Annotated in this window: 108 protein-coding genes and 2 tRNA genes (2 of these 110 only partly in view); 25 read left to right on the top strand and 85 right to left on the bottom strand. The window is 73.0% G+C overall.

The window, feature by feature from the left end; translation table 11 throughout:
* From AC4H2S_RS08470 to AC4H2S_RS08445, 6 genes are all read right to left on the bottom strand, one after another.
* Positions 1 to 417, bottom strand: the start of a protein-coding gene (locus tag AC4H2S_RS08470; protein ID WP_491496514.1) for a GNAT family N-acetyltransferase. Its footprint begins 435 nt before the window's first position; only the first 417 of its 852 coding nucleotides appear in the window; the start codon lies at positions 415 to 417; its stop codon lies off the left edge, out of view.
* Between the two features lie 57 nt (positions 418 to 474).
* Positions 475 to 1,635 carry a flavodoxin-dependent (E)-4-hydroxy-3-methylbut-2-enyl-diphosphate synthase gene (ispG, locus tag AC4H2S_RS08465; RefSeq protein ID WP_491496513.1) on the bottom strand — a complete coding sequence of 387 codons (1,161 nt, stop codon included), beginning with the start codon at positions 1,633 to 1,635 and terminating at the stop codon, positions 475 to 477.
* A gap of 139 nt (positions 1,636 to 1,774) precedes the next feature.
* Positions 1,775 to 3,121, bottom strand: a complete 1,347-nt coding sequence (locus AC4H2S_RS08460) for a M50 family metallopeptidase (protein ID WP_491496512.1) — start codon at positions 3,119 to 3,121, stop codon at positions 1,775 to 1,777.
* 29 nt (positions 3,122 to 3,150) lie between these two features.
* Positions 3,151 to 4,236, bottom strand: coding sequence for a 1-deoxy-D-xylulose-5-phosphate reductoisomerase (locus AC4H2S_RS08455; protein ID WP_491496511.1), 1,086 nt, complete (start codon positions 4,234 to 4,236; stop codon positions 3,151 to 3,153).
* Between the two features lie 38 nt (positions 4,237 to 4,274).
* On the bottom strand, positions 4,275 to 4,886 hold the full coding sequence (locus AC4H2S_RS08450; protein WP_491496510.1) for a hypothetical protein: 612 nt from the start codon (positions 4,884 to 4,886) through the stop codon (positions 4,275 to 4,277).
* Positions 4,887 to 4,891: 5 nt separating this feature from the next.
* The gene (locus AC4H2S_RS08445; RefSeq protein ID WP_491496509.1) at positions 4,892 to 6,358 is read right to left on the bottom strand and encodes a M1 family metallopeptidase; all 1,467 of its coding nucleotides are present in this window, start codon (positions 6,356 to 6,358) and stop codon (positions 4,892 to 4,894) included.
* Between the two features lie 210 nt (positions 6,359 to 6,568).
* On the opposite strand from AC4H2S_RS08445, the gene AC4H2S_RS08440 reads away from it, so the two are divergent.
* On the top strand, positions 6,569 to 7,522 hold the full coding sequence (locus AC4H2S_RS08440; protein ID WP_491496508.1) for a serine protein kinase RIO: 954 nt from the start codon (positions 6,569 to 6,571) through the stop codon (positions 7,520 to 7,522).
* A gap of 74 nt (positions 7,523 to 7,596) precedes the next feature.
* Entirely contained in the window at positions 7,597 to 8,691 is a 1,095-nt protein-coding gene (locus tag AC4H2S_RS08435) for an LOG family protein (protein ID WP_491496507.1), read from the top strand.
* A 50-nt stretch (positions 8,692 to 8,741) separates the two neighbouring features.
* On the opposite strand, the gene rlmN is transcribed toward AC4H2S_RS08435, so the two are convergent.
* The 9 genes from rlmN to rpsB form a co-directional block, all read right to left on the bottom strand.
* Entirely contained in the window at positions 8,742 to 9,884 is a 1,143-nt protein-coding gene (rlmN, locus tag AC4H2S_RS08430; protein WP_491496506.1) for a dual-specificity RNA methyltransferase RlmN, read from the bottom strand.
* Positions 9,885 to 9,941: 57 nt separating this feature from the next.
* Positions 9,942 to 10,277, bottom strand: a complete 336-nt coding sequence (locus tag AC4H2S_RS08425; RefSeq protein ID WP_491496756.1) for a hypothetical protein — start codon at positions 10,275 to 10,277, stop codon at positions 9,942 to 9,944.
* Between the two features lie 95 nt (positions 10,278 to 10,372).
* On the bottom strand, positions 10,373 to 10,885 hold the full coding sequence (locus AC4H2S_RS08420; protein WP_491496505.1) for a histidine phosphatase family protein: 513 nt from the start codon (positions 10,883 to 10,885) through the stop codon (positions 10,373 to 10,375).
* 7 nt (positions 10,886 to 10,892) lie between these two features.
* Positions 10,893 to 11,675, bottom strand: a complete 783-nt coding sequence (locus AC4H2S_RS08415; RefSeq protein ID WP_491496504.1) for an SDR family oxidoreductase — start codon at positions 11,673 to 11,675, stop codon at positions 10,893 to 10,895.
* 1 nt (position 11,676) lies between these two features.
* Positions 11,677 to 12,576 (bottom strand): phosphatidate cytidylyltransferase, encoded by a 900-nt coding sequence (locus tag AC4H2S_RS08410; RefSeq protein ID WP_491496503.1) that lies wholly within the window; start codon positions 12,574 to 12,576, stop codon positions 11,677 to 11,679.
* A 12-nt stretch (positions 12,577 to 12,588) separates the two neighbouring features.
* Positions 12,589 to 13,143: a ribosome recycling factor gene (gene frr / locus AC4H2S_RS08405; RefSeq protein WP_491496755.1), complete on the bottom strand. Its 555-nt coding sequence runs from the start codon at positions 13,141 to 13,143 to the stop codon at positions 12,589 to 12,591.
* Positions 13,144 to 13,194: 51 nt separating this feature from the next.
* Entirely contained in the window at positions 13,195 to 13,914 is a 720-nt protein-coding gene (gene pyrH / locus AC4H2S_RS08400) for a UMP kinase (protein ID WP_186341253.1), read from the bottom strand.
* A gap of 189 nt (positions 13,915 to 14,103) precedes the next feature.
* Entirely contained in the window at positions 14,104 to 14,916 is an 813-nt protein-coding gene (gene tsf, locus AC4H2S_RS08395; protein ID WP_491496502.1) for a translation elongation factor Ts, read from the bottom strand.
* A 77-nt stretch (positions 14,917 to 14,993) separates the two neighbouring features.
* Positions 14,994 to 16,025, bottom strand: a complete 1,032-nt coding sequence (gene rpsB, locus AC4H2S_RS08390; protein WP_491496501.1) for a 30S ribosomal protein S2 — start codon at positions 16,023 to 16,025, stop codon at positions 14,994 to 14,996.
* Positions 16,026 to 16,500: 475 nt separating this feature from the next.
* On the opposite strand from rpsB, the gene AC4H2S_RS08385 reads away from it, so the two are divergent.
* Positions 16,501 to 17,100 carry a M23 family metallopeptidase gene (locus tag AC4H2S_RS08385; protein WP_491496500.1) on the top strand — a complete coding sequence of 200 codons (600 nt, stop codon included), beginning with the start codon at positions 16,501 to 16,503 and terminating at the stop codon, positions 17,098 to 17,100.
* Positions 17,101 to 17,182: 82 nt separating this feature from the next.
* Here AC4H2S_RS08385 and AC4H2S_RS08380 read toward each other — a convergent pair whose 3' ends face one another.
* From AC4H2S_RS08380 to AC4H2S_RS08290, 19 genes are all read right to left on the bottom strand, one after another.
* Complete coding sequence (locus AC4H2S_RS08380) at positions 17,183 to 18,082, bottom strand: tyrosine recombinase XerC (RefSeq protein ID WP_491496754.1); 900 nt, start codon at positions 18,080 to 18,082, stop codon at positions 17,183 to 17,185.
* Between the two features lie 127 nt (positions 18,083 to 18,209).
* Positions 18,210 to 19,343 carry a DNA-processing protein DprA gene (gene dprA, locus AC4H2S_RS08375; protein ID WP_491496499.1) on the bottom strand — a complete coding sequence of 378 codons (1,134 nt, stop codon included), beginning with the start codon at positions 19,341 to 19,343 and terminating at the stop codon, positions 18,210 to 18,212.
* Entirely contained in the window at positions 19,340 to 20,944 is a 1,605-nt protein-coding gene (locus tag AC4H2S_RS08370; RefSeq protein ID WP_491496498.1) for a YifB family Mg chelatase-like AAA ATPase, read from the bottom strand. Before AC4H2S_RS08370 ends, dprA begins: the two co-directional genes overlap by 4 nt.
* The gene (locus tag AC4H2S_RS08365; protein WP_491496497.1) at positions 20,944 to 21,345 is read right to left on the bottom strand and encodes a YraN family protein; all 402 of its coding nucleotides are present in this window, start codon (positions 21,343 to 21,345) and stop codon (positions 20,944 to 20,946) included. Before AC4H2S_RS08365 ends, AC4H2S_RS08370 begins: the two co-directional genes overlap by 1 nt.
* Positions 21,346 to 21,639: 294 nt before the next feature.
* Entirely contained in the window at positions 21,640 to 21,948 is a 309-nt protein-coding gene (locus tag AC4H2S_RS08360; protein WP_207081985.1) for a DUF2469 domain-containing protein, read from the bottom strand.
* The gene (locus AC4H2S_RS08355) at positions 21,945 to 22,691 is read right to left on the bottom strand and encodes a ribonuclease HII (protein WP_491496496.1); all 747 of its coding nucleotides are present in this window, start codon (positions 22,689 to 22,691) and stop codon (positions 21,945 to 21,947) included. The genes AC4H2S_RS08360 and AC4H2S_RS08355 overlap by 4 nt, the downstream gene beginning before the upstream one ends.
* Positions 22,688 to 23,455, bottom strand: a complete 768-nt coding sequence (lepB, locus tag AC4H2S_RS08350) for a signal peptidase I (protein ID WP_491496495.1) — start codon at positions 23,453 to 23,455, stop codon at positions 22,688 to 22,690. Before lepB ends, AC4H2S_RS08355 begins: the two co-directional genes overlap by 4 nt.
* Before the next feature lie 158 nt (positions 23,456 to 23,613).
* Positions 23,614 to 23,964, bottom strand: a complete 351-nt coding sequence (gene rplS, locus AC4H2S_RS08345; RefSeq protein ID WP_491496494.1) for a 50S ribosomal protein L19 — start codon at positions 23,962 to 23,964, stop codon at positions 23,614 to 23,616.
* Positions 23,965 to 24,162: 198 nt separating this feature from the next.
* Positions 24,163 to 25,341 (bottom strand): tRNA (guanosine(37)-N1)-methyltransferase TrmD, encoded by a 1,179-nt coding sequence (trmD, locus tag AC4H2S_RS08340; RefSeq protein ID WP_491496493.1) that lies wholly within the window; start codon positions 25,339 to 25,341, stop codon positions 24,163 to 24,165.
* A complete protein-coding gene (rimM, locus tag AC4H2S_RS08335) occupies positions 25,338 to 25,943 on the bottom strand; it encodes a ribosome maturation factor RimM (protein ID WP_491496492.1) in 606 nt (201 codons plus the stop codon). Before rimM ends, trmD begins: the two co-directional genes overlap by 4 nt.
* An 86-nt stretch (positions 25,944 to 26,029) precedes the next feature.
* Positions 26,030 to 26,272 carry an RNA-binding protein gene (locus AC4H2S_RS08330; RefSeq protein ID WP_091196877.1) on the bottom strand — a complete coding sequence of 81 codons (243 nt, stop codon included), beginning with the start codon at positions 26,270 to 26,272 and terminating at the stop codon, positions 26,030 to 26,032.
* Positions 26,273 to 26,274: 2 nt separating this feature from the next.
* The gene (gene rpsP / locus AC4H2S_RS08325; RefSeq protein WP_491496491.1) at positions 26,275 to 26,853 is read right to left on the bottom strand and encodes a 30S ribosomal protein S16; all 579 of its coding nucleotides are present in this window, start codon (positions 26,851 to 26,853) and stop codon (positions 26,275 to 26,277) included.
* A 178-nt stretch (positions 26,854 to 27,031) separates the two neighbouring features.
* The gene (locus tag AC4H2S_RS08320) at positions 27,032 to 27,685 is read right to left on the bottom strand and encodes a GNAT family N-acetyltransferase (RefSeq protein WP_491496490.1); all 654 of its coding nucleotides are present in this window, start codon (positions 27,683 to 27,685) and stop codon (positions 27,032 to 27,034) included.
* A 138-nt stretch (positions 27,686 to 27,823) separates the two neighbouring features.
* On the bottom strand, positions 27,824 to 28,903 hold the full coding sequence (locus AC4H2S_RS08315; protein ID WP_491496489.1) for an amidohydrolase family protein: 1,080 nt from the start codon (positions 28,901 to 28,903) through the stop codon (positions 27,824 to 27,826).
* Between the two features lie 10 nt (positions 28,904 to 28,913).
* Complete coding sequence (locus tag AC4H2S_RS08310) at positions 28,914 to 29,273, bottom strand: hypothetical protein (RefSeq protein ID WP_491496488.1); 360 nt, start codon at positions 29,271 to 29,273, stop codon at positions 28,914 to 28,916.
* Positions 29,270 to 30,847, bottom strand: a complete 1,578-nt coding sequence (gene ffh / locus AC4H2S_RS08305; protein WP_491496487.1) for a signal recognition particle protein — start codon at positions 30,845 to 30,847, stop codon at positions 29,270 to 29,272. The genes AC4H2S_RS08310 and ffh overlap by 4 nt, the downstream gene beginning before the upstream one ends.
* 91 nt (positions 30,848 to 30,938) lie before the next feature.
* A complete protein-coding gene (locus AC4H2S_RS08300) occupies positions 30,939 to 33,161 on the bottom strand; it encodes a [protein-PII] uridylyltransferase (protein ID WP_491496486.1) in 2,223 nt (740 codons plus the stop codon).
* Between the two features lie 28 nt (positions 33,162 to 33,189).
* Positions 33,190 to 33,528, bottom strand: coding sequence for a P-II family nitrogen regulator (locus AC4H2S_RS08295; RefSeq protein ID WP_491496485.1), 339 nt, complete (start codon positions 33,526 to 33,528; stop codon positions 33,190 to 33,192).
* The gene (locus AC4H2S_RS08290; RefSeq protein ID WP_491496484.1) at positions 33,525 to 34,814 is read right to left on the bottom strand and encodes an ammonium transporter; all 1,290 of its coding nucleotides are present in this window, start codon (positions 34,812 to 34,814) and stop codon (positions 33,525 to 33,527) included. Before AC4H2S_RS08290 ends, AC4H2S_RS08295 begins: the two co-directional genes overlap by 4 nt.
* A gap of 233 nt (positions 34,815 to 35,047) precedes the next feature.
* Here AC4H2S_RS08290 and AC4H2S_RS08285 point away from each other — a divergent pair, with 233 nt between their 5' ends.
* Positions 35,048 to 35,992 carry a rhamnan synthesis F family protein gene (locus AC4H2S_RS08285; protein ID WP_491496483.1) on the top strand — a complete coding sequence of 315 codons (945 nt, stop codon included), beginning with the start codon at positions 35,048 to 35,050 and terminating at the stop codon, positions 35,990 to 35,992.
* A complete protein-coding gene (locus tag AC4H2S_RS08280) occupies positions 35,982 to 38,972 on the top strand; it encodes a glycosyltransferase family protein (RefSeq protein ID WP_491496482.1) in 2,991 nt (996 codons plus the stop codon). Before AC4H2S_RS08285 ends, AC4H2S_RS08280 begins: the two co-directional genes overlap by 11 nt.
* Positions 38,973 to 39,547: 575 nt before the next feature.
* Here the strand turns inward: AC4H2S_RS08280 and ftsY are convergent.
* The 6 genes from ftsY to AC4H2S_RS08250 all read right to left on the bottom strand — a co-directional run bounded on the left by ftsY (position 39,548) and on the right by AC4H2S_RS08250 (position 47,737).
* Complete coding sequence (gene ftsY, locus AC4H2S_RS08275; RefSeq protein WP_491496481.1) at positions 39,548 to 40,711, bottom strand: signal recognition particle-docking protein FtsY; 1,164 nt, start codon at positions 40,709 to 40,711, stop codon at positions 39,548 to 39,550.
* A gap of 72 nt (positions 40,712 to 40,783) precedes the next feature.
* Positions 40,784 to 40,960, bottom strand: coding sequence for a hypothetical protein (locus AC4H2S_RS08270; protein ID WP_491496480.1), 177 nt, complete (start codon positions 40,958 to 40,960; stop codon positions 40,784 to 40,786).
* Between the two features lie 105 nt (positions 40,961 to 41,065).
* Positions 41,066 to 41,539: an acyl-CoA thioesterase gene (locus AC4H2S_RS08265; RefSeq protein ID WP_491496479.1), complete on the bottom strand. Its 474-nt coding sequence runs from the start codon at positions 41,537 to 41,539 to the stop codon at positions 41,066 to 41,068.
* The gene (smc, locus tag AC4H2S_RS08260) at positions 41,536 to 45,090 is read right to left on the bottom strand and encodes a chromosome segregation protein SMC (RefSeq protein WP_491496478.1); all 3,555 of its coding nucleotides are present in this window, start codon (positions 45,088 to 45,090) and stop codon (positions 41,536 to 41,538) included. The genes AC4H2S_RS08265 and smc overlap by 4 nt, the downstream gene beginning before the upstream one ends.
* A 156-nt stretch (positions 45,091 to 45,246) precedes the next feature.
* Entirely contained in the window at positions 45,247 to 46,347 is a 1,101-nt protein-coding gene (locus AC4H2S_RS08255) for a pyridoxal-phosphate-dependent aminotransferase family protein (RefSeq protein WP_491496477.1), read from the bottom strand.
* A 28-nt stretch (positions 46,348 to 46,375) separates the two neighbouring features.
* Positions 46,376 to 47,737 carry an FAD-binding oxidoreductase gene (locus AC4H2S_RS08250; RefSeq protein ID WP_491496476.1) on the bottom strand — a complete coding sequence of 454 codons (1,362 nt, stop codon included), beginning with the start codon at positions 47,735 to 47,737 and terminating at the stop codon, positions 46,376 to 46,378.
* Between the two features lie 61 nt (positions 47,738 to 47,798).
* Between AC4H2S_RS08250 and AC4H2S_RS08245 the strand changes: the two genes are divergently transcribed.
* Positions 47,799 to 48,881, top strand: a complete 1,083-nt coding sequence (locus tag AC4H2S_RS08245) for a methyltransferase domain-containing protein (RefSeq protein WP_491496475.1) — start codon at positions 47,799 to 47,801, stop codon at positions 48,879 to 48,881.
* A gap of 28 nt (positions 48,882 to 48,909) precedes the next feature.
* On the opposite strand, the gene AC4H2S_RS08240 is transcribed toward AC4H2S_RS08245, so the two are convergent.
* The 10 genes from AC4H2S_RS08240 to AC4H2S_RS08195 form a co-directional block, all read right to left on the bottom strand.
* Complete coding sequence (locus tag AC4H2S_RS08240) at positions 48,910 to 50,154, bottom strand: MFS transporter (protein ID WP_491496474.1); 1,245 nt, start codon at positions 50,152 to 50,154, stop codon at positions 48,910 to 48,912.
* 61 nt (positions 50,155 to 50,215) lie between these two features.
* On the bottom strand, positions 50,216 to 50,410 hold the full coding sequence (locus AC4H2S_RS08235; protein ID WP_491496473.1) for a hypothetical protein: 195 nt from the start codon (positions 50,408 to 50,410) through the stop codon (positions 50,216 to 50,218).
* Between the two features lie 77 nt (positions 50,411 to 50,487).
* Positions 50,488 to 51,360 (bottom strand): bifunctional DNA-formamidopyrimidine glycosylase/DNA-(apurinic or apyrimidinic site) lyase, encoded by an 873-nt coding sequence (gene mutM, locus AC4H2S_RS08230; RefSeq protein WP_491496472.1) that lies wholly within the window; start codon positions 51,358 to 51,360, stop codon positions 50,488 to 50,490.
* Between the two features lie 3 nt (positions 51,361 to 51,363).
* A complete protein-coding gene (gene rnc / locus AC4H2S_RS08225) occupies positions 51,364 to 52,131 on the bottom strand; it encodes a ribonuclease III (protein ID WP_491496471.1) in 768 nt (255 codons plus the stop codon).
* Positions 52,086 to 52,271, bottom strand: a complete 186-nt coding sequence (gene rpmF, locus AC4H2S_RS08220; RefSeq protein ID WP_056906555.1) for a 50S ribosomal protein L32 — start codon at positions 52,269 to 52,271, stop codon at positions 52,086 to 52,088. Before rpmF ends, rnc begins: the two co-directional genes overlap by 46 nt.
* Before the next feature lie 52 nt (positions 52,272 to 52,323).
* Entirely contained in the window at positions 52,324 to 52,923 is a 600-nt protein-coding gene (locus AC4H2S_RS08215; protein ID WP_491496470.1) for a YceD family protein, read from the bottom strand.
* A 98-nt stretch (positions 52,924 to 53,021) separates the two neighbouring features.
* Positions 53,022 to 53,507: a pantetheine-phosphate adenylyltransferase gene (gene coaD, locus AC4H2S_RS08210; RefSeq protein ID WP_491496469.1), complete on the bottom strand. Its 486-nt coding sequence runs from the start codon at positions 53,505 to 53,507 to the stop codon at positions 53,022 to 53,024.
* Between the two features lie 53 nt (positions 53,508 to 53,560).
* Positions 53,561 to 54,130, bottom strand: a complete 570-nt coding sequence (gene rsmD, locus AC4H2S_RS08205) for a 16S rRNA (guanine(966)-N(2))-methyltransferase RsmD (protein WP_491496468.1) — start codon at positions 54,128 to 54,130, stop codon at positions 53,561 to 53,563.
* 10 nt (positions 54,131 to 54,140) lie between these two features.
* Positions 54,141 to 56,348 (bottom strand): ATP-dependent DNA helicase RecG, encoded by a 2,208-nt coding sequence (locus AC4H2S_RS08200; RefSeq protein WP_491496467.1) that lies wholly within the window; start codon positions 56,346 to 56,348, stop codon positions 54,141 to 54,143.
* 16 nt (positions 56,349 to 56,364) lie between these two features.
* Positions 56,365 to 58,017 (bottom strand): DAK2 domain-containing protein, encoded by a 1,653-nt coding sequence (locus tag AC4H2S_RS08195; RefSeq protein WP_491496466.1) that lies wholly within the window; start codon positions 58,015 to 58,017, stop codon positions 56,365 to 56,367.
* Between the two features lie 238 nt (positions 58,018 to 58,255).
* Here AC4H2S_RS08195 and rpmB point away from each other — a divergent pair, with 238 nt between their 5' ends.
* Complete coding sequence (gene rpmB, locus AC4H2S_RS08190; RefSeq protein ID WP_056602600.1) at positions 58,256 to 58,441, top strand: 50S ribosomal protein L28; 186 nt, start codon at positions 58,256 to 58,258, stop codon at positions 58,439 to 58,441.
* A 244-nt stretch (positions 58,442 to 58,685) separates the two neighbouring features.
* On the opposite strand, the gene AC4H2S_RS08185 is transcribed toward rpmB, so the two are convergent.
* A complete protein-coding gene (locus AC4H2S_RS08185; protein ID WP_491496465.1) occupies positions 58,686 to 59,648 on the bottom strand; it encodes a thiamine-phosphate kinase in 963 nt (320 codons plus the stop codon).
* Between the two features lie 131 nt (positions 59,649 to 59,779).
* Between AC4H2S_RS08185 and AC4H2S_RS08180 the strand changes: the two genes are divergently transcribed.
* Together AC4H2S_RS08180 and AC4H2S_RS08175 are read left to right on the top strand one after the other, a co-directional pair.
* Complete coding sequence (locus AC4H2S_RS08180; protein WP_090972075.1) at positions 59,780 to 60,016, top strand: Lrp/AsnC family transcriptional regulator; 237 nt, start codon at positions 59,780 to 59,782, stop codon at positions 60,014 to 60,016.
* Positions 60,017 to 60,030: 14 nt separating this feature from the next.
* Positions 60,031 to 60,546 carry a DUF3515 domain-containing protein gene (locus AC4H2S_RS08175; protein ID WP_491496464.1) on the top strand — a complete coding sequence of 172 codons (516 nt, stop codon included), beginning with the start codon at positions 60,031 to 60,033 and terminating at the stop codon, positions 60,544 to 60,546.
* 1 nt (position 60,547) lies between these two features.
* Here AC4H2S_RS08175 and AC4H2S_RS08170 read toward each other — a convergent pair whose 3' ends face one another.
* Positions 60,548 to 61,741: a D-alanine--D-alanine ligase family protein gene (locus tag AC4H2S_RS08170; RefSeq protein WP_491496463.1), complete on the bottom strand. Its 1,194-nt coding sequence runs from the start codon at positions 61,739 to 61,741 to the stop codon at positions 60,548 to 60,550.
* Positions 61,742 to 61,773: 32 nt separating this feature from the next.
* Here AC4H2S_RS08170 and AC4H2S_RS08165 point away from each other — a divergent pair, with 32 nt between their 5' ends.
* Positions 61,774 to 62,847, top strand: coding sequence for a trans-sulfuration enzyme family protein (locus tag AC4H2S_RS08165; RefSeq protein ID WP_491496462.1), 1,074 nt, complete (start codon positions 61,774 to 61,776; stop codon positions 62,845 to 62,847).
* Between the two features lie 31 nt (positions 62,848 to 62,878).
* On the opposite strand, the gene AC4H2S_RS08160 is transcribed toward AC4H2S_RS08165, so the two are convergent.
* Entirely contained in the window at positions 62,879 to 63,880 is a 1,002-nt protein-coding gene (locus AC4H2S_RS08160) for an NAD(P)H-dependent glycerol-3-phosphate dehydrogenase (RefSeq protein WP_491496461.1), read from the bottom strand.
* Positions 63,877 to 64,674: a lysophospholipid acyltransferase family protein gene (locus AC4H2S_RS08155; protein ID WP_491496460.1), complete on the bottom strand. Its 798-nt coding sequence runs from the start codon at positions 64,672 to 64,674 to the stop codon at positions 63,877 to 63,879. Before AC4H2S_RS08155 ends, AC4H2S_RS08160 begins: the two co-directional genes overlap by 4 nt.
* A gap of 126 nt (positions 64,675 to 64,800) precedes the next feature.
* On the opposite strand from AC4H2S_RS08155, the gene cofC reads away from it, so the two are divergent.
* Positions 64,801 to 65,463, top strand: coding sequence for a 2-phospho-L-lactate guanylyltransferase (gene cofC / locus AC4H2S_RS08150; protein WP_491496459.1), 663 nt, complete (start codon positions 64,801 to 64,803; stop codon positions 65,461 to 65,463).
* A gap of 35 nt (positions 65,464 to 65,498) precedes the next feature.
* Here the strand turns inward: cofC and AC4H2S_RS08145 are convergent, their stop codons facing one another.
* The 3 genes from AC4H2S_RS08145 to leuC all read right to left on the bottom strand — a co-directional run bounded on the left by AC4H2S_RS08145 (position 65,499) and on the right by leuC (position 68,305).
* Positions 65,499 to 66,164, bottom strand: coding sequence for an HU family DNA-binding protein (locus AC4H2S_RS08145; protein ID WP_491496458.1), 666 nt, complete (start codon positions 66,162 to 66,164; stop codon positions 65,499 to 65,501).
* A 113-nt stretch (positions 66,165 to 66,277) separates the two neighbouring features.
* Complete coding sequence (leuD, locus tag AC4H2S_RS08140; protein WP_491496457.1) at positions 66,278 to 66,877, bottom strand: 3-isopropylmalate dehydratase small subunit; 600 nt, start codon at positions 66,875 to 66,877, stop codon at positions 66,278 to 66,280.
* A gap of 3 nt (positions 66,878 to 66,880) precedes the next feature.
* Positions 66,881 to 68,305 (bottom strand): 3-isopropylmalate dehydratase large subunit, encoded by a 1,425-nt coding sequence (leuC, locus tag AC4H2S_RS08135; RefSeq protein WP_491496456.1) that lies wholly within the window; start codon positions 68,303 to 68,305, stop codon positions 66,881 to 66,883.
* Positions 68,306 to 68,383: 78 nt separating this feature from the next.
* On the opposite strand from leuC, the gene AC4H2S_RS08130 reads away from it, so the two are divergent.
* The 3 genes from AC4H2S_RS08130 to AC4H2S_RS08120 are packed head-to-tail and all read left to right on the top strand — an operon-like array spanning position 68,384 to position 70,191.
* Positions 68,384 to 69,106 (top strand): IclR family transcriptional regulator, encoded by a 723-nt coding sequence (locus tag AC4H2S_RS08130; protein WP_056602619.1) that lies wholly within the window; start codon positions 68,384 to 68,386, stop codon positions 69,104 to 69,106.
* A 46-nt stretch (positions 69,107 to 69,152) separates the two neighbouring features.
* A complete protein-coding gene (locus tag AC4H2S_RS08125; protein ID WP_491496455.1) occupies positions 69,153 to 69,737 on the top strand; it encodes a TIGR03086 family metal-binding protein in 585 nt (194 codons plus the stop codon).
* A gap of 49 nt (positions 69,738 to 69,786) precedes the next feature.
* Positions 69,787 to 70,191, top strand: a complete 405-nt coding sequence (locus AC4H2S_RS08120; protein WP_491496454.1) for a hypothetical protein — start codon at positions 69,787 to 69,789, stop codon at positions 70,189 to 70,191.
* Between the two features lie 29 nt (positions 70,192 to 70,220).
* Here AC4H2S_RS08120 and AC4H2S_RS08115 read toward each other — a convergent pair whose 3' ends face one another.
* From AC4H2S_RS08115 to AC4H2S_RS08100, 4 genes are all read right to left on the bottom strand, one after another.
* Entirely contained in the window at positions 70,221 to 70,703 is a 483-nt protein-coding gene (locus AC4H2S_RS08115) for a methylated-DNA--[protein]-cysteine S-methyltransferase (RefSeq protein WP_491496453.1), read from the bottom strand.
* Between the two features lies 1 nt (position 70,704).
* A complete protein-coding gene (locus tag AC4H2S_RS08110) occupies positions 70,705 to 72,177 on the bottom strand; it encodes an AlkA N-terminal domain-containing protein (protein WP_491496452.1) in 1,473 nt (490 codons plus the stop codon).
* Between the two features lie 73 nt (positions 72,178 to 72,250).
* Positions 72,251 to 72,973 carry a response regulator gene (locus AC4H2S_RS08105; RefSeq protein ID WP_491496451.1) on the bottom strand — a complete coding sequence of 241 codons (723 nt, stop codon included), beginning with the start codon at positions 72,971 to 72,973 and terminating at the stop codon, positions 72,251 to 72,253.
* On the bottom strand, positions 72,970 to 74,580 hold the full coding sequence (locus tag AC4H2S_RS08100; protein ID WP_491496450.1) for a sensor histidine kinase: 1,611 nt from the start codon (positions 74,578 to 74,580) through the stop codon (positions 72,970 to 72,972). The genes AC4H2S_RS08105 and AC4H2S_RS08100 overlap by 4 nt, the downstream gene beginning before the upstream one ends.
* Positions 74,581 to 74,673: 93 nt before the next feature.
* Here AC4H2S_RS08100 and AC4H2S_RS08095 point away from each other — a divergent pair, with 93 nt between their 5' ends.
* Genes AC4H2S_RS08095 through AC4H2S_RS08080 form a run of 4 tightly spaced genes read left to right on the top strand, consistent with a single transcriptional unit; the run spans position 74,674 to position 78,153 of the window.
* Positions 74,674 to 75,669 (top strand): Bug family tripartite tricarboxylate transporter substrate binding protein, encoded by a 996-nt coding sequence (locus tag AC4H2S_RS08095; RefSeq protein ID WP_491496449.1) that lies wholly within the window; start codon positions 74,674 to 74,676, stop codon positions 75,667 to 75,669.
* A complete protein-coding gene (locus tag AC4H2S_RS08090) occupies positions 75,666 to 76,202 on the top strand; it encodes a tripartite tricarboxylate transporter TctB family protein (protein WP_491496448.1) in 537 nt (178 codons plus the stop codon). The genes AC4H2S_RS08095 and AC4H2S_RS08090 overlap by 4 nt, the downstream gene beginning before the upstream one ends.
* The gene (locus AC4H2S_RS08085) at positions 76,202 to 77,758 is read left to right on the top strand and encodes a tripartite tricarboxylate transporter permease (protein ID WP_491496447.1); all 1,557 of its coding nucleotides are present in this window, start codon (positions 76,202 to 76,204) and stop codon (positions 77,756 to 77,758) included. Before AC4H2S_RS08090 ends, AC4H2S_RS08085 begins: the two co-directional genes overlap by 1 nt.
* A complete protein-coding gene (locus AC4H2S_RS08080; protein WP_491496446.1) occupies positions 77,758 to 78,153 on the top strand; it encodes a universal stress protein in 396 nt (131 codons plus the stop codon). The genes AC4H2S_RS08085 and AC4H2S_RS08080 overlap by 1 nt, the downstream gene beginning before the upstream one ends.
* Here the strand turns inward: AC4H2S_RS08080 and AC4H2S_RS08075 are convergent.
* The 17 genes from AC4H2S_RS08075 to AC4H2S_RS07995 all read right to left on the bottom strand — a co-directional run bounded on the left by AC4H2S_RS08075 (position 78,150) and on the right by AC4H2S_RS07995 (position 102,079).
* Positions 78,150 to 78,674, bottom strand: coding sequence for a copper resistance CopC family protein (locus tag AC4H2S_RS08075; RefSeq protein ID WP_491496445.1), 525 nt, complete (start codon positions 78,672 to 78,674; stop codon positions 78,150 to 78,152). The two genes, AC4H2S_RS08080 and AC4H2S_RS08075, sit on opposite strands and share 4 nt — an antisense overlap.
* Entirely contained in the window at positions 78,671 to 79,807 is a 1,137-nt protein-coding gene (locus AC4H2S_RS08070) for an inositol-3-phosphate synthase (RefSeq protein ID WP_491496444.1), read from the bottom strand. The genes AC4H2S_RS08075 and AC4H2S_RS08070 overlap by 4 nt, the downstream gene beginning before the upstream one ends.
* A gap of 52 nt (positions 79,808 to 79,859) precedes the next feature.
* A complete protein-coding gene (locus AC4H2S_RS08065; RefSeq protein WP_491496443.1) occupies positions 79,860 to 80,867 on the bottom strand; it encodes a sugar phosphate isomerase/epimerase family protein in 1,008 nt (335 codons plus the stop codon).
* Between the two features lie 353 nt (positions 80,868 to 81,220).
* Positions 81,221 to 87,538 carry a ThuA domain-containing protein gene (locus tag AC4H2S_RS08060; RefSeq protein WP_491496442.1) on the bottom strand — a complete coding sequence of 2,106 codons (6,318 nt, stop codon included), beginning with the start codon at positions 87,536 to 87,538 and terminating at the stop codon, positions 81,221 to 81,223.
* Between the two features lie 216 nt (positions 87,539 to 87,754).
* A complete protein-coding gene (gene xylA / locus AC4H2S_RS08055) occupies positions 87,755 to 88,915 on the bottom strand; it encodes a xylose isomerase (RefSeq protein ID WP_491496441.1) in 1,161 nt (386 codons plus the stop codon).
* Positions 88,912 to 90,105: a Gfo/Idh/MocA family protein gene (locus tag AC4H2S_RS08050; protein ID WP_491496440.1), complete on the bottom strand. Its 1,194-nt coding sequence runs from the start codon at positions 90,103 to 90,105 to the stop codon at positions 88,912 to 88,914. The genes xylA and AC4H2S_RS08050 overlap by 4 nt, the downstream gene beginning before the upstream one ends.
* Before the next feature lie 150 nt (positions 90,106 to 90,255).
* Positions 90,256 to 91,335, bottom strand: coding sequence for a substrate-binding domain-containing protein (locus AC4H2S_RS08045; RefSeq protein WP_491496439.1), 1,080 nt, complete (start codon positions 91,333 to 91,335; stop codon positions 90,256 to 90,258).
* A gap of 142 nt (positions 91,336 to 91,477) precedes the next feature.
* Positions 91,478 to 92,551, bottom strand: coding sequence for an ABC transporter permease (locus AC4H2S_RS08040; RefSeq protein WP_491496438.1), 1,074 nt, complete (start codon positions 92,549 to 92,551; stop codon positions 91,478 to 91,480).
* Positions 92,548 to 94,059: a sugar ABC transporter ATP-binding protein gene (locus AC4H2S_RS08035; protein WP_491496437.1), complete on the bottom strand. Its 1,512-nt coding sequence runs from the start codon at positions 94,057 to 94,059 to the stop codon at positions 92,548 to 92,550. The genes AC4H2S_RS08040 and AC4H2S_RS08035 overlap by 4 nt, the downstream gene beginning before the upstream one ends.
* Positions 94,056 to 95,330, bottom strand: a complete 1,275-nt coding sequence (locus AC4H2S_RS08030; protein WP_491496436.1) for an ROK family protein — start codon at positions 95,328 to 95,330, stop codon at positions 94,056 to 94,058. Before AC4H2S_RS08030 ends, AC4H2S_RS08035 begins: the two co-directional genes overlap by 4 nt.
* Positions 95,331 to 95,434: 104 nt before the next feature.
* On the bottom strand, positions 95,435 to 96,874 hold the full coding sequence (gene xylB / locus AC4H2S_RS08025) for a xylulokinase (protein WP_491496435.1): 1,440 nt from the start codon (positions 96,872 to 96,874) through the stop codon (positions 95,435 to 95,437).
* Between the two features lie 151 nt (positions 96,875 to 97,025).
* Positions 97,026 to 97,098, bottom strand: a tRNA-Glu gene (locus AC4H2S_RS08020).
* A 90-nt stretch (positions 97,099 to 97,188) separates the two neighbouring features.
* Positions 97,189 to 97,260, bottom strand: a tRNA-Gln gene (locus tag AC4H2S_RS08015).
* A 73-nt stretch (positions 97,261 to 97,333) separates the two neighbouring features.
* The gene (locus AC4H2S_RS08010) at positions 97,334 to 98,341 is read right to left on the bottom strand and encodes a CPBP family intramembrane glutamic endopeptidase (protein WP_491496434.1); all 1,008 of its coding nucleotides are present in this window, start codon (positions 98,339 to 98,341) and stop codon (positions 97,334 to 97,336) included.
* A 4-nt stretch (positions 98,342 to 98,345) separates the two neighbouring features.
* Positions 98,346 to 99,815, bottom strand: coding sequence for a glutamate--tRNA ligase (gene gltX / locus AC4H2S_RS08005; RefSeq protein ID WP_491496433.1), 1,470 nt, complete (start codon positions 99,813 to 99,815; stop codon positions 98,346 to 98,348).
* A 25-nt stretch (positions 99,816 to 99,840) separates the two neighbouring features.
* Entirely contained in the window at positions 99,841 to 100,653 is an 813-nt protein-coding gene (locus tag AC4H2S_RS08000; RefSeq protein ID WP_491496432.1) for a fumarylacetoacetate hydrolase family protein, read from the bottom strand.
* Positions 100,654 to 100,717: 64 nt separating this feature from the next.
* The gene (locus AC4H2S_RS07995; RefSeq protein ID WP_491496431.1) at positions 100,718 to 102,079 is read right to left on the bottom strand and encodes a pyridoxal phosphate-dependent decarboxylase family protein; all 1,362 of its coding nucleotides are present in this window, start codon (positions 102,077 to 102,079) and stop codon (positions 100,718 to 100,720) included.
* 92 nt (positions 102,080 to 102,171) lie between these two features.
* Here AC4H2S_RS07995 and AC4H2S_RS07990 point away from each other — a divergent pair, with 92 nt between their 5' ends.
* Positions 102,172 to 103,032: a 3-methyladenine DNA glycosylase gene (locus AC4H2S_RS07990; protein WP_491496753.1), complete on the top strand. Its 861-nt coding sequence runs from the start codon at positions 102,172 to 102,174 to the stop codon at positions 103,030 to 103,032.
* A gap of 11 nt (positions 103,033 to 103,043) precedes the next feature.
* Here the strand turns inward: AC4H2S_RS07990 and AC4H2S_RS07985 are convergent, their stop codons facing one another.
* Together AC4H2S_RS07985 and AC4H2S_RS07980 are read right to left on the bottom strand one after the other, a co-directional pair.
* Positions 103,044 to 103,478: a hypothetical protein gene (locus AC4H2S_RS07985; protein ID WP_491496430.1), complete on the bottom strand. Its 435-nt coding sequence runs from the start codon at positions 103,476 to 103,478 to the stop codon at positions 103,044 to 103,046.
* An 8-nt stretch (positions 103,479 to 103,486) separates the two neighbouring features.
* Positions 103,487 to 104,128: a sulfotransferase family protein gene (locus AC4H2S_RS07980; protein WP_491496429.1), complete on the bottom strand. Its 642-nt coding sequence runs from the start codon at positions 104,126 to 104,128 to the stop codon at positions 103,487 to 103,489.
* Positions 104,129 to 104,180: 52 nt separating this feature from the next.
* Between AC4H2S_RS07980 and AC4H2S_RS07975 the strand changes: the two genes are divergently transcribed.
* Positions 104,181 to 104,789, top strand: a complete 609-nt coding sequence (locus AC4H2S_RS07975; protein WP_491496428.1) for a pentapeptide repeat-containing protein — start codon at positions 104,181 to 104,183, stop codon at positions 104,787 to 104,789.
* A gap of 63 nt (positions 104,790 to 104,852) precedes the next feature.
* Here AC4H2S_RS07975 and AC4H2S_RS07970 read toward each other — a convergent pair whose 3' ends face one another.
* Entirely contained in the window at positions 104,853 to 105,413 is a 561-nt protein-coding gene (locus AC4H2S_RS07970) for a TetR family transcriptional regulator (protein WP_491496427.1), read from the bottom strand.
* 111 nt (positions 105,414 to 105,524) lie between these two features.
* On the opposite strand from AC4H2S_RS07970, the gene AC4H2S_RS07965 reads away from it, so the two are divergent.
* From AC4H2S_RS07965 to AC4H2S_RS07955, 3 genes are read left to right on the top strand one after another with little or no spacing between them, the layout of a single operon-like run.
* Entirely contained in the window at positions 105,525 to 106,130 is a 606-nt protein-coding gene (locus AC4H2S_RS07965) for a biotin transporter BioY (protein WP_491496426.1), read from the top strand.
* Positions 106,131 to 106,142: 12 nt separating this feature from the next.
* Positions 106,143 to 106,841: an energy-coupling factor ABC transporter ATP-binding protein gene (locus tag AC4H2S_RS07960; RefSeq protein ID WP_491496425.1), complete on the top strand. Its 699-nt coding sequence runs from the start codon at positions 106,143 to 106,145 to the stop codon at positions 106,839 to 106,841.
* Positions 106,838 to 107,470, top strand: a complete 633-nt coding sequence (locus AC4H2S_RS07955) for an energy-coupling factor transporter transmembrane component T family protein (protein ID WP_491496424.1) — start codon at positions 106,838 to 106,840, stop codon at positions 107,468 to 107,470. Before AC4H2S_RS07960 ends, AC4H2S_RS07955 begins: the two co-directional genes overlap by 4 nt.
* 8 nt (positions 107,471 to 107,478) lie before the next feature.
* On the opposite strand, the gene AC4H2S_RS07950 is transcribed toward AC4H2S_RS07955, so the two are convergent.
* From AC4H2S_RS07950 to AC4H2S_RS07940, 3 genes are read right to left on the bottom strand one after another with little or no spacing between them, the layout of a single operon-like run.
* Positions 107,479 to 107,865: a VOC family protein gene (locus tag AC4H2S_RS07950; RefSeq protein ID WP_491496423.1), complete on the bottom strand. Its 387-nt coding sequence runs from the start codon at positions 107,863 to 107,865 to the stop codon at positions 107,479 to 107,481.
* A gap of 10 nt (positions 107,866 to 107,875) precedes the next feature.
* Entirely contained in the window at positions 107,876 to 109,282 is a 1,407-nt protein-coding gene (locus tag AC4H2S_RS07945) for an amidase (RefSeq protein WP_491496422.1), read from the bottom strand.
* A gap of 29 nt (positions 109,283 to 109,311) precedes the next feature.
* Complete coding sequence (locus tag AC4H2S_RS07940) at positions 109,312 to 109,866, bottom strand: NAD(P)H-dependent oxidoreductase (protein WP_491496421.1); 555 nt, start codon at positions 109,864 to 109,866, stop codon at positions 109,312 to 109,314.
* 72 nt (positions 109,867 to 109,938) lie between these two features.
* Here AC4H2S_RS07940 and AC4H2S_RS07935 point away from each other — a divergent pair, with 72 nt between their 5' ends.
* Positions 109,939 to 110,526: a TetR/AcrR family transcriptional regulator gene (locus AC4H2S_RS07935; RefSeq protein WP_491496420.1), complete on the top strand. Its 588-nt coding sequence runs from the start codon at positions 109,939 to 109,941 to the stop codon at positions 110,524 to 110,526.
* Between the two features lie 34 nt (positions 110,527 to 110,560).
* On the opposite strand, the gene AC4H2S_RS07930 is transcribed toward AC4H2S_RS07935, so the two are convergent.
* Positions 110,561 to 111,259 carry a DUF305 domain-containing protein gene (locus tag AC4H2S_RS07930; RefSeq protein ID WP_491496419.1) on the bottom strand — a complete coding sequence of 233 codons (699 nt, stop codon included), beginning with the start codon at positions 111,257 to 111,259 and terminating at the stop codon, positions 110,561 to 110,563.
* Positions 111,260 to 111,407: 148 nt separating this feature from the next.
* Between AC4H2S_RS07930 and AC4H2S_RS07925 the strand changes: the two genes are divergently transcribed.
* Positions 111,408 to 111,659: the 5' portion of an Ig-like domain repeat protein gene (locus tag AC4H2S_RS07925; protein ID WP_491496418.1), read on the top strand. It continues 2,166 nt past the right edge of the window; 252 of the gene's 2,418 nt are visible here — the first part of the coding sequence; it begins with the start codon at positions 111,408 to 111,410; its stop codon lies beyond the right edge, outside the window.

Raw genomic sequence — 111,659 nt, 5'->3', positions numbered from 1 at the left:
GTCGGCCGCCACCGTCGGGACCCGGTCGGCCTCGAGGTGCGGCTGGTCGGAGCGGATCTCACGGGGTCGTGCCCAGCGCGGCTCCACGATCTCCCACAGCGCGGCCACCACGTCGGCCGGGCCCACGATCGTGCCGACGGTGCTGCGACGGCGCAGGGCGACGTCGGCGAACGCGCCGACGTCGTCGGGGGTGCACTGCACGGGGACCAGGTTGGCGCCGAGGTGGCAGCCCGCGACGAGCTGCCCGTCCTCGAACCGGCCCCAGACCTGGCCGCCGAGCCACCGCTCGTCGAGGTTGGTCAGGCGCGCCCGGTAGTCGGCGAAGACGTTGACCACCGGGTCCTGCTCGGCGAGCGCGATGAACGCGTCCCGGTCACCCGGGCCCAGCACGCGCACCTGCTCGCGGGTCCTCAGCACGGGGGTGAGCCTAGGGGGACGGGGGCGGTGCGACCAGCGGCCCCCACCCCTCGAGCGTCAGGACACGCTGACGCTGGCCTCGGCGCCCTCGACGGTCTCCATCCCCTCGGCGAGGCGCATGGCCTCCTCGATGAGGGTCTCCACGATCTGCGACTCGGGCACGGTCTTGATGACCTCGCCCTTGACGAAGATCTGGCCCTTGCCGTTGCCGGAGGCGACGCCGAGGTCGGCCTCGCGGGCCTCCCCGGGGCCGTTGACGACGCAGCCCATGACGGCGACGCGCAGCGGCACCTCCATCCCGTCGAGGCCCGCGGTGACCTCCTCGGCCAGCTTGTAGACGTCGACCTGGGCGCGCCCGCACGACGGGCACGAGACGATCTCGAGCCGACGTGGCTTGAGGTTGAGCGACTCGAGGATCTGCAGGCCGACCTTGACCTCCTCGACCGGCGGAGCGGACAGCGAGACCCGGATGGTGTCGCCGATGCCCTTGCTCAGCAGGTGGCCGAACGCGACGGCCGACTTGATGGTGCCCTGGAAGGCCGGCCCCGCCTCGGTCACACCGAGGTGCAGGGGCCAGTCGCCGGCCTCGGCGAGCAGCTCGTAGGCCCGCACCATGACGACCGGGTCGTTGTGCTTGACCGAGATCTTGAAGTCGTGGAAGTCGTGCTCCTCGAACAGACCGGCCTCCCACACCGCGGACTCGACGAGCGCCTCGGGCGTGGCCTTGCCGTACTTCTCGAGCAGCCGCTTGTCGAGGGAGCCGGCGTTGACGCCGATGCGGATGGAGGTGCCGCGGTCCTTGGCGGCCCGCGCGATCTCCTTGACCTGGTCGTCGAACTTGCGGATGTTGCCGGGGTTGACCCGCACCGCCGCGCAGCCGGCGTCGATGGCCGCGAAGACGTACTTGGGCTGGAAGTGGATGTCGGCGATCACGGGGATCTGGGAGTGCCGGGCGATCTCGGGCAGCGCGTCGGCGTCGTCCTGGCTGGGGCAGGCCACGCGCACGATGTCGCAGCCGGTGGCCGTGAGCTCGGCGATCTGCTGGAGCGTCGCGTTGACGTCGGAGGTCAGCGTCGTGGTCATCGACTGCACCGAGATCGGCGAGTCGCTGCCGACGCCCACCGAGCCCACCTTGATCTGGCGGGTCCTGCGGCGCGGGGCCAGGACGGGGGGCGGCAGGGCGGGCATGCCCAGCGAGACGGATGGGCCGGAAGTCATGGCGCCATCGTACGGGCCGGGCAGCAAGGCACCGCTGCTCGGGCGCGCCTCCCGCGCCGGGCCCGGCAGCGGTGCCCCCGGGCAGGATCGCACACCGCCCAAGCCGCGTGCGCCGATCCCACGACGGGGGTGGCCGCGATCAGCTCAGGCGCAGCGGGACGACGATGTCGGCCACGATCAGCACCACGCCCATCACCAGCATGGCGAGCCCCACGACGTAGGCCACGGGCAGCAGCTTGGCGACGTCGACGTGCCCGGGGTCGGGCCGCCCGCGGAGCCGGGCGAGACCGCGCTTGAGGCCCTCGTAGAGCGCGCCGGCGATGTGACCACCGTCGAGCGGCAGCAGCGGCACGAAGTTGAACATGCCGATGAAGAAGTTGAAGCTCGCGATCAGGAAGAGCAGCGTCACGACCTTCTCGGTCAGCGGGAACGCCTCGCTCGACGCCGCCTCGCCGGCGAACCGGCCACCGCCCACGATGGACACCGGGCTCTCGGGGTCGCGCTCCTGCAGGCCCACGACGGCGCGGCCCACCTCGTAGACCTTCACCGGCAGCTGGCCGAGCGCCTTGAGCGTCTCGGCGGCCATCGTCTCCATCTGCCCGGCGGTGTAGAGCAGCCCGCCCGTGGCGAAGCGGGTCTCCGGCTGCACGCCGAGGAAGCCGACCTCGGTGAGCGTCTGGTCCTCCACGGACGCCTGGCGCAGCGTGACGGTGGTGTTGGTGGTCAGCGTGAGCTGCTCGTCGCCGCGGCGCACCTCGATGACGGCGTCGCCGTCGGCGTTGGCGCGGATCTGCGACTGGAGGCTGTCCCAGTCGCGGAACGGGGTGCCGTTGAAGCTCAGGATCTCGTCGCCGGGCCGGATGCCGGCTTCCTTCGCCGGGGTCGGCGGGTCGTCGGCGGTGCAGGCGCGACCCTGCTCCTCGGCGGGGATGACGCACTCGGGCACGGCCGCGACGACCGGGTCCACGACCTGGTCGCGCGGGTTGCCGTAGGTGGCGAACAGCACGGCGAACAGACCGAACGCGATGGCGATGTTGACCATCGGCCCGCCCGCCATCACGATCACCTTCTTCCACCACGTGAGGCGGTAGAAGAGGCGGCCGGTGTCGTGCTGCTTGACGTACTCCCACTCCGCGGCGCGGGCGTCGGAGATCAGCTGCGTGAACATCCCGGTGTTGGATCGCCGCACCTTGTGGACGGCCTCGCCGTCCTCGTCGTAGGTCGTCTCCTCGACGAGGTGCTCGGCCCCCGGGGGCAGCATCCCCCCGATCTTGACGTAGCCGCCGAGCGGGATGGCCTTGATGCCGTACTCGGTCTCGCCGATCGTGCGGCTCCACACGGTCGGCCCGAAGCCGATGAACCACTGCGGCACCTTGCAGCCGAACTTCTTGGCCGGCACGAGGTGCCCGAACTCGTGGAGCCCGATCGAGACCAGGATGGCCACGACGAAGGCGACGACACCCAGGGTGTAGAGCAGGGCGGACATGTGTGAGGGCGATCCTTCGGGAGCAGACGTCAGATGAGAGCCGCGGCCTCGGCTCGCGCCCAGGCGTCAGCGGCGAGCACGTCGTCGACGGTGAGGTGCTCCTTCGATGGTACGTCGTGGCGCTCCAGGACGTGGGCGACCGTGACGACGATCTCGTGGAAGCCCAGCCGGCCCTCGTGGAAGGCGTCGACCGCGACCTCGTTGGCCGCGTTGTAGACCGCCGGCGCGGTGGCGCCCCGCTCCCCCGCGGCCCGCGCCAGCGTGACGGCCGGGAAGACGACGTCGTCGAGCGGCTCGAAGCGCCAGTCGGCGGCCCTCGTCCAGTCGATCGGCGCCTCGGCGTCGGGGACCCGGTCGGGCCAGCCCATCCCGAGCGCGATCGGCACCAGCATCGTCGGCAGGCCGAGCTGCGCGACGACGGCGCCGTCGACGAACTCCACCATCGAGTGGATGAGCTGCTGGGGGTGGACCACCACGTCGATGCGGTCGAAGGGGATGTCGAAGAGCAGGTGCGCCTCGATGACCTCGAGTCCCTTGTTGACGAGCGTGGCCGAGTTGGTGGTGATCACCCGGCCCATCGCGAAGTTGGGGTGCGCGAGCGCCTGCTCGGGGGTGACCCCGGCCAGCTCGTCGGCCGACCAGCCGCGGAACGGTCCGCCCGAGGCGGTGAGGACGAGGCGGCGTACCTCGTCGGCCGAGCCCGCGCGCAGGCTCTGCGCGATGGCGCTGTGCTCGGAGTCGACGGGCACGATCTGACCGGGCCGCGCGCGCTCCTTGACCAGCGGGCCGCCGATGATCAGCGACTCCTTGTTGGCCAGCGCGAGGGTGTTGCCGGCGTCGAGCGCCGCCAGGGTGGGCCGCAGCCCCACGGCACCCGTGATGCCGTTGAGCACGACGTCGCACGCCCGAGAGGCCGCCTCGGTCGAGGCCTCCTCCCCCAGCCCGGAGAACGCCGGCGCGAACTCCGCGACCTGCGCCTCGAACAGCTCGGGGTGCGAGCCGCCGGCGGTCAGGCCCACGACCCGGAAGCGGTCGGGGTGGGCGCGCACCAGGTCGAGCGCCTGGGTGCCGATCGAGCCGGTGGAGCCGAGGATCACGATGTCTCGCGCAGTCACCCCCGCAGTGTGTCAGCGACGTGGCCGCGCGTACGACGCTAGTCGGCGCCCGGCGCGTCGAACGACCACACCGTCAGCCCGCCGACCTCCACGAGGGTGGCCCCCGCGGGTGCCTGCGGACCGTGGCCCTCCGACGCGCCGAGGGCGTCGAGCACGGTGAGGGTGTCGGCACCGTGGCGCGACAGCACGGCGTCGCCGGGCACGTCGGCGCACCCGGCAGGGTCCGTACGCCCGGCGCGCAGCGCGACGTCCCACGGGACGTGCTCGTCGTCGACCGCGAAACCGAGGCCGTCGGGCCCGCCGCGGACCACGACCTTGCCGGTGGCCCCGGCCGAGTCGTCGTACTGCACCACCGCGCCCACCCGCGCGGCCGCCAGCACGACGAGGACGCCGGCCTCCTGCGGCACGGAGCCGAGGGCCACCTCGTCGCCCACCCCGACGCCGAAGGCGCGGAGCACACCGGCGCACGCGGCGACCTCGCCCAGCAGCCACGCGAAGGTCCGCGGGGTGCCGTCGAGGACGACCGCGACGTCGTCGGCGCGGCCGCGGACCACGTGGATGTCGAGGGCGTTGTAGCAGGCGTTGAGGGTGCCGGGGTCGTCGCCGGACGGGGCCCGGAACCAGGTCACCGCCGCGGTCTCTCGCGTCATCGTCGTCACGCCAGCCCGTTGCCGGCGGTGGGCGCCGGCTTGGCGGGCGTGCGCAGCCAGGCGTCGAAGAACGAGCGGAGGTCGTGCCCGCTGACGCGGGCCGCCATCTCCTCGAACTCCTCCGTCGAGCCGTTGCCGCCGCGCTGCTCGCGGATCCAGGTGCGCACGACGCGCCAGAACGTGGCGTCGCCGACGCGGTTGCGCAGCGCCTGCAGCGTCATCGCGCCGCGGCCGTAGACGGCCGAGTCGAAGACCTTCGCTGCCCCCGGGTCGCCGACCAGCACGGTCCAGAAGTCGGAGGTGGCAGCGACCCCGTCGTAGTGGCTGCGCAGGATCGCGTCGCCCGACCGGCCGCCGTGGGTCTCGGTCCAGCGCCACTCCATGAAGCTGGCGAAGCCCTCGTTGAGCCAGATGTCGGACCAGCCCTCGACGGCGATGTCGTCGCCGAACCACTGGTGCGCGAGCTCGTGCACGACGAGGGTGGTGTAGCTGGCGCCGACCGCGGGGTAGGTCGGCCGGGTCTGGTTCTCCAGCGCGAAGCCGGGACCGAGGCCGGTGGTGATGCCGCCGACCACGGAGAACGGGTAGTCGCCCAGGTCCTTCTCCAGGCCGGCGACGACGGCCGGGGTCTTCTTCATCAGCCGCATGCTCGCCTGCTGGTCGCCCTCGCCCAGCTGCTGGGAGACCGCGACCAGCCACGGCAGGCCGCCGCGCCTGCCCTTGGCGATGGTGAAGTCACCGGCTGCGAAGAACGCCAGGTACGGCGCCATCGGCTCGTCGGCGCGCCAGTGCCACTCGGTGGTGGTCCTGCCGACGTCGCGGCCGCGGAGCTTGCCGTTGGAGATGACCTCGCGGCCGTTGGGCACGCGGATCCTCACGTCGACGACGGCCTTGTCCAGCGGGTGGTCGTTGGCCGGGAACCACCATGGCGCCATGTGCGGCTCGTTCATCGTGACGACCTCGCGCTTGTTGGCCAGCCAGTTGCGCTCGCCGGCGTAGGCGTGCCTGCCCGGCTTGTCGGCGTAGGCCACCACGACGGTGTGCTCGGTGCCCGCGGCCAGCGGCCGGTCTGGGGTGATGCGCAGCTCGTGGCCGCGGTCGGTCGTGGTGAAGCTCGCCCTGCGCCCGTCGACGCGCACCGCGGACACCTTCAGCAGGAAATCGAGGGAGAAGCTCGCGAGGTCCTGCGTCGCGGTCAGCTCGATCGTCGTGCGGCCCGCCAGCCGCTGGGTCGCCAGGTCGTAGCGGTTGTCGATCGCGTAGCGGCGCACGTCGATGCCGCCGTTGCCGTCGAGCGGCCAGTAGGGGTCGCCGATGCCGGAGGCCCCGTCGACGGGAGCGCCGAGGAGCCCGCGGGGCTCGGCGGGGGTGTCTGCGCGGGTGTCTGCGGTCGCCGCGCCGGTGATCCCCACGGCCAGCACCGCGACGAGTGCGGAGGACAGCAGGGGCCGGGAGAGGGCTCGGATGCTCACCGTCCGAACCTAGCGCGAATCAAATGCGTTGCGGAGCGCTCGACGCGGCCGTCACCATGGACCCGACGAGGCGCACACGCGCGCCCGCCCGCCGCGTGCCGACGCACGCCGTGCCCCGTGACGAGAGGAGCCGTGACATGTCCATCGCTGTCCTCGGCCTGCCCGCCGACCACCTCTCGCACCCACGGAGCACCCGCGTTGTCGCACCCCATGTTCGATCCCACGTCCCAGCCCACGTCCCACCCCACCCCCCACGGCACACCTGAGCCGTCCGCTCCCCGCACCCCGGAGGAGCTCCTCCGCACCGACGGCCGTCCGCCCCTGGAGGGCATCGACGAGTCGTTCGTGTTCACCTACCAGACCTACGCCGACGAGCTCGGCGACGGCCAGCGCTGGTCCCGCTGGGAGGACCTCGAAGCCCTGATGAAGGGCCCCGAGCCACGCCCTGACTGGGTCGTGACCTCCAGCGGCGCCATCGACACCGACCTCGGCGTGCTCAAGACCGGCAAGGAGGCCGACGTCTTCCTCCTCGAGCGGATGGACCCGCACCGGCCCGACGAGGCGGTCGTGATGGCCGCCAAGCGCTACCGCGACACCGACCACCGCACGTTCCACCGGGCGGCGTCCTACACCGAGGGCCGCTCGATGAAGCGGTCGCGTGACAACCGCGCCCTCAAGCGCAAGTCCACCTGGGGCCGCCAGGTCGCGGCCGGGGAGTGGGCGGTCTCGGAGTGGAACGCACTGCGCCGCTGCTGGGAGCTCGGCCTGCCCGTCCCCTACCCGGTGCAGATCGACGAGACCGAGATCGTCATGGAGTGGATCACCCACCGCGTGGACGGCGAGGTCGAGACCGCGCCCCGCGTGGCCCAGGTCCGCCCCGAGCGGGCGGTCGTCGAGAGCTACTACGAGCAGCTGCGCGACGCGTTGACCACCCTCGTCCAGGCCGGCCAGGTCCACGGCGACCTGTCGCCCTACAACACCCTCGCGGCCGGCGACCGGCTCGTGATCATCGACCTGCCGCAGATGGTCGACCTCGTCGGCAACCCGCGCGGCATGGACTTCCTGCTGCGCGACTGCGCCAACATGTGCGCCTGGTTCCGCTCGCGCGGGCTCGAGGTCGACGAGCAGGAGCTGTTCGGCGAGCTGATGGCCCACGCCTTCTGAGGCGCCGAGCGGGAACCGGGGTGCTCGCCCGCCACCCTCCACGGGACGTGGGCGGGCACCCTAGGTTGGGCGGCGTGAAGCACTCCCACGGACGCGTCGTCGACGTCACCACCCTGGCTGACCTCGACCGCAGGCTGGCCGCCGGCGCCCGCTCACTCGCCGGCTGGCGCCTGCTGGGCCTCGACCTCACCCGTCGCGGCCCCGCCCTGCTCGAGCGCTCGCTCGACCAGTCGCTGTTCTTGGGGTGCGACCTCACCGACGACGACGAGGACGCCGTACGCCGCGCCGGGGCGATCGTGCTCCACGAGATCCCCGGCATCCCGGTCGACCCCTACCGCGCGGGCCTCTACTCCCCCACCGAGCTCTACGACTCCTCCCGCTACCCCGCCACCCTCGACGCCCGTGCCTACGCCTGGTCCCGCCGCGACACCAGCCCCGAGGACACGCTGGCGATGGCCCTGCACGACCACCACGTCGACGCGGCCCTGGCCGGCTGGGTGGCCGGACGCGACGTGGTCGGCGTGATGGGCGGGCACGCCCTCGAGCGGGGGAGTCCGGCGTACGCCGACGCGGCTCGCCTCGGGCACGCGCTCGGCGACCACCTCACGGTCGCCACGGGCGGGGGCCCGGGAGCCATGGAGGCGGCCAACCTCGGCGCGTTCGTCCCCGGGGACCTCGACGGCGCGCTCGCGGCCGTGGCGACGGTGCCGTCCTTCCGGCCCGACGTCGGCGCCTGGGCACGCACGGCCCTCGACGTCCTCGCTGCCACCGCGGCCGGCCGCGAGTCGCTGGGCATCCCCACCTGGCACTACGGCCACGAGCCGCCCAACGTGTTCGCCACCTCGATCGCGAAGTTCTTCGCCAACGCCCCCCGGGAGGCCCTGCTGCTCGAGGTGTGCACCGCCGGCATCGTCTTCCTGCCCGGCGCGGCCGGCACCGTGCAGGAGGTCTTCCAGGACGCCTGCGAGAACTACTACGCCGACGTGACCGCGGTGGCCCCGATGGTGCTCGTGGGCCGCCGCTACTGGACCGAGGAGCTGCCGGTCTGGCCCCTGCTGCGGGCCCTCGCCGCGGGCCGGGCGATGGAGCCGCACGTCCACCTCGTCGACACCGTCGAGGAGGCCGTCGACGTCGTCCGGACGGCTGCCGGCCACCGCGCCGGCGGCTGACCCCCGCTGACCCCCGCTGACCCCCGCTGCTGCCTGCTGCCCCCTGGGGGCTACTCCTTGGCCGCGAGCTGCCCGCAGGCGCCGTCGATCTCGCGACCACGCGTGTCGCGCACCGTGGTCGGGATGCCCTTGGCCTCGAGCCGGCGGACGAACTCGCGCTCGTCGGCCGGGTCGGAGGCGGTCCACTTCGAGCCCTCGATGGGGTTGAGCGGGATCAGGTTGACGTGCACCCAGCCCCAGTCGCCGTAGGAGTTGAGCACGTCGCCCAGCAGGTCGGCCCGGTGGGCCTGGTCGTTGATGCCGCGCATCATGGCGTACTCGATGGAGACGCGGCGCTTGGTCTTGGCGGCGTAGTTCCACGCGGCCTCGACGGTCTCGGCCACGGAGAAGCGGGTGTTGATCGGGACGAGCTCGTTGCGCAGCTCGTCGTCCGGCGCGTGCAGGCTCAGCGCCAGCGTGACCGGGATGCCCTCGTGGGCGAGCTGGTTGATCCGGGGCACGAGGCCGACGGTGGAGACGGTGATGCCGCGCGCGCTCATGCCGAGCCCGGCGGGCGAGGGCTCCGTGAGGCGGCGGACGGCACCGATGACGGCCTTGTAGTTGGCCAACGGCTCGCCCATGCCCATGAAGACGACGTTGGACACGCGGCCGGGACCGCCGGGCACCTCGCCACGCGCCATCGAGCGGGCGCCTGCGACGACCTGCTCGACGATCTCGGCGGTCGACATGTTGCGCTGCAGGCCGCCCATGCCGGTGGCGCAGAACGGGCAGGCCATGCCGCAGCCGGCCTGGCTGGAGACGCACACCGTCGCGCGGTCGGGGTAGCGCATCAGCACCGACTCGACCAGGGCGCCGTCGAAGAGCCGCCACAGCGTCTTGCGCGTCGTGCCCTTGTCGGCCTCCATCGTGCGCAGCGGCGTCATCAGGTCCGGCAGCAGCGCCGACACGAGCTCGTCGCGCTGACCGGCGGGCAGGTCGGTCATCTCGGCCGGGTCGTCGACCAGGCGGGTGAAGTAGTGGTTGCTGAGCTGCTTGGCGCGGAAGCCGGGCAGGCCCATCTCCTCGAGCTGCGCCTTGCGTCCGGCCTCGTCGAGGTCGGCGAGGTGGCGCGGCGGCTTCTTGCGGCCCCGCGGCTCGTTGAACACGAGGGGCAGGGTCGTGATCGGCTGCTGGTCGGTCGGCGTCTCGGACATCGTGGCGATTGTCCCACCCCGGCGGTCGGCGGCGCGATTCGCAGACCGGTCAGCGGGTCAGGCGTCGACCATGAAGTAGAGCACCAGCGACGCGACGCCGCCGACGACGAGGGCGGTCACCACCATGCCGACGAACATGAACTGGGCGAACCGGCGGGTCTTGCGCTTGACCAGCATCGCGATCGGGAGGGCCAGCGCGAGGACCACGAACGGGAAGAGCCGCTCGGCCGTCTCGTAGGAGAACAGCAGCCGCAGGATCCCCGCGAACGCCCCGGGCAGCGCGGTAACGTAGAGCATCCCGGCGAAGAAGCCGGTGATGCCCGCGAACGTCGGGTGGCTGTGGTGCCACCACTCGAAGTGCCGTTCCTGCGGCACCTCGTGCTCCTGTTGCATCTCCACGGCGCCACCCTAGGCGCTCGCGCGTCCCGCCGCGCACGTGGCGCGCGGGGACGGGCGACGTCGGGAGGTCGGGGACGCGGCGAGCAGGGTCAGGGATCCACTGTGATGACGTCGGGCATCGCGAGCGCCTCCCAGCGGTCCAGGTCGGGCTGCTGCCCGGTGAGGTCGGCGACCACGAGGGTCCAGGCCGTGCCGTGCCCGACGAGGACCACGTCGTCGGTGCCGTGCACGTCGAGCACCCTCCGCACCGCGGCCACGACCCGCTCGCGACACGCCGTGAGGGGCTCCCACCCCGCGACGGCCGGCACGTCGGGGTGCGCGAAGGCGCGGCGCACGGCGCCGGCGAAGTCGTCGACCCACTCCCCCGACCGCTCGTGCTCGCGGAGGTCGTCCAGGATCCCGACGTCACCGTCGGTCAGCAGTTGGGCGGTCTGCACCGCCTTGGGCTCGGGCGAGGTGAACCACGCCGCCGCCGTGGGCAGGCGCCCGGAGGACCGCAGCGCCCACACGTCGTCGTACGCCGCCGGGTCGAGGTCCCACTGCGCGGCGGGGACCGCGCGCCGCACCAGCGGGCGGCCGTGCCGGACGAGGTGGAGGGTCATCGCACGATCATCGTGCCAGGAACTCGCGGGCGCCGCGCAGGCGCGTCGAGAGGAGCGCGGCGGCGCGGGTGGAGTCGAGGCGTACGTCGACGGGGCCGGGCACGGCGAGCTCCGCCCGGGTCGTCGCCCGCAGCGCGTCGGGGTCGAGGCCGTCGCGGCGTGCGATGAGCCGGCCCAGCTCGTGCCGGCTCGTGCCGTCGGCACCGGCCACGTGCAGCACGCCCCGCACGTCGCCCTCGGCGAGCTCGACGAGGGCCCGCGCCAGGTCCTCGACGTGGACCGGGCAGCGCCGCTCGTCGGCGAAGAGGCCGCCGTCGGCCCCGGCCGCGAGCCGTCGTACGAGCACCTCGTGCTGCGAGGCCCCGTCGCCGAGGATGAGCGAGGTGCGGGCGACGACCGCGCCCTCGCACGTGGCGAGCACCGCGTGCTCGGCGGCCACCTTGGCCTCGCCGTAGGGCGTGACGGGGTCGGTGGGCGCCGTCTCGTCGTAGGGCTCGTCGGCGCCGCCGAACACCACGTCGCTGGACACCAGCACCATCCGCGCGCCGACGCGGCTCGCGGCCTCGGCCACGTGGGCCGCGCCGTCGGCGGTCACCGAGCGGTCGGACTGGACGTAGGCCGTGTGGACCACGGCGTCGGGCCGGTGGTGCTCGAGGAGGTCGAGCACGGCCGCGCGGTCGCGCACGTCGGCGTCCCCGGAGCCGACGGGCACGACGTCGTGGGCCGCGGCGGCGGCGACGACGTGGCGCCCCAGGTAGCCCGTGCGACCACCGGTGACGAGGAGCCGCACGTCAGAAGACGAGGTAGTAGAGGACCAGCCAGATCGGGGCCACCGTGGCCAGCAGGGAGTCCAGCCGGTCCATCAGCCCGCCGTGCCCGGGGATGACGTGGCTCATGTCCTTGACGCCGAGGTCGCGCTTGATCACCGACTCGCACAGGTCGCCCAGGGTCGCCATCACCGCGGCGATCACGCCGAGCAGCACGCCGACCCACCAGTCGCCGCCGAGGAAGGCCGTGACCAGCCACACGCCCACCACGACAGTGGCGGTCATCGACCCGGCGAAGCCCTCCCACGACTTCTTCGGCGAGATGACCGGCGCCATGGGGTGCTTGCCGAACAGCACGCCCGCGATGTAGCCGCCGGTGTCGGAGGCGACGGTGATCGCGATGAAGGTGATGACCCCGCGCACGCCGGGGTCGTCGACGTCGAGGCCGAAGCCCGGCGCGGTGCCCCCCTCGCCGAGCAGCAGCGCGACGAACGAGGCGAGGAACGGGACGTAGACGAGGGTGAAGACCGACGCGGTGGCGTTCTTGACGTAGCCCTCGACGCCGCGGCGCAGCAGCCACAGCATCACCACCAGCGCCGTCACGGCGGTCGCGGTCACCAGCGCCGGGGCACCCCAGACGTAGGCCACCACGACCATCACGACGCCGCCCAGCATCAGCGGCTGCTCCGGCATGTCGATGCCTTTGACCGCGAGACCGCGGTGCAGCTCCCACACGGCGACCACGACGGCGATCGCGACGATGCCCATGAAGGCGGGCTTCCAGAGCACCAGCGACAGCAGGACGGCGCCCACCAGCAGCACGGCCGAGGTGACGGCTGCCTTGAGGTCGCGGCCGGCACGGCCGTGGCCGTTGGGCGCCTGCGGCTGCGGGGCCGGCGCGGCCGGTGGGTCAGGAATGGTCATCGACGGGGGTGCTCAGACCTCGAGCAGCTCGGCTTCCTTGTGCTTGAGCAGCTCGTCGATCTTGTCGGTGTGGGTCTTGGTGAGGGCGTCAAGGCGCTTCTCCGCACCCGTGACGTCGTCCTTGCCGACCTCGCCGTCCTTCTCGAGCTTCTCCAGCGCCTGCTTGGCCGTGCGGCGCACGTTGCGCACCGAGACGCGCCCGTCCTCGGCCTTCGACCTGGCGAGCTTGATGAACTCCTTGCGGCGCTCCTCGGTCAGCTCGGGGAAGACGCAGCGCAGCACCTTGCCGTCGTTGGCGGGGTTGACGCCGAGGTCGGAGTCGCGGATGGCCTTCTCGATGTTGCCCATCGCGCCGATGTCGAAGGGCTGGATCAGGATCGTGCGGGCGTCCTGCGAGGTGAAGCTCGCCAGCTGCTGCAGGGGCGTGTGGGTGCCGTAGTAGTCGGCCGTGATCTTGGCGAACATGGCCGGGTTGGCACGACCGGCCCGGATGGCGGCGAACTCCTCGCGCGTCGACTCGACCGACTTGCCCATCTTGGCGTCGGCATCGTTCATGACGTCCTTGATCACGGTTGCTCTCTCTCCTCGTACGTCGTGTGCGGGTGGGCTCGGGCCCGGTCAGGCCGAGCTGCTCACCAGCGTGCCAATCTTCTCACCCCGCACCGCCCGCACGATCGTGCCAGGCGTGGAGAGGTTGAAGAAGACGATGTCCATCCGGTTGTCGCGGGCCATCGCGATGCCGGTCGCGTCGGCGACCTTCAGGTCGCGGGCGAGGTACTCGTCGTAGGTCAGGCGGTCGAACTTCACCGCCGCCGGGTTGGTCTTGGGGTCGGAGTCGTAGACGCCGTCCACGCCCTGCTTGCCCATCAGGATGACCTCGCACCGCGTCTCCAGCGCCCGCTGGGCGGCGACGGTGTCGGTGGAGAAGAACGGCATGCCGGCGCCGGCGCCGAAGATCACGACGCGGCCCTTCTCCATGTGCCGGATGGCGCGGCGCGGGATGTAGGGCTCGGCGACCTGGCCCATGGTGATCGCGGTCTGCACGCGCGTCTCGACGCCGTGCTTCTCGATGAGGTCCTGGAGGGCGAGGCAGTTCATCACGGTGCCGAGCATGCCCATGTAGTCGGCGCGGGCCCGCTCCATGCCGCGCTGCTGCAGCTCGGCGCCGCGGAAGAAGTTGCCCCCGCCCACGACGATCGCGATCTGCACGCCCGACTTGGCGACCTCCGCCACCTCGCCGGCGAGTGCGTTGATGACGTCGAGGTTCAACCCCACCTCGCCTCCGCCGAACACTTCACCGGAGAGTTTGAGGAGGACTCGCTTGTACGCCACGTGCATCCCTTCGAGCGCCTGGGTGGTCACCCGAAACCTACCGGACCCGGCGGTGCCCGACGAACCGAGCGGCTCCCGGGGGTGGGGTGGGACACGTCCCGGGACGACCGGGCCTCCTGACGCCGCCTGACATGCGACGAGGGGCCGTACGCCGATGGCGTACGACCCCTCGTCGGGTGTCGGGGTGGGGCTGGCTCAGGCGCCGACCTCGAAGCGGGCGAACCGCTTCACGGTGGTGCCGGCCTCGTCCAGGACGGCCTTGACCGACTTCTTGGACTCGGTGACCGACTCCTGCTCGAGCAGCACGATCTCCTTGAAGAAGCCACCGAGGCGACCCTCGACGATCTTCGCGATCGCCTGCTCGGGCTTGCCCTCCTCGCGGGTCTTCTGCTCGGCGATCGAGCGCTCCGACTCGACGAGGTCGGCGGGGACCTCGTCGCGGGTGAGGTACTGGGCACGCATCGCGGCGATCTGCATCGCGGCGGCGCGGGCCGCGGTCTCGTCACCCTCGAACTCGACCAGCACGCCCACGGCGGGCGGCAGGTCGGCGGCACGCTTGTGCATGTAGGTGACGGTGTTGCCGTCGAAGTAGGCGACGTCGCCCAGCTCGATCTTCTCGCCGATGGTGATGGCGAGGTCCTCGATGACCTGGCCGACGGTCTTGCCGTCGAGCTCGGCGGCCTTGAGGGCCTCGGTGTCGGTGGCCTTGACGGCGTCGGCGACATCGGCGATCTGCTGGGCCTTGGCGATGAAGTCCTCGTTCTTCGCCACGAAGTCGGTCTCGCTCTTGAGCTCGACCAGCGCGTTGCCCGAGGTGGCGACGAGGCCGGCAGCGGTCTCGCGCTCGGCGCCGCGGGCGGCGGCCTTGGCGGCACCCTTGACGCGGAGCAGCTCGACGGCCTTGTCGAAGTCGCCGTCGGTCTCGGTGAGCGCCTTCTTGCAGTCCATCATCCCGGCCTGGGTGAGCTCACGGAGCTTCTTGACGTCGGCAGCGGTGAAGTTGGCCATGGTCCTTCTTCCTTGCGGTTCGGTGGAGGCGGACGCGGCGGCGCGCAGGTCCTGCGCGCCGCCGCGATCGGGGACGATCAGGCCGTGGGCTCGTCGGCGGCGGGCTCGGCGTCCTTCTCGGCCGTCGCGGTGTCGACCGTGGCGGCCTCGGCCGCAGCGGCGTCGACGTCGGCGGTGACCTCGGCGGCCGGCGCGTCGCTGCCAGCGGCAGGGGCGTCGGTCGCGGCCTCGGCGGCGGCGTCGGCCTGCGGGGCCTCGGCGGCGGCACCGGTGGCCTCGGAGGCCGGGGTCTCGGCGGTGGCGTCACCGGTGGCGGCCGCGGCGGCCTTCTCGGCGTCACCCGCGAGGAGCTCGCGCTCCCACTCGGCGAGGGGCTCCTCGGCACCGACGGCGCCCTCGGTGGTGCCGGACTTGGCGCCCGAGCGGGCGATGAGGCCCTCGGCGACGGCGTCGGCGACCACGCGGGTCAGCAGGCCGACCGCGCGGATGGCGTCGTCGTTGCCCGGGATCGGGAAGTCGACGACGTCGGGGTCGCAGTTGGAGTCGAGGATGCCGATGATCGGGATCCGCAGCTTGCGCGCCTCCTCGACGGCCAGGTGCTCCTTGTTGGTGTCGACGATCCACACCGCGGAGGGGACCTTGGACATCTCGCGGATGCCGCCGAGGGTCTTGTCGAGCTTGTCGCGCTCCCGCTTCATCTGCAGGAGCTCCTTCTTCGTGCGACCCGAGCCGGCGACGTTGTCGAAGTCGACCTCGTCGAGCTCCTTGAGGCGGTTGATCCGCTGGTGCACGGTCTGGAAGTTGGTGAGCATGCCGCCGAGCCAGCGCTGGTTGACGTAGGGCATCCCGACGCGCGTCGCCTGCTCGGCGATGGCCTCCTGGGCCTGCTTCTTGGTGCCGACGAACATCACGACACCGCCCTTGGCGACGGTCTCCTTGACGAAGGCGTAGGACCGGTCGATGTAGGCGAGCGACTGCTGCAGGTCGATGATGTAGATGCCGTTGCGCTCGGTCATGATGAAGCGCTTCATCTTCGGGTTCCAGCGACGGGTCTGGTGACCGAAGTGGACGCCGCTCTCGAGCAGCTGGCGCATGGTGACGACTGCCATGGATTCTCCTGTGGTGACGGAGGCGCTCGCCGACGTGCCCGACCTTGCGACAGGTCGGACCGGGAGCGGGCTCCTGCTGGTTTTCAGTTGCTGCGCCCGGCGGGTGCCGGGAGCCCTGACGCTCGCGCGCCGGTCCGATCACGCCGGCGGGACCGGCGCGAACTGAGGACCGACGCCCACGGGCGGTCCGGAACCAGGGATGCATTCCGACGCGGTCAGCGAGCGTGCGAAGTCAGTCCGGGTGGACTGCTCCGCACATCGTAAGCCCGCGCCTCCCCGCGGGGCCAATCGCAGCGGGTGCCGGGCCGAGCGTGGGTTGAGCGTGGCCCGAGCGTGCGGGCGAGCGCAGGGCGGGAGGCAGGGCGGGAAGCAGCGCGGACCGCTACTGGTCCACAGGCACGCGCTCGCGTCTCTCGTCCACAGGCCGCTCCACCGGCGCTGTCGCGCTCCGCGGTGCCGGGCGAGGGTGGAGCGCATGCGAGCCCTCCTCTGCGCCGTGCTCGGCGCGCTCCTGATGACCGTCGTGCTCGGGGTCTCCGGGTCCGCCGCCGGCGAGACCGACGACCCGGGCGACGAGCCGACCGGCGTCTGGCCGCTCCACCCCGAGCCCGACGTCGTACGCCGCTTCGAGCCGCCGCCCCACCCCTACGCCTCCGGGCACCGCGGCGTCGACCTCGCCGGCGCACCGGGCCAGGCGGTGCGCGCGGCGCTGGCCGGCTCGGTCGGGTTCGCCGGCTCGATCGGCGGCAAGCCGGTGGTGACCGTGCTGCACGGCGGTCGCCGGACGACCTACGAGCCGGTCATGGCGTCCGTCGAGCGCGGCCAGGAGGTGGCCGCGGGCGCGGTGATCGGCCGCCTCGTGATCGCCGACGGGCACTGCGTCCCCGCCGCCTGCCTCCACTGGGGACTCGTCGAAGGAGACGGCGACGACCGGGTCTACCTCGATCCACTCTCACTGGTCGGGGGCGGGCCGGTGCGGCTGCTGCCCCTGTGGCGCGACGAGCCCACGACCCTCCGGCTCCCGTGGAGCCCGCCGCTCTCACAATGGCGGCGCCCGGTGGACTGGCTCGCCTGAGCACCCACCCGCGGGGCTCCCCCGCCGCCCGGCCTGCTGCGTCATACGAACCGGCACCCAGGACTGCGGGTTCGGATGACGCTCAGGCGCGGGGGTGGGCCTGTTGGTAGGCCCGGCGCAGCCGGTCGGTCGTGACGTGGGTGTAGAGCTGGGTCGTCGCCAGCGAGGCGTGCCCGAGCAGCTCCTGGACCGACCGCAGGTCGGCGCCGCCCTCCAGCAGGTGGGTGGCCGCGGAGTGCCGCAGGCCATGGGGCCCGATGTCGGGCGCGCCCGGGACGTCGACGATGCGACGGTGGACGAGATCGCGTACGGCGCGCTGGTCGATGCGGCGCCCCCGCACCCCCAGGAACAGCGCCGGTCCCGAACCCTCGACGCGCAGGTGCGGACGCCCAGCCGTCAGCCAGCGGTCGACCGCCTTACCGGCCGGGGCCCCGTAGGGCACGGAGCGCTCCTTGCGGCCCTTGCCGAAGACGCGTACGACGCGGCGCTCGGCGTCGAGGTCGTCGATGTCGAGCCCGACGAGCTCGCCGACGCGGATCCCGGTGGCGTAGAGCAGCTCGAGCATGGCGACGTCGCGCACCCCGACCGGGGTGCCGTCGTCGGCGAGGTCGGCCGCCGATCGGATCAGGGCCTCGGCCTCGTCGGCGCGGAGCACCGACGGGAGGGTCTTGTGCTTCTTCGGCGACCCGAGCGCCGCGCCGGGGTCGGCGTCGAGCCGGCCGGTGCGGTGCAGCCAGGCGGTGAAGACGCGCGCGGCCGTGGCGCGGCGGGCGATGGTGGTGCGGCTGCGGCCGGTCGTCTGCAGCCGCGCGAGCCAGCTGCGCAGGGTGCGGAGGTCGAGGTCGGAGATCTCGGTGATGCCGAGCCGATCACAGTGGTCGAGCAGGCCGGCGATGTCGCCGAGGTAGGCCCGCACCGTGTGGGGCGCGAGGTCACGCTCGGAGACGAGATGGCGCTCGTAGTCGCCGAGCAGCCGCACCATGGACTCGGACAGGCCGCCCGCGGCCTCGGCCTCGACGTCGGCCTCGACGTCGGTGCCGCCGGCCTCGGGAGCGGCCGCGCCGGTCGCTTCGTTGCTCACCCCCGCAGCCTAGGTGCGCGGGAGCCCGTCACACGTCAGGCGCGAGTCGCCACCCGCCCTCCTCGTAGCGGACGAAGCTCTTGTCCAGCAGCCGCTGGAGCGCTGCCTCGGTCTGGCGGATGTGCAGCGAGGCGAGGCGGGCGATCGAGTCCACACCGGCCGGCGTGCCGACCGGCACCCACTCCAGCACCTGCCGGTCGACGGGGGTGAGGGTGTCGCGCGGCCGCTGCTCACCCCGCCGCTCGTCGACCAGGTGCTCGCCTGCCTCGCTGATCAGCTCGAGGACCTCGGCGCCGTCGCTCACCACCGTGGCCCGGCCCTCCCGGAGCCAGTGGTTGACCCCTTGCGAGGTGTAGCTCGTCACCGGGCCGGGCACGCCCATCACCGGCCGGTTGAGCGCCTCGGCCCACGCCGCAGTGCTGAGGGCCCCGCTGCGCAGGGCGGCCTCGACGAGCACGGTGCCGCGGGTCAGGGCCGCGATCAGCCGGTTGCGCGCGAGGAAGCGCGGCCGGGTGGGGGCGGAGCCAGGGGGTTGCTCGGAGACCACGGCGAACTCGGCTGCGAGGTGCGCGAGCAGGGGGCGGTTCTGCGTCGGGTAGACCCGGTCGACGCCGCATGCCAGGACCGCCGCTGTCGTCCCTCCGGCTTCCAGGGTCGCGTCGTGGGCGACGAAGTCGATGCCGATCGCGCCACCCGAGACCACCGGCACGCCTGCTGCCGCCAACCGGTCGCAGATTCCGCGGGTCACCTCGACGCCGTAGACCGACGCGGTGCGGGAGCCGACCACGGCCACGGACGTGGCGAGCTCGGTGAGGGGCATGGGTCCCCTCACCCACAGCCCGGGTGGAGTGCCGCCCACCCCCTTGTCGGTGATCGCGTCGTCGAGCTGGTCGAGCGCGGTCGGCCACTCGGGGTCGCCGGGAACGAGGAACCGGATGCCGCACTTCGCGGCCTGCTCGAGCCGGCGGGCCGGGTCGACCTCCTCGAGGCGTTGGTGCAGGCAGCTGCCGGGCTTGGGCACCAGCAGGCCCTCGAGCGTGCGGACGGCGCCGATCTGCCGGACGAGCGACGACGTCGTGCCGTCGCCCGGCTCGACACCGCAGCTGAGCACCACCCGGGCGAGTCGCTCGGCGTCCGCGGCCGACCCCGGGTCGGTGGTCATGACGCAGCCACCGAGACCACGCGCGCCGGCAGGCTCCGGGCCGCGTCGTCGGACCGCAGCGCGAGGGCGATCTCCGCCTCACGGACGCCGGGTCGCGACACCCCCGCGCAGTCGGCGACCGTCCAGGCCAGCCGCTGCACGCGGGTGAGCCCGCGGCGGGTCAGCGTGCCGTCAGCCAGCGCCGCGTCGACCAGCGCCTGGGCCGCGGGCTCGAGCGGCCATCGCTCGGCGAGGACGGGGCCGGGGCAGGAGGAGTTGAGGAGCCAGGCGCAGTCGCGGTAGCGGCGGGCCTGGCGCTCACGGGCCTCCGCCACGCGGGCCCGCACGTCGGCCGACGACTCCGGCTCCGGCCCGAACGACACGGCCCGGCGCCCACGCTGGGGGCGTACCTCCATCCAGATGTCGACCCGGTCGAGGATCGGCCCGGTGAGCTTGCGGCGGTAGTGGGAGCGCTGCACCTCGCTGCAGTCGCAGCTGCCGCCGGAGAGGCCGTGGAAGTTGCCGCACGGGCAGGGGTTGGCCGCCAGGACCACCAGGGAGCGCGCCGGGTAGGTGGCCGACTCCTCACCCCGGGCGATGGTCACCTCGCCCGACTCGAGGGGCTGGCGCATCGCCTCGACGACGTCGGCGCGGAAGTGCGGGAACTCGTCCAGGAACAGGACCCCGTGGTGGGCCAGGCTCACCTGACCGGGGCGGACCCTGCCGGTGCCGCCGCCGAGCACGCTCGCCGCGGTGGCCGAGTGGTGCGGGGCGAACCACGGCGGTCGGCGCAACAGGCCGCTGCCGTGCGGCAGCGCACCGGCGACCGAGTGGAGGGCGGTCACCTCGAGCGCCTGCTCGGTGGTCAGGTCGGGCAGGATCGTCGGGATGCGCTCGGCGATGGACGTCTTGCCCGTCCCGCGCGGCCCGATGAGCATCATCGGGTGGCCGCCGGCCGCCGCCACCTCGACGGCGTAGCGGACGTCCTCCAGCCCGTCGAGGTCGCGCAGGTCGAGGTCGGCAAGGCGGTCCTCGCCGCGCCACGTCGCCAGTGGGCTGGCCGACGGGGCGACCACCGGCGGCGCCTCGGGCACCTCGACCCCGCGGAGCACGGCGGACACCTGCGCCAGCGACCGGACCCCGAACACGGTCATCCCCGGCACCAGCGCCGCCTCGGCGGCCTGCGGCTCGGGCACGAACACGCGGGTGATGCCGTGCGCCGCCGCGGCGATGACCATGGGCAGCACCCCCGGCACCGGCCGCAGCCCGCCGGCGACGGACAGCTCACCGATGAAGGCCCAGCCCTCGAGCAGGTCGGGCGTCAGCTCCTGCTGCGACTTGTCGGCGGCCAGGACGGCGATCGCGATGGCGAGGTCGTAGTGGGTGCCGCGCTTGGGCAGGTCGGCGGGCGCCAGCAGGATCGTGACCCGCTTGGTCGCCGGCCAGCGCCCGCAGTCGTTGTTGATCGCCATGCGGACCCGGTCGCGGGCCTCCGACAGGCTCTTGTCGACGCGGCCGATGATCGTGGTGGTGACCAGGCCCGGGGACACGTCGACCTGGACGTCGATGACGTGGCCGTCGGCCCCCTTGAGCGCCAGCGAGCGGGCGGTCGCGAAGGCCATCAACCGACTCCCTCGACGTGCTCGACCTCGACCGGTCGACCGCGCGGCGTGAGCACGCCCACCAGGTCGAGGCGGATGTCGTCGGGATGGCAGTCGTGGGCCAGCAGCCACCGGGCGGCGAGGCGTCGCAGGCGGTCGGCCTTGCGCCGGTCGATCGCCTCCAGCGGCGTGCCGTAGTCGGTGGACGTGCGGGTCTTGACCTCGCAGACGACCAACACGTTGCCGTCGCGCAGGACGAGGTCGATCTCGCCGGCGTCGCAGCGCCAGTTGCGGTCGAGCAGGACCAGGCCGAGCCCGGTGAGGTGTCGGACCGCGATGCTCTCGCCGCGCGCCCCCAGCCGGCGGCGGTGCTCGGCGGCGGCGTCGAGGGCGAAGGGAGAGGCGGCAGCTGGTCGGGCCATCGTGGGTGCCTTCCGGTGGACGGGTCGGTGAGCACCCAGCACACCGCGACCCTCCGACGCCCCTCGGCGGTCCGGCCGGCAGCCTGTGGAGAACGGCCGGACGAGGGTGCCTGTGGACGTTCCGCGGCCAGGTCGGTGCCGCCCCGGCCTGAGCGACGCGTCGTACGCCCGATGGTGCGAGACCCGGCTTGGAGGCCTTGTCTGACACTTCGAGGCGGTTGCAACCCCCTCCAGGTGTCGGAGTCCCCGCTCGAGCGGGGACTCAGACGACCACGGAGGCCCGCAGGGGGCGGGTCAGTCCTTGGGAGGGTCGATCTCCTGGGGCGCGAGCTCCTCGACGTTGACGTCCTTGAACGTCAGCACCTTCACGTTCTTGGCGAACCGGGCGGGCCGGTACATGTCCCAGACCCAGGCGTCGGTCATCGACACCTCGAAGAACACGTCGCCGCTCTCGGAGCGCGCCTTCACGTCGACCTGGTTGCACAGGTAGAAGCGGCGGTCGGTCTCCACCACGTACTTGAAGATGCCGACGACGTCGCGGTACTCGCGATAGAGGGTGAGCTCCATCTCGGTCTCGTACTTCTCGAGATCCTCGGCGCTCATGCGTCCTCCTCGGTGGTGCTTCCCGTTCCACGGCCGAGACTAGCCACCTCGTCCCCGCCCGCCGCCTCCAGCCCCGCCGCCCGGCGCACGTTGACGAACCGCATGCGGTGGACCGGCGAGGGCCCGTGCTCGGCGAGCGCGGCCTCGTGCTCGGCGGTGACGTAGCCCTTGTGGGTGCGGAAGTCGTAGTCGGGCCACTCGTCGTGGAGCCCGACCATGAGCCGGTCGCGGGTGACCTTGGCGATCACGGAGGCGGCGGCGATGCAGGCGGCCACCCGGTCGCCCTTCCACACCGCGAGCCCCGGCACGCCGAGGCCGTCGACGGGGAACCCGTCCGTGAGGACGTACGACGGCCGCGTCCCCAGGCGGGCCACCGCGCGCCTGAGCGCCTCGACGTTGGCGACGTGCATGCCGAGCCGGTCGCACTCCTCGTTGTCGACCACGACCACCGACCACGCCAGCGCGCGGCGCACCACCTGGGCGTAGACGCGCTCGCGGGCAGCCTCGGTGAGCAGCTTGCTGTCGGCCAGCCCCGGGACGATGCCCGCCCTTCCCGGCGGCAGGACGACTGCGCCCGCGACGAGCGGCCCGGCGCACGCGCCGCGGCCCGCCTCGTCGACGCCGGCGACGGGCGCCAGCCCTGCCCGGCGCAGTGCGCGCTCGTAGCCGTAGATCCCGGCGTCGCGGCGCACGGTGACACCGCCCGGCAGCGGCTGGGGCGGCAGGTGGGACGGGGCACTCACGAGGACGGGTCCGGCACGTCCTCGAACGTGTCCGGGCGGGTGTTCCAGCGGAACCGGTCGGCGGGCCACAGCAGCACGAAGACCTTGCCGACGACGAGGTCGACCGGGACGAACTCGTCGCCCGGCACGCACTCGGTCTCGTCGGGGCGGCACATCTTCTGCGAGCTGTCGGCCGAGCGGGACCGGTTGTCGCCCATCACGAAGACGTGGCCGTCGGGGATCGGGCCGACGGACCACTCCTCGTCGCAGGCGCCGTTGGTCGGCATCGGGCCGTTGCAGCTCGCGCCGCCGCGCTTGACGTAGGCGGACTCGTCGAGCGGCTTGCCGTTGACGATGAGCCGGCCCTTGTCGTCACAGCACTCGATGGTGTCGCCGGCGACGCCGATGACGCGCTTCACGAGGTGGCCGCCGGTCGGGTAGAGGCCGATCTTGGCCATCACCTTCGCGACCGGGTTGGTGGGGCCCGCCGAGTCGACGGGCGGCAGCCAGCCACCGGGATCCTTGAAGACCACCACGTCACCGCGCTCGGGCTCGTCGTCGCCCCAGTAGGAGACCTTCTGGATCAGGATCCGGTCGTTGAGGATCAGCCCCGGCTCCATCGACTCGGACGGGATGTAGAACGCCTGGACGAAGAACGTCTTGATCACGATCGCGAGCACCAGCGCGACGCCGAGCAGGAGGATCGTCTCCTGCCACAGCGGCAGCTGCTTGCGCTTGCCACGACCGGCCTTCGGGTCGGCGTCGCGGCGCGTGCGTCCGGTCATCGCGTCGCCCTCCGGACCCTGTCCCGGGACCTGCACCGAACGCGACGACCGCGGTCCCTCGCCCATCGAGAGGGACGAAGAACCGCGGTCATCAGAAGTCACTCGCAGAGACTAACGAGTCGCTGGTCGGGTCCACGCCGGGGGCGTGGCTCGACGGATCACGCCTCGCGGCGCTCCTTGATCTTGGCGGCCTTGCCGCGCAGGTTGCGCAGGTAGTAGAGCTTGGCCCGGCGCACGTCACCGCGGGTGACGATCTCGAGCTTCTCGAAGATCGGGGAGTTGACCGGGAAGGTGCGCTCGACGCCGACGCCGAAGGAGACCTTGCGCACGGTGAAGGTGCGGCCGATGCCCGATCCGTGGACGCGGATCACGACGCCCTGGAAGACCTGGACACGCGAGCGGCTGCCCTCGATGACCTTGACGTGGACCTTGACGGTGTCGCCGGCGCGGAAGTCCGGGACGTCGTCACGCTTGATGGCGGTGCCGAGATCGGCGATGACGTTGGTCATGTCGTTGCTCCTCGCGGGTGCCACAGGTCAGCCGCGGATTCTGGTGGTGATGGACTTGGCTGGTGCCCGGTGCGGCCGGCCGGTGCGCCCCCTGTGGCAGGTGCGGTGCGGCGGGACCCCGGAGCACGCATCGGAGGATGCGACCGGGCGACCCTGGCCTCGAGCGGACCAAGGGTGAAGTCTGCCAGAGCGAGCGGGTCAGCGTGAAATCCGGCGCCGGACCTGCTTGGTCAGCACCACGGCCCCCGGCGGGGCCGGGCGGTCCGGGCGCAGCCGGAAGCCGGCCTTCTTGTACATCCGGAGGTTGTCGGTCGAGCCTGCCCCCGTGAAGAGGACGTAGGTCGTCACCTCGGACGGTGCCAGCCCCTCGACGAGCTCGAGCAGCGCCCGGCCCAGCCCGCGACCCTGCAGGTCGGGCGCGACCATGATGCGACCGATGTCCCACTCGCCGTGGGAGTCCACGCGACCGCGCACGGCACCCACCAGCCGGCCGGAGGACGGCTCGCGGGCGACCATGACGGTCCACTCCCCCAGCCCGCGGCGTACGTCGTCGAGCGACTCGCGCAGCGCCGGGATCTCGACCCCGGGATTGGCCTCGAGCTCCTGGAGCCAGCAGGCCCGCTGGAGCGTGTAGAGCTCGCCGGCGTCGGCGGGCACGGCCGGGCGTACGTCGAGATCGCGCAAGGCGCCCACGAGCGCACCGGCGCCGAGCAGGTCGGGCCGGCGCTCGGCGGTGCGGAGGGCGGCCTGCTCGCGCCGCCACGCCGCGATCCGGGCGTGGTCGCCCGAGAGCAGCACCTCGGGGACCTCGCGACCCTGCCACGAGGCGGGCTTGGTGTAGACGGGGTACTCCAGCAGTCCGTCGGCGTGCGACTCCTCGACGAGGGACTCGGCGTTGCCCATGAAGCCGGGCAGCAGCCGGACGACCGCCTCGGTGATGGCGAGCGCGGCGACCTCTCCCCCGTTGAGGACGTAGTCGCCGAGGGAGACCTCGCGCACGGTGCCGAGCGTCGCCGCGTGCTCGATGACCCGCTGGTCGATGCCCTCGTAGCGTCCGCAGGCGAAGACCAGGTGCTCCTGCCCGCTCAGCTCGTGGGCGAGCGCCTGGGTGAACGGCTCGCCGCTGGGCGTGGTGAAGACGATCGTCGCGCCGGCCGCCACGGCGTCCAGCGCCCGGCCCCACGGCTCCGGCTTCATGACCATGCCGGCGCCGCCGCCGTAGGGCGTGTCGTCGACGGTGCGGTGCCGGTCGGTGGTCCACTGCCGCAGGTCGTGGACGGTGACGTCGAGCAGGCCGCGGTCCTGCGCCTTGCCCGGCAGGCTCAGCCCAAGCGGGGCGAGGTAGTCGGGGAAGATCGTGACGACGTCGATCCTCATGGGCGGTCCTCGTCGCTCGCGCCGTCGCTCGCCCCGTCGGTCGCCTCGTCGGGGAACGGCGAGACGAGGCCGGGGCGGTCGGCGACGACGACCCGGCCGGCAGCGAGGTCGACCTCGGGCACCAGGGCGGACACGAACGGCACCAGCGTGTCGCGGCCGTCGGGCGTGCGCACCGTCAGCAGGTCCTGGGCGGCGCCGTGCACGAGCGCCGTGACGGTGCCGAGCGGGCTGCCGTCGACGTCGACCACGTCCAGGCCCACCAGCTGGTGGTCGTAGAACTCGTCGGGGTCCTCGGGAGTCTCGTCGCGGCCGATGGTGGCGTAGAGGACCGTGCCGCGCACGGCCTCGGCGGCGTTGCGGTCGGCCAGCTCCTCGAAGGTCACCAGGAGGGTGCTCTGGTGCCAACGGGCGCGGGTGACGGTCAGGCTGGTGGGGCGCCGGTCGGCGCCGGCCGGTGCCTCCGCGCGCAGGGTCGTCCCCGGGGCGAAGCGACGGTCGGGCTCGTCGGTGCGTACGTCGAGGGTGACCTCGCCGCGGATGCCGTGGGGCTTGCCGATGCGAGCGATCACGACCTCGATGTCGTCCGCGTTGTCCTCGTTCACGCGCCGAGGCTATCGCCGCACCCGGGGACGGCCGACGGGCACCACCCCTGCTCGGAGTGATGCCCGTCGATGAGGCTGTCGGTCGCTCAGCGGCGCCGGTCGGTGTCGACGAAGTCGACCCGCGCACCGCCACGGCCGGCGAGGGCCGAGACGACGGTGCGGAAGGCGGTCGCGGTGCGACCGTTGCGGCCGATCACCTTGCCGAGGTCGTCGGGGTGGACCCGGACCTCGAGGATGGAGCCGCGACGCAGCTGCTTGTCGCGGACGACGACGTCGTCGGGGTGGTCGACGATGCCCCGCACCAGGTGCTCGAGTGCCTCGGCGAGCACGATCAGGCCTGCTTGTCCGCGTCGACGCCGGAGGTGTTCTTGCCGGCGTCCTCGGCCGTGACGTTCTCGAGGTCGGCGTTGGCGTCCGCAGCGCCCTCGGGCGTCTCGGAGGCCGGGACCGGGGCGGGCGCCTCAGCCTTCTCCTCGGTCTTCTCCTCGGTCTTCGCCTCGGTCTTCTCGGCCTTCTCCGCCTTGTCGGCCTTCTTCTTCGAGGTCACCGCGCCACCCTTCGGGTCGGCGGAGACCTCCTTGAGGGCCTCGTTGAAGATGTCGAGCTTGGAGCGCTTGGGCTCCTTGACGCGGAGGGTCCCCTCGGTGCCCGGCAGACCCTTGAACTTCTGCCAGTCGCCCGTGATCTTCAGGATCGCCTCGACGGCCTCGGAGGGCTGCGCGCCCACGCCGAGCCAGTACTGCGCCCGGTCGGAGACGACGTCGATGTAGGACGGGTCCTCCTTCGGGTGGTACTTGCCGATCTCCTCGAGGACCTTGCCGTCGCGCTTCTTGCGCGAGTCGACGACGACGATGCGGTACTGCGGCACCCGGATCTTGCCCAGGCGCTTCAAGCGAATCTTGACGGCCACGTTTGTGGTGTCTCCTCAGAAATTGTCGTGGGTGAGGGACCGTTGCCAGGTGGGGTCACCGGTGCGGGTCACTCGAAGGGCGCTGCGTGATCGGAGAGAGGGTCCGGGCACGCAGGACACAAGGACTGATTCTGCCAGAGGCGAGGCACGACGACCAATCCGCCCCGTGGCGGCGACCCTACGCGTCGAGCCCGATGAAGGCCCGGACCGCCTCGGCCCCCGTGACGCGGATCGGCTCGGCGCCACGGACGAACGCCTCCGGCGTCAGCACCAGCCCCTGGTTGAGCGCGAGCTCGCCCTCCCGGCGCTTGTACCGGCGCACCGCTGTGGTCCGGTAGCCGACCTTGCGCGAGACGGCCAGCGAGGCGGGGTTGTCGAGGAACGCCGCCGAGGTGATCTCCTCGAACCCGAGGTGGTCGAAGAGCAGGGCGCACATCGCCTGCCGCATGGCGGTGCCGAGCCCACGGCCCTGGAACTCGCGCCCCAGCCACGAGCCGGTCTCCCCGGTCCGGGTCACCGGGAAGTGCGTCGCGGAGACGCCCTGGCAGCCGACCACCCGGCCGTCGAGCAGCACGGCGAGGTCGAGGCAGAAGTCGTCGGGCGAGAACGTCGACCGCTTGCCCCAGTGGTAGGCCGCGGTGTTGCGGGCGAGCTGGCCGGGAGGCGCGGCCGTCCACGGGAAGTAGAACGGCATCTCCTCGGGGTCGTGGATGCCGGCCTCGACGAGGTCGCACACCTCGAGGATCAGCTCGTCGGTGAGCCCCCGCAGCTCGAGCGGGCCGGCCACCACGTGCAGGCCGAGGGGCGGGAAGAGGTCGACGAGGGTGCTCATGGGCGCATTCCATCGCGTGCGGGGGCTCGGCTCCCAATCCTTTTCCCGGGCCCACGCGAGCGGGGTGAGCAGCGTCCCACGGACCTGACCGCCGCACGGGCGTGCCGGTCGTCCGACGTCGACTGAGGGCCGGTCGGCTCAGACCACGCTGCGCCCGCGCAGGACCACGCGCGTCGGCGTACGCAGCACCGACAGGTCGGCCCGCGGGTCGCGGTCGTAGACGACGAAGTCGGCCGAGGCGCCCTCGACCAGGCCGTCCACCCCGAGCCACTCCCGGGCCCGCCAGCTGGCCGCGCCCAGCGCGTCGTGGGCCGGCATCCCGATGCGGACGAGGGCCTCGACCTCGCCGGCGATGTTGCCGTGGCGGCTGATGCCGCCGCCGTCCGAGCCCGCGTAGATCGGCACGCCCGCCTCCCAGGCCGCCATGATCGTGGCGGGCATCCGGGCGTAGAGGTCGGTCATCGTGGCGGCGTAGGCGGGGAACTTCTCCTGCCCGGCCGCCGCGTGCTGGGGGAACTTGTCGAGCTGCATGACGGTCGGCACCAGCCGGGTGCCGTGCTCGACCATCGCGTCGATCAGGTCCTCGGTGAGCCCGGTGCCGTGCTCGATGCAGTCGATGCCCGCCTCGATCAGGCCGGGCAGGACGCCGTGGCCGAAGCAGTGGGCGGTCACCTTGGCGCCCTCGGCGTGCGCGGCGGCGATCGCGTCGGCGAAGGCCTCCGCGGGGAACGACGGCGCGAGGTCACCCTCCTCGCGGGAGATCCAGTCGCCGACGAGCTTGATCCACCCGTCGCCGTTGCGGGCCTCCTGGGCGGCGTAGGTCGCCAGGTCGGCGGGCTCGACCTCGTGGGCGTAGCCACGGATGTAGCGCCGGGTCGCCGCGATGTGGCGCCCGCACCGGATCAGGCGGGGCAGGTCGTCACGGTCGTGGATCCAGCGCGTGTCGGAGGCCGAGCCGGCGTCGCGGATGAGCAGCGCCCCGCCGTCGCGGTCGGCGATCGCCTGCTGCTCGGTGGCCTCGTCGTCGGTGGCGCCGAAGTCGTCGAGCCCGAGGTGGCAGTGGGCGTCGACGAGGCCGGGCACGATCCAGCCCTCGGCGACCGTGTCGGCGCCGGCCTGCGGCTCGAACGTGATCCGGCCGTCGACGACGTAGAGGTCGGTGGGCTCGCCGTCCGGGAGGACGGGCCCGCGGAAGCGCTGCGCTGGCTCAGGTGGCATGCGGCGGAGGCTACAGCCGCTCGAGCAGCCACGACGGACTGACCACCTGGGCGGGCGAGACGTTGGCCGCCAGCGCCCGGTCGGCGGTCGCCACCACGACCTGCGCACCCGCCTCCGCGGCGCGACGGGCCTGCTCGCGGATCGTGGCGTCGCCGTCGCGCGGCGCGTGCACGGTGCGTACGTGGGCGTCCCTGCCCGCCCGGACGCCCGCCTTGGCCTGCCCCTCCAGCACGAGCACGACCTCGTCGTAGGACGTGTCGGCGACCAGCAGCCGCTCGTGGAGGCGGCGTGCCGCCCCCGCACGGTCCTTCCACCAGCCGTCCGGCACCGAGCCGACGACGTTGGCGCCGTCGACGACGAGGACCCTCACTTGAGGAACTGCGAGAAGTCCTTGGGGAGGTTGAGCTGCTCGGCAGCCTTCTCGTAGTCGATGTCGGCGCCGTCGGGGTTGCCGAAGGGGTTGGCACCCTTGTCGGTCGCGGCGGCCTTCTGCTGGGCCTTCTGCTGGGCGGCCTTGGCGGGGTTGCCCGAGACCCGCTTCTTGCCCTTCTTGCCCTTCGCCTGGGCCTGCCGCGCACCCGCGCGCTTCCCCCCGCCCAGCCCCGGCATGCCGGGCATCCCGGGCATGCCGGGCACCCCGCCCCCGCGGGCCATCTGCTCCATCATCTTGCGCGCCTCGAAGAAGCGGTCGACGAGCTGGTTGACGTCGGAGACCTGGCGGCCGGAGCCGGCGGCGATGCGGGCACGGCGCGAGCCGTCGATGATCTTGGGGTTGTCGCGCTCGGCGGGCGTCATCGACTGGATGATCGCCTGGATGCGGTCGATCTCGCGCTCGTCGAAGTTTTCGAGCTGGTCGCGGAACTGCCCCATGCCGGGGAGCATCCCCATGATCTTGGTCATCGAGCCGAGCTTGCGGATCTGCATCATCTGCTGGAGGAAGTCCTCCAGCGTGAACCCGCCCTTGGTGGCGAGCTTCTCGGCCGCCTTGAGCGACTGCTCGGAGTCGAAGGCCTTCTCGGCCTGCTCGATCAGGGTGAGCATGTCGCCCATGTCGAGGATGCGCGAGGCCATCCGGTCGGGGTGGAAGAGGTCGAAGTCGGTCATCTTCTCGCCGCTGGAGGCGAACATGACCGGCTTGCCGGTGATCGAGCGGATCGACAGGGCGGCGCCACCTCGGGCGTCGCCGTCGAGCTTGGTGAGCACCACGCCGTCGTAGCCGACGCCGTCGAGGAACGCCTGCGCGGTGGTGACGGCGTCCTGGCCGATCATCGCGTCGACGACGAACAGCACCTCGTCGGGCTGCACCGCGTCGCGGATGTCGGCGGCCTGCCGCATGAGGGTCTCGTCGACGCCGAGGCGACCGGCCGTGTCGATGATGACGACGTCGTGCACCTTGCGCTTGGCCTCCTCGAGGGAGGCGCGGGCGACGTCGACCGGGTTGCCGGTGCCGTTGCCGGGCTCGGGGGCGAAGACCGGCACGCCGACCCGCTCGCCGTTGACCTGGAGCTGCTGGACCGCGTTGGGCCGCTGCAGGTCGGCCGCGACGAGCATCGGCGTCTTGCCCTGCTCCTTCAGCCACAGCGCGAGCTTGGCCGCCAGCGTGGTCTTGCCGGCACCCTGGAGGCCGGCGAGCATGATGACGGTCGGGCCGGTCTTGGCGTAGCGCAGGCGGCGGGTCTCGCCGCCGAGGATCGTGACGAGCTCCTCGTGGACGATCTTGATGATCTGCTGCGCCGGGTTGAGCGCACCGCTGACCTCCTCGGAGCGGGCGCGCTCCTTGACCGCGCCGACGAACTCCTTGACGACCGGCAGGGCGACGTCGGCCTCGAGCAGCGCGATGCGGATCTCGCGCGCGGTGGCGTCGATGTCGGCCTCGGAGAGACGACCCTTGCCACGCAGGTTCTTGAAGGTGTCGGCAAGGCGGTCGGAGAGTGTGGCGAACACGGTGTGGGTCTGTCCCTCGCATCGGTGGTGGATCAGGGGCGGATCGGTGGTGGTACGACGCCCAAGACTAGCCGCCGGAGCCGCGCGGGGCTCAGCCGCCGAGCGCGGTGCGCACCGCGTGTGCCGCCTCGGCCGCACGCTCGTCGGTCGGACGCACCCCGCCGAGCTCCTGCACGTAGAACACGTCGACGGCCTGGGGACCCAGTGTCGACACGTGCGCTGACGCCACGGTCAGCCCGAGCCGGGCGAGCGTGGTGAGGACGCGGTGGACGACCCCGGGCCGGTCGGACGTGCGGATCTCCAGCACCAGCGACGCCCGCGAGGCGTCGGGGCGCACCTCCACGATGGGCGGCAGCTCGCCGTCGGGGCGGGCGGGCAGGTCGGGCAGCCGCTCGGTGCCCTCGACGACCCGCCGGATCCGCTCGCGGACGACGGCGGCGTCGAGGTAGGCGTCGGGGACCTCCCACGCGCTGATGCCCCACTCGCCGTCGGCGTCGACCTGTCCCCAGGCGCGGGCCGCGTGCACGGGCACCCGCAGCGCGGCGAGCCCGCCGGCCACGTCGGCGAGCAGGCCGACCCGGTCGGCGGCCACCACGGTGACGGTGGCGCCGACGTCGTGCGGGTCGACCTCCACCGACACGGCCGTCGGGTCGCGGCGTACGACGTCGGGCACCGGCACCGACCCGGGCGCGGCGACGTCGACGACCTCGGCGCCCAGCGCGTGCCGGGCCCGCGAGACCAGGCGGTCGACCAGCGAGGCGCGCCACGTCGTCCACGCGGCCGGCGAGGCGGCGCGGGCGTCGGCCTCGGTGAGGGCGCGCAGCAGCTCGAGGCTGGCCGCGTCGGGGACGTGGGTGAGCAGCTCGGCGGTGGTGGCCGGGTCGTCGGGGTCGCGGGTGGTCGCGAGGTCGGCCAGCAGCAGGTGCCAGCGCACCAGCGAGGCGACCACCTCGGCGTCGAGGTCGGTGAAGCCCATGCGGGCCACGACCTTGCGCGCCACCGGCTCACCCGCGACCGAGTGGTCGTGCAGCGAGCCCTTGCCGATGTCGTGCAGGAGCGCCGCCACCAGCAGCAGGTCGGGTCGCCGGACGGTGCGGATCAGCGCACCCGCCTCGGCGCAGGTCTCCACGACGTGCCGGTCGACGGTGAAGCGGTGGATGGCCGAGGCGTGCGGCAGGAGCCGGATCTGCTCCCACTCGGGCAGGAAGGTGTCGATGCCCTCGACCTCGTCGAGGGTCTCCCACACGGGCAGCAGTCCCGGCCCGCTCGCCAGGAGGCGGACCAGGGCGTCGCGGGCCGCGGCGGGCCAGGGCACCGGGAGGGCGCCCCCCTCCCGCACCAGGCGGGCGGCGGTGGTGGGCGCGAGGACGGCGTCGCGGCTCGCGGCCTCCGCCGCCGCGCGCAGCAGGAGGGTGGGGTCGTCGGCGGGTCGGGTGCCCGCGTCGAGGACGACCTCGCCGCGCGAGAGCGCGATGCCGGGCGCGATCCGCTCCAGCGCCGGCGTGCGGCGGCTCCGCTCCCCCGTGGGGCGAGCCGTCACCGCGTCGGTACGACGCCACGCCAGGCGCGACAGGTGGCCGATGCGGCGCCCGAGCGAGCGGACGTGGCGTTGGGCGGCCTCGGCGTCGTCGAGGCCCAGCCGATCCGCGAGCGGGCCCCACGCCTCGGGGGCGATGCGGTCGTTGGGGCGCCCGGCCAGGTCCTGCACCTCGTCGCGGACGTCGAGGAGCATCTGCCGGGCGGCCTCGAGCGCCGGGGTCGACGCGTCGACGAGCCAGGTGGCTTCGATCGCGCGCAGCACACCGGCGTCCCGCAGGCCGCCCTCCGCCTCCTTGACGTCGGGGACGGAGGCGTGGGCGAGCTCGCCGGTGACGCCGTGCCGCTTGAGCGTCATCGCCTTCAGCTCCGGCAGCCGCGTCCGGGCCCGGCGCCGCCAGTCGGCGAGCATGGTCGTGCGCAGCCGCAGGCTCAGGCCGGGGTCGCCGGCGAGGTGCCGGACGTCGAGCAGCCCGAGCGCGACCCGCAGGTCGCACGCGGCCTCGAGGACCTCGCCCATCGATCGGACCGCGTGGTCCAGGCGCCGCCCGGAGTCCCACAGCGGGTACCACAGGGCGGTGCCGAGGTCACCCAGGTCGACCCCGTCGTCGTGGACGAGGACGACGTCGAGGTCGGAGTGGGGGGCCAGCTCGCCCCGGCCGTAGCCCCCGACCGCGACCAGGGCCACCCCCGTGGCGGGCCCTGCCGAGGAGGCGTACGCCTCCCGGCAGAGCTCGTCGGCGGAGGTGGTCCTGGTGCGTCGGTCTGCTGCGCTCATGCGGTCACGTCCCGAGAAGACGGGGCCATCAGAGAGCGGACGCGTCCTGCTCGCCGGTCCGGACGCGGACGACGGTCTCGACCGGGCTCACCCAGACCTTGCCGTCGCCGATCCTGCCGGTCTGCGCGGTCTTGACGACGATCCCGACGACGTCCTCGGCGTCGGCGTCGTCGACCACGATCTCGATGCGGATCTTGGGGACGAGGGCGATGTCGTACTCCGCGCCCCGGTAGACCTCGGTGTGGCCCTTCTGGCGGCCGTAGCCGCTGACCTCGGACACCGTCATCCCGGCGACCCCGAAGGTCTCGAGGGCCTCGCGGACGTCCTCCCACTTGTGCGGCTTGATCACCGCGGTCACGAGCTTCATGCGCTGGCTCCTTCGGTCTTGGTGGTGGCGGCCGGGGCCGCGGTGGACGAGGCGAGGACACTGCTCGCGCCGCCGCTGGTGCCGCTGTGCAGGTCGTACGCCGACTCGCCGTGGGCGGCCAGGTCGATCCCGTTGACCTCGTCCTCCTCGTCGAGGCGCAGGCCCATCGTGTACTTGATCGCGAGTGCGATCACGGCGGTCAGGACGCCCGAGTAGATGACGGCCACGACGACGCCGAGCGACTGGTCGGCGAGCGAGCCGAAGCCGCCGCCGTAGAGGAGGCCGTCGATCCCGCCGGCACCCTCGGCCGTGGAGAACACGCCGATCAGGACGGTGCCGACGACGCCGCCGACCAGGTGCACGCCGACCACGTCGAGCGAGTCGTCGTAGCCGAGCTTGTACTTCAGGCCGACCGCCCAGGCGCAGACGCCACCGGAGATCAGGCCGATCGCCACGGCACCGGAGAGGTTGACCGCACCGGCGGCCGGGGTGATCGCAACCAGGCCGGCGACGATGCCGGAGGCGGCGCCGAGGGAGGTGGCCTTCTTGTGGATCAGGCGCTCGACGACCAGCCAGCCGAGGATGGCCGCCATGGTGGCCAGCGTGGTGTTGGCGAAGGTGCGCCCGGTCTCCATCGCGAACTGGGTCTCCGGGTCGTCGCCGAAGACGATCGAGCCGACGTTGAAGCCGTACCAACCCATCCAGAGCAGGCCGGCGCCGAGCATGGTGAGCGTCAGGTTGTGCGGACGCATCTGCTCGCGGGGCCAGCCGATGCGCTTGCCGAGCAGCACCACGAGCACGAGGGCCGCGACGCCGGCGTTGATGTGGACGGCGGTGCCGCCGGCGTAGTCCTGCGCGCCGATCCGGCCGCAGATGAGCGAGTCGTCGGTGCAGCTGAAGACCATGTGGGCCATCGGGAAGTAGACGATGAGGGACCACAGCGGCACGAAGACCACCCAGGCGGAGAACTTGAGCCGGTCGGCGACGGCGCCGCTGATCAGCGCGGCGGTGATGATCGCGAAGGTCATCTGGAACATCACGAAGATGTAGTCGCCGGTCGACACGCCGTCGAGCCAGAGCAGCTCGAAGGGGTTGGCGAAGAAGGTGCCGTCACCCCCGAAGCCCATCGACCAGCCGACAGCGACGTAGAGGATGCCGACGATGGCCGCAGCCACGTACGACATCATCATCATGTTGAGCACGGACTTCGAGCGCGACATGCCGCCGTAGAACAGCGCCAGCGCGGGCACCGTCATCATCAGGACGAAGGCAGTCGCCACCAGCATGAAGGCGTAATAGCCGTCCACAGGACCTCCAGGAGTTGAGCACGTACGGAGCGGGGTTGGTCACCCGGGCATGACGCCGATGTCATGCCGGTGCCCACGTGATGACCCGCAGCCTGCGCGGACGACGTTTCACCGGGCCGCGACGGATGTTGCGCGCACGCAACGGAATGAGCGCTCGTGTTACGGGTGTGTGAACGGATCGGGGTCCGGTGCCACCTTGTTAGTGTTCGGCCGTGTCCAGACTGGCCGTGATGGCGCACTACGACGTCGCCGGGGAGCTGCGGCCCCACGTGCGAGGCCAGGTGGAGGCGCTCGCCGCGTCGGTCGACACGCTCCTCGTGTGCACCACGGCGAGCCTGCAGGACTCCGCGCGCGCCTGGCTGAGCGAGCGGGCCGTGCTGGTCGAGCGCGCCAACTACGGCTACGACTTCTTCAGCTACAAGGTCGGCCTCGACGCCGCCGGTGACCTCACGGCCTACGACGAGGTGGTGGTCTGCAACGACACCTACGTCTTCGCCCTCGACTCCTACGACCCGGTCTTCGCCGAGATGGCCACGCGTCCGTGCGACTTCTGGGGCCTGACCGCGGCCGAGCGCGTCGCGCCGCACATCCAGTCCTTCTTCATCGCCTTCCGCCCGTGGGTGGTCGGCTCCAGGGCGTTCACGACGTTCTGGGAGGAGATGGAGCCGATCTCGAAGCGGCGCCAGGTCATCCGCCGCTACGAGGTCGGCATGTCGCACCGGCTCTACGAGGCGGGGTTCGCCTCCGACACCTACTTCCGGGAGACGCCCGAGGACCGCCGCATCGCCCGCGAGCGGATGCGCTGGTGGGCCGCCCACCGCTCCCACTTCCCCCGCACCCGGGCCGAGGTCCGCGAGTGGCGCGAGCGCGCCAACGAGCCGTGGAACCCCGCCCGCAGCCTGGCCGATCGGGTGCTCGACAACGCCCGCCTGCCCTACGTCAAGATCGACACCCTGCGCTACGACCCCTACAACCTCGACGCCCGGCGCCTGCTCGAGCTGTGCGAGCGCCGCTTCCCCCAGCGCTTCGAGGGGGTGCGCGAGTTCCTCGAGGAGACCGCCCAGTACTACCCGCTGCGCGACACCGAGCGACTGCTGCCGACCCCGCTGGCCCTCGAGCCCCTCTTCCCGCGGGTGAGGTACTCCGATGCGCGGTGACCGCCGCCGGCACGGCCAGGTGCGGCTCGACGACGCCGCCGACGTGATGGTCGACTCCGGCCTCATCGACGTCGACTACGTCGCCGCCCAGCTCGGCACCACCTTCGCCTCCCCCGCCGAGGCCGCGCGCGCGGTGGTGGAGGCCGGCGACGTCTCCCCGCACCCGCTCTTCGAGGCGCAGTGGATCGGGCGACGCCGCTCGTGGCAGCGCGCCGGCCAGCACCCCGTGCTCTGGTACGTCTCCGAGCGCCGCCGCCGCAACCGCATCGCGCCGCACCCGCTGGTCGACCCGCGCATCGTCTTCGCCGCCTACCCCGAGGCCCGGCACCACCCCTACGGCGCGCTGTCCTACTGGCTGTCGGTCTCCGGGCCGGCCACGCCGCTGCCCACGCGCATCCTGCCCCGCAAGGTCTCCTGGTCCACCTACCGCGCGGCCGCCATCGCTGCCGCCGCCCAGTGGCGCGACGAGGTCGTGCGCGAGCGTCCCCCGCTGGTCGGGCCGACCCCTGAGCTCCCGGCCCTGACGGGCGCCTCCCCCGCCGTGACCGTCGTGATGGCGGCCCAGGACGACGGACCGCTGGTGCGCCGGACGGTGGCGTCGCTGCAGGCGCAGTCGTTCACCGACTGGCACCTCGTCGCCGTCGACCGGGGCTCGCACGACGACACGGCGGCGGTGCTCCAGGGCGTGGCGGCCTTCGACGACCGGATCACGCTCGTGCGCGAGTCGCGGTGCAGCCGCGCCCGGGCGCTCAACGTCGCCCTCGAGCACGGGACCGCCGAGCACGTCGCCTTCCTCCCGCTCGGGCGCGAGTGGCTGCCCGACATGCTCCGCGACCTGCTCGCGCACGCCCACGAGAGCGGCGCGGCCGCCGTGCTGGCCGGCGCCGGGGCGGTCGGCCGCTCGCGCCACGAGCTCCTCGCCGGACGCCCGGTCGACCTCGCCACCGCCCTGCTGCGGCGCGACGCCGTCAAGGACGTCGGGGGCTTTGACGAGGCCCTCGGCGGCGCGGTCGAGCGCGACCTGGTGCTCCGGCTCACCCGCGACCACGAGCCGCTCGCCGTCGACGTGCCCGTGCTCAGGCGTCCCGACGCGCCGCCGGCGGGCTTCGCCGACGACTGGGACTCCGCGGTCCTCGAGCGCCAGCTCGTCGACTGGGAGGAGGCGGCGGCGCGCGAGACCGACGAGGCGCTCGTCAGCCACGTCATGCCGGTCGGCCCGGAGCCGCGTCGCACCGTCGAGTGGCTGGGCTCGGTGCCGCGCGAGGGCTCCGAGCTCGTGCTCGTCGGCGTCCGCCTGCGCCGGGCGCACCACGTGCTGGCCGCGTCGATCGCCGCGGTCATCTCGCGGGCCCGCTTCGTCTCGGTCCCGGCCAACGTCTCGATGTCGGTGGCCACCAACGTCGGCATCACCCAGGCCGCCGGCAGCACCCTGCTGCTGGTCCGGCCCGAGGCGATGCCCCCGCGGCAGCCGATCGCCGAGCGGCTCGCGGGCGTGCTCCGCGAGCCCGGGGTCGGGCTGGCCCAGCCCCTGGTCGTCGACCTCGACGGCGTGGTGCTCAGCGCCGGGGCGCGCTTCGCACCCGACAACCCCCACCCCGAGCTGTTCCTCTCCGGCCTGCCCACCAGCGACGCGCTGCGGATCGGCACGACCACAGTCGCGGCTCCCGCCGCCCCCCTGGTGGCGCTGCGCACCGACACGGCCGTCGCCCTGCACGGGCTCGGCGCGCGGTTCCGCACCGTGCTCGCCGAGACCGACCTCGGGCTCCGGGCCGCGCAGGCCGGGCTGGGCCGCACGGTGCTCGTACCCGACACCGTGATCACCTCCCGCACCGCCTACGCCGACGTCGAGGAGCTCATCGGCGCCCTGTCGTCGCTGCGCGCCACCGTGCTGGACGTGCCGCACCCGCTTCCCGACGACTCCCACGAGCAGCTGCTCACCGCCGGGCTCGAGGTGACCGACGAGCGCAACCGCCGGGTCACCGCCGACCCCGACGACCCGGCCGCGCCCGCGGTGCTGGTGCCCGAGCTGGTGGTGCGCGCTGTCGAGGGCATCCGCGAGTCACCCCCGCGGCTGCGGTGGGCCGTCGACATCGCCGCGCCGGCCGCCCAGCGCGGCGACCGGTGGGGCGACACCTACTTCGCACGGTCGCTGGCCGAGGCCCTCGAACGACGCGGCCAGCACGTCGCTATCGACCGGCGGGACGCCCGGCACCGCGACTCGCGCGACCACGACGACGTGCTGCTGGTGCTCCGCGGCCTCGACCGTGTCACGCCGCGCCCGGGACTGCTCAACGTCGAGTGGATCATCAGCCACCCCGACATGATCACGCCCGACGAGGTGGCCGGCTTCGACCTCGTCTACGCCGCCAGCACCAGCTGGTCCGAGCGGGTGAGCCGCGAGTGGGGCACCCCCGTCACGCCGCTGCTCCAGTGCACCGACACGCGCTGGTTCCACCCCGACCGCGCCCGGCCCGACACGGGCCCGGCGCTGCTCTTCGTCGGCAACTCACGCGGCATCTACCGCTACGCCGTGCGCAGCGCGCTGGCCATCGGCGCCGATCTCACCCTGCACGGCAACGACTGGACCGACTTCGTCGAGCGCGACCAGATCGCCTCCGGCGGCGTCGACAACCGCGAGGTCGGCGTGCTCTACGCCTCGGCCGGCATCGTGCTCAACGACCACCACCTCGACATGCGCCGCGACAGCTTCGCCTCCAACCGGCTCTTCGACGCCGCGGCCTGCGGGGCCAGGATCCTCAGCGACCGCATCGACGGGCTGGAGGAGATCTTCTCCGGCCTGGTGCTCCCCTTCGACAACGAGCATGAGCTGGCCCGCCTCGTGCAGCCGCCCTACGACGCGTTCCCCGACGACGCGACCCGTCGCGAGATCGCGATGCGCATCATCGCCGAGCACAGCTTCGACAAGCGCGCCGAGACGCTGATCGACGATGCCGTGCGGAGCCTGCTGGCCCGCCGCTGACGGCCTGGCGGACTGTCGAGTCGGCTCGTCCTGACACCCCAGACCCGTCGAGTCGGCCCGTCCTGACCGCCCAGACCCGTCGAGTCGGCCCGTCCTGACCGCCCAGACCCGTCGAGTCGGCCCGTCCTGACACCCCAGACCCGTCGACCCGGCTCGTCCTGACACCCCAGACCCGTCGACCCGGCTCGTCCTGACACCCCACACCCGTCGACCCGGCTCGTCCTGACACCCCACACCCGTCGACCCGGCTCGTCCTGACACCCCACACCCGTCGAGCCGGCTCGTCCTGACACCCCACACCCGTCGAGCCGGCTCGTCCTGACACCCCAGGGGCGTCGAGCCGGCTCGTCCTGACGGATGGAACGCGAGGACGCGCCGACTCGACCGCGCAGCGGCGCCAGGACGCGCCGACTCGACAGCCCAGCAGCGCCACGACGCGCCGACTCGACAGCCCAGCAGCGCCACGACGCGCCGACTCGACAGCCCCGCAGCGCCAAGACGCGCCGACTCGACCGCCCAGCGACGCCACGACGCGCCCACTCGACCCTCCAGCGGCGTCAGAACGCGCCCATTCGTCAGCCGAGCAGTGCGTCGACGAACGCGGCCGCGTCGAACGGCGCCATGTCGTCGGGGCCCTCGCCGAGGCCGACGAGCTTGACCGGGACGCCCAGCTCGCGCTGCACCTGCACCACGATGCCGCCCTTGGCGGAGCCGTCGAGCTTGGTGAGCACGATGCCCGTGACGTCGACGATCTCGCTGAAGACGCGGGCCTGGATGAGGCCGTTCTGACCCGTGGTGGCGTCGAGGACGAGGAGCACCTCGGTGACGTCGGCCTGCTTCTCGATGACCCGCTTGATCTTGCCGAGCTCGTCCATCAGGCCGGCCTTGTTCTGCAGGCGGCCGGCGGTGTCGATGAGCACGGTGTCGACGCCGTTGTCCATCCCGTGCTTGACGGCCTCGAACGCCACGCTCGCCGGGTCGCCGCCCTCGGGGCCGCGGACCACCTCGACGCCCACCCGCTCGCCCCACGTGGCGAGCTGGTCGACGGCGGCCGCGCGGAACGTGTCGGCGGCACCGAGGGTGACCGACAGGTCCTCGGCGACGAGGATCCGGGCGATCTTGCCGACCGTCGTGGTCTTGCCGGCGCCGTTGACGCCGACGACCAGCACGACACCGGGCTTGCCGTCGGTGCCGGTCACCTGCACCCGGCGGTCGAGGTCGGTGCCGACGAGCTCGATGAGCTCCTCGCGCAGCACCTCGCGGGCGTCCGGCGCCTGGCCGCCCTCGACCCGCAGCCGGGTGCGCAGCCGCTCCACGAGCGCCTGGGTGGGCGCGACCCCGACGTCGGCGGTGAGGAGGGTGTCCTCGATCGCCTCCCAGGTGTCCTCGTCGAGGCGGTCGCGGCTGAGGAGGGCCAGGATGCCCTTGCCCAGCCCGCCCTGGGAGCGGGAGAGGCGCTGGCGCAGCCGGACGAGCCGCGACGCCGTGCTCTCGGGCTTCTCGACGGTCGGGGCCGCCGGTGCCTCAGGCGCCGCGGGGGCGGTCGGCTCGGCGGTGCCCACGGCGGGCTCGGGCGGCGCCTCGGTCGCGACGTCGGCCTCGGTCGGCGGCGGCGCGATGACGTCCGTGCCGCCGCTCGGGGGCGCCGACGTGCGCCGGCGTCCCGAGGTGAGCAGCGCGCCGAGCGTGAGGACGCCGACGACTGCGATGGCGATGATCAGATAGAGCCAGTCATCCATGGGCCCAATCCAACCACCACCGTCCGGCGTCCCGGTCGGGCGGTGTGCCGTGCGCCGGAGACGCGTGGCGACTCAGGTGCGGGACTCGGAGTCCTCCAGCGTGGGCAGCGAGTCGACGCCCTTGCGCATGGCGGTGCCGAGCTGAGGCGCCACGGGCAGCTTCTCGCCGCGGTGGGGGTAGGCGACGTAGACCGCTACGGCGGCGGCGACGAGCACGCCCAGGGACATCATGAGGATGATCGCGAGCACGGGGTTCCTCCGAGGTGGGGCCGGTCGGGTCCATTCCACCGTGACACACCGCGGCGGAGCGTCCCGCATCGAGCCGGGCCGGGCGAGTCGTGGGTGTGGCGACCCTCACGCCTCCGGCCGCAGGAGCGGGACGACCGCGGCCCGCACCACGTCGGGCACGGGCACCACGGGCCGGTCACCGGCGCCGCGGGCGTTGTCGACGTAGACGTGGACGAAGCGCCCCTCGGCCGCCGCCTCGTCGGAGGGCCCCTGGAAGAGCCCGATGCGGTAGACGATCGAGCTGGTGCCGACCTTGTCCACGACCAGGCCCATCTCGATCGGCTCCGGGAAGCCGATCTCGCGGTAGTAGTGGCAGCCGGTCTCGGCGACCACGCCGATCTGGGGCAGCGCGCGGACGTCGACGCCGGTGGCCTCGTAGAGGTGGGCGTTGACGGCCGTGTCGAACAGCTCGTAGTAGGTCGCGTTGTTGAGGTGGCCGTAGGCGTCGTCGTCGCGCCACCTCGTCGTCGCACTGCGCCAGGCGACGTAGTCGGCCCGGGTCGGCCGGCGCCGTCGGGTGCTGCCCCCTGCGGCGCTCATGCGCTCTCGGCGTCGCGCAGGCGCTGGCTGATGACCGCCGACACGCCGTCGCCGCGCATCGTCACGCCGTAGAGGGCGTCGCCGACCTCCATCGTGCGCTTCTGGTGGGTGATGACGAGCAGCTGGGAGTTCTCGCGCAGCTCCTCGTAGATCTCCAGCAGGCGCCCGAGGTTGGTGTCGTCCAGCGCTGCCTCCACCTCGTCGAGGATGTAGAACGGCGAGGGCCGGGCCTTGAAGAGCGCGACGAGGAAGGCGACCGCGACGAGGGACCTCTCGCCGCCGGACAGCAGCGAGAGCCGCTTGACCTTCTTGCCTGCCGGGCGGGCCTCGACCTCGATGCCGGTGTTGAGCATGTCGCCGGGGTCGGTGAGGACCAGGCGGCCCTCGCCGCCGGGGAACAGCCGGGCGAACGTCTGGTCGAAGGCCTTCTCCACGTCGGCGTAGGCCTCGGTGAAGACCTGCTCCACGCGGGTGTCGACCTCGCGCACGATGTCGAGGAGGTCCTTGCGGGTGCGCTTGAGGTCCTCGAGCTGCTCGGTGAGGAACTTGTGCCGCTCCTCCATCGCGGAGAACTCCTCGAGCGCGAGCGGGTTGACCCGGCCCAGCATCGACAGCGATCGCTCCGCCGCGCGCAGCCGCTTGACCTGCTCCTCGCGGACGTACGCCGTGGGCTCGGGCGGCTCCTCCCCCTCCGGCACCTCGCCGGTGAACGGGATCGGGGCGTCCGGGCCGTAGTCGGCGACCAGGCCGTCGGGGTCGAGCCCGAGCTCCTCCAGCGCGCGCTCCTCGAGCTGCTCGATGCGCATCTTCTGCTGGGTGCGGGCCATCTCGTCGCGGTGGACCGAGCTGACCAGCTCGTCGTGCTCGCGGGCGAGGTCGCGCAGCCGGGTGCGCACGGCCATGAGCTCCTGCTCGCTGCCCTGCCGTGACTCCTCCACGGCGGCCCGCTCGTCGGCGGCCAGCATGACCGAGCGCTCGAGCTGGTGCAGCACGACGCGCACGGCGGACGACACCGCCTCGGCGGCGCGTCCCTCGCGGATCAGCCGCTCGCGTCGCTCGGCGGCGCGGGCGCGGGACTCGCGCTCGGCCTGTGCGGCGCGGAGCAGGGAGTCGGCACGTCCGTGCAGCGCGCGGGCACGCTCCTCGGCCGTGCGCAGCGCGAGGCGGGCGTCCATCTCGGCCTGGCGCGCCTCGCGGGCGGCCTCGGCCAGCCGCTCGCGCTCGCTCGTGTCGGGCTCCTCGTCGGTGACGTCCTCGGCCGCGGCCAGGCGGGCCTCGAGGTCGACCAGTCCGGCGAGCGCGGTCTCGCGGGCCTCGCGGGCCGTGGCGATCGCCCGCTCGAGCCGGTCGGCCTCCCCCTTGGCGGCACGGGCCTGCGAGCCGTACTGGCCGAGCTCCTCGGCCACCGCGGCGAGCGTCGCGTCGGACTCGTGCAGCTTGGCCAGCGCGACGTCGACGCGCTTGACGGCGTCGTGCCGAGCGGCCTCGAGCCGCGAGATCTCGAACCCGAGGCGCTCGGCGGTCGCGGTTGCGTCGGCGAGCCGGGTGCCGGCCTCGTCGACGGCCGCCTGGATCTCGATCAGGCTCGGCTGGCTGGACGAGCCGCCGGCCGCGAAGTGCGCGCCGAGCAGGTCGCCCTCGCGGGTCACCGCGACGACGTCGGGGTGGTCGGCGACCAGGCCCCGGGCGGCGGCCAGGTCGTCGACGACGGCCACGCGGTCGAGGAGCCGCACCAGCGCGGGACGTACGTCGTCGGGCGCGGAGACGACGTCGACGGCGTAGGTCGCGCGGTCGGGCAGGGCCGGCCAGTCGCGGTCGGTGGCGGGCGCGCCCCCGAGCAGCATCCCGGCGCGACCGAGGTCGTCGGCCTTGAGGTGGCCGATCGCGTCGAGGGCCGCGGCGGCGTCGGAGACCACGACGGCGTCGGCGGCGGAGCCGAGCGCGGCCGCCACGGCCGTCTCGTAGCCGTGGTCGACGTCGAGGAGCGCGGCGACGGAGCCGAGGAGCCCGGCCACCTCGTCCGTCGCGGCGAGCAGCGCGCCGACGCCGTCCTTGCGGTTGAGGCCCAGCTCGAGCGCGTCGCGGCGCGCGACCAGCCCGGTGCGCTCGCGCTCGGCCTCCTGGGCGTCCTCGCGGGCCCGGGCGAGCTGCTCGTCGATCTCGTCGAGGGCCGCGACGGCGTCCTCGTGCTCGGTGTCGAGGCCCTCCTCGCCGGCGTCGAGGCCCGCGACGCGGGTCTCCAGTGCGGTGAAGTCGCGCTGGGCGCGCTCGGCGCGGGCGACGGCGTCCTCGCGGGCCTCGGTGAGCCGCTGGATCTCCGCGTCGGCCGCCTCGGAGCGCGACTTGAGCGCGTTGACCTGTCCGGTCAGCCGGGCGAGGCCCTCCCGGCGGTCGGCGGCGGCGCGCTGGAGGGCCGCGATGCGCTTGTCCTCCGCGGCCGCGGCCTCCTCGGCCGCCCGCTTGGCGACGACGGCGGCGTCGAGGGCGGCGCGCTGCTGCTCGACCTGGGCGGCGATCTCCGCCTCCTGGCGGCGTACCCGCTCGGCCTGGGCCTCGAGGTCGTCGGGGTCGCGACCGGAGTCGACGGTGTCGCCCTCGCTCGCGCCGGCGGCGTTGCGGATCCGCTCGTCGGCCAGCGACGCGGTGCCGCGCAGTCGCTCCTTGAGCCCGGACAGGGCGAACCACGTCTCCTGTGCCGCGGCCAGCCGGGGCAGGTCGTCGCGCAGGGCCGCCTCCAGGCCGGCCTCCTTCTCGCGTCCGGCGGCGATCTCGGCCTCGACCTGCTCGCGCCTCTGCACCAGCAGGGTCTCGTCGGCCATCTCGGACTCGAGGGCGGTGCGCGCGCTGACGAGGTCGTCGGCGAGCAGGCGCGCGCGGGCGTCGCGCACGTCGGCCTGCACGGTCTGCGCCTGCCGCGCGACCTCGGCCTGGCGGCCGAGCGGCTTGAGCTGGCGGCGGATCTCGGAGAGCAGGTCGGCCAGGCGGGTGAGGTTGCCGTCGGTGGCGTCGAGCTTGCGGAGCGCCTTCTCCTTGCGCTTGCGGTGCTTGAGGACGCCGGCCGCCTCCTCGATGAAGCCGCGACGGTCCTCGGGGGTGGCGTGCAGGATCGAGTCGAGCTGGCCCTGCCCGACGATCACGTGCATCTCGCGGCCGATGCCGGAGTCGCTCAGCAGCTCCTGCACGTCGAGGAGCCGGCAGCTGCTGCCGTTGATGGCGTACTCCGAGCCGCCGTTGCGGAACATCGTGCGGCTGATCGTGACCTCGGCGTAGTCGATCGGCAGCGCGCCGTCGGAGTTGTCGATGGTCAGCTGCACCTCGGCGCGACCCAGCGGCGGGCGACCCGACGTGCCGGCGAAGATGACGTCCTCCATCTTGCCGCCGCGCAGGCTCTTGGCGCCCTGCTCGCCCATCACCCACGCGAGGGCGTCGACGACGTTGGACTTGCCGGAGCCGTTGGGGCCGACGATGCAGGTGATGCCCGGCTCGAGCTGCAGTGTCGTCGAGGAGGCGAAGGACTTGAACCCCTTGAGGGTCAGGCTCTTCAGGTACAACGCGGGCTCCTCACCGGATCAGACCGCTCCCACCGTCCTCGGGGAGGCTGAAGACTGGGGACGCTCAGCGCCGCTCACCCTACGGCACGGGCGCGCGCCGGAGACGGTTGCACGCGGCGTGGCACAAGGCGTGGCACAAGGCGTGGCACGGGGCGGTCAGCGACCGAGCACGTCCTTCAGCGCGGCCAGCACGAGGAGCACCGCGTCGGGGCGGGCGTTGCGACCCATCAGCCCGATCCGCCACACGCTGGCGGCGTACGCCCCGGCACCCGCGCCGATCTCGATGCCGTAGCGCTGGAGCAGCTCCGCGCGCACCGCAGCGGAGTCGACGCCCTCGGGCACCTTGACGGTGGTGAGCTCGGGGAGCCGGCTGCCCTCGGCGGCGAACAGCTCGAGGCCCATCTCCTGGAGCCCGGCCTGCAGCGCGTCGCCGGCGGCCTGGTGGCGCGCCCACACGGCCTCGAGACCCTCCTCCAGGATGCGGGTCAGGCCGCCGTGGAGGCTGGCGACCATCGCGGTGGGCGCGGTGTGGTGGTAGGTCCGCTGCCCCGTGCCGCCGTCCTTGACCCCGGCCTCGCCGACATAGCCGCCGAGCATGCCGAGGTCGAGGTACCACGAGCGCGGCTTCTCGACGCGGCGCTCGAAGGCGCGGTCGTTGATCGTGAACGGCGCGAGGCCGGGCGCCACGCCGAGGCACTTCTGGGTGCCGGCGTAGCCGATGTCGATGCCCCAGTCGTCGGCGCGCAGCTCGATCCCGCCGATCGAGGTGACAGCGTCGGTGAGCAGCAGCGCGTCGCCCTTGCCGGCGCCGAGCGCGGCGATGTCGGAGCGCGCGCCCGTCGAGGTCTCGGCGTGGACTGCGGCGATGACCGCCGGCGAGTCGTGGGCCGACAGGACGCGGTCGACGTCGACCGGCTGTCCCCACTCGTGCTCGACCGCGACGACCTCGGCGCCGCAGCGGGCTGCGACGTCGGTCATCCGCTGGCCGAAGAGGCCGTTGACCGCCACGACGACGACGTCGCCGGGGTGGACGGTGTTGACGAACGCCGCCTCCATGCCGGCCGAGCCCGTGGCGCTGAGCGGCAGCGTGCGGGCGTTGCCGGTGCCCCAGACCGTGCGGAGCATGTCGCAGGTCTCGTCCATGATCCGGAGGAACTCGGGGTCGAGGTGACCCAGCAGCGGCTCGGCGAGCGCGCGGGTGGCCTCGGGGTAGGGGTTGGACGGGCCGGGGCCGAAGAGGTGCCGCTCGCGGATCATGGGACCGACCGTAGCCAATCGGCGCCCGTCACAGCACCGCCCCGGGGTTGAGGATGCCGGCCGGGTCGAGGGCGTCCTTGATCCGCCGGGTCAGGGCCATCACGTCCTCGCCGAGCTGGTCGGGCAGCGCGGACTTCTTCGTGCGCCCCACCCCGTGCTCGCCGGTGATCGTGCCGCCGAGCCCGATCGCGGCCTGCAGGATGTCGTCGAACGCGGCGCGCGCCCGCCGCTCGGAGGCGGGGTCGGCGGCGTCGTAGACGATGATCGGGTGGGTGTTGCCGTCGCCCGCGTGGGCGACGGTCGGGATCTCGACGTCGTGGCGCGCGGCGATCTCGGTGACCGCGGCCAGCAGGTCGGGGAGCAGCGGCACCGCGGCGCCGACGTCCTCGAGCAGCAGCGCACCGCGCGCCTCGATCGCCGGGAACGACATCCGCCGCGCCTCGACGAACATCTCCCCCTCGGCCGGGTCGTCGGTGAGCACGACCTCGCTCGCACCGGCAGCGATGCAGGCCGCCTCCACGACCGCGATCTCGGCCACCCGGGCCTCCCCCGGCGCGTCGGACTGCACGAGCAGCAGCGCTCCCGCGGTGCGGTCCAGCCCGCGCGGCGCGTAGTCCTCGACCGCGTTGATCGTGGCCCGGTCCATCAGCTCCATCATCGAGGGCCGCAGCGTGCGGCGCACCGCGACGACCGCCTCGGCAGCGGCCACGACCGAGGCGAACGACGCCACGAGCGTCGCGGGCGGCAGCGGCACCGGCACCAGCCGCAGGATCGCCCGGGTGACGATGCCGAGCGTGCCCTCGGAGCCGACGAAGAGCTTCACGAGCGACAGCCCCGCGACGTCCTTGATCCGCTTCCCGCCCAGGGTGATCAGCGTGCCGTCGGCGAGGACGACGTCGAGGCCGAGGACGTAGTCGGTGGTGACGCCGTACTTCACGCAGCACAGCCCGCCGGCGTTGGTCGCCACGTTGCCGCCGATCGAGCAGATCTCGAAGGACGACGGGTCGGGCGGGTACCAGAGCCCGTGCTCGCGCGAGGCGGCCTTGACCTCCGCGTTGAGCGCGCCGGGCTCGACGACGGCGACCTGGCAGTCGGTGTCGATCTCGATGCCGCGCATCCTCTCCAGGCTGAGCACGATGCCGCCGTCGACGGCGCTGGCGCCTCCCGACAGGCCGGACCCGGCCCCGCGGGGCACGACCGGGACGCCGTGCCCGGCCGCCCAGCGCACCGCGGCCTGCACCTGGGCGGCGTCCTCGGCGCGCACCACCGCGAGCGGGGTGCCGGCGCCGACGTCGCGCGACCAGTCGTGGCGGTAGCTCTCCAGCGTCGCCGGGTCGGTCGCGACGACACCGTCGGGCAGGGACTCCACGAGCTCGGCGAGGGCATCCACGCACACATCGTGGCACGGCGTCCGCGCCGGCGGGGGGTCCGACGACCTAGGGTCTGCAGGCATGAGAGCCGCACGCCGCGCCCGGATCGTGGGCGACGCGGACCTCGCCCGGGGACGCTGCCTGGAGATCGGCCCGCTCGCCAACCCGGTCGTCGACCCGGCGGTGGCCGACGTCCGCTACGTCGACGTGCTCGACCGGGCGGGGCTGCTCGCCCACTACGCCGGCAACCCGGCGGTCGACCCCGACGCCGTCCCCGAGCAGCACTTCTGGCTCACCCGGCCCGACGGCACGGTGTCGACGCTCGCCGAGGCGGTGGCCGCGGACGCGCCCTACCAGCACGTGGTGGCCAGCCATGTCATGGAGCACGTGCCCGACATGGTCGGCTGGCTGCACGACGTGGCACAGGTGCTGACCGACGACGGCGCGCTGCAGCTCGCGCTCCCCGACCGCCGCTACTGCTTCGACGCCCGCCGCACCCCGACGACCGTGGGCCAGGTGGTGCAGGCCCACCTCGACGGCGACCGGACCCCGTCGGCACGGGCGGTCCTCGACCACTTCATGCGGGCCGTCGACTTCTCCGCGGCGCAGGCATGGGCCGGTGAGGCGCCGCCCGCGCAGGGCTCCCACCCGATCGACGACGTCCGGCGCCACCTGGCCCGGCAGCGCGCCGGCGACTACGTCGACTGCCACGTCTGGCCGTTGACGCCGCGCGACCTCGCCGACCTGCTCGACGACCTCCTCGCGCTGGGGATGGTCGACTTCGCGGTCGAACGGCTCACCGCCACGCGGGTCGGCGAGCAGGAGTTCTACGCGACCCTGCGGCGCCTGGACCCCCACGGCGACCCGGCGCGAGTGACCGGGGAAGCGCGCGCCGCCCTCGCCCGGCTCCGTGCGGCACTGCCCGACGAGTCGCCGGGAGCACCGGCGGGCGAGACCGTGCCCGCCCACCACCTGGCCGATGTTGAGCAGCGGCTCGCCGAGACGCGGGCGCGCCTGGCCCGGGTGCGGGCCGCGCGCGACCGCGCCCGCCGCCAGCGCGACCGGGCGATCGCGCGTGCGACCGCGTCGGCACCCGGAGCGGCCGAGGAGGCCCCGGCGCCCCGGCTCGGCCGCCGCCTGGGTCGCCGGCTCCGGCGACGCTGAGCCGTCGCCGGGCCTTCGCCGGCCCCGGTCAGGCGTTCGCGGTCGCGGCCTCGTCGGCGTGCGCGATGTGCCCGAGCGAGCGCCACACGAGCGCGAGCGTGACGCCCGAGCCCACGAAGGCGAACCACCACGGCGCGGTCAGCCCCCACGCGCCGGCGATGAGGCCGCCGAGCAGCGAGCCGAGGAGCATGCCGCCCATCACGCAGATCATGTAGACCGAGCCGACCCGGCCCTGCAGCTCGGCCGGCACGGCGCGCTGGCGGACGGCCTGCGACAGCGTGCCCCACACGAAGGCGTACGCCCCGAAGAAGAACATCAGGGGGTACGCCGCCCACGGCGAGGTGGTGAGCGCCATGGCGAGGTGGAAGACCACCTCGGCCAGCAGCACCGCCCGCATGAGTGTGGCCAGCGGAACCAGCCGCTCGAGGCGTCCGTAGGAGAACGTGGCCAGCAGGCCCCCCAGCGCCGAGGCCGTGGTGAGCAGGCCGAAGCCCGCCTCGCCGATCCCCACCCGCTCGAGCGCCCAGAGCACCAGGACCGACCACGGGGCCGCCCAGGTGACGTTGAAGACGACGATGATGATCGCCAGCGTCCGCACCGGCCGGTTGCCCATCAGCCAGCGCACGCCGTCGGCGATGTCCTGCCGGAGGTGGGTGTCGACCTCGCCGCGGACCGCCCCCGGCGGCGTGCCGATGCGCGAGACCAGCACCACGCCCACGGCGATGCAGGCGACCGTGACGGCGAACGGCCAGACCATGCCGACCGAGAACAGCAGCGCGCCGATGGCCGGGCCGACGAGCTGGTTGCCCGTGATCATGCCGGCCATCAGGCGCGAGTTGGCGATGCCGAGGTCGCGCTTGTCCACCAGCATCGGGGTGAGCGTGCCCGCGGTGGCGTCGACGAACGTCTCGGCCGTGCCGAGCGCGAGCAGGGCCGCGAGCACGAGGGCGATGTTGACGTGGCCGGTCGCGATGACCACGCACAGCCCGGCCAGGACGAGACCGCGCACCGTGTTGGCGGCCATCATCACCAGCCGGCGGTCGAGCCGGTCGGCCAGCGCGCCGGCGAACAGCCCCACCAGCAGCCACGGCGCCTGGAGGGCGATCATGGCGGACGCGACCAGGATCGGGTTGCGGGTCTGGGACGCGACCAGCAGCGGGCCTGCCGCGATCAGCGCCCCGTCGCCCAGGTTGGTCATCCAGGACGACCCGACGAGCCACCGGAAGCCAGTCCCGAGGCGGGCCGGGAAGACGGTCTCGACGATGCGGCTCACAAGCAGGAGAGCCTACGGGCGCCGCACCCGGGCGCGCACCGAGGTTTCGGGCGGGCTGTTCTCAGGCGGGCTGGAGGTCCTCGACGGTGCGCTCGACGCCCCGGGCCGCGGCGGCGAGCCGGTCGTTGTCGGCCTCCAGCCGCAGCACCAGCGCCTCGAGGTCGGCGACGCGGCGGCGGAGCCGATGGTTCTCGGCGGCGAGGACGGACGTGCTCCGCACGTCGTTGTTCACATGACCCAACAGCGCCTTGGCCATGGGGAGCCTTTCGAAAGGTCGAGTCGTTCGGCCGACGATCCGGCCGTCTCCAAGAGTCCCACCGCGCGGGGCAGGGGTCAATGCGCCCGGGGGCTCCGCGCACGGGGCGGCCGCTGGCACCGCGGGCAGAAGAACGACGACCGGTTCATGAACGAGACCCGGCGGATCGGCGTGCCGCAGCGCCGGCACGGCTCGCCCTCGCGCCCGTAGGCGTCGAGGGAGCGGTCGAAGTAGCCGGACTCGCCGTTGACGTTGACGTAGAGCGCGTCGAAGGAGGTGCCGCCCTGGGCCAGCGCCTCGCCCATCACCTCGCGCACCTGCCCGAGCAGGCCGCGGAGCACCGGGCCGGTGAGCCGGTCCCCCGGCCGCTCGCCGTGCAGGCGCGCGCGCCACAGGGCCTCGTCGGCGTAGATGTTGCCGACGCCCGACACCAGCCCCTGGTCGAGCAGCAGCCGCTTGATCGCCGACGTGCGCCGTCGCGCGCGCCGCACGAACTCGTCGTCGTCGAACTCGGGGTCGATCGGGTCACGGGCGATGTGCACGATCTCGGTCGGCAGCTGCGCCCCGCCGGCCGAGACGACCAGCCCGCCGAACATCCGCTGGTCGACGAAGCGCATCTCGAGCGGGCCCCCGTCGGCGGCGAGGAGGCGGAAGCGGACCCGCAGGTGGCGCTCGTCGAGCGCGCCCGGCTCGTGGAGGAGCATCTGCCCGCTCATGCCGAGGTGGCCCAGGAGGGCGTCGTCGTTGTCGAGCGCGAGCCAGAAGTACTTGCCGCGGCGGCGGACGGCCTCGATGCGCCGGCCCTGCAGGGCGGCGACGAATCCGGTCGACCCGCGGTGGTCACGACGCACGGGCCGCGGGTGGAGCACCTCGACGGCGTCGATGCGAGCGCCCACGACGTGGCGCTCGAGGCCGGCCCGGACGACCTCGACCTCGGGGAGCTCGGGCACGGCTCAGGCGTCGGCGCCGGACACGGCGGCCGGCTCGGCCGTGCGGCCGGCGGCGTCCTTGATCTCGCGGTAGGCGGTCTCGGCGGCGCCCTGCTCGGCCTCCTTCTTGGAGCGACCGGTGCCGTTGCCGAGGACCTGCTCGCCGACGCGCACGCGCGCCACGAAGGTCTTCATGTGGTCGGGCCCGTCGTCCTCGATGAGGTACTCGGGCACGCCGAGGCCCAGGTCGGCGGAGAGCTCCTGCAGGGAGGTCTTCCAGTCCAGGCCGGCGCCCATCGACGCCGCGGCCTCCATGACCGGGTCGAAGAGCAGGTGGACGACCTTGGCGGCCTCGTCGATGCCGCCGCTGAGGTGGATCGCGCCGATGACCGCCTCGACGGTGTCGGAGAGGATGGAGGCCTTGTCGCGACCGCCGGTGCTCTCCTCGCCGCGCCCCAGCTTGATGTGCCGGCCGAGCCCGATCTGGCGGGCGACGTCGGCCAGGGCGCGCGCGTTGACCACCGCGGCACGCAGCTTGGCCAGCCGGCCCTCCGAGAAGTCGGGGTGGGCGCGGTAGAGCGTCTCGGTGACCACGACCCCGAGGACGGAGTCGCCGAGGAACTCCAGTCGCTCGTTGGTCGGGATCTGACCGTTCTCGTAGGCGTACGAGCGGTGCGTCAGGGCACGCTGCAGCAGCTCGGGATCCAGGACCGGATCACCGAGCGCTGCGCGGAGCTCGTCGCTGGTCAGAGGACCTGGCGACGGTCGGCCCGGGCGCCGTACTGGCCGCACTGGCCGCACGCACGGTGCGGGAGGTGCTTGGCACCGCAGGCGGGGTTGGCGCACGTGACGAGGGTCGGCGCGACGGCCTTCCACTGCGAACGGCGGTGACGCGTGTTGCTGCGCGACATCTTCCGCTTCGGAACAGCCATGGTGGTCTCCTGTTGCTTGCGTTGCTCTGCCGGGGATTCCCGGCGAGGTGGTTCAGTCCTGGGGGTCGTGCTGGGGGTGCTGCTCGCTGTCCTGCTCGGTCTGCGCCAGCTGCTGGAGCCCTGCCCAGCGGGGGTCGATCGGCGCGTCGTGCGTGTGGTCCGGGTCGTCCGCGAGCCGGGCACCGCACTCGGTGCACAACCCTGGGCAATCGTCCATGCACAGCGGCTGGAAGGGTAGTGCGAGCACCACCGCGTCCCGCAGCAGGGGCTCGAGGTCGAGCAGGTCGTCCTCGAGCCGGCTGGTCTCGTCGTCGAGGTCGCGGTCGTGGTTCTCCGCGGCCTTGTCGTGCTGGTCGGGGTAGACGTAGAGCTCCTGCAGCGTCACGTGGACCTCGTCCTCGATCGGCTCCAGGCAGCGTACGCACTCCCCCTCGAGCGCGGCCGTGGCCGTGCCCGTGAGCAGCACTCCCTCCATGACCGCCTCGAGTCGCAGGTCGAGCTCGACCGGCGATCCCTCGGGGACACGGAGGACTTCGATGCCAAGCTGTGCCGGCGCCGGAACGGAGAGCTCGAGCTCACGCTGGGACCCCGGACGGCGCCCGAGCTCGCGTGTATCGAGCACGAGCGGCGACCTCGGGTCCAGGCTGCTCACGTCGAACTCCCACATCTGGACACCAACACAACCTCGGAATCGTATCCGGCGCCCCACCGACGGGGCAAAACGAGTGACGGACGGGGGTCGCGGCGCGCTCAGCTGCGCCGCTCCGCGAGCCGCGCCACGAGCCGCTCGCGGACCGGCTCGGGCACGAAGCCGCGGACGTCTCCGCCGAGCGCCGCGACCTCCTTGATCAGGCTGGAGGAGACGAACGCGTTGCTGACCGCCCCGGGGAGGAACACGGTCTCCACCGAGGTGAGGTGGGAGTTCATCTGGGCCATCGGCAGCTCGTACTCGTAGTCGCCGGCCCCGCGGAGGCCCTTGACGATGGCCACCGCCTCGATCTCGCGGCAGAAGTCGACGATGAGGCCGTCGAAGCCCGCGACGCGCACGTTGTCGATGCCGGCCGTGGCCTCCTCGAGCATCGCGATGCGCTCGTCGGGGGTGAAGAGCCGGTTCTTGCTCATGTTGGTGCCGACGGCGACGACGACCTCGTCGAAGAGGGTGGCGGCGCGAGCGACGATGTCGAGGTGACCGTTGGTCACCGGGTCGAAGGAGCCGGGGCAGACAGCGCGACGCACGGGCGTCCTTCCTTCGCAGGGACGGCTCTGCTCCCGCAGGGTGGCCGGCGGGATCAGGGGGCCAGGGTGGCGTGACCGTACCAAAGGGCGGTCTCGCCGTAGCGGCGCGTGCGGTCCTCCTCGATGCCCGGCGGCCAGGTGAGCACCGTGCGCTTCGCGGCCCGCTCGACGACCACCAGCGCGCCCGGCACGAGCCAGCCCTGCGCGACCAGGGTGGCCAGGTCGGCGTCGACCGCGGCGTCGGGGGTGGGGTAGGGCGGGTCGGAGAACACCACGTCGTAGGGCGCCGCGGGAGGCGAGGAGAGGAACGTCGAGACCGATGCCGCCACCACCCGGGCCCGGGAGAAGCCGAGGGCGGCGGCGTTGCGCGAGATCAGGGCGGCCGTGCGGCGGTCCTGCTCGACCATGGTCACCACGCCCGCGCCCCGCGACCACGCCTCGAGGCCCACGGCGCCCGAGCCGGCGTAGAGGTCGAGGAAGCGCAGCCCGTCGAGCGAGCCGGTGCGCGACTCGATGGCCGAGAAGAGGGCCTCGCGCACCCGGTCGCTCGTCGGCCGGGTCGTCTGGCCGCGAGGCGTCTCGAGCCGTCGACCTCCAGCCGTTCCCCCGATGATGCGAGTCATGTCCGCGTGGTCAGCCCTTCTCCATGAATCCCGACGCCGCCGAGCGCTCCACCTCCGCGACCGCGTCGGCCAGGTCGGGCGCCTGCCCCAGCGCGGAGTCCTCGGAGAGTAGCGCCTCCGCGGCCTCCCGGGCCCGGACGATCGTCTTCTCGTCGCGCAATACCCGAAGTGTGACGAGGCTGGAGCGGAAGCCCGACTGGTTGGCGCCGAGCACGTCGCCCTCGCGACGCTGCTCGAGGTCGACCCGGCTGAGCTCGAATCCGTCGGTCGTCGAGGCGACGGCGTCGAGGCGCTCGCGAGCCGCGCTGCCGGCCTCGGCGTGGGAGACCAGCAGGCACAGCCCGGGCAGGCCGCCACGACCGACCCGGCCGCGCAGCTGGTGGAGCTGGGAGACGCCGAACCGGTCGGCGTCGAGGAGCACCATCGTGGTGGCGTTGTGGACGTCGACCCCCACCTCGATGACCGTCGTGGACACCAGGACGTCGATCTCGCCGGCGGCGAAGGCGCGCATCGTGCGGTCCTTGTCGTCGGGCGCCATCCGCCCGTGCAGGACCGCCGTGCGCAGCCCCGCCAGGGGGCCGGCCGCCAGCTCGGCGTGGACCTCCTCGACCGCTGCCAGCGACCGCTTGGGCGTGATCTCGGCCCCCTCGTCGTCGAAGTCGAGCTGGTCGGTCTCGCCCTCCTCCCCCGCGTCGCCGGAGATGCGGGGGCACACCACGTACGCCTGGTGCCCCTTCTCGACCTCCTCGCGCACCCGCTGCCACACCCGCGCGATCCAGGTGGGCTGCTCGGCCAGCGGCACGACGTTGGTCTGGATCGGCGCGCGGCCCGCGGGCAGCTCGGCGAGGACGGAGGTCTCGAGGTCGCCGAAGACCGTCATCGCGACGGTGCGCGGGATCGGCGTCGCCGTCATCACGAGCACGTGCGGCGGCGAGCCGGCCTTGTCGGTCAGCGCCGCGCGCTGCTCGACGCCGAAGCGGTGCTGCTCGTCGACCACCACGAGGCCGAGGTCGGCGAACTCGACCCGGTCCTCGAGCAGCGCGTGGGTGCCGATGACGATGCCGGCCTCGCCGGTCACGATCCGCAGCATCGCCTCCTGGCGGGCCGCCTTGCCCATCGACCCGGTGAGCAGCACGACCTGGGTGGCGCGCGGGTCGCCGCCGAGCATGCCGCCCTGGGCGAGGTCGCCGAGCATCGCGGAGACCGAGCGGTGGTGCTGCTGGGCCAGGACCTCGGTGGGGGCGAGGAGGGCGGCCTGTCCCCCGGCGTCGACCACCTGGAGCATCGCGCGCAGGGCGACGAGGGTCTTGCCCGAGCCCACCTCGCCCTGGAGCAGCCGGTTCATCGGGTGGTCGCGGCCGAGCTCCTCGGCGACGAGGTCGCCGATCTCGCGCTGGCCGCCGGTGAGCTCGAACGGCAGCCGCTCGTCGAAGGCGGCCAGCAGGCCGTCGTCGCGGCGTACGCGCGCCCGGGCGCCCTGGGCCCGGTGGGCCGCGCGCCGCCGGGCCAGGACGAGCTGGAGCACCAGCGCCTCCTCGAAGCGGAACCGCTTCTGCGCGGCCCCCACCTGCGTCCAGTCGTCGGGGGCGTGGATCCAGCGCAGCGCCTGCATCACGTCGAGCACGCCGAAGCGCTCCCGCAGCTCGGGGGTGAGCACGTCGGGGACGCCGGTGACGAGGTCGAGCGCGGTGGCCACGACCTTCTGGATGTCCCAGGTGTAGAGCTTGGCGGTCAGCGGGTAGACCGGCATCAGCTTGCTCAGCCGCGGCGCGTTGGGACCGTCGAGCGCGAAACCGTGGGGCTGCTCGAGCTGCCAGCTGCCGCGGAACTGCTTGGCCCTGCCGGTGAAGACGGCCCGCGCACCGGGGCGGAACTCGGCCTCGTGGCGCTCGACCATGCTGGCGTAGGGGCTGAACAGGGTGACGGAGAAGTCGGGACCGTCGGTCCGCAGCCGCACCGTCGTGCGGAACTGCCGGCGGTTGCCGCTGAAGAAGGACGCGCTCTCGCACGAGCGCACCTCCCCCACGATCGTGAGCTGGTCGCCGACGACCGGCGTGGCGACCTCCGAGAGCTCGGTGGCCGGGACGTAGCGGCGAGGGAAGTGGCGCAGGAGGTCGCCGACGGTCTCGAGGCCGAGGCCCTCCTCGGCCAGCTTGCGCTTCTTGTGGTGGTTGCCGAACACCGCCCCGATGGGGCTGTCCGGGGTGATCGCGACCATGCGTGAATCCTGCCGCTCACTCCACGCTGACCAGCAGGGGGTAGCGCGACTGGCCGCCGTCGTGGACCGCGACGTCGACGTGGGGGTGGCGCTGCTCGACGTGGGCGGCGACCTGGCGGGCGAGCTCCTCGCCGCCCTCCCCCGACACGATCGTCACCAGCTCGCCACCACCGGCGAGGAGGCGTTCCAGCACGTCGGTGGCGACCTCGCCCAGGTCGGAGCCGACCACCGCGAAGTCGCCCGCGATGACGCCGAGCGCGTCGCCGGGCTCGCACGGCCCGGCCATCGTGATGGCCCGGCGGGCGGCGATCGTCACGGCGCCGTGGCGCACGTGGCGGGCGGTTGCGGTCATCTCGCGCACGTCGGCGTCGAAGGCACGGCCGGGCTCGTGGACCGAGATGGCGGCCAGGCCCTGCACCTGCGCGTGCGTCGGGATCACCTCGACGTCGATGTCGTGCTCCGCCTCGGCCGTGCGCGCCGCGATCTCGGCGGCCCGCACGCTGTCGGCGTCGTTGGGCAGCACCACGACCTCGTGCGCGCCGCAGTCGACGACGGCCTCGAGGAGCTGGCCGGTCGAGGGGCGCCGGCCGGGCCCGCCCGGCACCACGACCGCGCCGGCGGACGCGAACAGCTCGGCCAGGCCGTCGCCGGCGGCGACCGCGACGACGCGACGACCCGTGCGGGTCGAGGCCTTCTGCCGGCCGGCGACCTGGTCGGCGAAGTGGGTGACCCGGATGCGGTGCGGCCGGCCGGCGGCGATCCCGGCCTCGATGGCGGCACCGACGTCGTCGACGTGCACGTGCACGTTCCACAGGCCCTCGCCCCCGACGACCACGAGGCTGTCGCCGAGCCGAGCGAGCCGCGCACGCAGCTCGGCGACCCGCTCCTGCTCCACCTCGGGGGCGACGTCGAGCAGGTACATCACCTCGTAGCCGGGGCCGTCCTCGGTCAGGTCCTCACCGGGGGCCACCGTGGCCACCGGGATGTGGTGCGTGCCGAGGGGGGCCGAGTACGGCGACGGCCGGCGGCCCGTGGCGGTGGTCTCGACCGCGTCGAGCACGACGCACAGCCCCCGGCCGCCGGCGTCGACGACGCCGGCCTGGGCCAGCACGTCGAGCTGCTCGGGCGTGCGCAGCAGGGCCGCGCGGGCGGCCGCCGCGGCGGCGGTGAAGACGTCGCGGGTGCGCGCGCCGCGCGCCGCCGCCGCCTCGACCGCGGCGTCCGAGGCGGCCCGGGCGACGGTGAGGATCGTGCCCTCGACGGGCACGCCGACGGCGGCATAGCTGGCCTCGGTCGCCTCGGCCATCGCCGCGGCGATCGTCTCGGCCGGCCGGTCCGCGACCGCGGCGCCGGCGAGGTGGCGTACGAAGGCACGCAGCATCTGGCTGAGGATCACCCCGGAGTTGCCGCGGGCGCCCATGAGCGCGGCGCGGGCGAGCACGGCCATCCCGTCGCCGAGCGCGAGCCCGGGGTCGTCGGCCATCGCCTCGCGCAGCGCGTCGCGAGCCGCGGAGACGGTGAGGAACATGTTGGTGCCGGTGTCGCCGTCGGGCACCGGGTAGACGTTGAGCGCGTCGATCTCCTCGCGCGCCGACGAGAGCGCGTCCGTCGCGATGTCGACGAACCGCGCGACACCGTCGAGGGTGATGCCGTGGGTGACGTGCTCCATCGGGTCGGTCTTCTCCGGTGTCTCGTAGGGGTCTCGTAGGTGTCTCGTGGGGGGTGCTGCAGGCGGGTCCGTCGTACGATGTGGTGCGCGCCACAGGGTAGTGCCCGGATTGCGCGGGGCTACGATTTCATCCCGCCGCCGGTCCTCGGCTACTCTTGCGCGGTTGCCAGCTGCCGCTTCGTGCGGGGTGCAGGCCTCATGGACATCTCTATCAACCTCGAACGGATCGGAGTGCACGGTGGCTGCCGTCTGCGACATCTGCGCCAAGAAGCCGGGCTTCGGAAACAACCGTCCCTGGTCGCGCAAGATCACCAAGCGTCGTTTCAACCCCAACATCCAGCGCGTCCGGGCGACCGTCAACGGCACGCCCAAGCGCCTCAACGTCTGCACCGGCTGCCTCAAGGCCGGCAAGGTCTCCCGCTGACCTGACGTCGTCGATCGAAGCCCCCGCCGCTCTGCGGCGGGGGCTTCGTCGTTCTCCGCGGGCTCTCGCTCGCGCTCGCGCTTGCGGTTACGGTTGCGGTTGCGGTTGCGGTTGCAGTTGCGGTTGCGGTTTCCCCGGTCAACCGGGGAAACCCCGACTTGTCGGGGCATACAAGCCCCGACAAGTCCGCAACTCGCGGAAGAGGTGTCCGTTGAGTCTCTCGGAGACTCACGGGCCAGGATCCTCAGAAGTGGGTCCAGCCGGTGGGGCCGTCGTACGTCCCGCCGTCGACGGTGACGCCCTCTCCCTCGAGCACCTCGCCGATCACCTGCCACCCGCCGGGCACCGACGCCACGTCGGGGAAGGTGGCCAGCAGGGAGTGGTCGTCGCCGCCGCTGAGGATGAACTGCATCGGGTCGGCACCGAGGGCGGCGCCCACGGCCTGGAGCGGCTCGGGGATCTCGAACGCCCCGGTGCGGACGTCGATCGCGACGCCGCTCGCGTCGGCGATGTGCCCGGCCTCGGCCAGGAGGCCGTCGGAGATGTCGATGAGCGAGGTCGCCCCCGCCTCTGCGGCGACCCGGCCCGCGGCGTACGGCGGCTCCGGGCGGCGGTAGGCCTCCACCAGCACCCGCGGCGAGCGGAACCCGCGGCCGAGGACGGCCAGCCCGCCGGCGGCCCACCCCTGGCGGCCGGTCAGCGCGAGCACGTCGCCCGGCCGGGCGCCCGAGCGCAGGACCGGCGCCTGGGCGCACTCGCCGAGGACGGTGACGGCGATCGTCAGCTGGTCGGCGCGGGTCAGGTCGCCGCCGACGACCGTCGCGCCGATGCTCGCGCACTCGTCGGCGACACCGCGCGCGAAGTCGAGCGCCCACGCCACCGGGAGGTCCGCGGGCGCGGCGAGGCCGATGGTGAGGTGGCGCGCGACGCCGCCCATGGCGTTGACGTCCGAGAGGTTCTGCGCGGCCGCCCGGTGGCCCACGTCCGAGGCGCTGGCCCAGTCGCGGCGGAAGTGGCGGCCCTCGACCATCAGGTCGGTGGAGACCACGACGTGGCCGCGCTTGACCCGCAGCACGGCGGCGTCGTCGCCGGGGCCGACGAGCACGTGCTCGTCGGCGTCGGTGGCATCGCCGAGCTGGGCGATGAGCTCGGCGATGAGCCCGAACTCGCCGGCCTCACCGAGGGTTGCGTCCGCTGCCAGTGCCATGGGCCCATCCCACCAGACCGGAGGCCCGCCCGGTCGCACCCGTCCCCTGTCGGCGCCGGCTCGCGGCGCGGTAGGTTGTGCCGGTCACACCCGATGAACGAGACCCGATGAACGAGACCGAGGAGTCCACGATGGTCGTCCAGGCCTACATCCTGATCCAGACCGACGTCGGCAAGGCCGCCGAGGTCGCCCGTGAGATCGCGCAGGTCAACGGCGTCACGCTCGCCGAGGACGTCACCGGTCCCTACGACGTGATCGTGCGCGCCGAGGCCAAGAACGTCGACGAGCTGGGCAAGCTCGTCGTCTCCAAGGTGCAGAACCTCGACGGCATCACCCGCACGCTCACCTGCCCGGTCGTCCACATCTGAGCCACCCGGCCCCCGTGCAGCCGCATCGACGCCTCGGCCCCACCACGGGCCGGGGCGTCGTCACGTCCGGCGTCCTCGGCGTCCTCGTCCTGCTGACGGGCACCGGGTGCTCGAGCACGCCCACGATCGACGACGTCGACCTGTCCGCGCGCGACCGCGCCGCGTGCGAGGCGCTGGTCGCCGACCTGCCCGAGACGCTCGCCGGACAGGAGCGGCGCGAGGTGGAGCCGGCCGACGCGCTGGGCGCGGCCTGGGGCGACCCGGCGTACGTCCTGTCCTGCGGCGTGGAGCGGCCCGGCGACTACGAGCCCACGGCGGAGTGCAGCGTCATCGAGGGTGTCGGCTGGTACGTCACCCCGGACCAGCTCACCGACATCTCGGAGACCGCGACACCGGTGGCGCTCACCCTCGACCCGCTCGTCGAGCTCACGGTGCCCGCCGACTACCGCACCGAGGGGATCGACCGCGCGCTCGCCGACCTGGCGCCGGCGCTGAAGGAGCACCTGCGCGAGGGCCTCCCCTGCCTCTAGCTCAGCGCAGGCCGGTGTCGCGGCGCAGCGCCAGCTGGACGAGCCGGTCGACGAGGTCGGGGTAGGACATTCCGGTGGCCGCCCAGAGCTGCGGGTACATCGAGGTGGGCGTGAAGCCGGGCATCGTGTTGAGCTCGTTGATCACAAGCGACCCGTCGGGCATGAGGAAGAAGTCGACCCGGGCGAGCCCCTCGCACGACAACGCCTCGAACGCCCGCACCGCCATCGCGCGCAGCTGCTGCTCGGCCTCGGCCGGCACGTCCGCCGGGATGTCGATCTCGGTGTGCTGGCCGGGGAGGTACTTGGCCTCGAAGTCGTAGAACTCGTGCTCGCCACCCGTGCGCACCTCGCCGGGGCGCGAGGTCTCGGGCGGTCCCTCGAACGTGCCGAGCACGCCGCACTCCACCTCGCGGGCGCCCTCCATCGAGTGCTCGACGAGCACCTTGGGGTCGTGGCGGAACGCCTCCGCGAGCGCGTCCGCGACCTCGGTGGCGTCGTGGACCTTGCTGATGCCCATGCTCGAGCCGGCGCGGGCCGGCTTGGCGAACGACGGGAACCCGAGCTCCTCGATCCGGGCGCGGCAGCCGGCGGGGTCCTGCTCCCACTCGGTGCGGGTCACGACGATGCCGTGCGTGACCGGCAGCCCGGCCGCCTGCAGGACCACCTTCATGTAGGCCTTGTCCATGCCGATCGCCGAGGCGAGCACGCCGGAGCCGACGTAGCGCACGCCGGCCATCTCGAGCATGCCCTGGAGGGTGCCGTCCTCGCCCCACGGCCCGTGGAGCAGCGGGAACACCACGTCGACCTCGCCGATGACCGACGGGACGCTGGACGCCTCGGTGACGACGAGGTCGGTGCCCGTGGTCGCGCCCCGCAGCGCGACGGGCGACCGGTCGGCGTCGACCCGAGGGAGGTCGTTGCCTTGGATCGCGAGGCGCGCCGGCTCGTCGCTCTCGAGCACCCACCGCCCGTCGGTGGCGATCCCGACCGGCACCACGTCGTAGGCCTCGCGGTCGATCGCGGCCAGCACGCTCCCTGCGGTGACGCAGGAGATGCCGTGCTCGGAGGAGCGGCCCCCGAAGACGACGGCGACGCGCGGCTTGCGCGCGGCGTGGCGCGCCGAGGGGTCCGCCGAGTGATCCGGAGCGGAGTCGGGCGTGGGGTCCGAGGTGGTGCCGGGGGGAGTGTCGTTCATCGCCTCGACCCTATCCACCTACGCTGGCGCGCATGGCTGCAGACTCACCGCTCAGGCCCGGCACGATCGCCGTCACGGCCGGCCGGCCCGACAAGGTCCCGGACGCCCCGCTCAACACCCCGATCACGATGGCGGCTACCTACGTCGCCGGCGGCCAGGTGGAGTACGGGCGCTACGGCAACCCGACGTGGACGGCACTGGAGGACGCGCTCGGCGCGCTGGAGGGCGGCCGCTGCCTGACCTTCGCGTCCGGGCTGGCCGCGGTCTCCACCGTCCTCGACCTCGTGGGCGCGGACGCCAAGGTCGTCGCGCCACGGCACGGCTACACCGGCACGATCATGCAGCTCGCCGACCTGGAGGCCCGGGGCCGCATCCGGGCGGAGCTGGTCGACGTCACCGACACCGACGCGGTGGTGGCGGCCTGCGACGGCGCCGCGCTGGTGTGGCTGGAGTCGCCCACCAACCCGGCCCTGGAGGTCGCCGACATCCCCACGATCACGAAGGCTGCGCACGAGGCCGGGGCGTACGTCGTGGTCGACAACACCTTCGCCACTCCCCTGCTCCAGCGGCCACTCGACGACGACGTGGACATCGTCGTGCACTCCGCCACCAAGTACCTCGCCGGGCACTCCGACGTGCAGATGGGCGCGATCGTCGTCCGCGACGACGAGCTCCATGGCGTGCTCAAGGGACGTCGCGACCTCGTCGGGGCGATCCCCGGCCCGTTCGAGGCGTGGCTGACCCTGCGCGGCCTGCGCACCCTGCACCTGCGCGTCGAGCGCGCGCAGGCCAACGCCCAGGAGCTCGCCCGCCGGCTCGCCGAGCACCCCGCGCTGTCGGAGGTGCGCTACCCCGGGTTCGGCGCGATCGTCAGCATCGTCCTCGCCCAGGGCGAGATGGCCGCCGACCTGCTCAGCCGCAAGACCCGCCTGTGGATCCACGCCACGTCGCTCGGCGGCGTCGAGTCGAGCCTGGAGCGCCGCCGGCGGTGGAAGGCCGAGGCGGCCACCATCCCCGACGGCCTGGTGCGGCTCTCGGTCGGCATCGAGGACGTCGAGGACCTCTGGGACGACCTGCGCGCGGCGCTGGACGGCTGCGTCGGCTGACCCGTCGCCGCCGCGTACCAGCGGATGTCGCTCAGTGCAGCTCGGGCTTGGTGTCGCGGGCGATGAACGAGTTCATCATGTCGTGCGCGGTCATCTTGCCGTCGACGACCGCATCGACCGCCTCGGCGATCGGCGCGTCCACGCCGGTGCGCCGCGCCAGCTCGAGGAGTGACTTGCAGGACTTGGCGCCCTCGGCGACCTGGCGCGTCGTGGCGTAGATGTCGGCGGTCGTCATGCCCTGGCCGAGGCGCTCGCCGAAGGTGCGGTTGCGCGACAGCGGCGACGAGCAGGTGGCGACCAGGTCGCCGAGCCCCGCGAGGCCCATGAGGGTGAGGGGGTTGGCGCCCTGTGCCGTGGCGAGGCGGGCGGTCTCGGCGAGGCCGCGGGTGATCACCGACGCGGTCGTGTTGTCGCCGAATCCCAGGCCGACCGCCATGCCGACGGCGAGGCCGACGACGTTCTTGTAGGCGCCGCCGATCTCGCACCCGAGGACGTCGACGGACGTGTACGGGCGCCACGACGGGCCGTGGGTGAGGGCCTGGATGTGCTTGGCGCGGTCCTCGTCGACGCAAGCGACGACCGAGGCGGCGGGCTCACGGCGCGCGATCTCGCGCGCCAGGTTGGGGCCGCTGACGACCGCGATCCGGTCGCCAGGCGCGTCGGTGACCTCCTCGATGACCTCGCTCATCCGCATCAGGGAGCCAAGCTCGACACCCTTCATCAGGGAGACGAGCGTGGCCCGCTGCGGCAGGACCGGCGCCCAGGTCGTGAGGTTCTCGCGGAGGCTCTGCGACGGCACGGTCAGCACGACGACGTCCGCGTCGGCGGCGACCTTCTCGGGGTCGGTCGACGCCGAGATGGTCGGCGCCAGCTCGATGCCCGGCAGGTAGTCGGTGTTCTCGCGACGGCCGTTGATGGCCTCCACGACCTCCTCGCGCCGCGCCCAGATGGCCACGTCGTTGCCGGCGTCGGCCAGCACGAGCGAGAAGGCGGTGCCCCACGACCCGGCCCCGAACACTGCGATCTTCGTCATCGGGTGCGCTTCCTGTTCGTCCGGTGGCCCCGGTCGGGGGCCTCGTCGTGGGGGTTGCCGATCTCGCGTACGCCGCTGGCGCGCGGGTCGAAGCGCTGCGCCGGGGCGTCCTCGCCGCGGATGTCGGCGACCAGGGCGGTGATCGCGGCCATGATGCGGTCGGTGGCCGCCGCGATGGTCTCCGCCGACTGCGGCAGCGCGAGGAGGTCGTCGAGCGGGACCGGGTCGCCCGCCTTCATCACGATCGTCTTGCGCGGCACGAGGTGCGGCCGCTTGGTGTAGGGCGGCAGCACCTCCTGGGCACCCCACTGCCCCACCGGGATCACGGGACAGCCGGTCGCGAGCGCGATCCGCGCCGCGCCGGTCTTGCCCTTCATCGGCCACAGGTCGGGGTCGCGGGTCAGCGTGCCCTCGGGGTAGATGATGAGGCACTCGCCGTCGTCGATCGCCTGCACCGCGGCGGCGTAGGCGCCGATCGCGTTGCGGCTGAGCCGCTCGACGGGGATCTGGCCGGCGGCGGTGAGGAAGGCGCCGAGGTACTTGTTGGTGAACAGCCCGGACTTCGCGAGGTAGCGCGGCAGCCGGCCGTGGTCGTAGACGAAGTGCGCCGAGAGCAGCGGGTCGACGTGCGAGATGTGGTTGATCGCCACGATGCAGCCGCCGGTGGCGGGGATCTTCTCGCCGTCGACCCAGGTGCGCGAGGTGGCGCTGAGCAGGGTCGGCTTGAGGATGGACGCGGCGACGGTCATCGCCCAGCCGCGCTTGCGCTCAAGCTTCCTGACGCGCACCGTCACCCCTCCCGATCCTGCTCTGCTCGCGGGCCCGGCCCGGACGCTCCCTGTGTGTCGCGAGCAGGCTATCCGGTCGGCGCCGCGCAGGGACGACACCGGCACGCTGGACCCGGGTGGCAGGATCGCCGGGTGCCCGCCGTTGCCCCCACCGACCGCTGCGTGGTCGTCGTTCCCGTCAAGCCGCCCTCCCACGGCAAGTCCCGACTGACCGCGCTCGGCGACGACGAGCGCCGCGCCCTGGCCGAGGCGTTCGCGCTCGACACCGTCCAGGCCGCCGGCGCCACGCCGGGCGTGGACGCGGTCCTCGTCGTGACCGACGACCACCGCCTCGCCGCGGCCGTGCGCACGCTCGGGTGCGCGGTGATCCCCGACGGCGTCAGCGACGACCTGAACGCCACCCTCGTGCAAGCTGCCGCGGAGGTGGCGCGGCGCTGGCCGGGCGCCGTGCCGGTGGCGCTGTGCGCCGACCTGCCGGGGCTGCGGCCCGTGGAGCTGGCCGGCGTGCTGGCCGAGGTGCGCGAGCAGGTCGCGGCCGGCCGCAGCGCGTTCGTGCGCGACCGCGACGGTGCGGGCACCACGGTGTACGCCGCCGCTGCCGAGCGGTTCGACCCGGCGTTCGGCCACTCGTCCGCGTTCCGGCACGAGCAGGCCGGTGCGGTGGAGGTCGGCACCCGGGCGACCAGCGTGCGCACCGACGTCGACGACGCCGACGACCTGGCCGCCGCGATGATCATCGGCGTCGGCCCGCACACGACGCGGGCACACGACGGGCGGGCCACCCGCCAGGGGTGACCCGCCCGTGTCGGCGCGGCAGCAGGGCTGCGGCGTCAGGACTTCTTCGCGGTGCTCTTCTTGGCCGTGGTCTTCTTGGCGGGGCTCTTCTTGGCCGGTGCCTTCTTGGCGGTCGAGGAGCTCGTGGACTTGCTGGCGGTCGACTTGGCGGCCGTCTTCTTCGCCGGCGCCTTGGAGGCGGCGGTCTTGGAGGCGGCGGTCTTGGTGGCCGAGCTGCCGGCCTTCTTGGCGGTCGACTTCTTGGCGGTCGTGGTCTTGGCCGTCGTGGTCTTGGCGGTGCTGGACTTCTTGGCCGCGGTGGACTTCGAGGTCGTGGTCTTGGCCGGTGCCGACTTCTTGGTGGCAGCTCCCGTGACGGCTGACGCAGCAGCCCGGACAGCGGGCGGCTTGGGCATCGTCGCGGCCGTCAGCCTCGGAAGCTTCTTCGCACCCGAGATGACGTCCTTGAGCTCCTTGCCGGCGGAGAACTTCGGCACGGACTTCTTCTTCGACTTCATCCGCTCGCCGGTCTGCGGGTTGCGGACCCAGCGCGCGTTGCGGACGGCCTTCTCGAAGGAGCCGAAGCCAGTGATCGCGACCTTCTCCCCCTTCGCGACCTCGCGGGTGATGGTGTCGAGCACGGACTCCAGTGCGTGGGCCGCCTGCTTGCGGTTCCCCTCGTAACGCGCGGCGAGCGCGTCGATGAGCTCTGACTTGTTCACTAGCTTCCCTTCCCAATGAACCTCGGACGCCGAGCTCGTGCTCGACCCTCTCTAGCACGCTAGGGACATGGGAGGGTGAGGACAATCACCATCGCCCTTGTTTACGGGGTTTTTCAGGCAGTGACGGGCTTCCAGCTCGGTCGCCCCGCCTCGAAGGCGGTGATGGCGTCGTCGTGGGAGAGGGTGATGCCGATGTCGTCGAGGCCCTCGAGCAGCCGCCAGCGCGTGTAGTCGTCGATGTCGAAGGAGTCCTCGACGGCGTCCTCGCCCATGCCTGCGCGGACGGTGCGGCTCTCCAGGTCGACGGTGATCACGCCGCCCGGGTTGTCGTCGAGCCAGTCCCACAGCCGCTGCACGACCTTCTCGTCGACCTGCGCCGCCACCAGCCCGGCCTTGCCGGAGTTGCCGCGGAAGATGTCGGCGAAACGCGAGGAGATGACGACCTTGAAGCCGTAGTTCTGCAGCGCCCACACGGCGTGCTCGCGCGAGCTCCCGGTGCCGAAGTCGGGACCGGCGACGAGCACCGACCCCGTGGCGTAGGTCGGGTCGTTGAGCACGAAGTCGGGATCGTTGCGCCAGGCCGCGAAGAGTCCGTCCTCGAAGCCGGTGCGGGTGACCCGCTTGAGGTAGACGGCCGGGATGATCTGGTCGGTGTCGACGTTGCTGCGCTTGAGCGGTACGCCGACGCCGGTGTGGGTGGTGAACTTGTCCATGGGTCAGACCTCCTGCAGGTCGGCGACGGGAGCCAGGTCGGCGGGCGAGGACAGGGTGCCGCGCACGGCGGTGGCCGCGGCGACGGGCACCGAGACCAGGTGCGTACGACCGCCCTTGCCCTGGCGGCCCTCGAAGTTGCGGTTGGACGTCGACGCACTCCGCTCGCCCGGGGCGAGCTGGTCGGGGTTCATGCCCAGGCACATCGAGCAGCCGGCGCCACGCCACTCGGCGCCCGCGGCGACGAAGACCTTGTCGAGGCCCTCGGCCTCGGCCTGGAGGCGTACGCGCACCGACCCCGGCACGACCAGCATGCGGGTGTCGTCGGCGACGCGGCGGCCCTCGAGGATCGAGGCCGCGAGCCGCAGGTCCTCGATCCGGCCGTTGGTGCAGGAGCCGACGAACACCGTGTCGACCTTGACCTCGCGCAGCGGCGTGCCGGCCTCGAGACCCATGTACTGCAGGGCCTTCTCGGTCGCGACCTTGTCGTTGGGCTCGTCGAAGTCGTCGGGGCTCGGGACGCTCGCACCCAGCGGCGCGCCCTGGCCGGGGTTGGTGCCCCAGGTGACGAACGGCGTCATCGTGGACGCGTCGAGCACGATCTCCTTGTCGAAGACGGCGTCGTCGTCGGTGCGCAGCGTCTTCCAGTGGGCGAGCGCGGCGTCCCAGTCGGCGCCCTTGGGCGCCTCCGGCTTGCCCTCGATGTAGTCGAAGGTGGTCTGGTCGGGAGCGATGAGGCCGGCCTTGGCGCCCCACTCGATCGACATGTTGCAGACCGTCATGCGGCCCTCCATCGAGAGCTCCTCGATGGCCTGGCCGCGGTACTCCACGATGTAGCCCTGGCCACCACCGGTGCCCGTGTGCGTGATGAGGGTGAGGACCAGGTCCTTGGCGGTGACCCCGTCGGGCAGGCTGCCGTTGATGGTGACCGCCATGGTCTTGGGCCGGGCCTGGGTGAGGGTCTGGGTGGCGAGGACGTGCTCGACCTCGGAGGTGCCGATGCCGAACGCGATGGCGCCGAACGCTCCGTGCGTGGAGGTGTGCGAGTCGCCGCACACGATGGTCATGCCCGGCTGGGTCAGGCCAAGCTGGGGGCCGACCACATGGACGATGCCCTGCTCGACGTCGCCGAGCGGGTGCAGCCGGACGCCGAAGTCGGCGGCGTTCTTGCGCAGCGCCTCGACCTGCGTGCGGCTCACCGGGTCGGCGATCGGCTTGTCCCAGTCGAGGGTCGGGACGTTGTGGTCCTCGGTCGCGAGGGTGAGGTCGGGACGGCGCACCGGGCGGTTGGCCAGCCGGAGCCCGTCGAACGCCTGGGGCGAGGTCACCTCGTGGAGCAGGTGGAGGTCGATGAAGAGGAGGTCGGGCTCCCCGGGGGCGCTCCGGACGACGTGCTCGTCCCAGACCTTCTCGGACAGGGTCTTGCCCATGACTCGATCTCCTTCTCTGCGTGCGGTGTGACGACGCTACATCTTGCATCCCACTCCCTGAGATGACAATATCGGCATATGGACAACGGATCTGGCGTCGGCGTTCTCGACAAGGCGGCGCTCGTGCTCGCCGCGCTGGAGGCCGGACCGGCCACCTTGGCGGGCCTCGTCGCGGGCACCGGGCTGGCCCGTCCCACCGCGCACCGCCTCGCTGTGGCCCTCGAGCACCACCGCCTCGTCGCACGCGACATGCAGGGCCGGTTCGTGCTCGGCCCGCGGCTCGCCGAGCTCTCCGCCGCCGCCGGCGAGGACCGCCTGCTCGCCGCGGCGGGCCCGGTCCTGGCCCGGCTGCGCGACATCACCGGCGAGTCCGCGCAGCTGTGGCGCCGCCAGGGCGAGCACCGCGTGTGCGTGGCCGCTGCCGAGCGCCCCTCGGGGCTCCGCGACACCATCCCCGTCGGCTCCCAGCTGACCATGAACGCCGGCTCGGCCGCGCAGATCCTGCTCGCCTGGGAGGACCCCGAGCGCATGCACCGCGGCCTGCAGAACGCTGCCTTCTCCGCCACGGCGCTGTCGGGCATCCGCCGCCGCGGCTGGTCGCAGTCGGTGGGCGAGCGCGAGCAGGGCGTCGCCTCGGTGTCGGCCCCGGTCCGCTCCCCCGGCGGCAAGGTGATCGCCGCGGTCTCGGTCTCCGGTCCCCTCGAGCGCCTCTCGCGCCAGCCCGGGCGGATGCACGCACCTGCCGTCCTGGCCGCGGCCGACCGGCTCTCGGAGTCACTGCGCCGCGCCGCTGCGGAGTAGCCCGGAGGGCTTCTCAGCACCGCCGCCCGTCGGGCAGGGTGGACGCATGACCGAGCTCGTCGACCTCGCCCCCGCTGCCGAGCAGCTCGCCGACGTCGTCGTCGACGTCACCGACGAGCAGCTGGCCGCGCCGACCCCCTGCGAGGGCAGGACGGTGGGCCAGCTCCTGCAGCACCTGGTGGGGCTGACGCCCGCCTTCCGCGCCGCCGCCGACAAGGACTTCGGCCCCCTGACTGACACCAGTCCCGACGACGGCGGGTGGCCGGACGCCCAGCCCGGCTGGCGCGAGGCACTGGCCCACCAGCTGCCGGCGCTCGCCGCCGCCTGGCGCGACCCCGCTGCGTGGGAGGGCATGACCCGCGCGGGTGGCATCGACCTGCCAGGCCAGGTGGCCGGTCTCGTCGCACTCGACGAGATCGTCCTGCACGGATGGGACCTCGCCTGCGCCACCGGCCAGGGCTTCGACTGCGACGACGCGACCGCCGGCGCGCTCGCGGCCTCCGTGGAGGGCTTCGACGCCGACGGCACGCCAGGGATGTTCGGCCCTGCCGTCAGCGTCGGCCCCGACGCGACGGCGTTCGAGCGCCTGCTCGCCCGGTCGGGCCGCGACCCGGGGTGGGCACCGGCCTGAGCCCGGGTGTGGTGTCCCCCGCACAGACGGCACACGGCAGGGTGGAGCCATGCGTCCCCTCATCCCAGCCCTCGTGCGCCTCGTCGTGCTGGGCGCCGCGCTCGCGGCCTACTACGCCGCGATCCCGTTCCTGTTCCCCGACGCCGCCGACGCCAACATCGGCGCGGGCCTCATCGCGTTCGGCGCCGTCGCCCTGGTCAGCCTCGGCTGGGCGTTCGCCGACGGACGTCGTCTCGGCGCAGGGTCGGCCTTGGCCGTGTGGGCCGTCGCCGCGGTGGCGCTGGGAGTGCTCTGGCTGCTCGCGCTGGCCACCATCGGGGCCGACGACAGCATCGGGCTGGCCGAGAGCCTGCGGCTCGACGCCTCCCTCGCGGTCTTCGCCGCCGGCCTCGTGTTCCTGCCCGCAGCGCTGGGAGCGGGGCTGGGTGCCGGCACGCACCGTCCGGGACACTGAGCGGCCCGGCCGCGCCGGCCCTCAGCTCATCAGAACAGCGCGTCCTGCTCGAGCTCGAGCAGCTGCTGCTTGCGGAGCAGGCCGCCGGCGTAGCCGGTGAGCGTGCCGTTGGCGCCGATGACCCGGTGGCACGGCACCACGATGGGGATCGGGTTGCGGCCGTTGGCCAGGCCGACGGCCCGAGAGGCCGCGTTGGTCATGCCGAGCCGGCCGGCGATCTCGCCGTAGGACGCGGTACGGCCGTAGCCGATCTGCTCGAGCTGGGACCAGACGCGGCGCTGGAAGTCGGTGCCGACCGGGGCGAGCGGGAGGTCGAAGTCGGTGAGCTCGCGGTCGAAGTAGGCCGTCAGCTGCCGCACGGCCTCGGCGAGCACCGGGTGGTCGTCGGAGCGCGCGCCCAGCGGACGGCCGTCGGCTGGCTGGCGGAACGGCGAGAACTCGATCGCCACGATCGATCCGTCGCGCTCGACGACGCGCAGGTCGCCCACGGGCGAGGGCATCACGGTCCACATGTCAGGTCTCCTCGGTGGGGGCGGTGGCAGGCATCAGGGTGTTCCAGAGGTGCATCAGGGCGTAGGAGCGCCATGGCCTCCAGGCCTCGGGGTCCGGCTCGCCGCCGATGTCGGCCAGCAGCCGGCGCACCGCGAGGTCGGTGGGGAGGAAGACGTCAGGATGCCCGAGGGCGCGCATCGCCACGTAGTCGGCGGTCCACGGCCCGATCCCGGGCAGCTCGAGGAGCGCACGTCGTACGTCGTCGCGGTCGGGGCCGCGGTCGAGCACGACGCGCCCCTCGGCCAGCGCGGCCGCGAGGCCGACGAGCGCGCGGCCCCTCGAGCGCGGCATCGGCAGCGTCTCCGGGTCGGCGGCCGCGAGGGTCGCGGCGTCGGGGAAGAGGTGGGTCAGGCCGGGCACCTCCGACTCGATGCGACGCCCGTGGGACCGAACGAGGCGGCCCGCGACCGTGCGGGCGCCGGCGACGCTGACCTGTTGCCCGATGACGGTGCGGATCGCGGTCTCGTCGCCGTCGACCTGGCCGGGGACGCGCAGGCCCGGGGTGGCGCGCACGAGGTGGCCCAGGACGGGGTCCGCGCCGAGGTGGCCGTCGACGGCGCGCGGGTCGCAGTCGGCGTCGAGCAGGCGGCGTACGCGCTCGCTCGCAGCGGCGGTGTCGCGCAGGTCCTCGAGCCGGAACTCGGCGATGACGAAGCCGGTGCCGCCCGCCGGGATGTCGGCGAGCTCGAGCCGGACCGTGCCGCTCCCGTGCGGAAGGTCGAGGGTGCGCGCGTACCAGCCGGGCGCGGCGACCTCGACGCCCGGCACGAGGTGGTGGGCCAGGAAGTCGAGCATGCGCTGCCCGGCGAACGGGGTGCGGACGGGCAGGCGCATGGTCACCGCGCCGGCGCTGCGGGTGCGGTGGCGGCGTCCGCGCAGCTGGCTGGGCGAGGCGGCGTAGATCTCGCGCAGGGTCTCGTTGAACTGCCGCACGCTGGCGAACCCCGCCGCGAAGGCCACGTCGGTCAGCGGCAGGTCGGTCGTCTCGATGAGCACCCGGGCGCTCTGGGCCCGCCTGGCCCGCGCGAGCGCCAGCGGCCCGGCCCCGAGCTCCTGGGTCAGCAGCCGCCCGAGGTGGCGCGGGGTGTAGCCGACGCGGCGGGCCAGCCCGTCGACGCCCTCCCGGTCGACGAGGCCGTCGGCGATCAGGCGCATCGCCCGCCCCGCGACGTCGGCCGCGACGTCCCACTCGGGGCTGCCGGGTGTCGCGTCGGGCAGGCAACGCTTGCAGGCGCGGTAGCCCGCCGCGTGTGCGCTGGCGGCCGTGGGGTGGAAGGTGACGTTGCCCTCCGCGGGGGTGCGCGCCGGGCACGACGGTCGGCAGTAGATGCCGGTGGTGCGCACGGCGGTGTAGAAGACGCCGTCGAAGCGGCGGTCCCTGCTGCGGACCGCGCGGTAGCAGGCCTCGGCGTCGAGGTGCCCGGTCGGTGTCATGGCTCCATCGTGACCCCCGCGCCGCCGGACCACCAGCGGAAAACGGACACGGCCGTGGGACGCGGTCAGCGCCTCAGGAGCCGATCGGGCGGTAGCGGCGCTCGGGTCGCCCTGCCCCGCCGTACTGCAGCCGCACCTCCGTGCTGCCTCGCGCCACGAAGTGCTCGAGATAGCGCCGGGCGGAGACCCGGGAGATGCCGACACGCTCGGCGCACTCCCCCGCCGAGAGCTCGCCGGCGACGCGGAGGGCCTGCGCCACGACCTCGGCAGTCTCCGGGCTCAGGCCCTTCGGCAGGCTCACCGGTGCGGGAGACGCGCCGATGGCCGCCGCGCCGAACACCGCGTCGATGTCGCACTGGGCGGGCGCACCCGAGCCCGCGAGCGCGAGCAGCGCGGCGCGGAACGACTCGAGCCGCACGCGCAGATCCTCGTAGTCGAACGGCTTCACCAGGTAGTGGACCGCGCCACCGGAGGCCGCGGCGCGCACCGTGTCGGCCTCGCGGGCCGCCGTGACCACCAGCACGCCGACGTCGTCGCCGCCGGCCCGGAGCCGTCGCAGCACCTCGATGCCGGTCATGTCGGGCAGGTGCACGTCGAGCAGCACCAGGTCGGGGCGGAGGCGGGCCACCTCGTCCAGCGCCGCCTGCCCGCTGCTGGCGACCCCGACGACCGTGAAGCCCGCGGTGCGCTCGACGAACTGGGTGTGGATGCGCGCGACCATGAAGTCGTCGTCGACCACCAGCACCGTGACGTCGTGCGTCGCGTCGCTCGGCCGACCGGCCGTCCGCGTGCTCATCCGACCTCCGCTCCCGGCAACCGCACCTCGAAGACGGCGCCCGTGCCGTCGTCTCCCGCGCGGACCGCGGCCGCGCCGCCCCGACGCTCGCAGACGACCTGCACCAGCGCCAGTCCGACACCCCTGCCCTCGCTCGTGGGTGCCTTCGAGCTCCAGCCGCGGCGGAAGATCCGGCCCACCTCGTCCGGCGCGACGCCGGGTCCGGTGTCGGCCACCGCCACCCGCACCACGTCACCGTCGAGCCCGAGGTCGACCTCGACCGACGTGCCGCCGACCGACACCGACGCGTCGACCGCGTTGTCGACGAGGTTGCCCAGGACAGTGCCGACGTCGGTGGACGTCTCCGGATCGAGGCGGGGCAGGCTGCTGGTCGCCGATACGCGCAGGTCGACCCCGCGCTCGGCCGCCAGGCTGGTCTTGGCGATCAGCAGGGCGGCGACGGCGGGGTCGCCCACGTGCGCGAGCACCGCGTCGGAGATCTCGCGGCGCCGCCGGCTGAGGGTGCCCACCAGCCGTGACACCTCGTCGTACTCGCCGAGCTGCACCAGCCCGGAGATCGTGTGCAGCTGGTTGTGGAACTCGTGGGTCTGGGCGCGCAGCGTGTTGGTGATCGACTCCCGCGCGCTGAGCTCGCTCTGCAGGGCGAGCAGCTCGGTGCGGTCGCGGAGCGTGGTCACCGACGCCACCCGCCTGCCGCCCTCCACGACCGGGTTGCGGTTGACGACCAGCACCCGCTGGCCGAGCACGACCACGTGGTCGCGGATCTCGGCGCCGTCGGAGAGCAGGTCGCGCACGGCGGGGTCGAGGTCGAGGTCGTCGACGGCGCGCCCCTGCACGTCGACGTCGAGCCCGATGAGCTCGCGGGCGCTGTCGCTCACCACGGTGATGGTGCCGTCCTCCCCGACCGCGACGACGCCCTCGCGGATCGAGTGGAGCAGGGCCTCGCGCTGGTCGGCGAGCGCGGCGATCGCCGCCGGCTCGAGGCCGCGTGTGCGGCGGCGGACCAGCCGGGAGAGCAGGAACGAGCCGGCGACGCCCAGGCCGAGCCCGAGACCCGCGACGGCGAGCAGGTCGGGCAGCACACCGCGCGCCCGCTCGGCCATGGACGGGTAGGACTGCGCCACCATGGAGATCCCGACGAGGGCACCCCGATCGTCGATGATCGGCACCTGCGCCGCGATGGACCGCTCGCCGAAGTCGTCGACGTCGCCGGTCCACGTGCGCCGCTGCTGGACGGTGCTGCCGTCGAGGTCGACCCGACGCCCCCGGCCGGCGAAGTCGCTGCTGACGAGCACGACCCCGTCGGGGTCGGCGAGGTAGACGCCCCCGGCCTGGAGGTCGTTGCGCACCCGCTGGGTGTACGACGTCAGCGACGCGCGGCGGCGCTCGACCAGCCCCTGCACGAACGGGTCACGAACCGCCGCGATGTTGGCCATCGCCTCGGCGGCCGCCCGCAGCCGAGCGCCCCGGGTGTCGCGGAAGTCGGCGTCGCTCTGCTGCACCGACACCGCGCTCGCGACCGCGACGACGGCCAGGAGCACCGTCAGCTGGAGCACCAGGACCTGGCCGGCGAGCGTTGCCGGCCACCAGCGCGAGCGCGACCACAAGTTCCACAACCTCCATTGCTTACCCAAGCGTGACGTCCGCCACAGGAGTCTTGCACCATCGGTGCGTCTGCACGATCGAGCGAGGGAGACCACATGCTGCGCCAACGGACCAGGCGGGTCGCGGCCACGGCGACGGCGCTCGCCAGCGTCGTCCTGCTCGCGACGGGCTGCGGGGTCACCCGGGGCGACGCGAGCGCCGACATGACGATGCTCATCCCCAACAGCCCGGGCGGCGGCTACGACCAGACCGGGCGCGCGGCCGTGGCCGTGATGGAGAACGGCGACATCACCGGCGGGTCGTTCGAGGTGACCAACGTGATCGGGGCCGGAGGGTCGGTGGCGATGACCCGGCTGATGAACGCGGAGGGCGACGAGCGCACGATGATGACCGCCGGGCTCGGCGTGGTGGGCTCCCTCTACTCCTTCGGTGCGCCCTACCGGCTCGACGACGCCACCCCGCTGGCCCAGCTCATCGAGGACCAGGAGGGCGTCCTGGTGCCGGCGGACTCCCCCTTCGAGACCATCGACGACCTGGTGGCGGCCTGGCAGGACGACCCGGGCTCCGTCGTCGTCGGCGGCGGCTCGTCGCCGGGCGGACCCGACCACCTCTTCCCGATGCAGCTCGCCGGGGCGGTCGACGTCGATCCGCGCGAGCTGCGCTACGTCCCCTACGACGGCGGCGGCCCGCTGACCAGCGCGCTGCTCGGCAACAAGATCGACGTCGGCTTCTCCGGCGTCGGGGAGTTCGTCGGCCAGCTCTCCTCCGGCGAGCTGCGGCTGCTGGCCGTCTCCGGCGAGGACCGGCTCGACGGCGAGGGCATCAGCGAGGCACCCACCCTCACCGAGTCCGGCATCGACCTGGTCTTCACCAACTGGCGCGGCGTCTTCGCGCCCCCCGGCATCAGCGAGGAGCGGCGCCAGGAGCTGATCGCCGACCTGGAGGCGATGCACGCGACCCCCGAGTGGCAGCAGGCCCTCGAGGACAACGGCTGGATCGACGAGTTCAAGACCGGCGACGACTTCACGACGTTCCTCCGGGAGCAGGACGAGCGCGTCGCCACCACCCTCGAGGAGCTGGACCTGCTGTGAGCACATCAGTCGACACCCCCACCCCCGCCGAGGCTCCGCGGACCACACCGGGCCGCGACCGCGACCTCGCCCAGCTCGGCCTCGCGGCGCTGCTCGTCGTGGTCGGTGCCTACACCTTCTACGACGCGACGACCCTGCGGATCGGCTTCGGCGACCCCGTCGGGCCGCGGATCTTCCCCTACGTGATCGGAGCGGTCACCGTCGTGCTCGGACTCCTGCTCGTGGTGGCGACGCTGCGCGGTGACGTGCCGCAGGCCGAGGGCGGGGAGGACGTCGACCTGCGGCACCCGGCCGACTGGGTCACCGTCCTCAAGCTGGTGGGTGTGCTGCTGTTCACCGCGGTGACAGTCTCCTTCCTCGGCTGGGCCGTCAGCGGTGCGCTGCTCTTCACCGGCGCGGCGTGGTCGCTGGGCAGCCGGACGCTGCTGCGCGACGTCATCGTCGGCACCGTGCTGTCGGTGAGCAGCTGGTACTTCTTCCACGAGGTGCTGGGCGTGATCCTCCCCGCCGGGATCCTGGACGGGGTGCTCTGATGGACAACCTGACCCTCCTGATGGACGGCTTCGGCGCCGTCCTCACCCCGCAGAACCTGCTCTTCGCCGCCATCGGCGTGCTGCTCGGCACGTTCGTCGGCGTGCTGCCCGGCATCGGCCCGGCGATGGCGGTGGCACTGCTGCTGCCGGTCACCTTCGGCATGGACCCGATCCCCGCCTTCATCATGTTCGCCGGGATCTACTACGGCGGGATGTACGGCGGCTCGACGACGGCCATCCTGCTCAACACACCCGGTGAGTCGGCGTCTGTCATGACCGCGCTCGAGGGCAACCTGATGGCGAAGGCCGGCCGGGCCTCGCAGGCCCTGGCCACCGCCGCGATCGGGTCGTTCATCGCCGGCACCATCGGCACGCTTCTCGTCGTCTTCTTCGCCCCGGCCCTGGCGTCGGTCGCCAACGAGATCGGCGCTCCGTCCTACTTCGCGCTGATGGTCCTCACGATGGTGATGGTCACCAGCGTGCTGGGCGGGTCGTGGTTGCGCGGGTTCATCGCCCTGTTCCTCGGCCTCACCATCGGGCTCGTCGGCCTCGACCTCAACACCGGCCAGACCCGGCTGAGCTTCGACCAGCCCCTCCTCGCCGAGCGCATCGACGTGGTGGTGGTCGCGGTCGCGATCTTCGCTCTGGGCGAGGCGTTCTGGGTCGCCGCCCACCTGCGCCGCACGCCCGCGCACGTGATCCCGGTCGGCCAGCCGTGGCTGAGCGGCACCGACCTCAGGCGCTCCTGGGGTCCGTGGCTGCGCGGCACGGCCTACGGCTTCCCGTTCGGCGCGCTGCCCGCGGGCGGCGCCGAGATCCCGACCTTCTTGTCCTACATCACCGAGAAGCGACTCGCCGCGCGTAGGGGACGCGACGAGTTCGGCCGCGGTGCCATCGAGGGCGTCGCCGGCCCGGAGGCGGCCAACAACGCCTCGGCCGCCGGCACGTTCGTCCCGCTGCTGGCGCTCGGCCTGCCCGTGACGGCGACGTCGGCGGTGATGCTCGCGGCGCTCTCGGGCTACGGCATCGAGCCGGGACCGGGGCTGATGACCGACCAGCCCGAGCTGGTGTGGGCCCTGCTGGCGAGCCTCCTCGTCGGCAACGCGCTGCTGCTCGTGCTCAACCTGCCGCTCGCGCCGGTGTGGGCCAAGCTGCTGCGGATCCCGCGACCGCAGCTCTACGCCGGCATCCTGTTCTTCGCCACGCTCGGGGCCTACGCGTCCAACCTGCAGGCGTTCGACCTGCTCCTGCTGCTGGCGCTCGGCCTGCTCGGGCTGCTGATGCGCCGCTTCGCCCTGCCGGTGCTGCCGCTGATCCTGGGGGTCATCCTCGGGCCGCTGATGGAGTTCCGGCTGCGCGAGGCGATGGCGATCTCGGGCGGCGACGTCTCGGCGCTGTGGAGCGAGCCACTGGCCGTGGTGATCTACGTGATCGTGCTGGTGGTCGTGGTGGCGCCGCTCGTGCTGCGCGCCCTGCGCCCGGCATCCGTGGCGCTCGCCGACAACGGCACCCCGCGAGACGACAGCGACTTAGACCGGAGCGAGGAGAAGGTGTGATGACGACGATCGTGGTGGGCTGGACGCCCGACGAGTTCGGTGAGGCGGCGCTGCGCCGTGGCATCGAGGAGGCCCGGCTGCGTGGGGGCCGGATCGTGGTGGTCAACGCGACCAGGGGCGACGCGCTCGTCGACGAGCGCTACGCCGACGACGAGCAGCTGGCCGCGCTGACGACGGAGCTGGGTGGGGCCGGCGTCGACGTCGACGTACGCCGTTCCATGGGCGCCGACGTCGGCGACCAGGTGCTGGCGGTGGCCGACGACGTCTCGGCCGACCTCGTGGTCATCGGGCTGCGCCGGCGCTCCCCTGTCGGCAAGCTGCTGATGGGCAGCGTGGCGCAGCGCATCCTGCTCGGTGCGGACTGTGCCGTGCTGGCGGTGAAGCCGCCCGCCTAGGTGGTGCGGCGGCGGTGCCAGATGGCCAGCGCGCAGGCACCGGACACGAGCACCACGCCCGCCGGCAGCACGAGCCCGCGGAGCACCGTCCCGGACCCGTCGCCGGCGGTGGGCGAGGACGCTTCCCCGCCGTCCTCGCCGGTGGCGGCCTCGCCGACCTGGAACGTGATCTCGCCGGCCATCTCGTGGCCGTCGGAGGACACCACGTCGTAGGTCAGGGTGTAGGCGCCGTCGGGCCCCGCCCAGAGGTTCTGCCGCACCTCGGGGCCGGCGGCGGTCGCGGCGCCGTTGGCGACGCTCCCGTCGGGACCGGTCACGGTCACCTCGTGCACCTCGGTGACCGGCCCGCTGAAGGTGAGGATGGCCCGCGACGGCAGGGCCGTGAGCACCCCCGCCTCAGAGGGGTCGGAGAAGAGCAGCTCGTCGTGGGCGGCGGCCGGGGGCGCCCAGGCCAGCAGCGCGGCGAGGAGCGCGAGGATGCCGGTGGCGACGGCGCGCCGCAGCGCGGAGCGGGCGCTCACGACGCCAGCCCCTCGCGCCAGGCGACGAGGTCGTCCCACTGCTGGGCGAGCCGGTGCTCGGTGCCGCCGACGGGGTCCTTGAAGAAGAAGGCGAGCTCGGCGAGGGCGCCGGTGCGCCCGGCGGCGTGCGCCGCGGAGACCAGGCGGGCCAGGTCGAGCACGAGCGGCGCGGCGAGCGCGGAGTCGCAGCCCTCCCAGGTGAGCTGGAGCGTCATCCGGGTGCCGAGGAAGCCGTCGAAGCGCACGTGGTCCCACGCGGTCTTCCAGTCCCCAAGGTCCTCCACCTGCTCGATGTGCATGGGGCCGGGCACCGGGCGTCCGACCATCGCGTCCAGCCCGCTGCGCTTGGCGAGCGTCTTGCTCCGCGCCGCCTCGGGGTCGGCCAGCGTCGCGCCGTCGCCCCCGCCGAGGAGGTTGACCGAGGTCCAGGACCGCAGCTCGAGGGCCCGGGTGACGAACATGGGGGCGAGCGCCGACTTGAGGAGCGTCTCGCCGGTCTTGCCGTCGCAGCCGGCGTACGGGACGCCGCTGCGGCGGGCGGCCTCCACCACGACCGGCAGCCGGAGGCAGGGGCTGGGGGTGAAGGAGACGAAGGAAGCCCCCGCGTCGAACGCGGCGAGGGCGTAGAGCGCCGCGACGGGCAGCTCGTCGTCGACCGACGTCACCGCGTCGGGGTCGGCGACGGGCGGCTGGGTGCTGGCGACGTCGACCACGACCACGCGGTCGAGGCGGTGGCGCTCGCGCCACTGCACGATGTCGTCGGTGAGCCGTCGCAGCGCGCCGGCCGCGGACCCCGCGCCCGGCTGGTGACCGGGGCGCACCTCGGCGTCGACGGCCTCGAGGTGGTCGTGGGCGGCGCGGACGAGGACGGGCGGTACGACGCCACCGGCGGCCAGCTCGTCGGCCCGCTTGGCGAGCGACTGCGACCCGACGTCGTGGCCGCCGAAGACCAGCCCCGACAGGGGCGGCAGCCCGTCGGGACGCAGATCGGGGAGCTCGCTCACCAGCGCGGTGGTCGGTGCGAGGCCATGCGCCACGGCGTACGCACCGACCACCGCTGTGGTGGCCACCGAGCCCCGCGCACCCACGAACCACACGCCAGTCCTGGCCGTCACCTCGGGCGGGTGGGTCATGTCGTCCTCCTCGGACGCGTCGGGCGGGGGCACGGTGGACGTCAGGTGGGGATCACGACGACGTCGAGAACGCGGCGTCGAAGGCCGCGGTCGGCGCGTCGAAGGCGAGGCGACGCACGAACTCGAGCGCCTCGGGGGCACCGACGAGGCGGTCCATGCCGGCGTCCTCCCACTCCACCGAGATCGGGCCGTCGTAGCCGATGGTGTTGAGCATCCGGAACGACGCCTCCCACGGCACGTCGCCGTGGCCGGTGGACACGAAGTCCCAGCCGCGGCGGGGGTCGGCCCAGGCGAGGTGCGAGCCCATCCGGCCGTTGCGGCCGTTGCCGACCTGGCGCTTCGCGTCCTTGCAGTCGACGTGGTAGATCCGGTCCTTGAAGTCCCAGAGGAAGCCGACCGGGTCGAGGTCCTGCCACACGAAGTGCGAGGGGTCCCAGTTGAGGCCGAACGCCTCGCGGTGGTCGATCGCCTCGAGAGCCGCGACCGTGGTCCAGTAGTCGTAGGCGATCTCGGAGGGGTGGACCTCGTGGGCGAACCGGACGCCCTCGCTGTCGAAGACGTCGAGGATCGGGTTCCAACGGTCGGCGAAGTCCTGGTAGCCGGCGTCGACGAGGGCCTGCGAGGCCGGCGGGAACATCGCGACGTACTTCCAGATGGAGGAGCCGGTGAAGCCGACGACGACGTCGACGCCCAGCTTACGGGCGGCGCGGGCCGTCATCTTCATCTCCTCGGCCGCGCGCTGGCGCACGCCCTCGGCGTCGCCGTCACCCCAGATGCGGTCGGGGAGGATGTCGCGGTGGCGCGCGTCGATCGGGTCGTCGCACACCGCCTGGCCCTTGAGGTGGTTGCTGATCGCGAAGACCTGCAGGTCGTACTTCTTCAGCATCTCCAGCTTGGCCGGGACGTAGGACTCGTCCTCCACCGCCGCCCACGGGTCGAAGTGGTCGCCCCAGCAGGCGAGCTCGAGGCCGTCGTAGCCCCAGCCCGAGGCGAGCTTGCACATCTCCTCGAACGGCAGGTCGGCCCACTGGCCGGTGAACAGGGTGATGGGGCGTGGCATGTGTGCTCCTCATGGTGTGGTGGTGGTGCGTTCGGCTGGTGCTGCCGTGGCAGCGGGGTGGTGCGCGGGGGTGGGTATCGGGGTGGTGCTGGTGTGGGCCCGGTGGGCCCGGGGGGTGTCGCTCTGTGGCCCTGGTCTGGTCGGGCCGACGCGGACCGGTGCCGGGACGGAGCGCCGTGTCCCGGCACCGGCCGCTGAGGGCGGCGCCTTGCGGCGCCACCCCCCGCCCGGCCGGGGGCCCGGCCACCGACTCGCACGCAGGGCCGATCCTGCGTACGTGCCGGCTCACGCACCCGGAGGTGACGTGGTGGCCGAGCCGCCCGACTGCGGACGTTCTGTGCTCGGACCGGCGCCTACAGCTGCGACTTCAGCGTGCGCGACAGGCGCTTCAGAGCGAGCCTCACCTCCTTGTCCTTCACTCGCGACGCGAGCTTCTCGAAGCGGTTGAGCGCCTTGCGCGCCTGGCGGTCGTTGCCCGCCTTCTCCGCGCGCTTGGCGATCGTGAGCTCCTTCTTCAGCTTGGCCGCGAGCTTCTTGCCGACCAGGTTGTCGGCGTCGAGCCTCTTGACGAGCTTCTTGCCCGCTCCGAAGGACGCGACGACCTTGAAGGTGATCGTCTGCACGGTCTGGTTGCCGGCCGCGTCGTACGCGGTGACCTCCAGGCGGTGCTTGCCCGGTCGCAGCGACATGGCGTCGATGCGAGCCGGACCGGTGACGACCTTGCCGTCGATGCGGACGACCTGCTCGGCGGCCCCGGACGTGGCGTCCGTGACCGTGATCCGAGCCGTGCGGACCGCCGCGACGTCGAGCTTCGCGCCGTCGGCGATGCCGGCGACGGCCAGTGTGGGCGCCGTGCCGTCCTTCTTGATGGTGGTCGTCTCGACGGCCGAGGTCTTCCCGGCCGCGTCGGTCGCCCTGGCCTGGACCAGGGTGACACCGTCGTCGGACACCGTGATCGGCGCGGTGTACGCCGTCCACGGACCGTTGCCGACGCGGTACTCCACGCTCAGCTTCCCCTCACCGCCGGCACCCGCGAGGGTGACGGTGACCGGCGAGGTGAACCAGTTGCTGCGACCGTTGGCTGCGGCCGGCGACGTGGTGAGCGTGACGGTCGGCTTCGGGCCGGGCTCCGGCTCGGCGCCCTTCGGCACGACGACCGTGAACTCGCCGGTCGTCTCGTTGCCCGCCGCGTCGGCGGCCGTGTAGGCCACCTCGTGCTCGCCGGGCTCGGAGATCACGAACGGACCGTCGTAGTCGGTCTCGGCCCCGCCGTCCACCGTGTAGGTGAACGAGGTGACCTCGACGTCGTCCGCGGCATCGAGCACCACGGTGCCCGCGCCGGTCAGGTCGAGGTCGACGCAACCGATGATCGCGCCGCCCCGGTGCAGGGCCAGGATGCCGCCCTCGATGCGCGGCGCCCACGGGACCGTGGCCGTCGCGAACGAGGAGCCGTCGGCGTCCGCCGTGATCCTGGCGTCACCCGAGGCGGGGTCCCACCCGGGGTTGGTCGGCCACAGCTCGTTGGGCGGCGTGCCGGCCCCGGCGGGGTCGTCACGGTAGTGACCCTCGAAGCCACCGCACGTCGTGCCGACGTGCAGGTGCGACTCGTAGTCCTCCTCGGGGTCGAGACCCTCGAGGGACAGCTCCACCGTGGTGGTGTAGCCGTCACCGTCGACGGCGGAGACCATGGTGGCCTCGCCGCTGACGCCGCCGCTGGCCTGGTCGACCAGGTCTCCGGCGTAGGAGCCGAGGACCGTGGCGTCGACCGTCGGGTCGGTGGTGTCGACCGGCGGCTCCTCCCCGTCGGGGGCGCACGTGGCGTCCTCGCCGAGGGTGAACCAGTCGAAGGTGGCCGTGATCCCGGCACCCGCGGCCTGGTTGGCCGCGGAGATCAGGCCGATCCGCGGGTCGTCGATGCCGGTCAGGTCGTAGCCCCCCGACATGTCGGTCCACGTCTCGCCGTCGGTGCTGTAGCTGCCGAGGACCTGCTCACCGTCGGTGCTGGTCAGGCGCAGCCACACCGTGGTCGGGAACTCCGCTCCGAGCGCCGGTGAGTTGGTCTCGAGTGCTGTTGCGTCGGTCTCCTTCGCGGTCTGGATGATGTTCTGCGCGGCGTTGGCACCGTTGGTGCTGCGGCCCTGGAAGACGTGCTTGATGTAGTTGTCGTCGTCTCCGTAGATGAGCAGGCCCGCCGACTGGTAGGCCTGGTTGATCGGCGCGGTCACCTTGGTGGTGGCCACGAACGGCCCCTCGGGGAGGTCGGTGAGGACCAGGTCCCGTGCGGTGTTGGTGGTCTGGTAGAGGTCGGTCGCCTCCATCGGGATGCTGAGCGCCCCACCCGACACCGTCAGGTTGCCGCTCGGTCGGACCGTCGACCAGTCCGAGGTGAGCGTCGAGCCGTTGAACTCCTCCACGAAGCACCCGTTGCCGCACGGCACGGCCGTGTCGTCCGGGGTGAGGGTGAAGTAGTCGAACTCCGCGACGAGGTTGTCCGCCCCACCGGCCGCCGTCGCCCCGAGGGCGAGCAGGCCGACCTTGGGCGCGGTGATGCCGCTCAGGTCGCGCGCCGGCGCCGGGCCGCTGCTCGTGGCGAGCGGCACCCAGGTGTCGCCGTCACTGCTGTAGGAGGCGGTGACGGAGCTGCCGTCGGTGCTCGACATCCGCAGCCACACGGTGTCGGGGAAGTCCGCGCCCAGGTTGGCGGAGTTGGACTCCGTCGCTGTGGCGTTGGCCTCCTTGGCGAACTGGATGACGTTGGCCGCCTTGCTGCCCGCCGCCGCAGTCGAGCGGCCCGAGTAGACGAGCTTGAGGTAGTTGTCGTCGTCGCCGTAGACGATCAGACCGGCCTGCTGGTAGCCCTTGGTCGCGTTGAGGGTCACCTTGGTGGTGGCCTCGAACGCCCCGCCCGGCAGGTCCTGCAGGATGATGTTGGGCGTCGTGTTGGTCGTCTGGTAGAGGTCGGAGTTGGTCAACGGGATGTTGAGCGCCCCGTCGGCGACCGTCAGCGACTGGTTGACCCGGACGTTGCGGTTCCACCGCGTGGTGTCGAGCTCGTTGCCCACGAAGTCGTCGGAGCGACCGCTGAAGCAGATGTCCGACTTCCTCCTCGCCGTGATCTCCGTCGTGCGGGTCGCCTGGGCTCCTCGCGCGTCGGTGGCCGTCAGCGAGACGACGTACTTGCCCGGCGTGGTGTAGGTGTGGCTCGGGTCGGCCTCGGTGGAGGTCGCGCCGTCGCCGAAGTCCCACGCGTAGGTGACGGGGGTGTCACCGTCGGGGTCGGTCACCGTGCTGTCGAACGAGACCGGCAGGGGCACCTCACCGTTGGTGGTGCTGGCGGTGAACGCCACGGTCGGCGGCTGGTTGTCGGTGACTCCTCGACCGTTGAACTCGAGCCAGTTGACGTTGGCCCCACCCGTCGTGGCGACGAAGTACAGCGGAGCGCTGGTCGTCGTCGCGCCGGTGAAGGTGGTGCTCACCGTCTGGTAGGCCTGAGCGCCACCGGTGTTGGGAACCGTCAGGGTGCCGATCGTGGTGCCCGTCGGCGAGCCCTGGCGCACGGCGAACGTCGCGCCTGCCGTGGTCGAGGCGGCCCGCATCGAGACGCCGTCGATCCCGGTCAGGTTCATGACGTCCCAGCGGAACCAGTCACCGGTCTCGACGCCGGTCACGTTCTGACCGCCCCCGGTGTCGCTGGTGGTCTGCGTCGTGACGCCGGCCGTCCCGGAGGTGTTGTCGCCGGTGCGACCGGTGGCGTCGTAGAACTCCGCCTCCTTGTGCTTGGTGTGCAGGACGATGCCGTCGACGCTGGTCAGCGCCCCGGCGGCGCCGTTGCCCTTGTCGGTGTAGGTGGCCTTGATGGTGCCGAAGATGTTGGCGCCCACGTGGCCGGCGTCACCGGGCAGCGGGAACGAGCCCTCGCAGCCGGTGTACTGCTCGTAGTCGTGCGAGTGCTGGTCGTGGCCCAGACCCGGCTGGACGACGACCTTCGAGCAGTCGATGGTCCCGTCCTCGACGTCGCTGACGACGACCTTGTACTTCACGTAGTCACCGAACTCGAAGAAGCCGCCGTTCTCGGGCAGGACCAGGTCGACGCTCGGGGCGGTGTTGCCGGCCGTGATGTCGATGTTGGTCGTGCCGGTGCGGCCGTCGACGTCGGTCACCGTCAGCCGGGCGGTGTAGTCGCCCGCCGTCGTGTAGGTGAAGCTCGCCGTCGGCGTGGTCGCGTCGGTGGTGCCGTCGCCGGTGAAGTCCCACGCATAGGTGAGGCCCGTGTTGTCTCCGGTGTCGGGGTCGAAGGACCCGGTGCCGTCGAACTCGACGGTGAGCGGGGCCGGACCGGAGGTCCGGTTGGTCGTCGCCCTGGCCACGGGTGCACGGTTGCCCTCGACGTAGTCGATCCGGTAGACGCCGGAGTCGGTGTTGTTGCCGTCGAACCCGCTGCCCCATTCGATCATGTAGAGCGCGCCGTCCGGGCCGAACTGCAGCGCGTGCGGACGCCTCATGGGCAGGTCGGACAGGAACCGGTTGATGTCGGTGTAGCCGGTCCCGGCCTGGTTCATCTGCACGGTGAACAGGCGGCTGTTGTTCCAGTCGGCCCAGATCGCCTTGCTGTCGAAGTACTCCGGCCACTTGCGGTCCGAGGCCAGGTCGGGGTCGTAGGAGTAGGTGCCCGAGGTCATCGGGGCACCGCTCGCGCCGATCTCCGGGGTCCCGGTGATCGAGCCGGTGTTGCTCTGCCAGATGACCGCGGGCTTCGCGGGCGGCAGGTTGGTCAGGCCCGTGTTGTGGGGCGAGTCGTTGACCGGGGCAGCGCAGTCGAACGCCGCGCCGGCCGTGCTGTTGGCGAAGTTGTAGTCGTTGTACGGGGTGTTGTTGCCCACGCAGTAGGGCCAGCCGTAGTTGCCGGGCTCGTCGAGGATGTTCCACTCCACGCGACCGTTGGGTCCGCGGGTGGCGCTCACCGAGCCGGCGTCCGGACCGTAGTCGGCCACCAGGATGTTGTTGTTCTGCTCGTCCAGGCCGATGCGGAACGGGTTGCGGAAGCCCATGGCGTAGATCTCGGGGCGGGTCTTCTGCTGGGTGTCGGCCGCCTCGTCGAAGAGGTTGCCGTCGGGGATCGAGTAGCCACCGGCGGCCAGCGGCTTGATGCGCAGCACCTTGCCGTTGAGGCTGTTGGTGTTGCCCGAGGTGCGCTGGGCGTCCCAGGCGCCGCGGTTGGGCCGCTCGTCGATCGGGGTGTAGCCGTCGGACGCGAACGGGTTGGTGTTGTCACCCGTGGCGAGGTAGAGGTTGCCGTCGTTGTCGAACTCGAGCGACCCACCCGCGTGGCAGCACTCGTTGCGCTGCGTCGGGACGTCGAGGATCGTCACCGCCGTGTTGAGCTGGAGCGTGTCGCCCGACATCGTGTAGCGCGCGATGCGGTCAATCGGCTCCGAGCCCTGCGGGGAGTAGTAGAGGTAGACCCAGTTGTTGGTGGCGAAGTCCGGGTCGAGGGCGATGCCCAGCAGGCCGAACTCCTGGCCCGTGTAGACCGGGACCGTGCCCGCGGTCACCACGCTGCCGTTGTCCTTGATGATGCGCACGGCGCCGTTGCGGTCGATGTAGAACACCCGGCCGTCGTCGGCGATGGCGAGCTCCATCGGGTTTGAGGTGTTCTCGTCCAGCGCGACCTTCTCGAAGCTCGGCGTCAGCGTCGCCTTGCAGTCGGCGTCGACGACGCCGGCAGCGGTCTGGATGCCGCCGAGGATGTGCTGGAGGAACGCGGTGTCGGTGAACGCGGCCTCGGTGTGGCCCATGCCGGTGTACCAGCTGCGGCCGCCGTCGTAGTCCTGGCACCACGCGATCGGGTGCTCAGCGCCCATCGCGCCGTTGCCGGCCGCATAGGTGGTCTCGTCCATCGACGCCAGCACGTGGAGCTTGGTGCGCGGGTTGGCCGCCGGGTTGGAGCGGAAGTTGTACCACTCGTCGGTGCGCTCCCAACGGCGCGGGAGGCCCTTGGTGGACGGGTGGGCCGGGTCCTCGACCTTGACGGTCGCGGTCGGCGTGCCGTTGGGGTGGTTGTTGAAGTAGGCGCCGACCAGCTGGCCGTACCAGGGCCAGTCGTACTCGGTGTCGGACGCGGCGTGGATGCCCGCGTAGCCGCCGCCCGCCTGGATGTAGCGCTCGAACGCGGCCTGCTCGGCCGGGTTCAGCACGTCACCGGTCGTGGAGAGGAAGATGACGACCTCGTACTGCGCGAGGTTCTCGTCGTTGAACGAGCTGCCGTCCTCGGTGACCGTCACCGTGAAGTTGTTGTCGGCGGCGAGCGCCTGGATCGCGGTCGTCGCCTCGTCGATGTTGGAGTGGCGGAACGCGGCGGTCTTGGAGAACACCAGCGCGTCGAACGACTCGTCGGCCGCTGCGGCCGCCGAGGCGGCCGGGTCGGCGGTCCACGGGACCGCTTCACCGAGGGTGCTCTTCTGCGCGGGCGTGAGGTCGGCCTTCTTCGTTGCCTTCTTCGCCGCCTTCTCGGCGGAGGCGGACGCGCGGTCAGGTGCCGCGTCGGGCACCGCCGCACTCGCCGTGGAAGCCAGGCCGATCGTCGCACCGAGTGGTAGCGACACGACCAAGGCCATGGTGGAGCCGACTGCGGCACGGGAGTGCTTCTGCAGTCGCGTGATGAGTCTGTTCATCACGATCCCTTCTGTGGTGACGGATGTGCGCTCCATCGGTTCCGGGGCGGGTCCCCGGGCGTTCGGCCCCTGTCAAGCGGTGTGGTGCGGGTGTCATGCGGGTGGTGCGGGTGTCATGCGGGTGGTGCGGGTGTCATGCGGGTGGCGCGGGTCGTGCGGGTGTGCGTCCGAGATGGTGTGCCCGGCGGGTTCGGCGCCCGCCGGGCCAGGGGTCGGTCAGCGCACCCCCATCAGGTGCTCGAGGGCGAGCTGGTCGAGGGCCTCCATGCCGACGCTGCGCTCCGCGAGGCCCGCCACGTCGTAGGAGGCGGCGCGGAGGTCGGCGAGGGACTCGCCCTCGCCGAGCGTCGGGGTGCGCAGCGTCTCGACCTCGGCGGCCGCGAGGGCCGCCTGGACGTCGGGATCGGCCCGGAAGGCCTGCACCTTGTCACGAAGGATGAGGTAGTTGCGCATGCAGCCGCGCGCGGACTCCCACACCCCGTCCTCGGCCTCGGCCCGCGGGGGCTTGAAGTCGAAGTGGATGTAGCCGTCGTAGGCCTTGCCCGTCCCGGCGCCCAGCAGCGCGTCGACGGTCCAGAACGCGCCCCGCACGTTGCCCGCACCGAAGCGCAGGTCCTGGTCGAAGCGGGGACCGTGCTGTCCGTTGAGGTCGACGTGGAACAGCTTGTCGTGCCACAGCGCCTGGCTGATGCCGTGGGCGAAGTTGAGCCCGGCCATCTCCTCGTGGCCCACCTCGGGGTTGAGACCGACCATCTCCGGCTGCTCGAGCTCGGAGATGAGCGCCAGCGCGTGGCCGATCGTCGGCAGCAGGATGTCGCCGCGCGGCTCGTTGGGCTTGGGCTCGAGGGCGAAGCGGATGTCGTAGCCCTGCTCCTTGACGTAGGCGCACAGCAGGTTGAGCGACTCGGCGTAGCGGTCGAGCGCGGCCTGCACGTCCTTCGCGGCGCCGTGCTCGGCGCCCTCGCGGCCGCCCCACAGCACGAACGTCTTGGCGCCCAGCGACGCGGCCAGGTCGACGTTGCGCAGCACCTTGGCCAGGGCGTAGCGGCGCACCTCGCGGTTGTTGGCGGTGAGCGCGCCCTCCTTGAACACCGGGTGCCCGAAGAGGTTGGTGGTCACCATCTCGACGGCGAGGCCGGTGTCGGCCAGCGCCTTCTCGAAGCGCTCGAGCACGGAGTCGCGCTCGTCGTCGTCGGGGACGAGGTCGTCGTCGTGGAACGTCACGGCGGCCGCGCCGAGCTCGGCGAGGCGGTAGGTCGCGTCGACCGGGTCGAGCAGGGCGCGCGAGCTGGGCCCGAACACGTCGGTGCCCTGCCAGCCCACCGTCCAGAGGCCGAACGAGAACTTGTCCTCAGGGGTCGGGGTGTAGTCGGTCATGCGGGAATCTCCTGCCACGAGTCGTTGTCTGAGCTGGTCTCGACCGCGGCCAGGACGCGTTGCACCTGGAGTCCGTCGGCAAAGGATGGGGCGGGGTCGGTGCCGGCCGCGATGTCGCGGACCAGGTCGACCGCCTGGTGGATGAAGCCGTGCTCGTAGCCGATGACGTGGCCGGGGGGCCACCACGCACCGACGTAGGGGTGCTCGGCCTCGGTCACGAGGATGCGGCGGAACCCCGCGGTGCGGGAGTCCTCGGTGCCGTCGAAGAAGTGCAGGACGTTCATGTCCTCGAAGTCGAAGGCGAGGCTGCCGCGGGAGCCGTTGATCTCGACGCGGATCGCGTTCTTGCGGCCCGACGCGAAGCGGGTCGCCTCGAACACGCCCATCGCTCCCCCGCGGAAGTCGGCGAGGAAGGTGGCGGCGTCGTCGACGGTCACCGCGCCGGTGCCCGACCCCGCGGTGCCGGACAGGCCGGCGTGCTCGCTGGGGAGCGGGCGCTCGTCGACGAAGGTCCGCAGCCGTCCCGTCACCCGGGCGATGGTGTCGCCGGTGATGTACTGCGTCATGTCGATGATGTGCGCCCCGATGTCGCCGAGGGCGCCGGAGCCGGCCTTGTCCTTCTCCAGCCGCCACGACAGCGGCGCCTGCGGGTCGACGATCCAGTCCTGGAGGTACTGGGCGCGCACGTGGTGGAGGGTGCCGAGGCGACCCTCGGCGACGAGCTGGCGCGCCAGCGCGATGGCCGGGACACGGCGGTAGGTGAAGCCGACCATGGCGCGTACGCCGTCGGCGGCCGCGCGCTCGGCGGCGCGGGTCATCGCCTCGGCCTCCTCGACGCTGTTGGCCAGGGGCTTCTCGCACAGCACGTGCTTGCCGGCCTCGAGGGCGGCGATGACGATCTCGGCGTGGGTGTGGCCCGGGGTGCAGACGTCGACGAGGTCGATGTCGTCACGCGCGACCAACGCCTGCCACGAGGTCTCGGTGGACTCCCACCCGAGGCGCGCGGCGGCGGCCGCGACGCCTTGGGGGTCGCGGCCCGCCACGGCCCGCATGCGGGGTCGCAGCGGCAGGTCGAAGAAACGGGGCGCGGTGCGCCAGGCGTGCGAGTGTGCAGCGCCCATGAACGCGTACCCGACCATGCCGACCGACAGGTCGCTCCGGTTGTCGGGGACATCGGGAGTGGTGGTCATCGGACCTCCTCGTGTGCGGGCTGGGGCGGGGCGTCGTGGCGTGCGAAGGCATGCCTCGTAGCGCCCCTGTCGCCGGGCGGGTGCCGGCGCGGGTCGTCAGCGGGGGGGTGGGCCGCGGCGGCTCCCGGTCGGGAGCCGCCGCGGAACCCGTCAGGACTCGAAGGCCGAGTCGATGTACTGGTCGACGTTGTCCGAGGTGACGACCGGCGCGTAGAGCTGCACCGTGCGGGGCACCTCGACCTCGACGAGGTCGCTCATCGCCTTCTCCTGCAGGAGCAGACGGGCGAGCTTGACGCCGTCGGCGCCCTGGGTGGAGGGGTAGATGACGGTCGCCTTGAGCACGCCGTCGCCCTCCTGGATCGCCCGCATGGCGTTGGCCGAGCCGGCGCCGCCGATCATCGCGAACTCGTCACGGCCGGCGTTCTCGATGGCCGCCAGCACGCCGACGCCCTGGTCGTCGTCGTGGTTCCAGAGGTAGTCGATCTTCGGCTCGGCCTGCAGCAGGTTGCCCGCGACCTTCTCGCCGCTCTCGACGGTGAACTCGGCGGCCTGGCGGGCGTCGACGTCGAGACCGCACTCGGACAGCGCGTCCTCGAAGCCCTGGCTGCGGTCCTGGGTCAGCGGCAGCGAGTCGATGCCGGCGATCTCGGCGACGACGACGTCCTCGTCGCCTCCGGCCTGCTCGCAGACGTACTGCCCGGCCGAGACGCCCATGCCGTAGTTGTCACCGAGCACGGTGACGCGGGCGGCGTTGGGGTCGTCGAACTCGCGGTCGACGTTGATGACCGGGATGCCGGCCTCCATCGCCCTGAGGGCGATGGGCGTCATCGCCGCGCCGTCGAACGGCAGGAGCACGATGGCGTCGACCTTGTCGTTGATGAAGGTCTCGACCTGGCTGATCTGCAGGTTGACGTCGTTGGTGCCCTCCGCGATCTGGAGGTCGATGTCGGGGTACTGCTCCTGGAGGTCGCGGACGTTGTTGGTGATGGCGGCCATCCAGCCGTGGTCCGCGGCGGGCGCCGAGAAGCCGATGGTGACCTTGTCGCCCTCCTCGTCGTTGCTGCCGGCGGCAGCGGCGGGGGCGGCGTCCGAGCTGCCGTTGTCGTCGTCGTTGGCCGCATCCTCGGCGCTGCCGGTGCAGGCGACGAGGGACAGCACGGCGACCGCGCCGACCACGAGGCCGGCGTAGCGGCGGCTCTGGTGCCGTCGGAAGGGGGTGCGCAGTCGCATGGGTGGTGCTCCTTGTGTTGTGTCGGTGGGTGCGGTGCTGCGGCCGGCGCTACGTGACGTGCCGGCGTGGTGGTGGTGCGGTGGTGGTGCGGTGGTGGTGCGGTGGTGGTGCGTGGTTCCGAGTCGGGGAAGGGCCCGAGAGCTAGGTCGAGGTCGCGTTGCGGGCCAGGCGCTGCTGGAGCAGCACGGCGACCACGATGATCAGCCCCTTGGCGACCGCCTGGGTCGAGGTGTCCTGGTTGTTGAGGGTGAACACGTTGCTGAGGGTGGCGAAGATCAGCACCCCGACGACCGTGCCGACGATCGTGCCGCGTCCGCCCGTGAGGAGCGTGCCGCCGATGACGACCGCAGCGATCGCGTCGAGCTCCCACAGGGTGCCGTGGGTGGAGCTGCCGGTCGTGGTGCGGCTGACCAGCATCAGGGCCGCCAGCCCGCAGCACACTCCGACGAGGACGTAGAGCATGACGGTGTGGCGGTTGACGTTGATGCCCGCCAGGCGCGCGGCCTCGGGGTTGCCGCCGACGGCGAGCGTGCGCCTGCCGAAGGTCGTGCGGTTGAACAGGACCCAGCCGATGATCGAGACCAGCGCGAAGATGATGACGAGGAGCGGCACGCCGAGGACGTCGGCGGAGAAGAAGTCCTTGAACCCTTCGACCGTCACGATCTGCGTGCGTCGCTCCGAGATGATCTCGGCCAGGCCACGGGCGGCGGCGAGCATCGCCAGCGTCGTGATGAACGGGACCACCTTGCCGTAGGCGATGATGATGCCGTTGACGAGACCGGCTCCGGCTCCCACGGCCAGCGCGGCGAACACCATGACCAGCCAGTGGGTGTCCTCGGCCATCGTCTGGGTGGCGAACGTCGTCGCCCAGACCGAGCACAGGGCCGCGATGGCCCCGACCGAGAGGTCGATGCCGCCACCGGTGATGACGAAGGTCATCCCGATGCTCACCACGCCGATGGTGGAGGCGAAGCGCAGGATCGTGAGGGTGTTGTCGATGCTGGCGAACCGGTCGCCCGCGGTGATGACACCGGCTGCGCAGATCAGGAGGAGCGCGACGACCAGGCCGAGGTTGCGCCCGAACGGGCCGCTCATCAGTCCTCCGCCGCCGCGCTCGCTCTCGGCGGCGGCGCGCTCCACCGTGACCGTGTCGGTCGTGGGCGTGACGGTGTTCTCCACCGTGCCCCCGTCCCGGCTCGTGCTCTGCTCGCTCATGCGACCTTTCCTTCCATGACGAGGTCCAGGACGCGGGACTCGTCGATCTCACCCGCGGGACCTTCGTGAACGACACGGCCCTCGCGGACCACGAGGACCCGGTCCGCGAGCCCGAGCACCTCCTCGACCTCGCTCGACACGACCACGACGGCGACGCCGGAGTCGGCCAGCGAGCGGACGAGGGCGTAGATCTCGGCGCGAGCGCCGACGTCCACCCCTCTGGTCGGCTCGTCCAGGAGCAGCACGCGACACTCGCGGAGCAGCCACCTGGCCAGGACGACCTTCTGCTGGTTGCCGCCCGACAGGAGGCGCACGAGGCGATCGACCCCGGCCGGACGGACGTCGAGGGACTCCGCCACCTCGGCGGAGCTCTTGCGCTCGGCACGCCGGTCGAGCAACCCGAACCGGCTGAAGCGGCGGAGCGTGGAGACGGTGATGTTGCTGTAGACGGCCTGGTCGAGGAGCAGGCCCTGGCTCTTGCGCTCCTCCGGGGCCAGCCCGACGCCGGCCTTCACCGCGGCGGGCACCGACCCGCGGCGCAGCTCGCGGCCCGCCACGCGCACCGTGCCGGCCGACGGGCGTCGCGCGCCGTAGAGGGTCTCGAGGATCTCCGAGCGCCCGGCGCCGACGAGCCCGGCGAGACCGACGATCTCGCCCGCGTGCACCGCGAGGTCCACGCCGGTGAAGACGCCCGGCAGCTCGAGGCCGGTGACCTCGAGGACCGGGTCGCCGGTGGCGGCCACGGCCTCGCCGCGCGGCGGGAACACGTATTCGATGGAACGGCCGGTCATCAGCTTGATCAGCTCGCTCGTCGGCGTCTGGTCGACCGCGAGACCGGTGGCGACGCTGCTGCCGTCCTTGAGGACGGTGATCCGGTCGCCGATCTGGCGGATCTCCTCGAGGCGGTGGGAGATGTAGACGACGGCGACGCCCTCGGCGGTGAGGTCGCGGATGACACGGAACAGGTTGTCGACCTCGCCCTGGTCGAGGACGGCGGACGGCTCGTCGAGCACGAGCAGCCGGGTGTCCTGGGAGAGCGCGCGGGCCATGCTGACGATCTGCTGGGCCGCGGGCGAGAGGCGACCCACCGTGCGGGTGGCCGGGATCTCGCTGTGCCCGAGCCGGGCGAGCAGGTCGCGGGTGCGGCGGAGCGTCTCGGCGCGCTGGCTGAAGCCGGCGGTGCTGAGCTCGTGGCCGAGGAAGATGTTCTCCGCGACGGTGAGGTCGGGGACCAGGTCGAGCTCCTGGTAGATGGTGGAGATGCCGAGGCTCATCGCCGCCTGGGGCGTCGACGGCGCGACCTGCGTGCCGTCCCACATGATCTCGCCCTCGTCGGGCAGGTAGCTCGCCGACAGGATCTTGATCAGCGTGGACTTGCCGGCGCCGTTCTGGCCGAGCAGGCAGTGCACCTCGCCCGCGCGCACCTCGAGATCGACTCCGCCGAGCGCGAGGACGCCGGGGAACCGCTTGACGATGCCGCGCATGGTCAGCAGCGGGGCGTCGTTCATTGCATCACCTCCAGGGTGGGGACCACCCGAGGCACGAGGGTCGGGTCGTCGTAGACGTGGTCGATGGCAACGGCGGCGGCGCCGTGCACCGCTGCCGAGAAGCCGAGGGCCGAGAGGGCGATGCGGGTGCCGCCGGCGTCGGGGGCGAGCACGCCCGCGGCGAGCTCGGCCTCTGCCTCGGCGCGGAACCACTCGCCGATCTCGCCGAGGTAGCCCGAGAGCACGATCATGCCGGGGTTGAGCACGTTGGTGAGGACCGCGGCGCCGATGCCGACCCAGCGGCCGACCTCGCGCAGCGCGGCCAGGGTCTTCTCGTCGCCGGCGGCGGCGCGGCGGCCGATCTCCTCGACCTTGCCCTCCAGGTCGAGGAGCGGCGAGCGCAGCAGGTCGTCGTCGTCGGCGGCGGCGAGGTCGATGAGGTGGCTGAGGCCGATGACGGTCTCCCAGCAGCCGGTGCGACCGCATCCGCAGCGGATGCCGTCGCGGCGGTCGACCACCATGTGGCCGAACTCGCCGGCGTAGCCGCGCCGGCCGGCGAACGGGCGCCCGTCGGCGACGATCCCGCCGCCGATGCCGACCTCGCCGTGGATGACGAGGATGTCGCGCCGCTCGGGATCGCCGGGCGTGGCCTCGGCGACGGCCGCGAGGTTGGCCTCGTTGTCGACCTTGATCAGGTAGTCCGGGTCGCCGAGCTCGGCGCGCAGCAGGCTGGCGAGCCCGACGTCCTGCCAGCCGAGGTTGGCAGCGACGGAGACGGTGCCGCCGTCGTGGTCGACGAGGCCCGCGACGCCGACGACCGTCGAGACGGGCACGGCGCCGAGGGCGGCCAGGTCGTCCAGCGTGCCGTGGAGCAGCTCCCCGAGCCGGTCGACGACCTCCTCGGGCTCGAGCCCGCGGGTGTCCATCGAGGTGCGGTGCTCGCTCACGACGGTGCCGGCAAGGTCGACCGCGCGGGTCGAGACGTGGTGGACGTTGATCTCCGCGCCCACGCCGTAGGCGCCCGCACCGTCGATCTCGACGATCGTGCCGGGCCGGCCGACGGCACCGCGCTCGGCGCTGCCCTCGCGCACCAGGCCGCGCTCGAGGAGCTCGGTCACCAGGCTGGAGACCGTCGCCTTGTTGAGGCCGAGGTCGGCCGCGAGGCGTGCCCGGCTGCGGCCGCCGTCCTCGCGGAGGCTGCGCAGGACGAGCGACAGGTTCGCGCGGCGGACGGTGCCCTGGTCGGCACCTCCCGAGCTGGTCGAGGACCAGCCGTCCCGCACCTGCGACATCGCGTCCTCGATCCTGCTCTGTGACTGGCGTCACCAGTTAGTTTGGTGGACCGCCAAACTAAGTCGGTGACGCTGGTCACGTCAAGGGGCTCGTCCCAAGATTCTCAGGTGGTCCGGTCCAGGTGTCGCGAGCGGCCCTCGGCGTAGCGCGCCCGCACCTGCGGAGCAGGGTCGGCGGCGTAGCGCCGGGTGCCCTCGCGCACCCACTCCGGGGGCGCGTCGGCGCCCGCGAGCGCCCAGGCCGCCTGCCGCGCGGCGCCGTCGGCGACGTACTCCCCCGGCGGCGGGACGTCGACCGGGACCCCGAGCACCTCGGCGGCGACCGTGCGCACGGCCTCGGACGCTGCCGCCCCACCGACGAGCAGCACCCGCGACGGGGTGACCCCGGTGGCGGCCACCGCGTCCAAGCCGTCCGCGAGGCTGCAGACCAGGCCCTCGACAGTGGCGCGGGCGAAGGCCGGCCGGGTGGCCGTGGCGAGGGTGAGGCCGTGCAGCGACCCAGTCGCGTCGGGCAGGTTGGGGGTGCGCTCGCCCTCCAGGTAGGGCACCAGCACCAGTCCGCCGGCGCCCGCGGGTGCCTCCAGCGCGAGGCGCGACAGGGTGTCGTGGTCGACGTCGAGCAGGCGCGCGGCGGCGTCGAGCACCCGGGCGCCGTTGAGGGTCGCGACCAGCGGGAGGAACAGGCCCGTGGCGTCGGCGAACCCCGCCACCGACCCGGTGGGGTCGATGGCCGGTGCGCCGGTGACGGCGGTGACGACTCCCGACGTGCCGATCGAGACGACCACGTCGCCCTCCCCCGCGCCCAGGCCCAGGGCCGCGGCCGCGTTGTCGCCGGCACCGGCGCCGAGGAGGGTGCCGGCGCGGACGACGGTGCCGGCCGAGCGCGCGGCGACCTCACCGGGAGCGACCACCCGCGGCACGTGCGGCGCGGCGCCGAAGGCGCGCTCCAGCAGGTCGGTGCGGTAGTGCCCCGTCGCCGCCGACCAGTAGCCGGTGCCGCTGGCGTCGCTCCGGTCGGTCGTGAGGTCGGCCAGGTCGTCGCTGCCGGAGAGCTTCCAGGTCAGCCAGTCGTGGGGCAGGCACACCGCGGCCGTGCGCCGGGCGTTCTCGGGCTCGTGCTCGGCGAGCCAACGCAGCTTGGTCACGGTGAACGAGGCCACCGGGACGACGCCGACCGCCTCGGCCCAGGCCCGCCCGCCCTCCTCGAGCCCGCCCAGCTCGTCGACGAGGTCGCGGGCGGCACCGGCCGAGCGGGTGTCGTTCCACAGCAGCGCGGGGCGTACGACGGCGCCGTCCTCGTCGAGGCAGACCATGCCGTGCTGCTGGCCGCCGACGCTGACGGCGGCGACGTCGTCGAGGCCACCGGCGTCGGCGACCGCGGCCTGCAGGGCGGCCCACCAGTGGTCGGGGTGCACCTCGGTGCCGTCGGGATGGCTCGCGCGTCCCTGCCGCACGAGGCTGCCCGTCTCGGCGTCGCGGACGACGACCTTGCAGGACTGGGTGGAGGAGTCGATGCCGGCGACCAGCCGGGGCCCGTCAGTCATGGGCGCGGATGCTAGCCCACGGCCTCCGCCCGAGCCCGGCGCGACGACTCCCCCTGACCGCTCCCCTGGCCGCTCCGCTGGCCGCTCTCCTGGTGCGCTCCCCGGACGACGACGAAGGGCCCGGTCTGGTGACCGGGCCCTTCGGGTGCCGTACCCCCGACCGGATTCGAACCGGCGCTACCGCCTTGAGAGGGCGGCGTGCTAGGCCGCTACACAACGGGGGCTTGCAGGGTGCTGCTCCGAGGAGCAACGGAGCTGAACTCTAGCGGGGCTGGAGTGACGCTCCAAATCCGGGCCCGAGGGCCTGGATCTTGCTGGGGTACTAGGACTCGAACCTAGAACAACTGGACCAGAACCAGCCGTGTTGCCAATTACACCATACCCCATGGGGGTATCGGATCACTGTCCGACCACCCACCTGGTCCGGGCGTGGAATCCCTCCCGAACCGACCCCGAACACTACATGCCGGGTGGCGGCGGGGCCAAAACGGGGTCCCGCTGGCCCGGCGGCAGCGCGGCTCCCCCGACGGGAGGTCCGACGTCGACCAGTCCCATCGCCTTCGCCACCCACGAGGCGAGGAAGAGGTAGACCAGCGACTGCGTCATAGTGGAGAGGATGGTCCACCAGCTGCTGCCGCCCTCCGCGTTGAGCGCGGTGGTCAGGTCGCCGAACGCGAGCGCCAGCCCGAACGCCAGGAAGTTGTTGAGCACGTGCATGGCGATGGGCGCCTCGAGGCCGCCGGTGCGGATGACGAGGATGCCGGCGACGACACCGAAGGCGAAGCGGTCGAAGAACACCGGCCAGTCCTGGGACAGGCCGTGGAACAGCGCGAAGATCAGCGCGGGGCCGAGCACCGCCAGCGCCTGGGAGACGCGCCTGCCCCACACCAGCGAGCCGAACGCCTGGGTGAGGTAGCCGCGGAACAGGTACTCCTCGCCGGCCGCCTGCAGCGGCGTCAGGAGCAGGATCACGATGATGAAGTCGCGGGTCTGCGCGGTGAAGTCGTTGACGGTGCCCACCGGCGTGTCCCCGGCCGACACCGGCAGCAGCATCGCGACGCCGAGCGAGGCCATCAGGGCCACCACCGACAGGCCCAGGCACACCAGCAGGTAGCCCCAGCGCAGCCGGGGCGCGACCGAGGAGACCCACCGCGGCTTGAGCCGGTGGAGCCACCAGGTGACCAGGAAGGTCAGGGGGATCGCCGCCGCGATGATCGCGTTGAGCAGCGCGAGCCCGGCCGGCGTCGCCTCTTGCGTCACGTCGAGGACGGCTGCGGCCTGCTCCGCCGTGTCGCCGGTCGCGAGCAGCAGCACGAGGGCGAGGAGGCCGGCGGCCAGCGGCACCAGGCCGAAGACGAGGACCAGCAGGAGCAGGGCGCCCACGATCGAGCGCCACGCGCCGGGGCGCCCGACCCGGTGCAGCTCGTGGTAACGCGGCCGGAAGTCGGGCGGCAGTGGTCGGGCCACGACGTCAGGCCAGGGCCGACTGCAGCCGCGCCAGGCTGCGCTCGCGGCCGAGCAGCTCCATCGACTCGAACAGCGGCGGGCTCACCCGCTTGCCGGTCACCGCCACCCGCACGGGACCGAAGGCCACGCGCGGCTTGAGCTCCATGCCCTCGATCAGCGCGACTCGAAGCGCCTCCTCGATGGCCGCGGTCGACCACTCCTCGATCCCGACCAGGGCGTCGTACGCCGCCTGGACGACGCCGCGGCCGGTCTCGTCGAGCACCTTGGCGACGTCGTCGGGGTCGCGCTCGAACGCGGCCTCGTCGACGAAGAGGAACCCGAGCATGGGCGCGGCCTCGGTGAGCTTGTTGATCCGCTCGGCCACCAGCGGCATCGCCAGCTCCAGCAGCTGCGCGTCGGCGTCGCTGACCGGGTCGCCGACGACGCGCTCCGCCTTGAGGAAGGGCAGCGCCCGGTGGGTGATGTCCTCGACCGTCAGCAGCCGCATCTGCGAGGTGTTGATGGCCTCGGCCTTCTTGAGGTCGAAGCGGGCGGGGTTGGGGTTGACGTCCTTGATGTCGAACGCCTCGACCATCTCGGCCATCGAGAACACGTCGCGGTCGGCCGCGATCGACCAGCCCAGCAGCGCGAGGTAGTTGAGCAGGCCCTCGGGCAGGAAGCCCTGCTCGCGGTAGGCCAGCGCGTGCGCCTCCGGGTCGCGCTTGGAGAGCTTCTTGTTGCCCTGGCCCATCACGTAGGGCAGGTGGCCGTACGCCGGGACCTGATCGGCCACGCCGAGCTCGACGAGCGCCTCGAAGAGCGCGAGCTGGCGCGGCGTGCTGGAGAGCAGGTCCTCGCCGCGCAGGACGTGGGTGATCTGCATCAGCGCGTCGTCGACCGGGTTGACCAGCGTGTAGAGCGGGTCGCCGTTGGCACGCGAGAGCGCGAAGTCGGGCACGTTCTCGGTCGCGAAGGTGATCTCGCCGCGCACCAGGTCGTCCCAGCCGACGGTGCCGTCGGGCATCCGGAACCGGACGACGGGGCGGCGGCCCTCGGCCTCGAACGCCGCGCGCTGCTCGTCGGAGAGGTCGCGGCAGAACCCGTCGTAGCCCTGCATCTTCGAGCCCGACGCCTTGCGGCGCGCGTCGACCTCCTCGGTGGTGCAGAAGCAGTCGTAGGTGTAGGACGACTCGCGCAGCCGCGTGAGGACGTCGCGGTAGATGTCGCCGCGCTCGCTCTGCAGGTAGGGCCCGTGGGGGCCGCCGACCTCGATGCCCTCGTCCCAGTCGAGGCCGAGCCAGCGCCACAGCTCGAGGATCGCGTCGTAGGACTCCTGCGTGCTCCGCTCGCGGTCGGTGTCCTCCATCCGGAAGACGATCTGCCCGCCGTGGTGGCGCGCGAAGGCCCAGTTGAACAGGGCCGTGCGGACCAGGCCGACGTGCGGCGAGCCCGTGGGCGAGGGACAGAAGCGGACGCGGACGGGGCTGCTGCTCATGTGGGTGGCTCTCTCGTGTGGCCGGTCAGCTGCGCCGGGCGACGGGGTTGGTCAGGGCGCCGATGCCGGCGATCGAGATCTCCACCTCGTCGCCGACCTGCATGGGACCGACACCCTCGGGGGTGCCGGTCAGGATGACGTCGCCGGGCAGCAGCGTCATGACCGACGAGACGTGCGCGACCAGGGCCGGCACGTCGAAGATCATGTCGGCCGTCGAGCCGTCCTGGACGACGTCGCCGTTGAGGTGGGTCTGCACCGCGCGGCCGTCGATGAACGCCTGCGGGTCGAGGTCGGTCTCGATCCACGGGCCGATCGGGCAGAAGGAGTCGAAGCCCTTGGCCCGGGTGAACTGCACGTCGGACCTCTGGAGGTCGCGGGCGGTGACGTCGTTGGCGATCGTGTAGCCGAAGATCACGTCCGTCGCCTGCTCGGGGGGCACGTCGCGACAGATCCGGCCGATCACCACGGCCAGCTCGCCCTCGTACTGCAGGTTGCTGGTCTGCGACGGGTAGAAGATCGGGTCGCCGGGGCCGACCACCGCGGTGTTGGGCTTGAGGAACATGAGCGGCTCGGCCGGGAGGTCGTTGCCGAGCTCGGCGGCGTGGGCGGCGTAGTTGCGGCCGATCCCGACGACCTTGCTCCGCGGGATGATCGGCGCGAGCAGGCGTACGTCGCCGAGCCGGTGCTGCTCCTCGAGCGGCTTGACGCCGGCATAGAGGGGGTCTCCGGCGAGGGCGACCACCACCGAGTCCTCGTCGGCCTGGCCGAACTCGTCGACCTCCCCGGTGACGACGCCGAAGCGCGGCTCCTCGCCCGTGCTGAACCGACAGATGCGCATGGGTCGAGGCTATCCAACCGCGGTCTGCCGGGCCCACGGCGGGAGGCTTCGGCCGTGGGGCCCGCTACTGCCCCGCGGCACGGTGCAGCGCGGCCAGGGTCGCCGCGACGTCCTCGACGGTCGTCGACCAGTTGCTCACGCTGACTCGCAGCACCGCGCGGCCGTGCCAGGTCGACCCGGTGGTCCACGCCGTCCCCTCCGCGAGCATCGCCTCGACCACGGCCCGGGTGCGGTCGTCGTCCCCGAACGTGGCGCAGACCTGGGTGAAGACGACGTCGTTGAGCACGTCTGCGCCCTCGATGGCGGCGATCCCCTCGGCGAACGCCTCCGCGTGGTCGCAGAAGCCGTCGACCAGCTCGGCGACGCCGTCGCGCCCCAGCGCCCGGAGCACCGCCCACACCGGGAACGCCCGGCCCCGTCGGCTGATCTCCGGCACCTTGTCGAGCGGCTCCCCGGCCGCGTCGTGGATCAGGTAGTCACCGTGCATGCTCATCGCGGCCCGCAGGGCTGCCCGGTCGCGGACGATCGCGAGCCCGCAGTCGTAGGGCACGTTGAGGGTCTTGTGCGCGTCGGTGGCCCAGGAGTCGGCGCGGTCGGCGCCGGCCAGGAGGTGGCGCCGGCGTGGGGAGGCGCCCGCGAAGAGCCCGAACGCGCCGTCGACGTGGACCCACGCCCCGGCGTCGTGCGCGGCGGTGACGGCGGCGTCGAAGGGGTCGAACGCGCCGGAGTGGACGTTGCCGGCCTGCAGGCAGACCACGGTCGGGCGCCCGTCGCCCGCGTCGAGCGCGCTGGCGAGCGCCGCGGGCTCGATGCGCCCCTGGTCGTCGACCGCGACCGGCTCGGGCGCGCCGAGGCCGAGGTAGCGCAGGGCCAGGTCGATGGTGTCGTGCCGCTCGGCGCCGACGAGGACGCGCACGCCGGGCGAGCCGGCGAGCCCGCGGTCGGCGACGTCCCAGTCGGCGCGCCGCAGCACCTCGTCGCGCGCGGCGGCGAGGCAGGTGAAGTTGGCCATCGTGCCGCCGGTGACGAAGCCGACGGCGCTGCCGGCGGGGAGGCCGAGCAGGTCGAGCACCCACGACTCGGCCACGTCCTCCACGGCCGAGTGGGCGGGAGTGAGCACCCGCAGGCCGGCGTTCTGGTCCCACGCGCTGACCAGCCAGTCCACGGCGAGGGCCGCCGGGTGGGTGCCGCCGATGACGAACCCGAAGAAGCGCCCGCCCGGCATCGCCGTCAGCCCGGGATCGCAGGCGCGGGCCAGCTCGTCGACCACCGCGACCGGGTCGGTGGGCCCGTCGGAGAGCAGCGGGTCGAGGCGGGCGAGCATCTCCTTGGCGCCCAGCCGCGGCGGCACCGGGCGGTCGGCGAGCGAGGCGAGCCACTCGACCGCGTGCTCGTGGGCACGGTCGAGACCGGCGGTGCGGTCCATCTCGGCAGTGTCCCCCCGGCGCCGCCGCACGTCGAGTGCCCTCGAGGCGGTCCGACGGGGGCGGCGGCACTAGCCTTGGGTCGGTGCACGTGCTGTCAGCCGCCGAGTGGCGTCCCCTCGCCGAGGCGCACGCCGCCCGGGTCGACGACCTCGTCGGGCCGCACCTCGCGCGCCGGGCGGGCCAGGTCCAGCACCCGGTGCACGACTTCTTGTTCACCTACTACTCCCAGCGGCCCGCCCAGCTGCGGCGCTGGCACCCGGGCCACGGCGTCGCGCTCGAGGACGCGGCGGAGCACGCCGGCCTCAAGGGCTACGCGGGCGACCCGGTCGCGGTCACCGACGCGTACGTCGCGTCCCAGCAGCCGCTGCTCAGCCAGCTCCACACCCTGCTGACCGCGACCGCCGCCCGGGCCCCGCAGCTCGGCTGCTTCGGCCTGCACGAGTGGGCGATGGTGCACCGCGCCGACCGGGTCCCCGGCGGCACCCGCCACGACCGGCCGCTGCGGCTGGGGCAGGAGGGCACCGACGCGGTCGTCGAGTCGCACCGCATCGCCTGCTCCCACTTCGACGCCTACCGCTTCTTCACCCCCACCGCCCGCCCGCTCAACCAGCTGCAGCCGGGCCGCGACGATCGTCCCGCCTTCGAGCAGCCGGGCTGCCTCCATGCCGGGATGGACCTGTACAAGCACGCCTTCCGGCTCACGCCGATGATCTCCAGCGAGCTGGTCGCCGACTGCTTCGAGCTCGCCCGCGACATCCGGGTGCTCGACATGCGCGCGGCGCCCTACGACCTGACCGACCTGGGCTACTCCCCCGTCAGGATCGAGACCGCCGAGGGCAAGCGGGAGTACGTCGAGGCGCAGCGCGGGTTCGCCGAGCGCGGCGCGCCCCTGCGCGCGCGGCTGGTCGCCGAGTGCGAGCGACTGCTGGCACTCGTCCGCGAGCCCGTCTGACCCTCGCCGGATCAGGACGCCTGGCCGACGGAGAGGTCGACGACCTCGAGGTCGGGATCGGCCGGTGGCTCGTCCAGGTCGAGGCAGGACCACGCGGTGACGTCGCCGTGCTCGTTGGACGCCCGCACGCACGGCCGGTCAGGCGCATCGGCGCGCACCTCGACCCCCACGCCGGCCGACGACGTGAAGCTCTCCCCGGCCAGCTCGACCGACTCGCCCGGCGCGAACTCGAGGGGCTCGGCCCGCCCCGTGGACAGCACGGACTGGTACTGCAGCCACTCCATCCGGCTCCGGTCGTCGTACATCGCGCGGGTGCGGTCGACCCGGGAGTCCACCTCGAGCACGACCGGGGTGAGGGCGGCGAAGAGCGCGGCGATCGCGAGGAGGCCGAGGGCCACGGGGCCCGGCCGACGGCTGCGGGCGTTGGGCGACGTACGGCTGGACATCTCGCTCCTCAGAACTCGTAGCCGAAGGCCTCGATGGTGTCAGCGAACACCGTCGCCACGCGCTCCCTGGAGGCAGGGGTGTAGAGCTCGCGGTAGTGCCCCGCCGGCCGGGCGTTGCCCTTGGCCCGCGGCAGGTCGGGCTCGCCGGGCAGCCCGAGGTGCGCCCAGACCTCGCGGAGCTCGGCGTCGAGGGTCTCGTAGCGCAGGACGCGGTCGAGCGCCATCTTGCCGCGGATGCGGTAGAGGCGGCGGTTGTTGGCCAGCTGCTCGATCCATATCTCCTGGACGTAGGTCTCGAAGTCGGGCAGCTCGGGCCGGTCCTTGTACTTCCAGAAGTAGAGCGAGACGACGGCGTCCCACGGGTTTCGCTCGATCGCGAAGGTGAAGTAGTCGTCGAACACCTCGGCGCCGACGAGGTCACGGGTGGCCTTGGCGCCCATGTGGTTGTAGGCCTTGCGCGGCAGCGGCGGGGACTGGAAGTTCTGCGGCGCACGGCCCCCGGCCGCCTGGCGCAGCTTCTCGTCCTCGGGGCTGATCTCGGTGATGATGTCGTCGGGACCGCATACCTTGGACAACGCGATCTCCACGCTCGTCCCCGCCGTCTTGCGGGTCTTGAGGAAGATGAAGCGGTGCTGGTGGGACGCGATCACGGGCACGACCCTATCCGTCGGACCGGACCGACCCCACGGCTACGGTGACGCCGTGATCGAGCCGAGGACAGCCACCGGGACCCATCTGCGCGGTGAGGACTGGTACGGCGACGACCTCGGCGCGGCGCGCTTCGTCGAGTGCACCTTCACCGATGTGGACCTCTCCGAGACGACCTCGTCGGGCGCCACGTTCGAGCGGTGCACCTTCCACGGCACCCGCTTCAACGACTCGGTGCACACCGCGACGGCGTTCGTCGGCTGCGACTTCCGCCGCGCGTCGTTCTTCGGCGCGACGCTCGACGGCTGCAAGCTCGTCGGCTCGGTCTTCTCCGAGTGCACGATGCGCCCGCTCACGGTCGTCGGCGGGTCGTGGCTCGGGGTGACGATCCGCGGCACCAACCTCTCGCGCCTCGACCTCACCGGCGTCGACCTGCGCGAGGCCGACCTGTCCCAGTCCGACCTCACCCTCACCGTGCTGGCCCGCGCCCGTCTCGACCGTGCCGTGCTGCGGCAGGCCACGCTGGACCGCACCGACCTCCGCGGCGCCGCCCTCGACGGCGTCGACCTCGCCGCCGCCGACCTCAGGCGTACGCGCCTCGACCTCGCCGGCGCCGTACTCCTCGCCGAGCTCCACGGCGCGGACGTCGACACCTCTGCCTGACTGGACACGTCCCGTCCCCGCTAGGACACCCGGATCCCGGCCGTTGAGCGGGGACGTCCCCGCTCAACCCCTGTCGCGCAGCCGCGCCCGCAACCCGTCGACGAGGAGGTCGAGCCCGAGGTCGAAGTCGGGCAGCGAGTCGAGGGAGCGCTCGACCGCGCCGAGGCGCACGGCCTGGCGGGCGGTCTGCTCCTCGAAGGCGTGGCCGAAGACGTAGTGCACGAGCGCGTGGGAGGCGACGGGCACGAGCTGTGCTGAGACGTCGGCGTCGGTGAGGACCTTCTCGAGCTCGGCCACCGGGGCCGCCGCGCCGAGGCCGAAGGCCCACACGGTCGCCACCACGTCGGCGCCGTCCGTGCAGGCGAGCATCGCCTCGCGCAGCTCGGAGCAGACCTCGCGCAGCCGGTCCGGCCACTCGGAGGCCGTACGCGGTCGCGCGCCGCGGGCGAGGATCTCGTCGGCCACCGCCGCCAGCAGGGCCTGCTTGCTCGGGAAGTGGTGGTAGATCGCGCTGGGCTGGACGTCGAGCTCGGCGCCGAGGCGTCGCATGGTCAGCGCGGCGAGCCCGTGGGCGTCGAGCAGGGCGACGGCGTGGTCGAGCACGTCGCTGCGCCTGTGCGCCACGCACCCTCCCGGTTCCTGGACGTCGTTGACGGGTCGTCGGCACCACCTTAACCTGAACACCGTTCAGCCTGAACAGCGTTCAGGTCGCCAGCCGACCCGCCGAGGACCCCCGTGACCGCCTCCACCCCCGACACCGTCGTCCACGAGCGGCACGCCCGCTCCTCCCCCACCCGCGACGTCGCGCTCGTCGCCGCGTTCGGGGCGCTGATCTGCGCCAGCGCCTACATCGGCGCCGTCCCGGTCGGGAGCGCCGGCGTGCCGATCACGCTCCAGACGCTCACGGTGATGCTGGCCGGCTGCGTCCTCGGCCCGCTGCGCGGCTTCTCCGCCGTCATGCTCTACCTCGCGCTGGGAGCCGTCGGCCTGCCGGTCTTCGCCGAGCACTCCTCGGGCATCGGGGTGTTCAGCGGGCCGAGCGGCGGCTACCTGGTCGCCTTCCCGCTGGCCGCCGCGCTCGCCGGCTTCCTGGTCGAGTACGTCGCCCGCGACCGCCGCACCCGGGCGATCGTCGTCTTCGCGTGCTCGTTCACCGCCAGCGCGCTGGTCATCCACGTCCTCGGGATCCTCGGGATGATGCGCTTCTTCGACATCTCCTTCGCCGAGGCCGCCGCCTACGACGCGCCGTTCTGGATCGGCGACGTGGTCAAGACCTCGCTGGTCGCGATGATCGCCGCCGAGGTGCACCGCGCGTTCCCCCAGCTGCTCCAGCGCGACTGACCGGGACGACGCATGGCATCGATCCACTTCGACCGCGCGGGGGCGCGCGTGCCCCTGCCGGGGCGCGGCGAGCGCGAGATCCTGGCCCCGACGACGCTCACGCTGACCGAACGTCGCATCGCCGTCGTCGGCGCAAACGGCTCGGGCAAGTCCACGCTCGCGCGCATGGTCAACGGGCTGGTCCGGCCCACCACCGGGCGGGTCACGGTCGACGGCCGCGACGTCGCCCGCGAGGGCGCCGCCGTGCGGCGGCGCGTGGGCTTCTGCTTCACCGACCCGGCGGCGCAGCTGGTGATGCCGACGTGCGTGGAGGACGTCGAGCTGTCGCTGCGGCGCACGATCAAGGATGCGGGCGCGCGGCGCGAGCGCGCGATGGCGGTGCTCGCGGCCAACGGCCTCCAGGAGCACGCGCACGACTCGGTCCACTCGCTCTCCGGCGGGCAGCGCCAGCTGCTCGCGCTCGCCGGGGTGCTGGCCCTCGAGCCGTCGGTGGTGGTAGCGGACGAGCCGACCACGCTGCTCGACCGGGCCAACACCCGCCGCGTCGGCGACGCGCTCCTCGGGCTCGACCAGCAGCTGCTGCTCGTCACCCACGACCTCGACCTGGCCGCCCGGTGCGACCGGGTGCTGGTGGTCGACGCCGCCCGCGTGGTCGCCGACGGCGCGCCGCGCGAGGCAATCGCCCACTACACCGGGCTGGTCGACGCGTGAGCGACCTGATGGCCGGGCTGCACCAGCCCGGCGACACGTTCCTGCACCGGCTGCCCGTCGGCGCCAAGGTGCTGGGGCTCGCGGTGCTGAGCCTCGCGGTCGTCGCGGTGCGTGACGTGCGTGCCGCGCCGGTGTTCCTGGCGGTGACCCTGCTGCTCGCCGCCGCGGCGCGGGTGCCGCTGCGCTCGGTGTGGCGCGCGGCGCGCGGCGTGCTGCTGATCGCGGCGGTCGCCAGTGCGTTCCAGTGGTGGTGGTACGGCCCGGGGAAGGCGGTCGAGACGTTCCTCGACCTGCTGACGCTCGGTCTCGCCGCCCTGTCGTTGACCGCGACGACGACGATCGACGCGATGGTCGACGCACTCTCGCGCTGGGCGCGGCCGCTGCGCCTCGTCGGCGTCGATCCCGAACGCGTCGCGCTCACCGTCGGCCTGACGATCGGGGCCCTCCCCGGCACGATCGCCATCGCCCGCGAGACCCGGGACGCCGCGCGGGCGCGCGGCGTGGAGCGCAACCCCCGGGCCTACCTGTCCCCGTTCGTGATCCGCGTCGTCGCCCGCGCCCACGAGTCGGGCGACGCGCTGCACGCGCGCGGCATAGGCGACGACGACGGCACGGGTCCGCCCGACTGACGTCCCGCTCAGCCCACGGGCTGGCTGACGAACCAGCGGTGCCCGAACGGGTCGCGGAACACCGCCAGGCGACCGGCCGTCGGATCGTCCTCCGGGCCTCGGTCGAGCGCGACGCCTGCCCCCGTGACACGGGCGCAGAGGTCGTCGACGTCGGCCACCTCGAGGTGCAACGACACCGCGGCCCCTCGCGACGGGTCGGGCGCGGCGACGCCGGCCGAGTCGAACTCGTCGGACATCATCCAGCGTCCGCCGTCCACGGCGAGCTCGACGTGGCCCACGCGCCCGTCGTCCATCACGATCGGCTCGAACACGACCTCGGCGCCCAGCACGTCGACGTACCACTCGATCGCGCGACGCGCGTCGTCGACGCAGAGGTACGGCGTCAGCTCACCCATGCCGCCCACCTCACCAGCCGGGCGGGCGCCTGTCCACCCACGCCCGACCGGATCCGGCCTGCGCTTCCTCCACCTGGGCGGCGACCGCGAGGAGCAGCTCCTCCTCGGCGGGGCGCGCAGCCAGCATCACGCCCACCGGGAGCCCGTCGTCGGTCCAGTGCAGCGGCAGCGACACGGCCGGCATGCCCGTGACGTTCCAGGCGCTCGTCCACGGCGTGAACGCCTTCTGCTGGGCGAAGTCGCGCGCCGGGTCGGCGTCGTCGCGCAGCTCGCCGACCAGCGCCGGCGGCCGGGCGAGGGTGGGCGTGAGGACGACGTCGTACGGCGCCAGGGCGGCCAGCGCGGCGGCGGCGTGGCGGCGCATCCGTCCGATGGCGAGGGCGAACTCGGGGCCGCTGACCGCGTGGCCGAGGCCACCCAGCCACCGCGTCAGCGGCCGCAGCCGGTCCTCGCGGCCCGGCGGGACGGGCGACAGGGCGGTGAGCACCGACCAACAGGTCTCGAAGGCCTCCGTCGCCTCGGGCGGGATCGGCACCGGCACGTCCTCGACGTCGTGGCCGAGCGACTCCAGCAGCCGCGACGCGTCGTCCCACGCCGTGACGCTCGCGGGGTGGACGTCGGTCTGCGCGATGACCGGGGTGATGAAGCGCGCGACGCGCAGCCGGCCGGGCTCGCGGTCGCAGGCGTCGAGGAAGCTCCCCGACGGCGCCGGCGCCCAGTACGGGTCGCCCACCCGGCGCCCCGCGAGGACGTCGAGGAGGGCCGCCGTGTCGCGGACGGTGCGCCCCAGGGTGCCGGGCGTGGCGAGCCCGGTGGGATCGCCGTACGTCGGGGCGCCGCTGATGCGCCCGCGCGTGGGCTTGAGTCCGACGAGCCCGCAGCACGCGGCCGGGGTGCGGACGGATCCGCCCCCGTCGGAGCCCGGCGCGACGGGCAGCAGCCCCGCCGCGACCGCGGCGGCCGCACCGCCGGACGAGCCGCCCGCAGTGCGCGTGGTGTCCCACGGCGTCACGGCGGGCGGTGCGACGTCGGGCTCGGTGTAGCAGGGCGAGCCGAACTCCGGTGTGTTCGTCTTGCCCAGGCTCGGCATGCCGGCCGCCTCGACGGTGAGCACGAGGTCGTCGGAGGCGTCGGGCACGTGGTCGGCGTACGCCGCCGAGCCGAAGGTGGTGCGGACCCCCGCCGTGGGATGCAGGTCCTTGATGCCGGTGGGCACGCCCCAGAGCGGGCCGGCGTCGGCGGGCCGGCCCTGCTCGGTCAGCCGGCGGGCGTGGTCACGTGCCAGGTCGTGGGTGGGCGTGATGAAGGCGCCCACCCGGTCGGCACGGCCCGCGTAGTGCTCGACCAGCTCGAGCGGGGTCAGCTCGCCGCGGCGCACGGCGTCGCCCTGCTCGAGCGCGGTCAGGTCGTGGAGCACATCACCGACCGTACCGTCGGGTGCCGATCTCAGGCGGCGGCGTCGGTCTCGTGCGCGACGAGCGCGTCGAGGGCGCCCAGGAACCGCTGCACGGCCGCCTCGTCCTCCAGCGGGTCGCCCGCGACGGCGGACTCGTCGACGACGATGCCCTCCACGACGATGGCCCCGGCGATGGTGGCCGAGTGCCGCGCGTGCTCGTGCGACCACTTGCCGCCGTACGGCGTGGGGGTGGCGCCGATGGCCGCGAAGGGCTTGCCGACGATGGCGCCCTGGCCGTAGGGGCGCGAGAGCCAGTCGATGGCGTTGTTGAGCACGGCCGGCATGGTGCCGTTGTACTCCGGCGTCACCGCCAGCACGCGGTCGGCGCTCGCGACGGCCTCGCGCAGGGCAACGGCCGCGGGCGGCACGGTGTCGCCGTCGAGCTCCTCGTTGTAGAACGGGACGGCGTCGAGGCCCTCCACGACGTCGACGGCCACCCCGGCGGGGGCGTGGGCACGGAGGTGCTCGGCGATGCGGCGGTTGAGGGAGCCGGCGCGGTGGGAGCCGAGCAGGACGGCGACGCGGGTCTGCGTGTCAGTGGTCATACTGGGCTAAACGGACCGCGGTCCGCTTGTATTCCGGTCTCGGCGGACTTTCCTGTCTCCTACGCTGGCGGGGTGACCCGCCTGCTGCCGATGGCCGACGACCCCGCGCCGGAGCGGGCCGACGCGGCGCGCAACCGCGAGGCCATCCTCGCAGCCGCACTACGGCTGGTGGAGACCCACGGGGTCAGCGCCGTGACGATGGACACGGTCGCGGCCGAGGCGGGGGTGGGCAAGGGGACGCTGTTCCGCCGCTTCGAGAGCCGCGAGGGCCTGATGGCCGCCGTGCTCAACGAGTCGGAGACCGCGTGGCAGGCCAGCGTCATCTCGGGCCCGCCGCCGCTGGGGCCCGGCGCGCCGCCCCTCGAGCGGCTGCTGGCCTTCGGTCACTCGCGGCTGCGCGCCAACCTGCTCAACAGCGACCTCATCGCGGCGGCCGGCCGGCCCGGCGCACGCTCCACGGCCGCGCTGTCGTTCGCCAACCTGCACGTGCGCCACCTGCTGCGCGAGCTCGGCGTCACCGGCGACCTGCTGATGCTCGCCACCGCGCTCCTCGCCCCCCTGGAGATGGTGGTGCTCGAGCAGCAGGTCGTGCGCGAGAACATCTCGATCGAACGCGTCGAGGCCGGTTGGGACGACCTGGTGCGGCGCGTGGTCGGCTGACCCCGGGCGGGTGCCGCGGGGCCGCCGGCCGGGCTCAGCCGTCGAGGGACAGCAGCTGGCGCTTCATCGCCGCGATCTCGACGGCCTGGTCGCTGGCGATGTGGCTGGCCAGCTGGAAGACCGCGGACTCCTGGCCGCCCCGGCCACCGGCGAGGAGCGTCTCCACCATCACGATGGCGCCCTCGTGGTGGCGGATCATCAGCTGCAGGAAGAGCCGGTCGAAGTCGCGCCCACGCGCCGCCGCCAGCTCCGCCATCTCCTCGGGCGTTGCCATCCCCGGCATGTCGGCGTGGTCGCCGTGCTCGTCGCCGTGCTCGTCGTCCCCGGAGGCGTGGTCGTCCTGCCCGCCGCCCGCACCCTCACCGCGGCGGGTCAGCCACCCCTCGAGCTGGTCGAGCTCGTCGACCTGGGAGATCTCGATCCGCTCGGCGACCGTGAGGAGGTCGCGGTCGCCGGCCCGGTCCGGCACCAGTGCGGTCATCTCCAGGGCCTGCGCGTGGTGGGGGATCATCTCCTCCACGAACGCGACGTCGGCCGCGGTGTACGTCGGTTCGGCGAGGGCCTCCGCCTCCTCCGGCGACAGGGTCTTGCCGGGCTCGCCCGGTGCGCCGAGATGGACGACGGGCGCCCCGTTCTCGGCCTCGCGCGGGGGCTCGTCGTTGGTGCAGCCCGAGGCGCCCAGCGCCATCGCGACCCCCACGACGACGGCTCCCATCCTCACCAGCGCGCTCATGTGGACTCCATCTTCCGCTCGAGATGCGACCAAGGGATGCTGGCGGTCGGCGCCGGTCGTCGCTACGTTTCTCGACATACTAGGTCGACCGGCCGCGGCTCATGCCCGGCCATCCGGGCGACCCCGTCTCGGAAGAAGGTCGCCACCCATGACGCCACCACGTCGCCCTCGTCGATTCCGCCGCCCGGCCCTCGCGGCGAGCCTCGCCGCGCTGGTCGCGGCGCTGCTGCCCGCCGCGGCCAGCGCAGCCGACGACCCCCGCATCGGCCTGGCCCCGGGCTACCTCCCCTACTCGGACGCGAGCAGCAACATCGAGCTGCTCGACAACAACCCGCGTGAGGGTGTGTTCGACGGTCCGCCGGGCGGTTCGAGCATCAACTCCGACCTCGCCTTCACCGGC

This window comes from Nocardioides sp. Z13_37 (genome assembly GCF_058355585.1).
Note: the sequence above shows the minus strand (reverse complement) of the source record. Positions and strands in the feature narration are given on the sequence as shown.

What these genes read in the sequence shown, in the direction of transcription:
- rpmF (WP_056906555.1), bottom strand. Translation starts at nt 52,271, where the DNA reads ATGGCTGTTCCGAAGCGGAAGATGTCGCGCAGCAACACGCGTCACCGC.
- AC4H2S_RS08265 (WP_491496479.1), bottom strand. Translation starts at nt 41,539, where the DNA reads ATGAGCGCCGCAGGGGGCAGCACCCGACGGCGCCGGCCGACCCGGGCC.
- AC4H2S_RS08035 (WP_491496437.1), bottom strand. Translation starts at nt 94,059, where the DNA reads ATGAACGACGCCCCGCTGCTGACCATGCGCGGCATCGTCAAGCGGTTC.
- AC4H2S_RS08045 (WP_491496439.1), bottom strand. Translation starts at nt 91,335, where the DNA reads ATGCGACTGCGCACCCCCTTCCGACGGCACCAGAGCCGCCGCTACGCC.
- AC4H2S_RS08460 (WP_491496512.1), bottom strand. Translation starts at nt 3,121, where the DNA reads ATGTCCGCCCTGCTCTACACCCTGGGTGTCGTCGCCTTCGTCGTGGCC.
- AC4H2S_RS08000 (WP_491496432.1), bottom strand. Translation starts at nt 100,653, where the DNA reads ATGCGCATCTGTCGGTTCAGCACGGGCGAGGAGCCGCGCTTCGGCGTC.
- gltX (WP_491496433.1), bottom strand. Translation starts at nt 99,815, where the DNA reads ATGAGCAGCAGCCCCGTCCGCGTCCGCTTCTGTCCCTCGCCCACGGGC.
- AC4H2S_RS08165 (WP_491496462.1), top strand. Translation starts at nt 61,774, where the DNA reads ATGGCTGCAGACTCACCGCTCAGGCCCGGCACGATCGCCGTCACGGCC.
- rplS (WP_491496494.1), bottom strand. Translation starts at nt 23,964, where the DNA reads ATGACCAACGTCATCGCCGATCTCGGCACCGCCATCAAGCGTGACGAC.
- AC4H2S_RS08295 (WP_491496485.1), bottom strand. Translation starts at nt 33,528, where the DNA reads ATGAAGCTCGTGACCGCGGTGATCAAGCCGCACAAGTGGGAGGACGTC.
- rpsB (WP_491496501.1), bottom strand. Translation starts at nt 16,025, where the DNA reads ATGGCAGTCGTCACCATGCGCCAGCTGCTCGAGAGCGGCGTCCACTTC.
- AC4H2S_RS08070 (WP_491496444.1), bottom strand. Translation starts at nt 79,807, where the DNA reads ATGACCCACCCGCCCGAGGTGACGGCCAGGACTGGCGTGTGGTTCGTG.
- AC4H2S_RS08065 (WP_491496443.1), bottom strand. Translation starts at nt 80,867, where the DNA reads ATGCCACGCCCCATCACCCTGTTCACCGGCCAGTGGGCCGACCTGCCG.
- AC4H2S_RS08185 (WP_491496465.1), bottom strand. Translation starts at nt 59,648, where the DNA reads ATGGCACTGGCAGCGGACGCAACCCTCGGTGAGGCCGGCGAGTTCGGG.
- leuD (WP_491496457.1), bottom strand. Translation starts at nt 66,877, where the DNA reads ATGGACAAGTTCACCACCCACACCGGCGTCGGCGTACCGCTCAAGCGC.
- AC4H2S_RS08180 (WP_090972075.1), top strand. Translation starts at nt 59,780, where the DNA reads ATGGTCGTCCAGGCCTACATCCTGATCCAGACCGACGTCGGCAAGGCC.
- AC4H2S_RS07985 (WP_491496430.1), bottom strand. Translation starts at nt 103,478, where the DNA reads ATGTCCAGCCGTACGTCGCCCAACGCCCGCAGCCGTCGGCCGGGCCCC.
- AC4H2S_RS08450 (WP_491496510.1), bottom strand. Translation starts at nt 4,886, where the DNA reads ATGACGCGAGAGACCGCGGCGGTGACCTGGTTCCGGGCCCCGTCCGGC.
- AC4H2S_RS08095 (WP_491496449.1), top strand. Translation starts at nt 74,674, where the DNA reads ATGCTGCGCCAACGGACCAGGCGGGTCGCGGCCACGGCGACGGCGCTC.
- AC4H2S_RS08410 (WP_491496503.1), bottom strand. Translation starts at nt 12,576, where the DNA reads ATGACCATTCCTGACCCACCGGCCGCGCCGGCCCCGCAGCCGCAGGCG.
- AC4H2S_RS08425 (WP_491496756.1), bottom strand. Translation starts at nt 10,277, where the DNA reads ATGCAACAGGAGCACGAGGTGCCGCAGGAACGGCACTTCGAGTGGTGG.
- AC4H2S_RS08170 (WP_491496463.1), bottom strand. Translation starts at nt 61,741, where the DNA reads ATGAACGACACTCCCCCCGGCACCACCTCGGACCCCACGCCCGACTCC.
- AC4H2S_RS08120 (WP_491496454.1), top strand. Translation starts at nt 69,787, where the DNA reads ATGCGTCCCCTCATCCCAGCCCTCGTGCGCCTCGTCGTGCTGGGCGCC.
- AC4H2S_RS08115 (WP_491496453.1), bottom strand. Translation starts at nt 70,703, where the DNA reads ATGTGGACCGTGATGCCCTCGCCCGTGGGCGACCTGCGCGTCGTCGAG.
- AC4H2S_RS08420 (WP_491496505.1), bottom strand. Translation starts at nt 10,885, where the DNA reads ATGACCCTCCACCTCGTCCGGCACGGCCGCCCGCTGGTGCGGCGCGCG.
- lepB (WP_491496495.1), bottom strand. Translation starts at nt 23,455, where the DNA reads ATGACCGGACGCACGCGCCGCGACGCCGACCCGAAGGCCGGTCGTGGC.
- AC4H2S_RS08370 (WP_491496498.1), bottom strand. Translation starts at nt 20,944, where the DNA reads ATGGCCTTCGCGACCGCCCGCTCGCTGGCGCTCAAGGGGGCCGACGGC.
- trmD (WP_491496493.1), bottom strand. Translation starts at nt 25,341, where the DNA reads ATGAGGATCGACGTCGTCACGATCTTCCCCGACTACCTCGCCCCGCTT.
- xylA (WP_491496441.1), bottom strand. Translation starts at nt 88,915, where the DNA reads ATGACCGACTACACCCCGACCCCTGAGGACAAGTTCTCGTTCGGCCTC.
- AC4H2S_RS08320 (WP_491496490.1), bottom strand. Translation starts at nt 27,685, where the DNA reads ATGAGCACCCTCGTCGACCTCTTCCCGCCCCTCGGCCTGCACGTGGTG.
- ispG (WP_491496513.1), bottom strand. Translation starts at nt 1,635, where the DNA reads ATGACTTCCGGCCCATCCGTCTCGCTGGGCATGCCCGCCCTGCCGCCC.
- AC4H2S_RS08290 (WP_491496484.1), bottom strand. Translation starts at nt 34,814, where the DNA reads ATGCTGGTGGCGACTGCCTTCGTCCTGATGATGACGGTGCCCGCGCTG.
- rlmN (WP_491496506.1), bottom strand. Translation starts at nt 9,884, where the DNA reads ATGTCCGAGACGCCGACCGACCAGCAGCCGATCACGACCCTGCCCCTC.
- AC4H2S_RS08085 (WP_491496447.1), top strand. Translation starts at nt 76,202, where the DNA reads ATGGACAACCTGACCCTCCTGATGGACGGCTTCGGCGCCGTCCTCACC.
- AC4H2S_RS08360 (WP_207081985.1), bottom strand. Translation starts at nt 21,948, where the DNA reads ATGAGCGCCGAGGATCTCGAGAAGTACGAGACCGAGATGGAGCTCACC.
- AC4H2S_RS08245 (WP_491496475.1), top strand. Translation starts at nt 47,799, where the DNA reads ATGAGAGCCGCACGCCGCGCCCGGATCGTGGGCGACGCGGACCTCGCC.
- pyrH (WP_186341253.1), bottom strand. Translation starts at nt 13,914, where the DNA reads ATGCACGTGGCGTACAAGCGAGTCCTCCTCAAACTCTCCGGTGAAGTG.
- AC4H2S_RS08130 (WP_056602619.1), top strand. Translation starts at nt 68,384, where the DNA reads ATGGACAACGGATCTGGCGTCGGCGTTCTCGACAAGGCGGCGCTCGTG.
- tsf (WP_491496502.1), bottom strand. Translation starts at nt 14,916, where the DNA reads ATGGCCAACTTCACCGCTGCCGACGTCAAGAAGCTCCGTGAGCTCACC.
- AC4H2S_RS08200 (WP_491496467.1), bottom strand. Translation starts at nt 56,348, where the DNA reads ATGGTCGCGATCACCCCGGACAGCCCCATCGGGGCGGTGTTCGGCAAC.
- dprA (WP_491496499.1), bottom strand. Translation starts at nt 19,343, where the DNA reads ATGACCACCGACCCGGGGTCGGCCGCGGACGCCGAGCGACTCGCCCGG.
- AC4H2S_RS08255 (WP_491496477.1), bottom strand. Translation starts at nt 46,347, where the DNA reads ATGATCCGCGAGCGGCACCTCTTCGGCCCCGGCCCGTCCAACCCCTAC.
- AC4H2S_RS08080 (WP_491496446.1), top strand. Translation starts at nt 77,758, where the DNA reads ATGACGACGATCGTGGTGGGCTGGACGCCCGACGAGTTCGGTGAGGCG.
- AC4H2S_RS08050 (WP_491496440.1), bottom strand. Translation starts at nt 90,105, where the DNA reads ATGACCACCACTCCCGATGTCCCCGACAACCGGAGCGACCTGTCGGTC.
- AC4H2S_RS08040 (WP_491496438.1), bottom strand. Translation starts at nt 92,551, where the DNA reads ATGAGCGAGCAGAGCACGAGCCGGGACGGGGGCACGGTGGAGAACACC.
- leuC (WP_491496456.1), bottom strand. Translation starts at nt 68,305, where the DNA reads ATGGGCAAGACCCTGTCCGAGAAGGTCTGGGACGAGCACGTCGTCCGG.
- AC4H2S_RS08300 (WP_491496486.1), bottom strand. Translation starts at nt 33,161, where the DNA reads ATGAGCGCAGCAGACCGACGCACCAGGACCACCTCCGCCGACGAGCTC.
- AC4H2S_RS08125 (WP_491496455.1), top strand. Translation starts at nt 69,153, where the DNA reads ATGACCGAGCTCGTCGACCTCGCCCCCGCTGCCGAGCAGCTCGCCGAC.
- AC4H2S_RS07940 (WP_491496421.1), bottom strand. Translation starts at nt 109,866, where the DNA reads ATGACCACTGACACGCAGACCCGCGTCGCCGTCCTGCTCGGCTCCCAC.
- AC4H2S_RS08235 (WP_491496473.1), bottom strand. Translation starts at nt 50,410, where the DNA reads ATGGCCAAGGCGCTGTTGGGTCATGTGAACAACGACGTGCGGAGCACG.
- AC4H2S_RS07950 (WP_491496423.1), bottom strand. Translation starts at nt 107,865, where the DNA reads ATGGGTGAGCTGACGCCGTACCTCTGCGTCGACGACGCGCGTCGCGCG.
- AC4H2S_RS08030 (WP_491496436.1), bottom strand. Translation starts at nt 95,330, where the DNA reads ATGTCGCAGGTGCGGGACGGCTGGTCCTCGACCAGCTCGGGAGGTGCC.
- AC4H2S_RS08160 (WP_491496461.1), bottom strand. Translation starts at nt 63,880, where the DNA reads ATGACGAAGATCGCAGTGTTCGGGGCCGGGTCGTGGGGCACCGCCTTC.
- AC4H2S_RS07960 (WP_491496425.1), top strand. Translation starts at nt 106,143, where the DNA reads ATGGCATCGATCCACTTCGACCGCGCGGGGGCGCGCGTGCCCCTGCCG.
- AC4H2S_RS08315 (WP_491496489.1), bottom strand. Translation starts at nt 28,903, where the DNA reads ATGCCACCTGAGCCAGCGCAGCGCTTCCGCGGGCCCGTCCTCCCGGAC.
- AC4H2S_RS08365 (WP_491496497.1), bottom strand. Translation starts at nt 21,345, where the DNA reads ATGGCCCGACCAGCTGCCGCCTCTCCCTTCGCCCTCGACGCCGCCGCC.
- AC4H2S_RS08440 (WP_491496508.1), top strand. Translation starts at nt 6,569, where the DNA reads ATGTTCGATCCCACGTCCCAGCCCACGTCCCACCCCACCCCCCACGGC.
- AC4H2S_RS07930 (WP_491496419.1), bottom strand. Translation starts at nt 111,259, where the DNA reads ATGAGCGCGCTGGTGAGGATGGGAGCCGTCGTCGTGGGGGTCGCGATG.
- ftsY (WP_491496481.1), bottom strand. Translation starts at nt 40,711, where the DNA reads ATGGATGACTGGCTCTATCTGATCATCGCCATCGCAGTCGTCGGCGTC.
- AC4H2S_RS08060 (WP_491496442.1), bottom strand. Translation starts at nt 87,538, where the DNA reads ATGAACAGACTCATCACGCGACTGCAGAAGCACTCCCGTGCCGCAGTC.
- AC4H2S_RS08195 (WP_491496466.1), bottom strand. Translation starts at nt 58,017, where the DNA reads ATGGAGCACGTCACCCACGGCATCACCCTCGACGGTGTCGCGCGGTTC.
- AC4H2S_RS07995 (WP_491496431.1), bottom strand. Translation starts at nt 102,079, where the DNA reads ATGGACCGCACCGCCGGTCTCGACCGTGCCCACGAGCACGCGGTCGAG.
- AC4H2S_RS08110 (WP_491496452.1), bottom strand. Translation starts at nt 72,177, where the DNA reads ATGACACCGACCGGGCACCTCGACGCCGAGGCCTGCTACCGCGCGGTC.
- rsmD (WP_491496468.1), bottom strand. Translation starts at nt 54,130, where the DNA reads ATGACTCGCATCATCGGGGGAACGGCTGGAGGTCGACGGCTCGAGACG.
- xylB (WP_491496435.1), bottom strand. Translation starts at nt 96,874, where the DNA reads ATGACTGACGGGCCCCGGCTGGTCGCCGGCATCGACTCCTCCACCCAG.
- AC4H2S_RS08380 (WP_491496754.1), bottom strand. Translation starts at nt 18,082, where the DNA reads ATGGTGCGGCTGCTCGGCGACTACGAGCGCCATCTCGTCTCCGAGCGT.
- AC4H2S_RS08105 (WP_491496451.1), bottom strand. Translation starts at nt 72,973, where the DNA reads ATGAGCACGCGGACGGCCGGTCGGCCGAGCGACGCGACGCACGACGTC.
- AC4H2S_RS08280 (WP_491496482.1), top strand. Translation starts at nt 35,982, where the DNA reads ATGCGCGGTGACCGCCGCCGGCACGGCCAGGTGCGGCTCGACGACGCC.
- AC4H2S_RS08385 (WP_491496500.1), top strand. Translation starts at nt 16,501, where the DNA reads ATGCGAGCCCTCCTCTGCGCCGTGCTCGGCGCGCTCCTGATGACCGTC.